Origin of the sequence: Mycoplasma wenyonii str. Massachusetts (genome assembly GCF_000277795.1) — a bacterium.
GTDB lineage: Bacteria > Bacillota_I > Bacilli_A > Mycoplasmatales > Mycoplasmoidaceae > Eperythrozoon_A > Eperythrozoon_A wenyonii.
Genome location: NC_018149.1, coordinates 519,043 through 634,385, shown reverse-complemented (window position 1 = coordinate 634,385; position 115,343 = coordinate 519,043). Strand labels below are relative to the sequence as shown.

The following is a 115,343-nucleotide window of genomic DNA, read 5'->3' as shown; positions in this document are numbered from 1 at the left end:
CTCAGGGCTAAGTTTTTTTGTGGAGTGTTGTCGTCGGAGATTCAGTGAATAGAAGTAATCTTTTTTAATTCTTCTTTGTTTGTTTTTTCCGAATGACCAAAAAGATCTAATCATGTACCCGAGCCCCCAAGCAATAAATTAATTTTTTGTTTGAACTCATCTACTTTTTCAGTATCAAAATCTGGGAAATATAAGTCTGGTTTGTTAGGTAAGGTAACATTTTTGAATTTCTCACTATAAAGCTTTTTGGTTTTTTCACTAAAAGAACCAGCATAAGGTAATACATGGTGAACAAAGTGACCAGGTCTGTATTTTTGAAGCCAAGTACCGAATAAGAAACCAATGAAAGGGAGATTTTTATGAGTATCAATTTTTGTTTTTGTCAGTGGTTTAAAAATAGCAGTGCTTTTTGAGTCATAGTAGTTTTCAATACTGAAAGTATCTATCTTTCCTGTTACAACACTCTTTAACTTTGTTAAATAACTTTCATCATCAGAGACTCAATTTCTCTTAACCCTAGATTTATCTTTTTGTTTTTGTTTAATGGAGCCTTCAACCTGTTGTTTTGAAGTCTTTAGAAATTTCTGCAAATGTTGGAGTATTGGGGTGTATTTATTGTGCTTGTCACTAGCTAATTTACCTTCAAAAATAGATTTAGCTATTTGAGTTCCAAAGCCTCACATTAATAAAGGAACAGAGTTTGGATCTTGGGCTAGTTGTTTAACTACATGAGCAGGTGTTAAGTTCTTTGCGCCCTCCTCACCATTAGTTCCGGCAAGAATAAATTGATCTCCCTTTGAAGCCTTATCGGAAGACTGAAATCTTCCACTTCCTACACTACCTTTTCACTGAGTGACAACTAAAGAACCAATAACTGAGCTACAAATAAGAGGAATAAGCAGTCAAAGTGCTTTCTTCTTGAATGCAGGAGTCATTTATTAGACTCCTACTTCTTTAAGCTAAAAACTTAGATCTCGGCTCAGAAAGAAATACCTCTCTTATTCTCTCTATCCTTCCTATCTCCTCTTGGTTAATAGCTTTAGGAGTTACTGGTCCTTCCTTAAAGCCTTTGTTTTTCTTAATTGCATTCTGCAATTCAGAAAGAGTTATTCCTTTTCAAGCAATAGTGAAGCCAAATATCTTATATAGAGTTTTTATTATCTCTAAGTTTTTAACTTTTAAGTTAAAGTAATTGGCTTTATTTTCATCAGGAAAGACCACTACACACTTGGAATCACTAGAACAAATTAATTCATATTTGGGAATCATATCTTCAAATAATTGAGAGATAACTAGCTCCTTTTCCTCGTTATCTTTCGCTTCTAGATAGTCTTTTAAGAGAAAATAGTGTTCTTGACTAGTTTCTCTATCTGCTCTTCTTAGTAACAAGATCATCTCTTTTTCCTCAGGGAGTAACTGAATAGAGTTGAATTGAGGAAGATCGATATTATCTATTCCTAACATATGGTGTTTAAATAATTTCTTTGCTTCAGGTAATGTGATTGTCTTAACAGTTTCAGTTACTGATTCACTCAAAGAACCCTTTTCACTTCTTTTTTCCTCAATAGAAACTTTTTTCTCTTCAATAACCTCCTTCTTAACTTCCTTTACTACAACCTTTCCACAATTCTCGAATAAGTTAACTAATAGATATTTAGAGTAGGATAAAGAGAATTGGTTAGGACCAGTAGATAATGCTGGAGCTAAGAAGTTAATCATTGAATTTAAGTTAAGGCCACTACTTAAAACAGACTTAGCTTGTTCTTCACTCAAACTACTTAATACCTCTTTAGAAGAAGTTAGTTGATAAAAAGAAAGCTCTAGTAGTCTTTCTAGAACTAACTCAAATAACTTATTAGAGTTAACTAGATTCTTCTTTACTCTCTTTATAGCCTCTAAGTAGTTAGAGTTAAGCATTAGATTTAGTAACTCTAGGGATTCTCTCTCTAAATTAGTGAGACTATCTATTGACTTAGTATCTGTTAGTAATTTTTCTAGAGATACAATTGCTTCTCTAGCAGAACCTTTAGAAGCCTCAGAGAGTTTAGAGATAATTTCACTATCTACTTTTTTCTTTTCTATCTGAGAGATATGTAAGAGTAATTGATTTAAGTCTTCAGTCTTAATAGGGGCAAAGAATAACTTTTGACATCTACTTAAGATAGTAGGAATGATCTTTTGTATAGCAGTAGTAAGAAAGATAAGTATTAAGTGTTGAGGAGGCTCTTCTATTAACTTAAGTAAGGCATTTCAGGCTTGATAGCTAAGACAATGAGCTTCATCTATTATGTATACCTTCTTACTAAGTAATAATGGAGGATATACAGAGTTTTTAATAATCTCTCTGATGTATTCCACTCCATTGTGTGTAGCTCCATCTATTTCTATAAGATCTGTACACTCTCCATTCTCGATAGACTTACAAGAATCACAAGATCTACATAGCTCTTTGTTCTTAGAGAACTTAGAACAATTAACTGCTTGAGAGAATAATCTAGCAGCTGTTGTTTTACCTGTACCATTAGGACCATAAAAGACAAAGGAATGAATAGAGTCTTTACTAGTTAGGAAATTAACTAGTAATTCTTTAGTTAATTCTTGACCAATTAATTCTTTGAAATATTTAGGTCTGTGCTTGTTGTATAACACAGCAAGGAAAATAAATTATTTCTAGTTTAAGAGCTCTAAAATTATAAAGATTATGTCAGCCCAAAAACAAGATCTATCTAAAAAGTTAGTTACTTATAGTTGTAACTCTTGCGGCTCTACCTATAAGTTACTTAGTGGGGATCTCTCACAAAAAACAGTACCTTTAGATATTTGTGCAGCTTGTCATCCCTTCTATCAAGGTAAATTAGCTTCTGAGTCTACTTTGGGTCTTGCTGAAAAACTAAAAGATAAATTCACCTCAGGAAGAAAGAATATTAAGTAGTTAATAAATAGAAGAGAGAAAGAATACTTTATTAGTAAATTAAGTAAGAACTATGATATACAACCAGAAGCTGTACTCTTTTCTTTCTTCCATCTCTGAGAAGCAAAAAGAACTAGAAGAAAAGGTTCTATTAGATGCTTCTAGTCTTAAGAATGTCTCTCTTCAGAAAGAACTCTCTAGAAATAGAGAATTAGTCTCTAAATTCTCTGTATATAAGAAGCTAATCTCTGACTATGAGGAGTGCAAAACCTCTGCAACTAAAGAAAAGAACTTAGAGCTAAAGAGCTTATTAGATGAAGAGTGTTTAGAGTTAACTAAAAAGATCTCACAGTTAGAGAGTGATCTTAAGTCTGAGTTACTCCCAGATAACAAGTATGACGAAAAAAATATAGTGATAGAGATGCACTCAGCTGCAGGGGGAGAAGAAGCTGCTATCTTTGTCTCTAACTTATTTGATTCTTATAAGAAATATGCTCAAGAGAATAAGTGAAAGCTCAGTGTAGTTGAGTTAAGAGAGAGCGAAAAAGGATTAGCTTTTATTACCTTTAGACTCTCTGGGAAGAAAGTCTATTCCAAGATGAAATATGAATCAGGAGTTCACAGAGTACAAAGAGTACCTGAAACAGAATCTAAAGGTAGAGTACACACTTCAACCATTACAGTGAGTGTCTTGCCAGAGGCAGATGAAATAGAAGTTCAGATAGACCCATCTGAACTAAGAATAGATGTTTACAGAGCTAGTGGGGCAGGAGGACAACATGTTAATAAAACAGAATCTGCTGTAAGAATAATTCATCTCCCAACTAACATAATGGTCGCCTGTCAGCAAGAAAGGTCTCAGTTATTAAATAAAGAGATTGCTCTAAAGATTCTCAAAGCAAAGTTAAGAGATAGAGAGAGAAAGTTACAACAAGAAGAACAATTTACTAACTTAAAACAACAAATTGGTAAGGGAGAGAGAGCTGAGAAAATAAGAACTTATAACTATCCACAGAATAGAATGACTGACCACAGAATTCTCTTAACTATTAATAACCTAACTTCTATTATGGAAGGGAATCTCTCTCAGATACACCAACAACTATCTTTAAAAGAACAAGAAGATTGATTCAATAGCTTAGCAGATAATTATTCTTCTCTAGCAAATTAAGACTTTTAGAGAGTTAGTTTCTTCTTTTCCAAAAGAACTCTCTTATAGACTCTTTGAATACACCTTCTTATCTTCTAATAGAGTTACTAACTTAACTGAGTATGAGAACTACAAAGAAGAAGTTATAGATTTTGAGTGCAATCTCACAGCTAAGTTAAAACAAAAACTATTAGATACTAACTATCCAGTCCCGAGAATAACTAAATGTACTTTTTTTAATAACAGAAAGTTTCAGTTATTTGAAGGAGTATTTGATCCTAGACCAGAAACTGAATTAGTAATAGAAATAACTAAGAAAGAGATACAAGAAGCAAGCTTCGCCTCTTTTTCTTACTTAGATCTTTGTTCCGGTTCAGGTGCTATTTATCTTTCTGTTTTGTTGGAACTAAAGAATCAGATTACTTATTCTGCAGGAATTGACTCTTCTCTTAGAGCTTCTCTTAATACCTTAGAGAATCTAAATAAATCAGGAGTTAAAGGAGATCACAAGGTCTATTTATCTTCTTGAAAGAGTTTCTTAAATAGGAGCAATAAGTGAGAAGTAATAACTATGAATCCTCCTTATTTAGACTCTAGAGAGTGAACTCAAGAGCTTAAGTTTGATCCTAGAAATAGCTTAGTAGCTAGTAAACAAGGAGCATCTCACTATCAAGAGCTATTAGATTACCTAAAGAGAAATAACTACTGAAAACTAGTAGTCTTGGAATGTAGTGAGTATCATGAGAGCTTTTGAGAAGAGATAGAGAGACTCAATACTAATTGAACTCTTAAGAGATATAAAGACTATTTAGGTAAGTTCAGAGTAGTCTCTATAACTAGGAAGTAGTTAGTTTATATATATCTTCTCTATATCCTTCTCTAAGTATTACTGGTTGAATACTTATAGCTTTATAGGTAGTAGTATCAAAGGTTAATAGAACTGAACAGATTTGTCTAGGACCACTTTCTGGTTCTAGAATGAATCTCTTTTCAGGATAAAAGAACTTTTCTATTATTCCATGTTTTGCTCCACCTATAACTCCGCAGGAAGGACCAGTCATCCCTATATCAGTAATATAGGCAGTGCCTTCTTCAGTAACTACAAAGTCATTTGTAGGTATATGTGTATGTGTTCCTAAGATAGCAGAGACTTTTCCATTAAAGGCTCAAAGAAAAGCATTCTTTTCGCTAGTAGTCTCTGCATGGAAATCTACTATGTGTATTCCCTTGAAATTATTTAGCTTAAGTTGATCTAATAACTTACTAAGAGCTAAGAAACAATTAGATTGATTTCCCTTGAATACAACACTATTACCCATTAGATTAGTAACTCTAATAGTTGTACCTTTAATAGTGAACTCTTTACTTCCTTGACCTAAAGAACAATAGGGAAAAGATTCCTTTAGGTTTAAAGGTCTTACTAGATTACTGTAGGTATTAAAGAGTTCTTTTAGACACTCTCTTTTGGCTCAAGAGTGATTACCTAAAGTAAAGAAGTCTACCCCCACTTCTATTAGTTGATTCAGTATCTTAGGAGTTACTCCTTTACCATGTGCAGAGTTCTCTGCATTGGCAATCACTAAATCAACTGAGTATTCTTCTTTTAGTCTAGGTAGATACTCTTTGATAATGTCTCTTCCGGGTTTACCAAAGATATCTCCAATAAATAAAACCTTTAATTGCCTGTGAGTATTGTCTTGCTGTTCCACAGATTACTCTCTGAAACAGTAATTTAGCTTAAATTTAAAGGTTTATTTGATTAATTTAGAGGTAAAAGGAAACTTAATATCAAATTTTCAAGGTATTTTTTTACCATCTTTGGTTATTAGCTCTCCTTTTTCTATTCTTGTATAGCTAGGATCTCAAAGGTAGTATTTTCTGCCTTCACCTAAAGTTATCTTTTTAACTTTTCCTGTTTCTTTACCTACTTTTAGATTCTCTTCAGCTTTGGTTGATTTTCAATCATGTATGGCCACTCAACCCTGACCAGGCATTCTATAGCTTTTTGCATGATCTCGCATCTTAGCTTTGCCATCCCCTTGTAATCCAACTCATAAAGTTTTGCCATCGTTGAATTGATTTTTAACCAAAATACCTGGAGCAATAATTTCTCTCTTATACCATCCCTTTTCCTTTAGTCCAACAGCAACAGCTATACTCATCCCTCCATTGATATTCAGTTCTTGTAACCCAATTCGACTTCCACTCTCCCCACCCTTTAATTCTTCAATAACAGGAATTTCGCTTGTATTTTTGTTTTTGTAAAACTCTTTAGAACAATTACCTATTAAAGCTCGACCCTGCTTACTATATTGCCCATCATATGTGCCGCTCAGCAAAAGACCGCTACCATTAAATTGTTTTTTGATTTCTGCTTGAACACTTGTATCTTTAAATTCCTTTCAGCACTTTGCATTCGATGGACCTCCATCTTTCACAATACTTACTAATCCTTGAAATTCAATCTCATTGCTTGTATTACCTATCCCTATAAGAAGGAACTTTTTATTGGTGTAACCGCCAATAACTGGTTCTATTGAATTTTTATTCACTAATCAACCTTTTCTAGGACTTAATTTAGTTTCGATGAGGGTTAATGCTCCAGACATGGGAACTTTAGTGTCATTGGTTTCATTTGTTATAGTTCTTTTTTCTATTGAAGCATTCTCACTACCAGACATCCGTAGAACATATCCATAGGAATAAGCCATATTTCCTGCGCCAGCCCCCTCCCTCATTCTTCAACTATCAAATCAAGGACCAACTTTAACTTCATTTCACAGCTTCCCCGACACTTCTCCTACTGTTTCAACTAATCTAGATTGTTGTTTCAGTTGTAAAAGGCTAAATAAAGAAGGACTTATTGCACTACCTAAAATAATTAATCCTTTACCTAAAGCGGGAAGTGGCAATCTTTATTGTCTAGGAAACTATGTTACTATTGGGGATTTTAAGTCTTAGTGTTACTTAATTAGGCTGATAGTGTAGGGAAGAGAGAAGTTTACTTTTCAAGGTAGTTTGTAACCTTCTTTAGTCTTTAATGTCCCATCTTTTATCTCTGTATAGCTAGGATCTCAAAGATAGTATTGTCTATCTTTGTTGAAAGGGACTTTTGAGATTTTCCCTTTTGATAATTTAGTCATTCCCACTTGTATTAAATTAGCCATATTATTTTCAACAGCTTTCCATTTATCTCTCAAAACCCCTTCTGCAAATTTCAAATCATGAACAACAACATATGGACGATTGTATTTTTTACCACTTTTAGTTTTTGGCCCAACAAAAAGATTTTGTGGTTTTTGAGAAACTAACACTTGTAAAGGTGCGCTTCTAGATCAGTGTCTCAAGCTAACGTTACTTGATTTTTTTATTCCATTCCCAAAAATGGCAGTGAGTTCATTCCCTCCTTTTATTTCCAATACTCCCACTTGTTGATCTTTGTCATTTTTTAATTGAGTTTCGACAAAGCCCGGTTGATCTTCAATATTCTCATATTGTTTAAAAAAGACCTTATCATCGCAATAACCATTTTGTATTGCCATACTTTCATCCCTCTGACATTTACTTTTGATTCCTGGGTGTTTTGTTTTCACTAAAGAAACTAAACCTGTAACTTCAACCTCTTTAGTTTTCACATTGACTCCCATTAGAAAGAATTTCTTAGGAGTTAGACCATTACGAGAGTTTTCTTTTGATTGGATTGAAGATTGAGTATCTCCTACCTTTTCTATTAACCTGAGCTCTCCTTCAGCCTCCTTTAAGTTTCTCTTTGCTCTCCGACTTTTGTCTTCGCTTTCGAAATAATTTGTACCATTAGCTCTCGCTACATAACCATATGAATAGCTGGTTGGTTTTTCAAAGCCCCCCCCGAGTCATTTGGAATCAAAAACTGGAGTGATGTAACCTTTTTGTCATTCAGTATTTTTTTCGTTATTTGTTACTTCTATTAATCTATTGCCCTCAAGAGATAAGTAACTAGAACTAAAGAAAAAAGAAGGGCCACCAAGACTACCTAAAGTAATTAATCCTTTACTTAAAGTTGGAACACTGATCAACTCTTAGAGAAGAGATCAGTTTATGGTAATTTCTAAGGATTTTAAGAAGGTGGTATGGAACTTACTTAATTAATTTAGTTTCCACAAACTTTCCAATTTCTAGCTTGAAAGGCAATTCTTTTTCATTTTTGGTTATTAACTTACCTCCTTTTATTCTTGTGAAGCTAGGATCTCAAAGGTAGTATTTTCTATTCTGATCTAAGTCAATCTTTTTAACTTCACTTGTTCCACCATAGATTCCTGTTAGATTCTCTTCAGATTTAGTTGACTCTCAGTCAAGTATCGCCATTCAACCTTGATTTGATTTTCTTTTTTGTTTCCCATTAGTTTGACTGTCAGTTTTAGCTATTCCATCTCCTTGTAAACCGACTCACAAAGTTTTTCCTTTCCCTCCGTCAAATTTGTTTTTAACCATAATTCCAGGTGCAATAATATCTTCTTTCTTTCCACTTTCTTTCTTCATTCCTGTACTTATTGCAATACTCATTCCACCTTCAATATTTAATTCTTGAAACCCTACTTGCTTGTCGTTATCCCCTTTCAGTTGTTCAATAAAAGGAATTTGACTTTTACCTTTGAAGAATTCTTTAGCACAATTACCAACTAAGGCACGACCTTGCTTGCTATATGCTCCTCCATCAATTCCATAAGTGTTGCTTAGCAAAAGTCCGCTTCCCGAAAACTTACTATTGATACTCGTTCTTATCGATTTATCTTTTTCATTTTCTTTGAATTCCCTTCAACATTTCGCTTGAGATGGCCCTTCATCCTTCACAATACTAATTAATCCTCGGAATTCAATTTGATTGCTAGTTTTACCAACTCCTATCAATAAAAATTTCTTATTGGTATAGCCGCCAACAACTTTCATCACTTTACCCCTCTTAGCAGGTAAAGTCTTTTGATCTTCATCCATTAGAGAACCTCATTTAGTTTCAATTAGAGTCAACTCCCCATCTTGAATTCCTTTCATATCTGTTGTTTCATTTTGTATTTTTCTTTCACCTGAAGTGGCAGTTTCAGTACCACTTATTCTCGCAACATATCCATAAGAATAAGCAAGACTACCTACTGTACCAGAAGCACCTTCCTTCATTCTTCAACCTTTAAATCTTGGAAATATTCATGTTTCACTTGACAAATCTCCAGTTATTTTTCCTACCGTTTCAATTAATCTAGGTTGTTTTTGAAGTTGTAAAAGGCCAAATAGAGAGGGACTTATTACACTACCTACAACAATGAAACCCTTTCCCAAAAAAGGTAAAGACAATCTTTGTTATTAAAAAACTTATTGAAGAGTAATTTGATTTACCAGGCTATCAACATCTAGAGTAGGTAGAATTACATTTTCATAGTATTGAGCTTCAGATACTCCTGCCTTTTTCGCTAGAAGGGAGTGAGACAATTTCATCTTTAGTGTGTAAAGATTAACAAAAAATAGGAAGAAACCGATAGAAATTAAAGAGGCATTGACAGAAACACCATCTGCTGGAGAGTCGTTAACATGTGAAATTCTGAAGGCGGAAGCTATTACAATGAACAAGCAAGCGAGCAGTTGGCCAAACAAAAACCCTTTGCTCATCCCTACAGTATTTTTAGTTTCACTTATCTTCTTATATTGCCAGTAAATGATTGCAGAAAGAGCGAAAACTCCTACCCCAGAAATTAAATATCCTGTTTTTTCAGCGGCCATTCTACCAGTTATTTCTTGAAGAAAAGGAATTCAGAACATTTCTAAATGTTTAATTCTGGACTAACAAAAATTTCTTCAGTAGGCTCAGCATCTCCATCCACACTTTCTCCAGCAACTTCTAGTCCTTCAGTTTCATTAATTTCTTCACCCTCAGAATGCAAATCAGAAGCACTATCTATTGCAACTTGACTAATCATATCTTCATCTCTATTCATAACTTTTATGAAGAAAAAGTATGAACAAATCAACCCAACAACCCCACCACTCCCTATCCAAGAACCCCTAATCACTCGATATTGCCAGTTTATTTTAGTTTCAACAGAAGTGGCGGCGGCATCATACATTTGAGTAATAGCGGCCGCGCCAAAGAAAAGAAATCCTACAAAGAATAAAAAGAATAAATCTGTGTGTAAGTACTTATAAGTTTTTGTTTTCTTCATATATAAAAATTGAGAAACGAAAGAAAAAAGAATACATAAAGCTAACGCACAAGAAAAAGCAACACTGCAATATGTAAGATGCGGTGACGTTGCAGCAAGACCATTTTGAAAAACCACCAACATCTAACCTCTAAAACAAAACTCTAACAAATACTCTATATTTTAAGTTATTAAATAAATATTTCAATAAGTAAGTACTAATTAGTAATTGTTAATCAATCAATACTATAGGTTTCAATTCGTTTCAAGTTAATTGTTTTGTAGTCTGTTTACCTGTAGATTTAATTTCTATTGAACAACCTCTAACCCCTTTGTAATTATTTTCGCCACAATCCTTTAAAGAAAATAGAACGTCTTTTAATTTAATGTCTTTGATTCTTGTTTCAGGTTTAGGATATTTTTCAAATTTAAATAACTTTTTCTTACATTTGATGAAATCGCCATATTGTTGAGAATTTGTTCCCGCACTTATTTCACCAAGTCTATTGCTTTCTCCCTCAATTGTTAAATCAAATTTGGAGTCATCCCCGTCATCATTTAACTTATCTTGCAAATTTTGTATACCATATTTTTCAGGGATATAAACTTTTGGTCCCTTGAATTTTGTATAATTTCCTTCTCCTCATAATTGAAGCTCAGACCCTTCATTTATTTCTCCTGAATTTTTAACAATTAAATAGATTAATAAATCTGAGTAAACCCATTCCTTGTCACTGCCCTCAGCATTTTCTAATTTCCCGTCATCTAACCTTGCTCTGTTACTGCAAGTAGTTAAATAGAACTTACTATTAGCTCTTATTCTTCATATATTTGGAGGGTCTCATTTCGGAATAGAAAAAGAAGTGTAGCCAATTAAACCACCAACACCACTAACAGCAGTTAAAAAAATCTTCGCACCTAACACAAAAAAATGATTAATTTAAAAATAATTAAATCTCTTTTTTGCCTCATCAAAGCCTGTAACTAAGTTGGATATTTTCCCGATCCTAGAACCCCTTCTAATTCATTAACTGGAATTGAATCAGTTTGATTTCGCAAATCCTTAACACAGTTTTTGAAAAAATAGAATAATCAACAGTTTTAGATTTTTAGGTTTTATGCTTGGAAGCGTGAGCCCCCTTACAAAGCTATTAATGGTTTTGGCAACAAGTGGAAGCCCCTTGATCTATTATGGAATTTCTCACCCGATATCACCACAAAAGAACAAAGACAATTTAAGTGATTATTAAAGTGAGAAAATGAGACAGAAAAAGAATTAACCAAAGAGCAAGAATCTAATAAATATTCAGTTAAAGAAAGTAGTGGTAATAAATGACAAGGATTACACAATGATGAACAATTAAAAAAGTTATTGGATGTTAAAAACAACAACATTTATAAGTTATTTTTTAAGAAAGAAGTAATACAAAGTGAAGGAGAAATAAAAAATGGTAAAGGACTTAAAGGGGGGATTACATTAGCAAAGATTAGTTCAGACAAGGAAAAGAGTGGTAGCGCAAAAGTAAAGATAGAAGAAATAACTAAAGAAGAAGCTAAGAAAGTTTGATTAATTATCGCAAGGGGAGAGGGTGGGTCAATATATTTAATGCCTTCTGTGTTGAGCGAGGGGAATAAAGAAAAAGATATTTGGAAAGAAGGAGTTAGTGATATTAGTAAATGGAATAATAACGAACAACAAGAAGAGTTAGATAAGAAGCTCACACAATCTTTAAAGGGAGGTTTTGCAATGGTTAGGGCTGGAGAAAATATTATGGAAGGGTCGGGACTAGGGAGGGCAGAAGAATTGTTATATACAACGTGATTACAACACAAAAATCGTGGGATGGATTTTTCTGTTTTATTGGACGACCAAGCGCAAGCAAATATTTTTTACTACAACGCAAGTGTAGTGTTAGGGAAAAAAGAAGAGGCGAGGACAATACAACCAAGAGGTTGATTTATGTCTTCAGGAGAAATAGAACAATGAAATGACAAAGTAGAAACATTCTTTCCATTAGATATTCAAGTTATGGGTCAAGAAAATAAATTAGAAGAAACAAATAAGGATAAAAAGAAACTACTTCAAGAAATAAAAATAAATGAAAAAATTACTGAAGTTATAGGAGTCAGACTAGATCAAGTTGTAATTACAGAAACTGGAATTGGTAGAGGTATAGAAAAGGAAATAAAGTGAGGAGTAAATGTAAATAAGCCTACTTGAACTAGCGAATTACTTAAATAAAACCCTAAAAAGAACTATTTAATTCAAAACTAGAAGTAAAAGTAGATAGTAAGAGAAAGCTTTATTTATCAGCCAATTTAGCCAATTCGTCCATTTCACTTCAAAAGAGGAAAGGAAAAGAGATTAATCAAACATCTCTATCAATTCCCTCTTCGTCCTTATAAGTCTTAGAAGTTTTCTTTAGATATATCTTGTCACCACCATAAATTTCTAAAGCTTCTTTAGTAACCACTCCGGACTTCCTTTTATCTTCATCTGTATATCAAAATTCTTCAATTAATTCACACTCTACCAATCTATTCTTGATTCAGTCACCAATCATATCTTCATTTTTAAAAGTATTCAACCACTTAACCTTTTTCCCCCTACCAGAAAAACAAGCTTTATCAAAACGTCTATCGTCTGTCATTAAGTAAAACCAATCCTTCTTAGAAGGTAAGTTATCTTCCCCTTCTATGGTTAGTCTAACTTCACATCAACTTTGTCTTTCGCCAGTTTTTTCATTAACTGCTGGTTTGCTGTAACAAGCGTTTAAAGGTGAGAAAGATAAATCTAAATCAGCATTGTCAGTAATTTCTTGTTCTGTTGGAACAACCAAAGGGATGACGATGGTTCTTAAAGCTTCTGATTGTTCTAATTCTTCAAGATTGATCATTGCTTTAGTAATTTTTTGTGTAAGTAATTTTAGTTTTTTGCTTTATCTTCCCCTTTGCGTTAATTTTTTCTGAAGTAACAACAGATTTATATTGTTCTAGAAAAGTCATATTTTTCGAGAATCTATCTGATCTCAATTTCTCCATACGTTTTCTATAACGTCTTAGTGAAGAGGGCTTGTGAATTAGTTCCGCCATTTCATATTGTCTGGGTTTTATTTTTTTGTCCATCGGAATTAAAAAACTTAAGTTAGGAGAGCCTATTATCGCCGAAAAGATATGGCCATTTTTATAAAAACAGTAAAGTTTTCCGTGATTAGGATAATAATCCAGAAGTCTTATCTCTCCCACCCCCTTTTCTTGTCACTGCATGTGCATTTTTATAACCATGTTGTACATCGACTCCTGCAATCCAATAAAGAAGTACATTCCAAGAATTAAACAAATGTATTTAATTTTTCCCTCTTTAACCAATCTTTCTATTTCTTGTAGAGAATCGCGACCAAAATATGCCACAGACATTTTTACTCTATCTGCTTTTTCTATTTCTTCTCTAAAACATTCATCAATCGTTCTTTCCCCTTCTTCCGCAAACTCACTGTCAATATAAGTAACTAAAAAAGTATTGTTCTCCACAACCAACAATTTGTTATACATTTATTAGCTAAAAATGACAAAAAGGATGAATTTTTAAATTTTTTATTACTTAGAAACCTGAATAAAAGTCTTGTTTTTCTTTTCGGAAAGAGTAATGAAATCTCCTAAAACACCAACAACCTTTTCTGGCTCCATTGACAATCTTCCCTTGCAGTTACCTATTTAAAATTCTCAGAATTTAATATTTGTTCTTCTTAGCTAGATTGTCAAGAGGAACAATCACTTTAGGTAAAGGATTAATTACTTTAGGTAGTCTTGGTGGCCCTTCTTTCTTTTTTGGTTCTAATCACTTAACACTCGGGGGGGGCAGTTAGATAGATCAATAGAAGTAACAAATAAAGAAATAGGAACTAACTGACAAACGGGTTACGTTACCCCAGTTTTTAATTCCAAATGATTATCAAATGCATTTGATAAACCAACTGACTATTCATATGGTTATGTGGTAAGAGCCAATGGTACAAATTATTTCGAAGGCGCGGAAGGAGGAAAACGAGTAAAGAGAAATCTAAAAGAAGCAGAAGGGGAACTCAGATTAATAGAAAAGGTAGGAGATACTCAATCTTCAATCAAATCAAATGACAGCTCTCGTAATGGTTTAACTCCCAAGAAATTCTTTTTAATGGGAGTCAATGTAAACACTAAAGATGTTGAAGTTACAGGCTTAGTCTCTTTAGTGAAAGATGCACATAAAGGAATAAATGCACAATGCAAAAACAATTCAGGTCCGACCACAATACAAAATGGTTACTGTGACGATAAGGTTTTCTTTAAAAAATATGAAAATATTGATCAACAGCCAGGCTTTATTGCAACTGAATTAAAAAACAAAAACGATAAACGAGTTGGAGTTTTAGGTTTTGATTTAGGTCTTACATTAACTGCTACTTTTGGGAAGAGGGAAATTACTAATGGTGGTAGTGGCCCATCAGGGAGCAAAAAATTATCAAGAAGTGCTCCAATAAGAGTAAGAGTTAAAGAAAAGGATCAAAATCTTTACACAGGTCAAAAGGGTAGCAACAACAGACCTTATGTTGTTGTGCATGATTTGAAATTCGCGAAGGGAGCGCTAAAGAGCAAATGAAAAGAGGTAGAAAACAAAGGTAAAAATTTCAGAAGCTTAATAGAGCTAGGAGTGACCAAACAAGACAAGGGTGTTATTTCAAAAATCCCCCTAAACAACCAAAGACAATACTATCTCTGAGATCCTAGCTATACAGAGATAAAAGAAGGAAGGCTAAGAACTAAGAATGGACACTATCTCCCATGAAATAACAATGCAGAGTTACCTTATACCTATAAATTAATTAAGTAATACTAAGACTTAAAATCCCCAATAGTAACATAGTTCCCTAGACAATAAAGATTGCCCCCCCCGGCGCATTTAAAGGATTAATTTTTTTAGGTAGCATACTCGCCCCTGCTTTATTTGCGAGTGTCCATCCCGAACTAACTAGGATAGTCTCAACAACTGGAAAGGTTACTGGTAAATGATGAGAAGAGGCTAGAGTCGGTCCTTGATTTAATGGTTGAAGAATGAGAGAAGGTGCTGCTGGAGCATTGGGGCATATGGCTTACTCCTATGGATATGTCGCTAGAGTGAGTGGTACTGAAACTGCTACAAGCGAGGATAGAACAATGCAGAATGAAACAACGGATATGAAAGAAATTAAAGATGGAGAGCTGACCTTAATTGAAACACAATTAGATGCGCGAGGAGGAAATAAAAGAGGTCATCTTGTGGGAAAGAATGGAATAAAAGGTATTGTGGGTGGATATACCAAGAAGAAATTTATTCTTATTGGTGTCGGAGATACCAGTAATAAAGTAGAGTTCCAAGGATTAGTAACTATTGTTGATGGTTCACAAGGAGTTAATTGAAAGTGTTTGAAAGATGTTCTGGAAGGACAGTTGAAAAACAATACAAATGATGTGAAAAAATTGAGGGATAAATTTGGAGAAACTGGTTTGTTTTGAAAGACAGAAGACAATAGTAGATTATCTTTAGGCGGACAAATTGTTTTCGGAAATTGTCTTAAAGAGTTCTATAAACGTGGAGGTGAGATGGTTGTTGTTGAGAGTTTGAAGGAAGGTACAAGTGGAAAACGATTAGGATTCCAAAAACTAGAAATTCCTGGTGGCATGAGTATTGCATTAACTGTGGGGATGAAATTGCAAAGAGGGGAGAAAGAGATTATTGCGCCTGGTGTTTTAGTTAAAAACGTATTCACAAACGGAAGAACTCTTTGGGCTGGATTGCAAGGAGATGGGGTGGTTTTGAAGAGTGATAGGAATAAAAAGGATAAGGGTCAAGGCAACATCGTAATTCACGACTGATTCTCCACAAACTCACAAGATAACCCTCAAAACCTATATAAAAAAGAGGGGTCTGAAGATCCGAAGGAAGGAATTGCTAAGAAGATCCCTCTAAAAAATGAGTGAAATTGATATCTCTGAGACCCTAGCTATACAGAGATCAAACAAGGAAAATTAAAAACCAAAGATGGTAAAGATTTACCTTTCAATATAGAAATTGGAAAGTTTGTAGAAACTGAATTAATTAAGTAATTATTCTTTATCTCTTTTATTACTTCTGATCTAGAATCCTCCCAGCTATACACCCTTAAAATCCTTAGAAATTACCATAAACTGCTCTTTTCTCTAAGAGTTGGTTAAAGTTCTAACTTTAAGTAAAGGATTAGTTACTTTAGGTAGTTTTGGCGGCCCCTCTTTTTTATTTAGTTCTAGTTACTTATCTCTTGGGGGGGGAGGGCAGTTAGATAGAGAAATAGAAATTGTTTCTAAATTTGAAGGTACTAATTGAAAAGATGGTGTAATTACTCCTGTTTTTGATTCTTGATGATTGAGTGGAGGATTTAAAAACCCAATAATTTATTCATATAGTTATATAGCTAGAGCTAAAGACACAAATTATTCAGAAAAAACCAAATTCTCTAAAAGAACCAAAAGAAGTACTTTATTAACTGAAGGAGAGCTTAGATTAGTAGAGAGAGTAGGTTCTCTGACAACTAACAACGCAACTAGCTTTCCCAAAAGCAAACCTTCTCCACATCAACATCTTGATGGATTAACTCCTAAGAAATTCTTTCTAATAGGTGTTAATAGAACAAGTAATGAAGTTGAAATGTCTGGTTTAGTTAGCTTAGTGAAGAATAATCATGGCGGAATTAAAGCGAACTGCAACTCAAAAGATGAAAAAGCTCAAGCAATAAAGAATGGTTACTGCGATCATGTCTTTTTTAAGGCATATTATCCAGGAGAGAAAAAGCCTAGTTTTGTAGAAACTCAACTAAAAAATAATCAAGATAAACAAGTAGGAGTATTAGGTCTTAAGGATGTTGTGGGAACAATGAATGTTGTTTTTGGAGCTGGAAAGATAGACAGCTATACAAGATGATCAAGAAGTGCTCCAATAAGAGTAAAAGTTCAAGAAAAGGATCAAAATCTTTACACAGGTAAAAAGGGAAGCAACAACAGACCTTATGTTGTGGTTCATGATTTGAAATTTGCAAGAGGAGCATTAAAGGGAAAATGAAAAGAAGTTGATGATGATTCCAAGAGCTTAATAGAGATGGGTATGACAGATAGTACAAGTAACTCTTATGCCCTCGCAAATGAGTCAAAAAGTTCCACAATCCCTCTAAGCAGAAACAGACAATACTATCTCTGAGATCCTAGCTATACAGAGATAAAAGATGGAACATTAAAAACTAAAGATGGTCAAAAACTACCTTGAAAAGTAAACTTCTCTCTTCCTTACACTATCAGACTAGTTAAGTAATTTTTATTAATAAGCTGGTATTGTAGTTTCACAGAATACCTTAGTTAGGAATAATTTAGTCTTTAACTTACATCATTGAGCAGGACTAACTATCTTCACTGCTTTAGGACCTCATACACTAGATAATCTATTGTTTATCTTTAGACTAAATATTCCTCCTAGTACAGGTAGTAATAAGTTAGCTAGGCTAGAAACTAAATAGTTAAAGTCTCTAGCTTTACAGAAACAAAACCAAGATACTAGAGTTAACAATAGATTCAAAGAAGAGGTAATGATAGAGATTAGATATATAGGTTGAATGAACTTTCAAAAGCCTTTTGTTTCAAAAAAAGAAGCCAATCCTTGTTCTTGTATATAAGCTCCAGAATAAGCATTAGTGGCTTGTACAGAAGAAACAGGAACTCTTTGTTTAAGGCTTAAGAAAGGACTATCTAAGAAACTTCTCATAGGAAGCCCCTTATAATACTCTTTACCATCATGGAGTACTCACATGTGGTAATAACCTATTAGTAAAACTAAAGAGATTCAACCTATAGAACTTAAGAGATTTAAGTAAGCTGAACCAATATTTACCTTCTTAGAGAGATAAAGATAGTTCATTAATTAATAACTATGTTTAAAGTACTTAACCCAAAGATGATTCTCTTAACCTTAACCGCCTGTTCTTCTCCTTCTCTTATTGCCGTTAAAGGGAGTGAACCCCATTCTCACTATAAGATATTAGCCAACTATAATGGCCAAGCAGAATTACTTTTGAGCTTACAAATACCTCCTGATTATTTCCCCTATCAATTCAAACAAAGAAAGCTATATGACTACTTAACCAATATCAATAAGTATTTAGTTACTGAAGGAGCCTCTCAACAAAAACAAGCACTAGGTAAGCAGTTACAAGGAAGAATTGATCAGTTAATTAATCAAGTAACTACTTTCGGTCCTAGTCTCTGGAATGAAGACTTATATGCAGGAGGTTTAGTTAATAGAAATGTACAGTACTGAAATACTAAGAGTGCTGATTATTTATTCCTAGAACAATTCATTATTGATGACTCTTCAGATCCTTTGTTTCTATTAGAGAGACTTCCTAGACATAGTCATCTAGCAGTAACTAATTTCAGAGCAGCTAGAGACCCTTATAGCTTATTTGGAGAAGATGTCTATAAGTATTTTGGAAAGCCTGAAGGGAGTGGGGGAAATAACCAGTTAGCCAAAAAACTTCATGAATATTACAGAAATTATTCCAAGATATCTCCTAATAACCTATTCAGAAGTGGTAAGTATATACATTTCTGAACTGACTTCTGCAAGAACTTAAAGGAGAAGTCTAGTGATGGTACAGGAAAAGAAGATCTAAAACATTTCTTTAAGTTACCTTCTTTCAGTAATGGCAAAAAAGAGCATTTGTTCGCTCCCTTTCAAGATTCAATTGACAAACACATAGCCAAAGAATTTTTTGAGGTCATATTCTCTGACGAGGAGAAAGCAGCTTTAAAGAATGGAACCTCCGAGAAATTTCAATTTCAATATCTAAAAAATATTGCAACTCAAGCAAGTGGAGCTGGTGAAGAATCCATTTGCCCCTCAGAGTTAGGTCAATTGGCATTCCAGAAAGCTCACCATCCAGCTCTAGAACACCAAACACTTAAAGGTAGTAGTCCAGTCTCTGAAGGCACTCAAAAAGACTTATTAGTCTATTTAGCTCAGATGGCAATTGCTTTAGATAAAGTTTCTAAAACAAGTAACTTTAGTAGTGTCTTTGACAAAGATCCAAGAAAAGACTTTATCTATAACGCTTGAAAGAATGCAGTCTCAATTGCAAAAGGCTATAGAGAAAGACTAAAGAATGTTAGAGAATACTTACAAGCAATAGAAGTTGTAGATAAATCATTTAAGCCGGATCAATCAACACACACAAGAAACAGTTCCAAAACAGTAGCAATTGTTTCTTATCCCCCTTCACAATTGGGAGCTGGAGATGCAACTATTCAAACAATCTCTAAATATCCCTTCCTCTATACAGAGTTAGGACTAAATGAAGTTATTCCTAACGAGTGAAAGCGTGGGGGACCAAAAGGTGACAACCACAAAGATATCTTGGGAGTAGATGACAATGGTTGATGATGAAAGCTAGGAGATGTTCACTTATCAAGTGATAGTCTCAATAGCTTTAGTGGTGTAGCAGATTCAATCATCTTGTTAGCTACAGATGATGATTGAAATATCTTGAGTGCCTCAGATAGTCCTAAGATGAGATCACTGAGATCTTTATTAAAGTCAGAAAGCAATAGTAATGGAAAAGAAAGAATACAAATGAGTAACTATAGCTTGTGAAATGAAGGACTTAGATCTCCTATAGCTCTCAATCTCCTATTAGATGTATTAGTTGATACTCTAACTAAACAGTTTGGGAATGGTCAAGAGGAGAATGGACAAAAAGATAAATACACAAAAGCTTTAGATTGAGGAGATTACTGAAATAAAGTTTTTGCAACCGGAAAGAGTTCCGAAGAAACTTCTCAGAAATAAACTAACTCTTCAAAGGATTTTCTAGAAGGTATTTAAAGACTTCATCTATCTTTCTTTCTTTTAGTTGAGTTAAGAAGGAGTCATATAGTTCAGAAGGATAACTTCCTTTCTTTTTAGGTTCTAGTTTATCTGCGATAACTAGTACCTTACCTACTATATCTAAACTAGCAATAGGTTTAGTATGATGCTCTATTGCAGTTAGTATAGAGTCATCTAATGTATTGGTTCTAGATAAGTAATACTTAGCAACAGGGCCATGCAGATTTCAACACTCTTTAATTAACTCTTCTCTGGGTTTTGAATAGATCTTTCTTCCATATCTAATCAATTTAGTCTTAGATCAATTCTTTGCAAAGTCATGATAAGCACAACTAAGAAGCAAGTTAGCTCTAGTTTTCTCATCTAAAGAGGCTCACTTAGAGATTTGCTCTGCAAACTCTATAACTCTTAGGGTGTGATCAAATCTAGAGATTGTTTGTTCTTTATATATTCTCTTTAGGGCTTTAGAGAGAGCTTTTTCTATCTCTATTAAAGCCATCTCTACTCTCTTTCAGTTTTGACCCCCTAGAGAGAGATTTAAGTACTTTTTGTGCTTGTTAGTAAAGAGTATGAAGGTATGAGAGTTAGAGAGCCTCTCTAACTTTCACTTCATATGGTTTATCTCTTGAGTTTCTATGAAGTAAATAGTGTCTTTAGGGAAAGAATTTAATAAAGACTCTATATAGTCTCCATAACTCTCTGGATCCAAGAGATCAGTCTTTGAAGGTATCTCTTGAAACTCTAGAGTGATAGAGGGATTAAGTAACTTAAGAAATAACTTTAGTTCTTTCTTAGTGAATAAGAGTTTCTCAGAACTTAATTCTTTCTTGTAATAGACTATTGTGTCTATTTCAAAGTTTTGAGTAAGAGTTTTAAGTACTTCTGGATAAACAATTGAGTAAGTACTAAAGTAGACTAGTTGCACTAGTTTTTAATCTCGATTGTAGTTTCAGAATAGCTAACACTTACATAACTCAATAGAGTTGTGTTAATCTCTTCTGCTTTTGGACCTACAATGAGTTGAACATGATTATCACTTACTCACTTAATAGCTATTACTCCTGCTTTCTTTAGTTCTGACTCTATTACCTTAGATCTATCTTTGATATCGTATCTAAGTCTGGAGGCACAATTCTTGTAGTTAGATACATTATCTCAACCACCTAGACCTCTCTTATATGAGGCTATATGAGGAGGCAATCCTTCATCATCTTGTCCTTCTTCACTAGAGTTTGATTGATCATTTAATTTCATTGCATCTTTAATATGTTGTTTTTTGAAGAAGAAATAGAAAACCGCAAAATACACTACTGCCAATCCCCCTCCTACTGCAGCTCAGTAGTAGAACTGAGTACCTTTTTGATATGGAATAACCCCATTTATTAGAAGTTCAATAATACCTCCAGAGAATGCTGTAGGAATATGTGCTTCAGCTAATTTCATGGCTAGGAATGAAACTCCACACATTACTGTGTGGAAACAATAAAACAACTTAGGAATAGAGTACATAAAGCTGAACTCTATAGGTTCAGTAATACCTAACACTATTGAGTTCATCATTCCAGGGAATAGAGTCTTAGACAATTCTTTTCTCTTTTCACTATTCTTCTTGGGTGCAGAAAAGTAAATAGCTAATGCAGCCGCAGGTAAAGCAAACTGCATTATCGGGAATTTACCTTGCGTAAATCTACCTATGTGTATGCCATTACTATTTCCATTTGTTCCACAGCCTAGTAATTTATGATTTCCATTAGTACAAGTTGGTAGAGCTAATGCTGAGGCACCTAGCAAAGCATCTCCTTGTCACTGTAGGGAGTTATGGTTACCTACTCCCAAACAACAACAGGTAGCTTCATCAGAACATTTAGATTTACAAATAGCTTCGCAAAGAGTAGTACTAGAAGAACCATTATGTAAAAGATCTCCTCCTAACGGTGTGTATCAGAATAGAGAGGCAAATAAGTGGTGAAAGCCAGTAGGAATTAATAATTTCTCTAGAAACCCAAAGAAGAAAGCGTCAGCTCCTTTTCCCTTAGCTATATAGTTACCTGCATAGGATAGACCAATACCTATTCAGGGATAGAGAGTAAGAAATAATAAAGCTAAAGGTATTACTGCTAAAGTAGTCAGTAATGGAAGTAATCTCTTACCTGAGAAATAAGCTAGACAAGCAGGTAGCTTTATTTCAGACCAACGTCTAAATAAATAAGGTACTATCACTCCCCCAATAATCATTGGAGCGAAAATAGAACAATTTAAGGTAGTTACTCCAAAGAATTGATGTATTAGGTGGGTAGAGCCTTCTCTTCCTGCCCCTTCAAAGAGAATCTGAAACTTATCTGTCTTGGTACAACAGGGCAATAAACAACATTTGCCTTCCTTACAGCAACCATTCTTTTCTGTTCCGCCACAAGAGCAAACACACTTTCCTTCTCCATTAGCGCAACTAATAAAAGCAGAGTTGAAATAGGTAAAGGTTAAGAAACCTAATAGAGCACACCAAACAGCTATTCCTTCATGTTTCTTAGTGAAAGCTAAAGCAAATGAGATACATATAAGTAGTGGAAAGGCCTGCAATAATGGAAAAGCAATAGATTGTATTGCTCTTCCTATTTGAGATTGAATATTGCCGTTCTGATTTACTACCCCCCCTACAGACAGAAAGAGACTAGTAATAGCCATAGAGGCAATAGGGAGCATGAATGCTCCCGAAATGCCTGAAAGTTTGAGTTTTAAATTACTACTATTGAGTTTGCCAAAGTTAAGTCTGGCCTTAGTAGGTTCAGACACTAGAACATACTAAAGGTGATATATACTTCTTTTTTTAAATAGTTTTAGAAAAAACTAGTTTTGTGCAGATGTGTAGGGGTTAGAGAAAAACCACTCTTAGATAGTAAAAGGTTAGGAGAAAACAAGAAGAGAATAGACAATGCCTTATTAGTTTTCTTTAAAGCCCATATCATTCGACAAAGACTAACTTATAAGGTTTTCTTTTCCAAAGAGTTAATTCAATTCTGAGAACTATATCTAAGTGAGTTACAAATGGCTTTATCTTTTCTAGAAGAACATGAAAAGAAGCTCTTAGAAGATTGTTACCAAAAGAAACTTGGTTACAAAGATATGTTCTTCTCTAAATCTAATTACTATAGCTGTTTAAATAAATATTCAGATAAATTTTTAAAATTATTTGACTATAATTTTTTTCTTAAATGTCAGTTATTCGAGAAAGAAATCTTAGATAAAAGAGAACAGAATAAATAGATTTTGAAAGAAGAAATTAAAATTAGAGAGAAATTTTAAAGTTTTAGTTAGGTTTTTGTTCCTCTCTCTGACAGTGTCCCCTTTTTAGGTAAATATGTCTTTTCTGCCGTTTTTTCAACACATTGAAGATTCATTTAACAAATTGTGAAACGACTCCATCTCTTTTGTCTTTGCTATTCTTGGACTTTTTTGTGTGATAGCTGCTTTTTGGCCAGGCTTTTACAACACTTGAAAGACTAAAGACACAGAATTTCTTCCAATTGGTCTTTTTTCTCTTTTCCTTTTAGTTGGGGTTTTGATGTCTGCTGGTTCAATAGCGGGTATATGTGAATCTCCAAAACTAGGTCCTATGTATATGAGAGGTTGTGTATTTACCCTCCTTAATGTTTTTGTGATGCTAACAAACCTTTACACTGTAGGGCTGTGATGTAAGAATAAGTTTTTAGGAAGAAGAGGAGCTGACAGCAGTTATGCTGATGTTTCAGAAACCTCTGAATATGTGGATGATGAGCAAGAAGAAGTTGAATACAATGAAGAAGAATCTCAAGAAGAATCTAATTTGATGGATTTAGGATTAGCAATATAGAAAATGTTTTTCAGTAATTTGTTTAATTTATTGTTCCTTGGAGAAGGAGGTGTTGCAACAAAATATTGTGCCCCTTCTTTAACTGGAGCTGGCGCGTTCATTCTTATTTTGATTTCTTTTAAACAATTTACACAGGTAAAGAAAACTAGAAATACTGTCTTTCTAGATAAGAAATTCATGTTTTTCCAACTTTATGCTTGTTTCTTCCTTGGTTCCGCTTCCATTTATGGTCTTTGTGGCAATTGAAATTCTACATGAGGTCCTATTAACTGCATTCTAGTATTTATTAATGTTTGTTTATTTGCGGCTAACTATTACACACTACAAGTTAAATTGTCAAACACCGTAGCTGCAAAAAAGGCTAATATGTCCGAATCGGAATATTACAATCAGGTAATCGCTCCTTCTCTAGCACTTCAAACTAACTAGTTCTTGGTTAGTTAATAAGATAATTAAGAAAGTCTAGGGAGACTTACCCAAGTGGTTAAGGGGGCATCCTGCTAAGATGCTAGGTGGCTTATTTGCTGCGCAAGAGTTCGAATCTCTTAGTTTCCGCCAGTTTTAACTCAATAGATTTATTCAAAAAGGCTTAGAACCCAAAGAGTACTTAACAGCTTTAGTAGATTTTCAATTAGTTTGGTAGTTTCTTTTAGGATCTAAAGAGAGTTGAATATATTCTTTCTCTCTAGAGTCTCCCATTCTCATTACTTGAATATCAGTTACTTTTGCTAACTTAGAGCTATCTTCTTCAAAGTAATAGAAGTTATTCCCTTTCTTTAAGTTCAACTTTCTATAATTTTCAAGAGATAGATTTAATTTGTTATCTATTAGATAGTTATGTTCAAACTTATCTACTTTGATCGCAAAGCCTGCAATAGCTAAAGTAGAAGAACTAAAAGCTAATATTGCTAAAACTTCCTTCAGAAACATTAGAGTTTTTCACTTAAATCAATCTGATGAGTAAAAAAATCTTTTAACTCTAAGTTATGTTCTGAACAAATTACAAAGTTTCTCTCAAAAAGAATAGGAAATAACTTTCTAAATACTACCTTTCTAACAACTGAGTTGATATGAGAAGTAGTTTCATCTAATAAGAGAATCTTGTCCTTTAAAGTACAAAGATAAAGGAAGTTAAAAAATTGTCTTTGTCCATCACTTAATTCTGTAGTTCTTAATGGTTGATAGTCATATATATCTATCTGACTAGCTAAGTCCAAAACCAGCTCTAATTCCTTTTCACTTAGAGATTGTTTAAGTCTTACTCAATCAAACTCTAAAGGTTCTGTTTTAGAGTGTTGATAGATAATTACTGTGTTAAGAGAGCTTTCTCAGAGATTAGAAAGAGATACTCCATTAATGAAGATAGAGTTAACTCCATCTGGTAACTTAGCAGAGATTAACTTATACAAGGTGCTTTTACCTACCCCAGAAGGACCATATATAAAGGTACTAGGAAAAATAGAGAGATTTAAGTTATTAAATATGGATTTTTCTCCATTGTGATAACTTAACCTTTTTAGCTCTATTACTTTAGCCTTTAGTGACTGTATAGAGAGGCTGGGTAAGTTGTCATTAAACAATAAGTGTTTATATTGAGTTACTGAATTAGAGTACTTAGCTCAATTAAGAGCATTAAGAATGACTCTATCTAAAGCACTACTTAATTGCATATAAGCTATTCCAGCCATTATCAAGTTGGAAATAGAAATAGTGTTTTGGAAATAGAGATATGCTCCAAGAAAGTAAATAGAACAATTAATTACTTGAGTAAGAAAGAAATTAAGTTTTAGTAATAGAACCCTTCTAGACTGAAAGAAACTATCTGTTAGTTGTCACTCAGTTAATTCAGCACCCAAAACACTATTAAGGAAAGAGAATTTACTGAAGTCTCACTCATATTTCAGAAATTTATTTAGCTTAAAAATTAATTTCTGAATACCTACTTTGTGTTTCAATAGTCTCTCTATTCCTGAGCTATCCAGCTTGTGAAGTAGATAAAAACTAACTGATTTAAAGAGCATTGAGACAACAATAAGAACTAAGAAATAAGGTTGTAAGTAAGTTAGATAACAACTAACTAAAAGAGAGATAAGAATTCCAGAGACTATAGTGCTCAGCAACTCACTATAGAATAGAGAGATTGTCTCTATATATTCTTGAGCTAATAAGTATTGATTTTTAGCTAACTTAGAGAAGAAATAATTCTTTTTTCTCTCTAATCTTTCCAGTAGTAATCTGTATAGCTCTTTAAAGTACCACTGTTTATCTTTGAGATAGTAAATAGACTTAAGGTACTCTACTAGAGACCAGATAAAGATAACTAATACAGAGAAAAAGAGAATAGAACCTATATTCCCTCAATGATGACTCTGTATTACATCCTCAAAAATTAACTTATTAATAGCAAAGCTAACTATTAGTATTCCAAAGGCTACTAACTCCAGCGATATGTTTCTTATTCATCTAGGTAATTTGAGAATAGAGAGTTCTTTCTCTGCGTAATTAACTACTATTCTTGACTTACTAGAAGAATCAATTTTCTCTACTAGTAGTATCTTTCCAGAGAATATAGAAGCTAGTTGTTGGTAGTTAACTCTAAACCTACCTAACTCAGAGTCATAGAGTAAACAAGAACTTCTATATTTCTTTGCTATTACAAAGTGTTCTGAGTTATTTCTATATAAGAGCATTACAAAAAACCCTGTTAAAGGGTTTTGTTGTAACTCTTTAATGGATAGTTTGTAAGCCTCTAGGTGTATTCCATACTTTTTATTAATACTCTCCAATTCAAAGATGGAGATGCCTCTATCTCTGATGTTGAGTTGATCAAATAACTCTGTTCTACTAACTTCTTTCTTTAAGAAGTGATTAATGAGAGATCTAGTGACTGAGACTCCACAGTCATGTTCACTTTCTTGGTAGTAGATTTTCATATCTTCTTATTCATTAATTGCAAAATTTTTATATAATTAAGGAAAATGTCAGGTTGTTTTAAGTGTCACCACCATCACCACTGTTGCCACACTAGTTGTTGCTGTTCACACTGTCATCATCATTGTTGTTCAACTATCTCTAGTTGTTGTTCAGATTGTTGTTGCGAAGAAGGACCAGTTGCTGAATGTTGCACAGACTGTTCTTCCTGCAAGTCAGCTTAGTTTAACTAAGCATTAAAGGCTTGGCTTATAGCCAAGCTTATGTATCAAGATACTATTTATTGACTTTCAAGTCTCACTAAATTCACTTCAAAGGAAGCAACGAGAGGCATCTTAGTTCAACCAAACCAAGAACTAGGCTGTCAAGATAGCCTCAAGTTATCTCTAGCTACAGAACCTACTATCTCCAATATCCAACTAGAGATACAAGGTTGTATTCTCTTTAAAGCCTCAGTTAATGCTCTTTGTTTAGCAATAGAACACAAGAACAAAAGAGAAGCTCTTGAGATACTAAACAACTATCTAAATATGATTCAAGTTCAAGACTTTAACTCAGACTTACTAGACAACAATCTAAAACTATTTGAGAAATTTAAATTAGCTTTAAGTAGAAGAAAGTGTCTAACAATAGGAGCTCTAGAGTTGAAGAAAGAGTTAATAAACAACTAATACTAGGTTCTCACATCTCTCTTAACAAACCTAATAACTATCTCTTAGGAACAGTAAGAGAAACAATCTACAATGGAGCGGATTGCTTCATGATCTTTACTGGACCTCCACAGAACCAAAGAAGAGTACCAGTAGAACAATTATTCCTAGCTGAGGGATTAGAAGAAGCAAAGAAAGCTAATATTAGCTTTCAAAACTGTGTAGTTCATGCTCCCTATATCTTTAATCTGGCGCAGAAGGATGAGGATGGTTTCATTCACTCTTTAGTAGTGAATGAAATTCAAAGAACTGTTCAAATGGGCATTCAGATATTTGTTGTTCATCCAGGCTTTGCAATAGGAGAGAGAAAAGAGGGAATACAAGAGATAATTAAGAACTTAAAGGGAATACTAAAGACCACAGAGCATTTAAATTATTTCTTTGCCTTGGAAACGATGGCTGGAAAGAAGAATCAACTCGGCAGTAGTCTAGAGGAGTTAAAAGAGATCTTTGAAGGTTGTAATTGAAACTCTAAGCTAGCTGTTTGCTTAGATACAGTGCATTTACATGACAGTGGATATGATCTCTCTGATCTAGAGGGATTTAAGAAACACCTTGACTCTCTTATAGGCTTAGAAAGAGTCAAAACCTTACATCTAGGTGATTCAATGAATGTAAGGGGTTCTAAGAAAGATAGACATGCTAACCTAAACTATGGTCATATAGGCTTTGAGACACTCATTAAGTGAGCCTATGATGAGTTCTTTTCAACCCTTCCTATAATAGTTGAAACTCCATTTTGGGTTAAACAAAAGGGAAAGAAGAAAGAGTTAGTCTCCCCCTATAAATGAGAGATTCAATTAATTAGGAATAAGCTTTGAAAACCTATTCCTAATCCAGAACACAAGCCAATTTATAGTCGCTATGAGCAAGAATAAGAAAAGCACTTCCTTTTTAACTTCTTGTTGGTATGGTTATAAGTCTTGACACAACAAGAAACAACTAAAAAGATATAGCAGACTATCTAAGAAGCAATTCTCTCTTCAATGCAAGATAAGAACTATAGATGAAAGACTAGTTAATTACATTAAGAAGACTCAAACTAAGAAGAGAAAGTTAGAGATAAAGCTAAATAAGATATCTAACAAACTAGATAAGTGAGATAATGTAACTCCTGTAGAGGCCGTTAAGGATCCTAGAAACTCTACATTTGTCCCACTAAAGAAAGAAAACAGTATATAAAGTTTTTATAGGGTGTCTTAGCCAAGTTGGTAAGGCATGGAGCTGCAACCTCCATATGCATCAGTTCGAATCTGATAGACACCTCCAAAAGCTCCTAATAGCTCAATGGACAGAGCACTTGCTTGCGGTGCAAGAGGTTATAAGTTCGACTCTTATTTAGGAGGCCAGTAGCGGGACATAGCTCAGTTTGATTAGAGTGCTTGGTTTGGGACCAAGAGGTCGCAGGTTTGAATCCTGTTGTCCCGACCAGTAAGGCAGGATATCTCAGTTGGTTAGAGGGATCGGTTCATATCCGATAGGTCGCGGGTTCGAGCCCCGCTCCTGCTACCATTTTTAGGAAGCTTACCCAAGTGGACGAAGGGGTCAGTCTTGAAAACTGAGAGGCATCTAATAGGTGCGCAGGGGTTCGAATCCCTTAGCTTCCGCCATTTATTTGTTAACATCTCCTATGAGTGAAGTCTCTCAATGAGGGATTCTTTCTCTCCTCTTGGAGAGTATTTGTTTCTATAGTATCGCGGGGTAGAGCAGTTTGGTTAGCTCGTCAGGCTCATAATCTGAAGGTCGTAGGTTCAAATCCTACCCCCGCTACCATTAGGGGCTTTTAGTGTAGAGACCTAACATACCACACTGTCACTGTGGAGATCGCGGGTTTGAATCCCGTAAGGCCCGCCATATATGGATTTTTGGGTAGGCTTCGTAGCTCAGTCGGTAGAGCAACGGTCTGAAGAACCGTGTGTCGGCAGTTCGATTCTGCCCGAAGCCACCATAATACAAACATTTAGTATCCTTTAAATTAAGTAGTATTTAGAGAATGGCACCTAGGATAGTTATTCTTTTTGAATGTTCTGAGTGTAAGTTCAGATACTACTTAAGTCAAAAGAAGATAGATAAGACAGTAGTTAATAAAAAATTAGAACTTAAGAAATTCTGTAAAAAGTGCAGAAAACACTCTAAACACATAGAAAGAAAACCAGACTAATCCAAAGAAAGATAACACTTAGTGCTAGCTGTTATCTTTAGTCTTGCTTTTATTCTCTTAGTCTTAGGGTTATTGCTATCTTCTTCTGGTTCTACTGGAGGTTTCTCTGTCTTATCTGGTTATGATATAGAGCTATTTAAGAAGACCAAAGACTATGGAATAGTAAAGATACTTAAGCTATTAATGTTCTTGTGTACCTTACTTTTATTTATTCTCTGCATTAGCTATGTGAAAAAATTAAAAGGATAGCTTTAATGCTTCTTGAGCAGGAATCTCTTTTACAAAAGGGTAAAAGTTAATAGATTTAGTGGATCGGGGTATATACCCCGATTCAAACTAAGAATTACTAAAGAGAATCTCAAAGGAGCTCTTAATAACGACTTAGTTCTTTTTAGAGTTCCTGATGCAAGAGATAGTGAACCGAAGGTAGTAAAGATAGTTGAGAGATTCAAGCTTAACTTTGTTGTTGAGGTTTTAAAACTCTTAAAACAAGGAATAGTTGTTTTCTTTGATGATCCTCAATTACCTGGCAAGAGAGATATATATGGGACATTTTCTAGAGTACAAGTAGGTCATAAACTACTTGTTCAACTAAGAAGCTTTCCTCCAGAAAGAATACAAGGAAGACTCTTAGAGATACTAGGACACAAAGATAATCCAAATGTTGAGTTCAACTCTTTAGTACTAGATCTAAAACTCCCTAATGACTTTGAAAGTAGAAGTATTCAACAAGAAATAGAACAACTTAAAGAGAAAAGAGAATCTTTTCTAACTAATAAAGAGAGCTATAAATCCCTAGAAGATAAATACTTCTTCACTATAGATGGAGAGAAAGCTAAAGACTTCGATGATGCCATTTGCACAGAAAAGACTTCAGATGGCTTTAAGTTGTATATTGCAATTGCAGATGTTTGAGGATATTTGAGACACTTACCTTCTATAGCAGAAGAGGCTAATCAAAGAGGTACTTCTATCTATCTACTAAATAGAGTGATTACTATGCTTCCTCCTATACTCTCTGAGGATCTTTGCTCTCTAAGAGAAGGAGAGAGAAAGAATACTATTTGCCTTTCTATAGAAATAAGTGGTAGAGCAGAGTTAAAGAAATCAACTCTGAAGATATTCCCAGCTTTTATTCGCTCTAAAAAGAGATTCACATATGAACAACTGAATAGATATATGCAAGGGAAAGAAAGAGATTTCTTTGAAGATGAACAGCTTAAATTAGCCGTTCTAAATAGCTATGAGGTTGCAAAGAGATTTGTTGAGAGAGAACAATTTGGGAATCAAGAGACTCTGAGAATCTCTCAAGATAAGTTAGAGTACCAAACAAATCAAGAGGAGAAAATTATTTCTCTCTCTAGAGCTAATGAAGAAAGCAGTGAGCTAATTAGTTTTGAGAAAGTAATAGAGAAATATATGGTGCTAGCTAATAACTTAGTTGGAGAGTGATTTAAGAAACATAATATAAAGACTATCTATAGAGTTCACAAAACTCCAGAACAAGCTAGAGTCAATAACTTTTTATATGAGATGCAACACTTTAGATGTAATGCACCTATATTCTTAGATGTTCCTGACTTAACTACCACTAAGCTAAATAGATTGTTAACTATCTTTAAACAACACCCCAGCTTTCATCTAATACAACATAACTTCTTATTAACTCTCCCAAAAGCAGAATACAGTCTCTTTAATATAGGTCACTTTGGACTAAATAGTCAAAACTATCTACATTTCACTTCTCCCATAAGAAGACTCCCTGATCTATTAGTTCACAAAGCATTGTGAATGCACTTCTTAGCTCCCAAGATTTACTCCAATCAAGAAAGAGAGAGTAGTCAAGAGAGTTTAGAGAAATTAGTCTATCTTTCTAATCTAGCTGAACAAAGAGCTATTACAGCTGAAAGAAGATTTATAGCTAGAAAGCTGTATCAATATCTCTTAACTAAATATCCCAATCAAGAGTTTGAAGGGGTTATTATGTCTAAATCTGAATGTGGATACAATATCCGAATAGACAACTGTTACGAGGGATATATTAGAAGAGAAAACTGCAAATCTTCTAAGAAATTAGGAGATACTATTCAACTAAGAAAAGTAGAGTATTCTTGAGATGAATTTATAGAGAGATAGAGAGGAAATTCACCTACAGAGTAATAAAAAAAGACTATATAAATATCAATCCTTTGATAGTTATATAGCTGGTTTAAGTCTTACTTCACCTGTAGTTAAGGGAATACTCAAGGGTGAACTAGCTTTTTCTAATAGTTACATAAAAGCTATAGGGACTGAGCTATTCTTAGTAGGTTTTCACTCAGAGCCCATAAGACTATTACTTCACAAAAGAGAGATAAGAAAGATTATTGATTCCTCTAAGAAAAATGGATATTCTATTCTCCCCTCTTCTCTTTTCTTGAAGAATAGAAGAATTAAGTTAGAGTTACAGCTTTGTAAATACAACAAAAACTACTTAAAAGAAAAGAAGAATAAGAAGTATTTGAGAGCCAAGGAAAGAAGTAAATACTCTGATCTTGAAGACTAAAGAGCTTATTTACTTTGACAACGCAACTACTTCTCTTAAATTACCTTCTTTTATTGAGAGATTAGTTAAGAGTCACTCAGACACTAGTTGAGTTAAAGATAAAGAATTCTATCTTCATTCTTTAGTTAGTAAGTTAGCTAGTTGATTAGGAGTCACTAGGGAGCAAATAACTCTAGTACCTTCTTCTACCTATGCAATAAATGAAATCTTTGAGAGTTTAGTTGTAGAAGAGAAGATAAAGGTTTATCTTTCAGAGAGCGAACACATCTCTAATTACGCTAGCATTTGGTGATTGAGAGAGAAATATCCTGAGAGAATAGAGTTTCAGCACTATAACCCTGAGAGAGAGTGAAAGGATGAACAAGGAGTGTTACTGATAACTCTTAGAGATAACTTAGGAAATTCTCTTTGGACTAAAGAGAAACTTTCTAAACTTCCGCAAGAGTTAGTAGTTATTGGCGATTTCACACAATCTGTCGCTAGTGATGATCTCTCTGAAATTAAAGAACATTTTGATTACTTTTATTTCTCAGCACATAAGTGCTTAGGACCTTTTGGGTTGGGCTGTATAGTCTCTAAGAAACCCTTTAAGACAATTCCAGACCTAGATTGAAGGTCTATTTATCTTTGAGAACAAGAATTTGAAACTATCTTGAGCTTCTTTGAGAGCAACAAATACAAATCAAAAGAGTTAATAGAGTATTGAGTGAAGAACTTTCCAGAAGATTCTGGATTTAGTTACACTCACTATCCTAACTCTCTTATTTTTTTAGTGAAAGTGGAGAGACATGCTACACATGACTTTGCTTATCTATTAGAAGAGCACAATTTTGTATTTAGATTCAATGACTTGTGTTCCACTAATTCCTTAGTATCAGATAAGTCTTTGATACGTTTTTCTCTATCAGTATTGAATACAGTTGAAGAGCTTGAGAAGCTATTTGAGTTAATGAGATATTTTGAAAAAAGTGTTAAATTCTTAAAATAAAAAATAAATTAAACCTATGGAAGTTTATAGAGTAGGTATTAATGGATTTGGAAGAATAGGTAGATTACTGTACAGAAATCTGCTTAATTCACAAAGTATAGAAGTAGTAGCGGTTAATGATATTGTTGAACCTAGTGTATTAGCACATTTACTAAAGTATGACAGTTCACAAGGTGTACTGGTTGACTGGGAAATTAGTAGTGATCAAGAAAATATTCACTTAAAGAATCTGAAGAGTGGAGTAGAAAAGAGTTTCAAGGTTTACAACTTCAATAAAGAAAAGAGTTACCACTGAGGAGAATTAAATGTTGACTGTGTAGTTGAATGTTCTGGTAGATTACTGACTAGAGAAGCAGTTAAGTGTCACTTGGATGCTGGTGCGGATAAGGTATTAATTTCTGCTCCTGCAAAGGATGACAGCATTAAGACTGTTGTATACAATGTGAACCACAACTCAATTGCAACTTCAGATAATGTAATTTCTGGAGCTTCCTGTACTACAAATGCTTTAGCTCCTGTAGTAAAGGTATTACACAGAAAGTTTGGAATTCAATCAGGATTTATGACTACTGTTCACGCTTTTACCTCTGACCAAAGACTACAAGATGCTCCTCACGCAGACTTAAGAAGAACTAGAGCTGCAGCCAATTCTATTATTCCTACAACTACTGGAGCAGCGGCCGCAATTGGAAAGGTTATTCCAGACCTACAAGGAAAATTAGATGGTATTGCTCACAGAGTTCCTGTATTAACTGGTTCTTTGGTTGACTTAACACTTAGACTATCTAAGCCAGCAACTGCTGAAGAAATCAATCAATCACTTGAATCAGCTGCAAATGAAACTATGGCTTACATAACTGATCCAATAGTTTCTTCAGATATTATTGGAAATACTCACGGTTCCATCTTTGACTCTCAATTAACTAAAGTTCTTCCTACTGGTGAAGTGAAACTATACACTTGATATGACAATGAATCTTCTTATGTAAATCAATTGTCTAGAACCCTTCACTACTATATCTCCCTTTAGTTTTCAATAACTAAAAGATAGTTAATGAGATTTAATAAGCAAACACTAAAGGATTTAAAACTACAAGGTAAAAGAGTAGTTGTTAGACTAGACCTTAATGTTCCTATTATTGATGGAGTAATTAAGAATAAGACTAGAATACTTGGAACCATTGAAACACTTAATTACTTATTTGATCAAGGTTGTAAGGTAGTTGCTTTAAGTCACTTTGACAGAATTAAGAGTTATGACGATATGATGTCTGGAAAGAAGAGTCTAAAGATAGTTGCAGAGGAGTTTCAAAATATCTTTTCAATTAAGAAAGTTCACTTCATTCAATCTAGAGAGTTTGAAGAAATAAAGAGAGAAATTAAGGAAGTAAATGCTGATCTAACTATTCTTGAAAATACTAGATATTATGATGTTGACTCTTCAACTAAAGAAGTAGTTAAGTGAGAAAGTAAAAACTCACCAGCTCTTGCAGAATTCTATGCCAGTCTAGGTGATGTATTTGTTAATGATGCATTTGGAACTTCACACAGAGCACACGCTTCAAATGTTGGAGTTGCAGAAAGAGCTCAAGATAATGCAATTGGATTCTTAGTAGAAAAAGAATTAAAGGCTCTTGATTATGCTTGTGACACCGAAGAAGGACCTAAAGTGATGATTCTTGGAGGAAGCAAAGCTTCAGACAAGCTAAGACTTATTAAGGAAATAATTGAAAAGGTAGATAAGTTGTTAATTGGTGGAGGAATGTCTTATACCTTCTTGAAGGCTCAAGGTAAGGCTGTAGGACTTTCTTTAGTTGAACATGATTACATTCCACAATGTAAAGAGATACTCTCTGCATACCCTCATAAGATAGTTCTTCCTGTGGACCACTTAGTGTCAGAAAAGTTTGCTGATTTACCTAGCATAGTTGTAGATGCTGATTCTACAGATTGGAGCACAGGAATGGCTCTTGATATAGGACCTAAAACAGTTGCATACTTCTCAGAAATATTAGATAGTTCTAAGATAGTTATCTGAAATGGTCCTATGGGAGTTTTTGAATTTGAGAATTATTCTGGCGGTACTTTCTCAATTCTTAGAAAGTTAGCAGAAGTAACTGAAAAAAGAGGAGTTTATAGCTTAATTGGAGGGGGAGACTCTGTTGCGGCTGCAGAAAAACTAAATATGACAGATAAGTTTAGTTTTGTATCTACTGGAGGGGGAGCTACTCTTACCTATCTAGAAAGAGGTGCTATGCCAGGAATAGAAGCCATCAAAGACAAGCAATTTTAAGCTAGTCACTAACGGACAGCTCTTTAGGGCTGTCTAACTATGGAAAGAACTTCAATCTCTGTTACTTCTATCTACAAGAGATTTGGGGGAAAGTACATTAATAAGACTCAAGAGAACTCTCAAAGATTAATTCACATTTCTTCTTTAAGTAGGTTAGGAATGGAATTAAATGGGATCTTCCTAGAACAAGAGCTTTTATCTGTTGTTATTTGAGGTCAAATGGAATGTCAATTCCTAGAGACTATGGAAGAAAGTAAGCAAATAGAGACTCTTAAATCAATCATTACCAAGAACCCTCCTTTATTTCTATTGAGTAACAATTTCACTGAAGTTAAGCTCCTAGACTCTCTGAACAAAGAATTTAATAACAATAAGTCAGCAATTATTCAACTGGATTACTCAACTAAAGAGATATTCAATTCTGTTGGTACTTGACTAGCCAAGAGCTTAGCTAGTTGAGAGACTATACATGGCTCTGTAGTTAGTGTCTTCGGAGAAGGAGTCTTAATTATTGGTGAACCTAGCATAGGTAAAACAGAGCTAGTGTTAGATCTATTAAGTCTCAATCACCTATTTTTAGGTGATGATGCTATTAATATCACTAGGCTAGGGAATGCAGTTATTGCCAGAGCTAATCCTCAAACTAGTGAATTCATTCAAGTTAGAGGGATTGGAATTATCAATATCAAAGAAGCAATTGGTAGATCCAAGATTATTGATGAAACCAAAATTCACTTAATAGTTGAATTAAAGAAATATGGTAGTACAGATACTATTGAGAGTCTAGAAAACTGAGGAGAAGATATTAAGTACAAAAAATTATTGGATGTAAAGTTACCTCACTACATCATTCCTGTGCAAGTGGGTAGAAATATTAGTGAGTTAATTCAAGCTTGCGTGAATGATCACAAAATGAAGAAGTCTGGTTACAACTCTGCTAAAGCTTTTGATAGGGTACTAAAAGAAAATCTTAAGTCTAAGTTAGCTAAGAGATAGTTCACTTTTGAACACAGAATTAATTAGTTGAGTAGTTATAGAGTTAATTTCAAATAGTTCAATATCTTCTACTTTCTCCCCAAAACAAATAAATTTGATTGGAATTGAGTATTTAGGTCTTAGGTTGTAGATAACTCCTCCTCTGGTGGTGCTATCCATTTTGGTTAGTACTAAAGCGGAGATAGGAATTACCTCTAGTAATTTAGCTAACTCTTGTTGGGAGTAAGTACCAAGAGTTGAATCTAGAACTAAGAAGCTCTCTTCCGGAACTTTAGACATTACCTTCTCAACAATTGAATATTGTTTTTTAAGTTCTAGCAGTAAGTTTTGGTTGTTGTATTGTCTCCCAGAGCTATCAATAATAATCAGTTCATATTGTGAGTGATTATCTCTAAGAGCTCTGTAGATTAATGCACTAGCTTTTTCCGGTAAGTTAGGAGTCATAATATCAACCTTTAGTTGTTTGGCCAGGATATCTAGTTGGTCTACCGCTCCAGCTCTAAAGGTATCTCCAGCAACTAAGAGAATTTTGTTAACTAGTTGATATTTAACTTTCAAGAGGTAGACTAACTTAGCTATAAAACTAGTCTTACCTACCCCATTAGAGCCAGCAATGAAAAAAACATTGCATTGATTTGGCTTGAAATTAAGTCTCTTTAACCCTTCGATGGAATGTTGTTCCACAGAGTTAGAATAGTGCCCCACTAACAGATCTATTAGCTTCTCTTTAATTATTGACTCATTTATCTCTTTGTTTTTTTTTAGTTCTTGGAGTAATCTTTCAGCAATTGAGTTAGCTAGTTCTAGCTGGAAATCTAACTTAATTAGACAATTAGAGATATTTTTTTGTAACTTCTGAGAGTCTCAAACAGAGGTGTTAGAGAATCACTGAGAGAGATATTCAAAAGCAGTAGATTTCTTTAGCTTTACAAAAACATTATTTATTAGAGACATTAGTACTTAATAAATAAGTTATGAGCTTTAGGGAGAGAGACACTTTCAAAGTTAGATAGTGTGTTAAGAAAGTCAGAGTCTAACTCACTTGAGATACTCAAAGATTCTTTGATCTCTTTTCACTTGGTCTCACTGAAGATAGGAGAGAATAGGTAACTAGCCAATACCAGTTGCCTGTACAACAAAACATTTAGTTCTTGATATTCTAAGGAGCTAACCTCTAACTTTCAAGGTTCAAATTTCTCCAGCAGTCTGTTGGCATTCTCAAGTAAGGTAACGACTTGATTGACTATTCAATAGAACTCAAAATTCTCTATCTTTTCTTTAACTTGAAAGAGTAATTCAGTACCTAGTTGAAAGTTTGCAGAGAACTCTGAAATAGTAAATCCCCCCTCTAACTGACTAGTAGTTAAGTTGTTTTTGGAGAGTATTCCCTTGAGTCTATTAATTAAGTTCCCATACAAATTCAATAGATATTTATTGTGATATTCCTTGAGTATTTCTTCTGAGAAAGTGTGATCTGAACCTCAGTTGAGATAGGCACAATATCATCTAAGAGTTTCTAGGGGAAATTCCTCTAGTATCTTGGGTAAAGGTTTTTCAATCAAACTTGCTTCAGATTTAGAGATCTTTCTATTCTTTTGATTTACTAGTCAACCATGAACAACTAATTTACTAGGAAGAGTAAGCTCTTTAGCTTTTAAGAGTAAAGGAAAGTAAATAGAGTGAAATTTAAATATCTCTTTTCCAATTATTTGGATAATCTTTAATTCTTTATTCTTTCACTTCTCTCTTATTTCTTCATTGCTTAAGTAACCTAACAGAGCATCAAATCAAACATATATACAAAAACTATTAGATAGTTGAATGCCTCAAGAGAGATTCTTTCTTGAAACAGAAAGATCCTCTAACTCACTAACTATTCCACTTTCTAGATTACTTCTGTAGTGCTCTGGAAAGATAATTGAATTCTCTTTGTAGTAAGTCAAGAACCAATCTTTGAATTCTTTTACCTTTAAAAAGTAACTCTCTTCAGCTCTTTCAATTAGTTGATGACCCAATTCACAAAGATTGCTCTTTTCAAAGTACTTAGAAGAGTAATTAGTTTCACAACTAATGCACTGATAACCAGATCACTTAGAGAGATAGATATTTCCTTTCTCAACTAAGTTATTAAAAAAATCAGTGACAAACTCTTTGTGACTTTGATCAGAAGTTCTTATAAATAGATCTACTGATAACTCAAGAGCTTGATTTAAGTTTTTAAATTTCTGACTTACTTGATCTACAAATACTTGAGGTTCTAATTTCTCTTCTTGAGCTTTGAGTAGAATTTTCTCCCCGTGTTCATCTACTCCTGCCAGTAAATAGACTTTCTTGCCTATTAACTGAAAATACTTTTTAGCTATCGAGGCTAGTAATAGGGTGTAGGCGTGACCAATGTGCGGATCTCCAGAAGCATAAAAGAGGGGAGTAGTGAGCAAAAGCTCACTCTCTGAATGATTTATTTCTCTAGTTTTGATTGAAGTTCTTTAAGTTGTGCACTGTATGCGGGGCTAAACAGCTTTTCTTTTAGAGCAGATAGTCCCTGTGCAATATTTTTATCTTTGTAATAGAATCAAACCCCTCTTTTTTCTATGAGTTTTCTCTCAAGAGCTTCATGAATGAGTTCATAAGCTTTACAGAATCCTGAGTCGAAATACAGCCTTAGATTCAGCTGTATTAAAGGATTATTGAATTTGTTTTTAATGATTGTAATTTTTGTTAGGAATCCCACAATTTTTTCTTGTTTCTTGATTGCCTCTAATCTCTTAACCTCAACTCGAATGCTTGCGGCATACTTAAGGGCTCTACCTCCAGAAGTGGTTGTAGAGGGGAAGAAAGATTGCTTTATTTGTTCTCTAATTTGATTGATAAAGATCACTGTTGTTTGAGAGTTAATTAAGTGTGATTGAAGAATTCTCAACCCCTTGCTCATTAATCTAGCTTGTAGACCCATATTTTGATCTTCAATAGAACTTTCTAGTTCCACATTAGGTACCATAGCTGCAACTGAGTCAACAACTATTAAGTCTGCTTCGTTGCTTTGAACTAAAGAGTTAATGATATTGAAGGTTTCTTCTCCGGAAGAAGGATAGCAGATATATAGTTGATTCGCTTTAACTCCTATTTTTTCTGCTCAAACTTTATTTAAGGTATTTTCTAGATCGATGTACACACAGGTTTTATTTTGTGCTTGGGCCTCTGCAATAGCATGTAGAGCTAAAGTAGACTTTCCTGAAGAGTCAGCTCCAAATATCTCTATTATTTTTCCACCAGGTCAACCTCCTGTACCTAGCGCTCTATCTAGGGCATAAGAACCTGTAGGAATCTTAGAAAAGTTATTATTAACTGGGTTTGTTTGAATTCTCTTTTCATCACTTCAGAGTTGGATCCCCAAAGAGCTTAGCTTTTCGCTCAAACCTTTTGTTTTTGAAGAACTCATTACGTAATGATTTGTTCACTACATTTATTAGTCAAATTTGTTAAAAAGGATGAAAAATAATTTTTTTATTGTCATCGAAGGCATTGATGCATCTGGAAAAACTGGCCTTATTGAGTTATTAAAAAGTCAATTAGAGTTAGAGCAAAATAGTTCAATAAAAAACTATTTTGGAGAGAAGATCTACTTTACCTCAGAACCTTATGGACCCAATAAAGAAACTAAATACTCTCAACTAAGTAGTCTCATATTCTCAAATTGCTTTAGTTCTGTCTCAGAAGCCTTTCTCTTTTTAGCTATGAGATCAGATCATCTATTTAACTTCATAATTCCCAAGTTACAAGAAAACTCTCTAATCTTTTGTGATAGGTATTATCTTTCTACTCTTGCCTATCAAGCTTATCTAAAGAAAGTAGAGTTAGACTTGCTTGACTCAAATATGAAATACATCTCTAAAGGGACTAAGCCTTTAGTGACTTTTGTATTGCAGATCTCTAAGGAAGAACACTCTAAACACAAGAGTCATAAGAGAGAAGACAATAAATATGATTCTGTTAATTCCTTCAGTTATGACTCTTTAGTGTCTGCTTATGATTGAGCCATTCAACATCTAAGAGAGTCCGGAGAAGAGATTGTTTTAATTCCTAGCTCTCTTAGTTGAGAGGAAAAAGCTCAACTAGTAATTTCTTATATCGAGCGACTTATAGCTAAGTAGAGTAAGCAATACTTTCTACAAATCTTTAAGTTTTTGTCGTTGCATTATCTCATTAAACAATCTATATAACTCTTCATTATTCCTTCGGGGATTGTAGGGAAAATCAATCAATCATATATCTCTTTCTTTTCCCCTTCTGTCTTTCCTTGTTTTATTGGTTTTCTGCAAAATCACTTCTGAATCACTATATTCGTCTAACATCTCTTGAGTGATTATCCCCTTTCTTTCCGGATCCTCTTTGGTGAAATCAATTTCATAACATATTTCCTCTTGGGCCAAGGCACCCTTTGTTATTTGCCCTAAAATCTCTGGATCACTTAGAGAGACCAATCTCTTAGTCTTTTTTCCAGAAAAATGAGCCCTAAAGTGACGCTTTCTATCAACCACTACATAGAATCATTCTCTTTCAGAAGGTAGATCATGCTCCCCTTGAACTGTCAACTTGACATCGTATCAACTTTGGTTCTCTCCACTCCAAGGATTAATTACAGGCTTGCAATAACAAGCATTGAGGTCTGATTGTGATAAATCTAACTTTTTACCTGACTCTTGTACTTCTTTTTCAGTAGGAACATTTAATTTAAAAACAATAGTTTGTAAGATTTCCGCTTTTTTCAACTCTCGGAAGTATATTTCTTCTCAAGATCGCATACTAAAAATCTTTTGTGAGATTTATTTTAGAAATTTGGATTGAGATCCTTCTCTGGGGGAGGAAGTCAAGTATGTATGTTTTCAGTAATTCCTGAAGCGAGTAAGTCATTTATATGCTCCAAAGAATCATTGAGGGTTTCCGGATCCTCAATAAAAACAGCTTCTTCATATTGGGGATATTTTCTTAAGTGCAAAAAACTTAAGTTAGCAGATCCGGTGATGGCAGAGAATATTTGATTATTTCTCAAAAAACAATAGAGTTTCCCGTGATATCTTCAATCTTTTGTCATTCTTATTTCCCCAATTCCTGACCTTTGTCATTTCTCATTAATTGATAGAGCTATTTCATATGAGCTTTCTGGGAAATCCTTTTTTCCATACATTCCAAGAATTAAGCACACCTTTTTAATATTTGAAGATTCAATTAATTCATCCAACGACAATAAAGAACCTATAGAGAAATAAGCCACGGAGATTCTTATTTCATCAGCCTTCGCGAGTTCTTCTAAAAAACATTCTCTAATTGATTCTTGACCCCTTTTGAGATTTAAAGGTCAAATATTGGAGTAAAGAAATTTAGTACTCACTCAACAGATTGTTGTTACATTTATTAGCGGAAGAGGGGAAAAAGGCGGAAAATAGCACATTTAACATTGTTAATTAGAGATACATGTACCATTGTCAGACTTGTTACTTAGAAACCCAGCACTTTTAAAGAAAGTCCTAACAGTTTCGGGAACAGGAAGTAGTCCCTTAATTTTTTTCGGGGGGGGCCTTCCGCAACCATTCCGGAAGTACAAAGGCAATTTAAGTGATTTTTAGTATCTGAAAATAGAGAAAAAGGTAAGAGGTTAGAAGTTAACGCAGAGAATAGTTATTGATTAGAGGGGCTAGAAGAAAGAGCATGACAAGGATTAAAAAGTGAGAGTTGAAGTGAATTAAAGGGGATAAATCAGAGTATTTATAAGTTGTTTTTTACAAGTGAATGAAAACGAACAGAGATAGGACTTATTGACAAAAAGGGAGTTAAAGGAGCACTTGGCTTAGCTAAGGCTAGTTGAGGAGGGATAGGGGGTGGAAAAGAAAGTGAGAAGGTACGAGTTGAAAAAATCACGGAAGAAGATATGAAAAAAATCTGACTAGTAGTTGCTAAAGGGCAAAAGTCAATTTACCTAATACCTTCTGTTAGATCATCTGTAACAAACACTGGGTCTTGAGCGAGAGGACAATGTTGGCCAGATGAAAAAAAGATTTGAGAAGGAGGGGTAGAAAGAATTAGTGAATGAAATGAAAGTGAAAGGGAGGTTTGAACAAAAGAAGAAAGTGAAAAGTTAAAAAACACTTTGAAGTCTGGAATCACGATTAAGAGAGGTGGTGATTTGTTTATAGGTGGCAGAAATCACAAGCCAAGCAATGTTGGAGATTTAGCGGGGTGGAGAAGCTGGAAGGGAATGGGTTGAGGAGAAGCGAGTTGGAGTTTCGGGACTGATGGCGTAGGAGAAAAAATTGTATATAAAAACACAGGAATTTTAGGGGGAAAAGATGGAAATGGAATATGTGAACAAAAAAGAAATGGTGGAAGGGGATACTTTCCATTAGATATAGAAATATTAGGAACAAATAAGTGAAATGAAACGAGGGGTCGAATAAAGAAAAATCAAGAACAAGAAATAGAGATTAGTGACAAAATTGCTCAAGTAATAGGTGTCAGATTAGACCAAGTAGTAATTAGCGAAACTGGGATTGGAGATGGAAGTGAAAGTGAAATAAATTGGGAGCATGTGAGCAGACCTTCTTGAACTAGAGAGTTATTGAAATAAACCTAATTTTTTTGAAAATTATTTGATATCTAGAGGGAAATATCTTGTCTCTGCATTACCTCTCTCGCAGACCTTCTTCCTATCATTCTTTCTAACCAAAATTCCAGCATTCTTATAAATCACCACATCTCCCTGCTTTCTTCCTTGTTTCTTTTCAACAAAACTAGCAATATCACTACTTCTCCCACCCTTACTCCCTCATCCTAAGCCACCTCCATAACCTCTTCCTCCCCGACCAATTATGAATCCATTTCGAAGCTTATTTTTTAATTCTTCATTTTCCTTATCATTTAACCTGCCACTCCCCTTCCACCCACTAAGATTATTTACTCCATTATTTCAAATTTCATTTACTTTGTCTCAACACTTATTACTACCCCTGTAATGCCCCAATCCCCCACCAGTAACCCTAACAGCCGGAATTAGATAAGTTGACTTTTGACTTTTAGCGACAATTAACCAGACAGCCCTCGCCTCTTCTGTTGAAACCTCTTCCAGTGTTACCTGACTAATACCTCTACCCCCTGTTTTTTTCAAACTAACTTTGAATAAACCAAGTCCCCCTTTGACTGAATTATTTCCCGAGAAACTACTCTCTTCTCGTGTTCATTCTTTCTTGATCATTAACTTATAGATTGTTTTTGCACCATCATCTTCCACCAAGTTTCACTTATCAACTTCCAATCCTTGTCACTTTTTCTCTTTTGAGGTTCATCCACTATCTCCTTTCTCGACTACCTTTTCTGTCCCCTTAACCTCTCCGTTATCCTTTAGTGTTCATTTGATTTTTCTATTAGCCCCAAAATTAAAGATGTCAGGGGACCCAAAATAAAATGCTGGGCTTCCTCTCTGCTATCTTTAAAAAATTTTCTGCCATTTTCAATCATTATCTCTACGTTATCCTCCGCGTTTTTCGCTTCTTAGAAAACTACTAATAGCCAGAATTAAATAAATTAACTTTTTTCTTTAGAAGGAAACAAAAACTTCACTAATCATTACTTCTTCTCATTTATAGATACCAACTTCTTCAATTTGTTCGCTTACTTCAACTTCAGACCATGAAGCTTTAGATCTACCTTTTAATTCTTTAAGTTCAGATTCCCCTAATACTTTGATATCTAGAGGGAAATATCTTGTCTCTGCATTACCTCTCTCGCAGACCTTCTTCCTATCATTCTTTCTAACCAAAATTCCAGCATTCTTATAAATCACCACATCTCCCTGCTTTCTTCCTTGTTTCTTTTCAACAAAACTAGCAATATCACTACTTCTCCCACCCTTACTCCCTCATCCTAAGCCACCTCCATAACCTCTTCCTCCCCGACCAATTATGAATCCATTTCGAAGCTTATTTTTTAATTCTTCATTTTCCTTATCATTTAACCTGCCACTCCCCTTCCACCCACTAAGATTATTTACTCCATTATTTCAAATTTCATTTACTTTGTCTCAACACTTATTACTACCCCTGTAATGCCCCAATCCCCCACCAGTAACCCTAACAGCCGGAATTAGATAAGTTGACTTTTGACTTTTAGCGACAATTAACCAGACAGCCCTCGCCTCTTCTGTTGAAACCTCTTCCAGTGTTACCTGACTAATACCTCTACCCCCTGTTTTTTTCAAACTAACTTTGAATAAACCAAGTCCCCCTTTGACTGAATTATTTCCCGAGAAACTACTCTCTTCTCGTGTTCATTCTTTCTTGATCATTAACTTATAGATTGTTTTTGCACCATCATCTTCCACCAAGTTTCACTTATCAACTTCCAATCCTTGTCACTTTTTCTCTTTTGAGGTTCATCCACTATCTCCTTTCTCGACTACCTTTTCTGTCCCCTTAACCTCTCCGTTATCCTTTAGTGTTCATTTGATTTTTCTATTAGCCCCAAAATTAAAGATGTCAGGGGACCCAAAATAAAATGCTGGGCTTCCTCTCTGCTATCTTTAAAAAATTTTCTGCCATTTTCAATCATTATCTCTACGTTATCCTCCGCGTTTTTCGCTTCTTAGAAAACTACTAATAGCCAGAATTAAATAAATTAACTTTTTTCTTTAGAAGGAAACAAAAACTTCACTAATCATTACTTCTTCTCATTTATAGATACCAACTTCTTCAATTTGTTCGCTTACTTCAACTTCAGACCATGAAGCTTTAGATCTACCTTTTAATTCTTTAAGTTCAGATTCCCCTAATACTTTGATATCTAGAGGGAAATATCTTGTCTCTGCATTACCTCTCTCGCAGACCTTCTTCCTATCATTCTTTCTAACCAAAATTCCAGCATTCTTATAAATCACCACATCTCCCTGCTTTCTTCCTTGTTTCTTTTCAACAAAACTAGCAATATCACTACTTCTCCCACCCTTACTCCCTCATCCTAAGCCACCTCCATAACCTCTTCCTCCCCGACCAATTATGAATCCATTTCGAAGCTTATTTTTTAATTCTTCATTTTCCTTATCATTTAACCTGCCACTCCCCTTCCACCCACTAAGATTATTTACTCCATTATTTCAAATTTCATTTACTTTGTCTCAACACTTATTACTACCCCTGTAATGCCCCAATCCCCCACCAGTAACCCTAACAGCCGGAATTAGATAAGTTGACTTTTGACTTTTAGCGACAATTAACCAGACAGCCCTCGCCTCTTCTGTTGAAACCTCTTCCAGTGTTACCTGACTAATACCTCTACCCCCTGTTTTTTTCAAACTAACTTTGAATAAACCAAGTCCCCCTTTGACTGAATTATTTCCCGAGAAACTACTCTCTTCTCGTGTTCATTCTTTCTTGATCATTAACTTATAGATTGTTTTTGCACCATCATCTTCCACCAAGTTTCACTTATCAACTTCCAATCCTTGTCACTTTTTCTCTTTTGAGGTTCATCCACTATCTCCTTTCTCGACTACCTTTTCTGTCCCCTTAACCTCTCCGTTATCCTTTAGTGTTCATTTGATTTTTCTATTAGCCCCAAAATTAAAGATGTCAGGGGACCCAAAATAAAATGCTGGGCTTCCTCCGCTACTAGCGACAATTAAAATCTTCCTAAGGAGATTAGGACTAATTCCTAGTAATCTCGAAAGCAAAAGAATACCCTCCTTTCCCTGTATTTTCAAAAATTTTATTTAGGACCCTCTAGCTCTAAATCGCCTTTAAATTACTCTCGATTCATCTTTTTTAAACCCACTATCATCCATCCTTAAAAACTCCCAACCTTTTTACGACCCATAAAATCAAATTTCCCTAATAACCCCTTTTCTTTTCAAAAACCAACATCTATTTAAACTCCTTATCTTCCTTCCGTTATAAACATCAAACCATCCATCCAAAAAGAGGTTTTTTATCAAAAACATCAAATGAACACTAAAGGATAACGGAGAGGTTAAGGGGACAGAAAAGGTAGTCGAGAAAGGAGATAGTGGATGAACCTCAAAAGAGAAAAAGTGACAAGGATTGGAAGTTGATAAGTGAAACTTGGTGGAAGATGATGGTGCAAAAACAATCTATAAGTTAATGATCAAGAAAGAATGAACACGAGAAGAGAGTAGTTTCTCGGGAAATAATTCAGTCAAAGGGGGACTTGGTTTATTCAAAGTTAGTTTGAAAAAAACAGGGGGTAGAGGTATTAGTCAGGTAACACTGGAAGAGGTTTCAACAGAAGAGGCGAGGGCTGTCTGGTTAATTGTCGCTAAAAGTCAAAAGTCAACTTATCTAATTCCGGCTGTTAGGGTTACTGGTGGGGGATTGGGGCATTACAGGGGTAGTAATAAGTGTTGAGACAAAGTAAATGAAATTTGAAATAATGGAGTAAATAATCTTAGTGGGTGGAAGGGGAGTGGCAGGTTAAATGATAAGGAAAATGAAGAATTAAAAAATAAGCTTCGAAATGGATTCATAATTGGTCGGGGAGGAAGAGGTTATGGAGGTGGCTTAGGATGAGGGAGTAAGGGTGGGAGAAGTAGTGATATTGCTAGTTTTGTTGAAAAGAAACAAGGAAGAAAGCAGGGAGATGTGGTGATTTATAAGAATGCTGGAATTTTGGTTAGAAAGAATGATAGGAAGAAGGTCTGCGAGAGAGGTAATGCAGAGACAAGATATTTCCCTCTAGATATCAAAGTATTAGGGGAATCTGAACTTAAAGAATTAAAAGGTAGATCTAAAGCTTCATGGTCTGAAGTTGAAGTAAGCGAACAAATTGAAGAAGTTGGTATCTATAAATGAGAAGAAGTAATGTTCAACGAAACTGGAGTTGGAATCAAGAAAGAAAATGAACTAAAATGGGGGACCGTGAATAGACTCACTTGAGTTCCAGAATTATTGAAATAAAACCTTAATTTTTTAACTTTTTATTCAAAAACAAAAAACTTTTGATACTGTAATTTCCATTTAGCTAAGAGAGCATTTTCCAGATTCTTTATTGAAATTCCCAAAAAACACAATAATACAAATAAACACAAAATATGTAAAATTTATCTTTTAAAGATAAGGTGAGAGGATTAACAACTTTTCTTGTTAAAGCTTTAACTATTGTAGGGGCCGGTGGAGGCCCCTTAATTCTCCAAGTGTATTCTTCATCTAAAATTACAGAACTACCTAGAAAATTCCAGTGAACTTTAAACCTGAATTTAAATAGTCAAGACAGCTCGGGGAGGTCTGTAGAAGCTAAGAAAGCAAAAGAAAGTTATTGACTTGAAGGTTTAAACAAGAATAAATGACAAGGAGTAGAACAAAGCAAATGAGGAGAATTATCTGGTAAGACAGCTAGAAGTGCTTATAAATTAGCTTTTAGAAGTTCATGGATTCAAGAAGAAGATGAGAAGCTAGGAGACAAATCAGCTAAAGGAGCTTTAGCTTTAATCAAGGCTAGTTGAGGAGGTTTTGATGGGGCGAAAAACAAAGATGTAAGAACTGAAGAAATACAAGTTGGTAAAGATAAGAGGGTTTGATTGATTATTGCTAAAAGTGAAAGCTCTATCTACTTAATTCCAGTAGTAAGGGCTTCTTCTGAAGGAGATACTAGTAGTTACGGGAGATCAAGTGGAAAAATTGAGAATGATATTTGAGAACACGGAATAGAGGATATCGGAACATGAGCTAAAAAATTTGATACAAGTGACAGTTGAGAGCCGGACTGTAACGAGAATCTCAAAAAGAAATATAAGTCAGGAATTGTAATAAGCAGAGGGGGTAGCATTCTGAATAAAAATGCTGATCAGGTTACAGAATGAAGAAGGGAAGGGAGAAAAATTGTTTACTATGAAGGAAATCAGAAAAAAGAGAAAGAATGAAACAAGGAGGAGTCTGTGAGCGATGAGGTTAGATTGTGGAGAAATGCGGGCTGGATTCGCGGCAATACATTACATAGGAGGGTTGGAAAGTGTCAAAAAAATGAGAAATACTTCCCACTTGATATATCGGTGTTGGGAAATGCAAATAAACTGGAAAATAAAACAAGCTCTTCTAGAAGCCTAGTACAAGAAATAGAAATTAATGACAAGATCACTCAAGTTATGGGTGTCAGATTAGACCAAGTAATAATTAGTGACACTGGAATCGGAGAAGGAAAGAAAAATGAAATAAAGTGAGGAAGTATTACTAAACCTACCCTAATACGTGAATTATTGAAATAAAAAACTTAAGCATCTTTAAGTCTCCCCTTTCACAAGACTCACAAGAATAAACTCTTTCTAGGTACGGGAGTTTTTATTTAGGCTTTGCCTTCAATAAATCCTCTACTACTTAAAAGAGTTTTAGTATTTACAGGAACTGGAGGAAGTCCTCTAGTTTATTTCGGAAACACCTCTAATATTTTTTCAGAAGAAAATAGAAAGTTTAAGTGAACAATAGAAGTCAATCAAGGAGAAAAAGAAAAAATATCAGAAAAGGTAAATGGTAATAGTTGACAAGTTAGTAAAGATAAATGACAAGAAATAGAGAGTGAAAAATGAAAAACAGTAACTAAAGATAAAAAAAGAGATATTTATAAGTTAGTTTTCAAAAAGCAATGAATAAAAAATGAAAAAAATATTGATATTAATCATGAATCCATCGGAGAAGTTGTTGGATTATTAAAAGTTAGCTGAGCTGGGGAGGGGCAAGAACCAAAGATTGAGGAAATAACTCCAGAAGAGTCTCAAAACATTTGACTAATTATTGCAAAGGGAGAGAAAACTATCTATTTGATGCCTGCAGTTAGAACCTCTGAGAATCAAAAAGATCAAAAGGCAAAAGAAGCTTGAACAAATGGAATCACAAACATCGGAGAATGAAAAAATCAAGATTCTGGAGATAGTGGTAAAGAAATAAGTGAGAATTTGAAGTGATCTTTGAAAACCGGATTTTCAATAGCTAGAAAAGGAAGCTTGAGTTGTGAGGGAGGAAATGAAATTTGGAGAAATGGTGGGATGACAGATTTTGATGGGTGAAAAAAATTTAAAGGAATGGGAATGGATATTGGGGTACAAGTTCAAGAAAATATGGGCTGTTCAACTGGAAAAGGAAATATTTTGTATGAAAATACAAGCATAATAGTTGAAAAAGTTGAAGCAAATTTGTGAGGCGGAAAAGTAACAATAAGCAAATATTTCCCATTAGACATTGATATCCTTGGGGAAAAAGCAAAGTTAAAAAAAAGAATTTGAAAATTACAGAAGTCTAATTCAAGAGATAAAGATTGAAGACAAGATCACTGAAGCTATTGGAGTTAGACTAGACCAAGTAGTAATTAGTGAGACTGGAATTGGAGATGGAAAGGAAACAGAAGTTAAGTGAGGAACAATAAATAGACCAACTTGAACTCAAGAACTATTGAAATAAAAGTCTTAAATTTTTAAGTTATTTTTTGAAATTTTGATTACGATACCCGCATGAATAAAGGCTTATGTTTCCATATATAGCAAAAAATGACACTTAAAATTTCAATAAAAATTTTGGGTTTCAATCTTGTCTCTTATATCTATTCTTGTTAAAGGTTTCTCTGGATTAGGAGTAGCTTCTACCGTACCTTTATCATTTGCTTTTCATAATGAATCATTTACTCTTAAACCCCGAACACGTGTAGTGCCCCCCCCCAGCAACTTCTAATCAAAACCCTCAATCCAACCAACCCATGGATCAAATGGTAAAAATCTTGGAAGAAGAATTAGGAAGTGCTGGCAAGCAAATAGATATTGGTTGTTTTGCAGTTAGCGGAGACAGAATGACTTTGAAGAGACCATCACTTTTTGTTTGCACTAATTTAGCAAGCACCGATCTAGTAACTTTCTGGTTCCACTACAACTGAAACAATAGGACAAAAACAACACAAAGAGTAAATCAAGTTACAAGTATGTCCTACCAAAGTAGCAGACGTGTAAGCCTGCATTTCAAATCAGGAGGATTTGGAAATCTCACAACTTTTGATGAAATTCCTGACTGATTGAAAAGGTGAAGAGGAAAGCCATTTGATACTAAGACCACCTGTTTAATTAAGAAAGAAGGTAGCAATGATTCTTATACTCTAACTTGCCCTTCAAGTGATCAAAAACCTTTCACTCAAACCATCAAGAGTAGTGATTTCCACAGACCAAAAACACTTTCTTTAGGTTAAAAAAGATTATTTAGGTGGGCAATCAAATTACGAAGTCTATAGAAAAAGAGCTTTCTTGAGAGAAAATTAAAAAATGATAGGTTTAGGCACAAAAGCTTTATTAATTGCTTTTAGTGGCTTTAGTGGTGTAGCTGGTTGAGCTTCCTTTTCCGCCCCAAATTGAGACCCTAAAGAGTTATGAAGAATAACTCACGACAATAAGTTCTATTTATCTAATTGCTTCAATGACCCAAGCGACAAAGGAACACACAAATGAACTGACTCAAATTTATGAATCTATTTAATTGTTAAAGGCCAAGTAAGTGATATAAAAGCAGATACCGAGCTTGAATTATGAGCTGAAGGATGAGGTAAAAGAATGGAAAAAGAACAAGCCATCCAACCCACATGATATGTAGAAAAAAGTTTGCAGGGCTCAGTAGAAGGGGATGGGGAGCCATCAGGCTTTACCTCAACCGATTATGAATTAACAAAATGACCATCACCAACATTATTTGTGTTAGGTGAAACTGGTGGCGGGGAGGAAAATCAAATCTTCGGAGACACCATAAAGTGTAACAATAAAGTTTTTGGTTTTAATGACTCGGAAGATTATAAAAACTATCGATTAGACAAAGTTACTTTCAAATTAAAAAATATTGATGGTGTTAATGCTCATTTAAAGGACAAGTACAAGGGTCACAATATTTATTCAATAGAAATCAAAACTAGCGAAACAACGGGTTTGGGGGAAGGGATAATAAAGTGAGCAGATAACTTTAAGCCTATAGTAATTGTTTAAGGTTTATTAACTGTTACTACTCCATTAATTGCTAATTAAAAAGATCAGTACAATATATGTGGTTTTGTTTGGAAATTAGATATGTATAGGTTGTTTAGTGTATTGATATGGCATTCACAACTAAGAAATTAATTAGTTTCTTAACAGCTATAGCATCTGCCATAGCACCTGTTATTTCTACATTAATTACCAACCACCTTTCCAACTCTCCAGACTTAAAAGTATCTTTTTATTTGAATCCAATGGAATCAAGCATTAACTCCAATCCAATGAAAAGAAGAAATTCTGACAAGGATTATGTAAAGGTATTACAGGCAAAGATAGAAAAAGAGTTGTTTGGAGAATCTAAGGAAAAAGTAAGACGAAAAAGAGAAACAAAGGACTGAAAATCTTACTCTTTCGAACTTCCAGAACCAGTGAGACAAGCACAAGATGCTGAATGTAAGTTAGTGACTACTAACGAAAATAAGAAAATGTTTAAGTGTACTGGCCCAAAAGAAGGACCACTCTCATCTATGATCTTTGATTTCACTACAACTAAATAGTTTTGTAAAATACTCTTTAATTTTTCTTAAAGACTATGATGTTACCTATTAAGTATTTCATTCCTATGTTTGTTAGTGCTTTTGTTGGAGTTCTTGCAGCCCAAGCCATTGATAAGACTCCTCCCTCAAACATTATTTGAACTGGTGAAAAACCTAAGTGAGTTAAAGCAATTCCATAAGTAAGTAGAATTATTAAAGGATTATGATGTTGCCAATTAAATATTTCATACCTATGTTTATGGCAGGCTTTGCTGGTGTTGCAGCCGCAAAAGAATTAAATGTTTCAAATGAGCCTATTGAAGTTAAAAATGCAACCAAGTTAGTAATGTGAGACCACCCAACTGTTAATTTCAGTTAGTACCTGTTTTAAAGCTTTAGAACTTTTAGAAAACAAACAACAAGTAAGTTAACTTCTAAATATATTTAGATTTTTTCTTCTGTTTCATTAACTTATCTATATCTCTCCCCATCTAGCTCTTAAGCTCGAGAGAGAAACCAATCAATTACATATTTTTTGATTCTTTAACTCCAACAAATTGCCTAGCTAGAAATAAATTTTTTACAAATATTTCTAGAAGGAATAAATACTTCTGTTGATATTGGGAATTTAAGTCATGAGATCAGACAGATATTATCCGAGAAGGGAAAGAGAATACCTGAAATTCAGAACAAAAGAACAAAGGGCTCGAACTGAAGCTGAATGAGAAGAATGATTAATTAAAAAACTTATAAGAATAGGTTGACAATTTAGACAAGACTTTCAAAAAGAAGGAAAAACAAAAACCTATCTATTAGAAAAAAATCTATTAATTCGACTTCAAAATCTTTATCGCAGCAAGCACAACAAACCTTATTTCAAATTTTCTGAAGATGAATCATATGACTTATTGGAGGAACTTAAAAAAACAAATTACAGAGAGATAAATAAACCTATTGTTATTAATTCACTCTTAAGGCGAGAGGAGAAGCTTGAAATACCATTAATTGACCAAGAGAATATTAAAAACAATTATTTTGAAGTTATTCAACAAGCCCACGAATATCACAAGGGAAAATTTTCACACATTTATGACTTGGTATTGTTGATTAATGGTTTGCCTTTAGTCTGTATAGAACTTAAAAAAGCAACTATTTCTATCTTTGAAGCTTTTATTCAATTAAAGAGATATTTCAAAGACAGATTAGTTTCTGAGCCACTCAGTATATTCAATAACCTTCAACTCTTTATGGCCACTAATTTTCAAAGAGTAAGTTATTTTTGAAGGAGAGATATTCCAGATTCAATGCATCTGAAGCGATTAACTCTGAGGTGATGTAATCACGATTCCTTTCAACAACTTAAATGAGTCAATGTACTTTTCAGCCCCGCAAGAATCATTGAATAGTTATTTAAGAGTGATACTCGCTTTAGTGAAAAGTTAAAGAAGGATGCTCGAAAACAACAAATTCTTGCCAAATGAACATGTAAGTCTTGCAGACAAGTTATTTATTCTCCTTTAGCCACACATCACACAAATCGCCATACAAACAAAATAAGAATTTTTATTGGAATAATTCTGATAGGTTTATTTTTATTAATTAATTTCTTAAATCACTGAGCTTGATGAACTATATTGATTGGAATTCTCTTGATTCTAGTATTTATTTTTGAGACAATATGAGCAATCTATAAAAAACACTAATTTAATTCCAAGAATTATTTCTGAACTTCATCTCTCGCCCCTCTCGTTCTAAAGGGGTTGTAAAGTGACTGAAAATATTCCTCTTTTAAGCTCAAGGTAATTTTGTACTGTTTGTATGGATCCTTGTTGTTCTGCTCCTGTTGTCCCCCCCCGGGGGGGGTTAGCAGGTATTTCATCATTGGTATAGCCGTCACAATTCATATTTAAGATTTTCTTTCCAGAATTTACATCATTTTCATCAGCTCACTTGAACTTACAAGTGCCAATGGGTAATAATATCTTTGTTGCTTTTACAGTTCCTGATGTTCCCGACCCGCCAGAGTCATTTTCAACTTTTTTCTCGAAATTAGGTTTAATGGATTTACCATTGTCAGATTGAAACGATGAACAACTATTTTCCGATCAAAAAAATTTCTGTCCATTATGCAAAAAGTATTGATTTTCTCAAATATGTCTTCCCACATAATACTCTTCTTTTTTACAGCTAATTAGTGCATCATTAGCTGTTAATTGTCTATATCCCCATTTCATTGTTACTTGATCAAAAGGTATTTCTCCTTTGTACCCCTTATTTTTAAGTAATCCACTCTCAACTATATGTAATTCTTGTCCACCCTCACTAGTTCCCAGAACAAACCTAGGATATGGAATTCCTGAAACTTTAGTTCCTCAAACCCCAGGAATGAAAGGAATACCGCAACTTGTTCCCGCCATTAAACAACCTAGTGGGGCCAAAAGTCAAGCTTTCTTCTTCTTTTCATCAGATAAAGACAATCTCTCTATTTAAGGAATATTTGTGATGTTTAACTAGGATTATCTCTTTTGAATTTTGGTAGTAAAGGGAACTAAAAATTCTTATTAAAGTAATAAATTCAAATACTTCAGAGAGTTACTAATTAAAGAGCTTATTAATAATTTTTAGATTAAGAATATAGTTCGTGATCGTTGTAATTTCAACCTTTTCTTGTACTCAATCAAGTCTTTCCGCCCTTATCTGTAATATATTCCTTTACTTGTTTTTTGTAGTAGTTTTGTTGACCCTTAACTCCCAATATTAAGTCATAAGGAACAGTTTCCATTCCCTCTCTTTGTTCTGTGGTACCAGCACTTCTTAAAGGCTGAGCTCAAGTAGAATTTCCTCCACCAATAGAAACTACTCCAAAGGCATTTCCTTCTCCATCAATATACATACCTCCTGATCTTCCTCCCCTTACTGGATTATGTTCAAGTCGGTAAAGATGTCCCAAAAAGTTGTATTTGTCACCTTGTCACAGGAATTTAGATTCATCAGTTCGTATATCAGCTGCTCTAGTGTATCCAGCCATAGTAGAAGCTAAGGTTTTTTGTTCATCTCAGTTTGTGGTATAAGTTCACTTATCTTTCGCCCCTCAACCATAACCTAGGTTATAGTAGTTCTTATTTTCTCTTTGTAACGCCCTTCAAAGTTGTTCCCCATTTTTGGTTTTGTATTTTTTCTCTATAGGTTCACTGAATACATTAATTACATCTTTAGAACCATTTTTATATCTCTCTTTGGTTGCAAAGTTATTTGTAGCTCTCTTTGCAGCTTCTTCGCTAGTAAATGTAATTTCTAGCACTGAAAAGTCACTGAAATGTCTCCCTCCAACAGCATTTTTATCTAAGAAATTAAATGCAGTAAAGAATAACTTAGGTTCTTCCATTTCTTTTAAGAAGACTGCCCCAACATCTGCTTTTCTATCTGGTCCATTACCTTGTTGTGAGAGATTTATGTCAATATGTCCTGCTCAATCTACTGCTCAACAAGTATCCATTATGTCTCTTTCTTGTTTCATCATTTCTTCATATCTGTCTTTTTGTTTTCCATTCTTTCTTAAGTGTTCAGTTCATGTTTGTGATTTAGGCAAAATTTGCTTATAAGGGTTGGTTGAGAAGGAAAGTCCCTGAATTACATGTGCAGCTGTAGCGATATATCACTTAGTTGGATATTTACCTTGTTCAGGTATTTGATAGTCTAGTATCCAACCAGTTCCATAACTACAAGGCATATGAATCTTGAAGGAATAGTCATGTAATATTTCGTACATTCTTTTAGCTTCAGCTCTATTTTGTCTTTGCTTTTCAGGTGTGTATTTATGTCCTCAATAATAAAAGGTCTTATCTGGGGTCATTTGAGACTCATCGTCTGTGAATCTTTCTCCTTCTGAAGCTACTGTATAAGTAGGAGAGCTGTAAGGTTCAGTTACTAAAGTTTGTTGTGTTTCTTGAAAACTATTTTGATATTCCTTTACTGGTTCAGATCAATTTACAAAATTATTGCTATCCGCTAAAGTTACCGCTTCTAAGTTGTGGGGGGGGCGGCAGTGAGATCATTACTCCCATTCATTAATTTCTTTGCACCAACAATTGAACCAGCTATAGCAGAGAATAAAACAGTTCCACTTTTCCAAGTAATAGGCATAATACTACTTAATTATTTATTTGGATTTGTGTTTTCATTCTCTAGCACTCAATCAAGTTCTTTTTCCATACTTAGTAATATATCTTTCTACTTGTTGTTTATAAGAAGAGGTTTGATTTTCAGAACCAAGAATTAAGTCATATTTTGGAGAGTAAATCACTCCATCTTTTTTAATTTCATTGCTTCTAAGTGGAACAATACCGGAGTGATTTGAAACAACTCATTCAGCCAATCTCTTAACTCCTAATACATTTCCATCCTTATCTGTATAAAGGCTACCTGAACTACCTCCTTCTAGTGCAAACTTATTTATTCAATAAAGATGTCCAACCTCACTTAATTCTTTTCCATTCCATTCAGTCTTGAGAGAAGGGTGTCTATCTTCTAGTTTCTTTGCGTCTACATATCCTCTAATTCTTTCTCCTGAAAGATAATACATTTCTTTAGTTAAGTTAGATGCCTCAGCCTTTTGAACATCGAAGTTAACAGCAGGAGTATATTTGTCTTTTTGGGTATGCGGATAAGCTACAGTGTAGAAATTTTCATTTGCATCATCTAGTTTTTCTAGAGAATATTTGGAGTCAATGGGGTTAGCAAATATATTGATTGCATTTGTGCTATCTACTTTGTACTTATTGGCAAAGTCATTTGTTAATTCCTTAGCAGTTTCTGGATCACTGAATTCAATTTCTAGTACTGCAAAGTCTCTATAGTTGTGATCTGGTATTCCAAGAGATGCATTTGGTTTCAAGAAGTTATAAGGCATATAGAAGAGTTTTGGCTCTTTAATCTTTTTTGAGCGAATGAAACCATATTCTGGTCTATGTTTTTCTCCAGTTTCCGGCTTTGAAAGACCTATATCTAGATAACCATATCCTTTTACAGCTCTACAGCTCTTGCCAGTTCAAAGTTCAACATCAGAATAATTAACTTTATCATTCATTCATCTAAGTTTGTTAGTCTCTCCTGTATAGTAAGGAAGTCTTTGGTCATATGGATTATCAGAAAATCTAAAGGAATTTACTACGTGAGCATTAGTTCCAATGTACCAAGTTGTAGGATACTTGCCATCATCAGTAAGTTGATAGTCTAGTATCCAACCAGTTCCAATACCACAAGGAAAGAAGATCTTGAAAGAATAGTCATTCAATCTATCTAAAGCTTCTTTAGCTTCTTTTCTTACATCCCCTTTTCTCCTTGAATAGATGTATTCATCATCATCTGCAAGATTAATTACATCTTCTTGGCTAGACTGAATAGTGTCTTGAGAGAGACTAAGACCAATAACCTCTTCTTCTCTTCTTTGTTCTTGATTAACTAATCCAACTGAAGGAGCTTGTATATCTTTTTGAGGGGGGGGCAGTAGACTGTTTCTAGTTATTAATTCTTTAAGTCCGAAAGCAGAACCAGTTACTGTTGGAACAGCAATCACTCAAGCCTTTCAGCCCATAACAGAAATAGATAATACTTAATACTTGATTTTATTTAATATGCTGGTTGATAAGTTCAATTTCCTCTCTTGCTTAACCATGTTCTTCCACCATTTTTAAGAATGTATTTTTCTACTTGTTGTTTATAAGAGTTCTTTTGCCCTTCTGCCCCCAATATTAGGTCATATTTAGGAGTATTTATCTTTAGTTCTTCATCTACTACTCCATCACTTCTCAGAGGCTCCACTCAAGACAACATTCCACCTGTTCCGTAAGGGTTTTGAGAAGTTTGAGCAGTTACCGCAACAGCAACCCCTTTTCCATCAACAAACAAACCACCAGACGATCCAGGCCCTACTGCATTTCCAAACATTTGATAGTAGTGTCCAAATTTGTGGTAAACATCCCCTTGTCACTTAAAGCCCTTTTGTCAATCTTCTCAATGCTTTCTTGCTTGTACAAATCCTTTGTATTTATTCTTGTTTTGTTCATTCATCTCAAAACCATGTGCCATTAAATGAGATGCAATAGTACTATTTTTATCTCAGTTAAGTGTGTGTTGTCATTTGTCTTTTCCTGGTACTTTGGGGTAGGAGAGAATATAGTAGTTATCTTTAGCTTTTCATAGTTCTTCTTTAGATGTATATTTACTTTCTATTGGCTTACCAAATAAATCAATAGCATCTTCTGGATGTTGTTCATATTTAGTTGCAAAATCTCTTGTTACTCTCTTAGCAATATCCCCATTAGTAAATTCAATTTCTAGTACTACAAAATCCAAGAAGTGATATCCATCGTGAATGTTTTTGTTTAAGAAATTAAAGGCAGAGAAGAATAACTTAGGTTCTTTCATCTCTCCAAGAGCAACTCCACCAACATCTGATCTATTCTTCTCTCCAGTTGTATGGTGTGAAAGGTTTATGTCTATATGACCTACTGTATCTACCGCTCAACAGGTATCTCTTACTGGACCTTGATAGCTTTTTACTGAGTTATATTGACTTGAGTGTCTTCCCTTTGTTCTTAGATATTGAATTCACTTATCCCACTTGGGTAGGTTTTGTCCATAGGTATTTTCAGAAAAACTAAGTCTTTGAATTACGTGTGCATTTGTTGCTATGTATCACTTTGTAGGATATTTACCTTGTTCAGGTATTTGATAGTCCAGTATTCAAGCAGTTCCTCAACCACAAGGCATAAAGAATTTAAAGGTGTAGTCATCTAGTATTCTGTAGATTCTTTTAGCTTCTTCTCTATTCTTTATCTTTTGTTCTTCTGTGTAATCTGCAAAGTTCCAAGATGAACCACTTCCTTCTGATGGCTGGGAAAATGGATCTTCTTCTATTTTGCTTTGTTTAAGTTCAAAATATGAAGTTTCTGGATCGGTTAAATCGTTTGTTTCTTCTTGTGTTACTGAATATTGTTCAAAGAGTGATTGATCATTATCTATTCCTGAGCTGGGGGGGGCAATTAGATCATTACTTCCATTCATTAATTTCTTTGCACCAACAATTGAACCAGCTATAGCAGAAAATAGAACAGTTCCGCTCTTTCAGGTAATAGGCATAAAACTTACTTACTCAGTTCAATAGATTTTATTTCGGAGTTGTAGTTGAAAGCTCTTCAAAGAAGTTAGTTAAGGAGATTTAGTTTCTAAAAATAGAGTTTCTTGTTCTTTATCGTATTCTTCACACTTTCTTTGTCAAAGAGTTCTTTTTCTCTCCAGTTCCAAGAATTCTCTTAGTTCATATTCCTCTAACTTCTTATCCATATATTTGTGAAACAATTCTTGATATCTATTGGCTGTAGCATGCAATCTTCTCAAGAGATCTGCTTGAGTTAATACAGTAGGATTTCTTTCTTTACAAGTATTATTGCTTTCTTTTTCCATCTTTTGCTCTCTCCTTTCCTTCTCTAACTCCTCAGCAAAAATGATCTCAAAGTCTTCTATTACTTCAGCTGACTTGCCTTTCTTTGCATGTAGTTGTTTATAAAGTTCAGAAGAGATAATAGGTTGTTTTCTCATACCAGGTGTATCTGATCTTTATTACTCTTAATAAGCTCTAGTGTGTTGTCAAATCCAGCTTAAAAATAACAATCCATAATCTTTCTAGCTAAGGCATAATATGTTGATCTCTTTTTCATTCAAGTCTCATCATTTTTTATTCATTCTGGCAAACTTCTTATGTAACTTAAACAATATTGTTGTTTTTTAGGTAAATAAAAAAGAGTAATAGATACCATTCAATCTTTTCCAAAATTTCTATGAAATAACAAATATAAATTTCTTCTATGTTCTTGGATAGTTTCAGAGTATTTAACCTCTTTCGAGTCACTTACTTCCTCAGGAGGTTTAATAACAGCTACAACAGTTTGTTGTGTCTTTACTTCTGCTATTGGCTCAAATAGAGTGTTGTCTTCCTTATAGTTTTCTATTGGGGCTGGGGCTTTCACAATAGTAAAAGTTGGTTCAAAATGAGGAATCTTTAATGTCTCTTTTACAGGTAACTGAGAGCTATCAGCTTTTTTACTTGAAGTAGTTAATGAGGCAACTAGAGATTTAAAAATTGATTTCTCTGAATTACAGTAAAAAGAGTGTTATTAACTCCTTTTGGAAAATTGATCTTTCTTATTAATTTTGAATTAGATATTTAGATAAATCTAACGAACAAATTAGTTTAAACTTTTAATTTTTCATAAAGTTATTAGACAATGGCCTCAACAATTCTATTTAAGTTTTTAGGAGGACTTTTAACAGTTGGAGCTGTATCTGCAATACCTACTGCAATTATTTATTCTTCTTCTAATAATTCTTCGAGAGAAATTAATATAGATTCCTTCAAAACACAAAAAAGCAATTGTTGAGTTATTCTTTCCGATACAGTCAATCAAAAAGATTTATCTGTTTGTCAGATTGGTGAATCCTTGAAATACTATGTTGTCAATAAGAGTGGGGAAGATATCAAATCCATAAAGGAAATAGAAAAAGTGCTTTCTTCTACTGGCGAGGGAACGCTTCTTGGAGGAAGTGTCATTGTAAAACCTAAGGGAGAAGGAACAAATGAATCATTTAGTGGAGTAAAAGGAAAAGATGAAACTATCAAAACATTAGGTGGATTTAGTCAAGGGGGACTATACAGTAAATGCAGAAGTATAGATAGTCAAGATTCTGATGCTCCAAAATTAAATTGCGGAAGTGAAAAGTCTATTCCTTTGACCAAATACTAAAAACCAAGAATTAAATAACTTTTCTTAAATATGGGAGAAAGATTTCTATATTCCGATATTCCTTCTTTAAGACCAAAAGAAGGAGAAAAAACAATTAATGATTGTTTTAGAGAAGAGCTTGAAAAAGCAGATCAAATAGAAATCTCTGTTGGTTTTTCTTCCTTTCTTTCACTAAAAGAACTAGATAGATTAGTAACTGAAAAGAATATAAAGAATATTTCTGTAATCTTGGGAATGTATTTCTTTAATGGCTTTCCAAAACCATTGCATCAATTAGCTCTAGAAATTAATAAGAAATGAAAAGATGCAGGTATAGGGGAGATAAGACTAATGAAATCTTGTAAATATCACGGAAAGCTTTATTGCTTTATGAAAGATAAACAAGTTTTTTCAGCAATAATCGGCTCCGCTAACTTAAGTTTTTTAATTGCAACTGAAACAACTAGATTACATCAATATGAAATAGCTCTTTTAACAGATACAGCTGATGTTCTTCAAAGCTCTTTGGATCATATACAAACTTTAAAGTCTGAGAATATCTCTGAAAATATAGGTGTTTTGGAAGAAAAAGGTTTTTTATTTGTTATTCATTCTGATTTAGAAAAAGAACACAAGATCTCTAAAGTAATCTAAGTATGTTATCTCTGAAAGAATTAGAGAAATCTGAATCACTAAGAACTATTGTTTTTACTCTAAATGTTCCTACTAGAGAGGAGGTTCTGTTATCAACTGAAAAAGAGTTAGATTGTACTAAGCATTCTCTGAATGCTTGTTACAGTGGATTGGGCCTTAATGATAAATCTTCAAGTTGATATGATGTTCAATTAATCGTTGAAGGCGATTCAGAAGATTTGCCTTCTAAAACTGAATGATTCTATATTGTTACAGATGATGGATATCTATTTAAAGCGAGATTTGAAGGCAAAAAGAGCAAAAAGTTAAATTCTTTTGAAAACACATTATTAATTGGTAAGTGAATAAAGGGAAGACTGGCAGAGTTAGGTTTTGTTGAAAACTTCAAAGAAGTGTCTGAAGATCCTAAAAAACACGGAATAATTACTCAAGAGATGTTGGGGGGTTATGGGGGAAATCAAATCTTTTTAAAGAAAACTCAAAAAACTAAAAAAGATGGTAAAGGCTTGGAAAGAGATGTATGATTTATGTCTTTTCCTTTTAAGCTTTAGTTTCTTTTAGTTACCTATTAACTAGACAAAGATTTCAATATCTTTTAAGACAAAAACTCAAGTCTCTTATTTAGTAACTGTATATACATAGTGGTGTTTGTGTTCTCCCGTTAAAGTTATTTTTTGATTTTGATCTCCTCCCCCTCCATTTCCAGAATTATTTGGAACTGCTTTGCAAGCCATTTCTATATTCTTTCATTCTTTTGGCTTACTTTCTCGCGCATTTAACTTAAAGCTACATTGGCCAACTATAATGATGGATTTATTGGGAGAGGAAGTAGAGGAAGTGCCCCCCCCAGCTCCATTTTTCAGTTTCAACTTTATGGCTTGGATTTTTCCACGGCTATTTCCATTTTCAGATGGTTTGACATTACCGCCTTGAAGCTCTGTTCATGATTTTTTCTCTCCATTATCTAGTCGAAATTCTGTATCTCATATGTGTTGGGCAAAATAATATTCTCCCTCTCCGCCATCACTCTTTTTAAAGAAAACATCACCAGCTTTTAATGTTTTTGTTCCTAATTTCATTGTTACTTTGTCAAAAGATATTTCTGCTTCTTGATGATCTTCTTGTTTTAGGGAATCACTAGCCTCTACAAATAGCTCTCTAGGCATCTTAATTCCATTGTTTTCTATTTCAACTGAGCCAAGTACAAATCTCGGATATCAACTTCCATATCTTAGAGTTTTTGGCCCACTAGGTCCAGAACCCGTTCAAGGAACAAAAGATAATCCACAACAAGTTCCGGCAATTGTGCCACCACCGAGATTAAAAAGAAAAAACTTCTTTTTTTGTTCGGGAGAAAAAGCCAATCTTTAAATGGCTATTTTCTGATTATTAAATCACCGACAAGGAATGAGGGGCGTTAATTAATAAATATTTATTATTTTTGAGTTGAGTGGTTGTTTTTCTGCATGTATCTGAGTTTGTAATGCTCTCCGCTCAAAGTTAGGGTCACTTCTTCTTTTGTACTCGGCGCCTCCCCCGAGCCACTATCGGTATATCCTCCATCACAATCCATAGTCAGACTTAATTTTTCCGAGCCAGTTGAATCTTCTTGATTTAATTTGAATTTGCAAGTGCCCACAACAAGCATTAATTTTGAAATTTCTTGTCCCGTACTGCCATTTTTCTTCTTGAAGGAAGAATTTAAAGTAATCACCTTCTCCTTTTCCTCAGCATCATTATTGCAACAGCAGTTTTCTTTGGAGCCAGAAAATCTTTTTCCATTGTGCAAACGATACTCCTCTCCTCAAATATGAGTTCCTACATAAAATTTTTTGCCATCCTTACAACTACTAATCAATGCATCTCACTCTCCCAACTTTCTAAATCCTCACTTCATATTTACTTTGCTGAAAGGAATTTCGTTCAACCCTCTTTCGCTTATTAAATCTTGTGCTGGAATGTGCAATTCTTGCCCAGACTCGCTAGAACCTAAAACAAACCTAGGATATGAAATCCCCGGAAGCTTTGCCCCTCAAACTCCAGGGATAAAAGGAACACCACAACCTGTTCCCGCCATTAAACAGCCCAGTGGAGCGAAAAGTCAGGCTTTCTTTTTCTTTTCAGACAAAAGAGATTAATAAGTGGAAACTCTTCTCTTTCTCAAATATTTTTAAGAAAAGCTTTATTTATTAGTTAAATTAAGAGTTTTTATTAATTTCATACTTTCATTAGAAATAAACCAGTTCATTAGAGGTGGTGGGGCTTTAAACTCAAACAATAAATCTTTTTATGCTGGGGGGGGCAAAAGTTCTTGTTGCTTTTGTTGGAGGTTTTGCTGGAATAACTGGGTTCTCTTCTCTTTCTTCACTAGAATGAGATCCTTCAAATGTTTGAAGAACAAAAAATAAAAATAGATTCTATTTAACTACTTGCAGGCAAGGGAGAAGAGGAGACGATGGTGAATCAAGTAAATGAAACAACTCAGTTTTAGAAGTTTATTTGACATTTAAAAAAGGAGTTTCATCGGTTGAACAAGGGGCTGAACTTCAATTGGTAGGAGACGGGCATTACCAAAGATTCACAGGTTCAGTCCCCTTTAACTCCATAACATACAAAAATTCAGAAGATTTACACCAACACAATGGTGGTTCTGAAACCTGATTCGTATTCACAGTGAGTGGCGAGACAGGAAACAATTGACTAGGAGAAACAGGGGGTGGTCCGGAGTCTGAACGTTATGGTTCAGTAGTAATGTGCAATAAAAAGTTATTTACATTTGACAGTTTTCTGAAAACAGATGGTCGAAGAGACACACAGAAATCGGCAGATCTTTTAACAACTAAATTTTCTTTAGACTGCGACGCAAACAAGCAATACAAAGGGGTTAAGGGCTGTTCAATAAAAATTGAGTCTTCAAATCAAAAAGGTTTAAAGTGAGCAGATGGATTTGATCCCATAGTAATTTAGTAATTAACGAAAGTTTTTTAGTCTTTCTGGACTTTAAGTTTCCATATATTAAAGAGAATTAAACTTTTAGTAATTTCTGGGGAAGGGGAACACTTTGTAATTTGGCTATAGCAACCAAGTGTTTTCAAGTTTGTTCTTTGGTAGGTACTGTTTCCTCCGTCCCTTTTATTCCATCACTTACAGAGCAAAATACAACAACTCCAGTTGCTGAATTGACTGCGGGGGGGGCGAAGTCAAAGAGACTATATCGACTATTCCAGAAGTAATTCCTCAACCAGAACCTAAACCTGCACCTTTACTTCCGCCAACCCCTAACAAACCAGAAATTAAGGAGACCAAAGTATTTCAACAGGCAATGAAAGAAATGGTTAGAGAGGGAGATGGAAAGCCAGTTACAGGATTAGGTTGTTTTTGAATTCCACAACTACCTGGAGCAGAACTGTTCTTCTGTTTTGATAGAGGAGATTCTGGAATTTTCCCTTATTTATTTCACTATTCCTATAGAGGTAGAGGGGCTACAAACGAAAAACTACAAAAGGTTATGAGCATGACTGCGAAGGAAGCGACATTTAGAGATGGCAAATCTTCACCAATATCTCCTAAATTAAAGCCATATCTTCAATGAATATCTAGCAAATGAAAAACCGCTTCTTTCGATCCGAGCAAGTATTGCAGAGTCGCCGAGAAAGAGACTGGAGGAAATTATCTTCTAACTTGTTCTCCTGATAATTCACATAGCGAGCCTGCATGAAGTAAAGAAGTTCCTAGGGGAGCGGTAGAAGTTGCAAAACCGGAATTAATGACAACAGCATAGATTTTTTAAATACTGGCTCTAATATCCCTTTCTACTTAAAATTGCTGTAAATTCGACAAGCTTAATTAGTCTTGTCTGCTTTAACTAGAGCTTTTCAATTCTTTTCTGGTTTGGGTTTAGTTTCAACAACCCCTTTTGCAGTTAAATTCGCAAGTAAACAAGAAGTAACTGTTCGAGGGATGCCAAGATTAGTTTCTTATGAAGAGACTGTTGAAAAACAAGAAGTCACTCCATCACAACCACTTAAATCAACAGAAGTAATGGGAGAAGCTCAAAAAATGATGGATGAGGTGTCTGGTGGCGGCAACAAGCAATGTTTCTGGTGACCGGAAGTTAAAGGTTTGGAATTATTGGCTTGTGTTTATTCAAACAAACTGGATCGAGTATTCCTATTTCATTGAGATTCAAGAAATCAATTGAAGTTACAAAAACAACTAAATCAAATTTCCAGTTTTTCCTATAGTTCCACTGGCGCTCTAATGCGACTTAAAGATAACGAATCTGTAAAGATGACAGGATATGTGAAACTCGTTTTGGCTTGATTGCATAAATGAGGAACTGAACTAATTCCAGAACAACATTGCAAACTAACAAATAATGCTGGTAAAAACAATTACACATTAACTTGTGATAGTGAAACAAAAGTTAGTGGAGGAAAAAAATTAGAAAAAACAGTTAGTTTGGAATCACTTCACAGCAATAGATATAAAGCACAAATTCAACAACAATAATTTTCTAAGAGTTGAAAAGGATTTAAAAACTAACTAATCTATTACTTTTCTTTCTTTTTGCAAGTTTCTTCACACTCTTGAGTACAGTCCGTCTCCTCTCCAGAATTACAACAACATTTCTCGGCTACATTCTCTGTTTGATCTTTTCTAACAAAATAGTGATAAACAGCTAATCCTGCAGGAGCTCCACAAGAAATAAGACAGAGATTGTATCTAAATAAACTGGCCAATCCTTAGCCCCAGAAATTTAATCTTGATGGTAACTTTAATCAACTATTTTTTTCAGTTTTAGGTCCAAATAGATGTCATAAGAAGAAGAAAAAGATACAAGTTACAGCCATAACAATAAAGAAAGCAAAGAAAGAAAGAGGAAAGTTGTAGAGCATTATTGATGATTGTTGTGCATTTGGCTCTGTACCACCAAGCGTTACTTTCTTTCCCCAATACCAATTAGAGAATGCACCATAAGCAGAGGGCTGTTGTGGGTCGAAAGAGAAGTAAATATTTCCTAATAGTTGTATTACTCAATACAACTTATATCTAAATCAAGCAACTTGTCTAGTAATTGTTCACTTATGACTATCTTTAGATAGTCTGTGAACTAATACATTAAAGAAAGATAAAGGAGTAGCAACATGATTTCAAATATTCCAGAAGATTAGAGAACCTTCAGGAATTGATTCTGATTGTTGTATTAGGTTCAAGTTAAGAAAAGCTGGTAACAAAACAAACAGAAAAATAATTGAAGAAGTAAATAGTAGAGAAGCTACTCCTATAAAGAGGTAGTTAAAGTGAAAAGACAATAAACTTGGCTTTACAAGACAAAGTAAAGACAATAAGAAAGCATATAGGTTAGATTGTCAAGTTATTTGTCTAATAATTAGAAATATTCTCTTAACTGAAATTGCAAAATACAGTTCAATTACTGTACCAGTCAAAAAGATAATCCCTGTAAAAACTGATACTTTATAGGGATTAAGACTTCTGAACTTTTTTCATAGAAAGATACCTAGTGAATAGAGTTTTGATTTATTAAGGTCTTGTAACTGTATTATTGCTTTCCTACTCGTCAACCAAATAACTAGCTTTTATGAATTGATTTAATAAATTATTTAATTCAAGGAAAAGAGATAGATACCGAAAGAGTTAAAGGTTAGTGAAGGTTTATTGAATTACTATGGGATCAAATCCATTTGCTCACTTTAAACCTTTATTGCCAGATTTAATCTCTATCGAACAACCGTATTTACTGTCATACTTATTTGTTTGACAGTCTTTTAAGAAAAACTGAACATTTTTAAGACCTACATTATTTTCTCAATCTGTTCAGCTATCCCCCCTTAGCTCGTTATATGTGTCAAATGCAAACAAAGATTTATCGCAATAAACCATACTGCCATATTCATAAACGTCAGTTCCGGTACCAGACTCTCCTAGTCTATTTCTTTTAGAGTCTTTATTAACAGTCAAAACAAATCTAGAATCTTCTGCGATGTCATTCATTTTCTCTTGTAAATCTACTAACTGATTGTGCACGGATTTTTCATTTTTTCATCCTCTGCCCTTTTTAAAAGATCCTTTGCCATTCAATACAAGTTCAGTTGAATCTGTTAATGTTGACACACCATTCTTAAATGTCAAGTAAACCAATAATTCTGAATCCTGTCAGGCCTGATTTGTTTGCTTCTCTGTTAGTTTTGATTTTTGTCTACAAGTAAATAAAGGAAATTTAGTCTTAGAGCTAACTCTTCAAACATTCGAAGGATCTCATTCTAGTGAAGAAAGAGAAGAAAAACCAGTTATTCCAGCAAAACCTCCAACAAAAGCAACAAGAACTTTTGCCCCCCCCAGCATAAAAAGATTTATTGTTAGAGTTTAAGTTTTCTTTGAGATTTCGGACAATAAAAATACTTAACCAGCTTGTAGTTTTGTTGAATCAGAGTTAGTCAATTCTGGATTTACTCCATCATTAAATCCTTCTTTTTTATCTTCTTTTCTACAACTCAATCTGTGTTGATTGGATCCATCTGATTTAGGAGAAAGACTACAGTGTTCTCTTGGTTTCATACTTTCTCCTCAACCTCTTAATCAAGCAAAAGAACTAGTTAAATATCGAGGGATGTTCATATATTTACCATCTTGAAATTTCATTTTTATATCAAAAGAGCTATGATATGTGACCTCAACAACTTCATTCAACTTTTCATTCAAAGATTTATTTTTGACTTTTCAGTCATAGTGGAATAGAGTCAAAGGTTTCAGTGTTTGCGTGTTAACACACATAAACAGATCTAACCTGTTGTATCTAGCAGGCAATCAAAAGCAACCAGTTTTTCCTGATTCACCACCCTCATTTTCTAATCTCTTTACCGCTTCTTTTAATACTGCATCAGCAGTGTTAACCGGCTTTTCTTCTTTTTGTTGCGGTTCTTGTCTGTTGTCGTCAGATATTGGTCTCTGGTCCCCACTTAAGTTAATTTCTGATTGTTTATTTGCAAATTGAACAGAAAAAGGAACAACTGCTATAGCCCCAGAACCAGCAAAAATTTGCAAAACCCTAACTATATGAGATACTGCCATATTAGGCTATTTTAGGAACAAGAAAAGCTCTAAAAGCCTTATTGATTAATGTTTGACATTTACTTTATGTAGAAACTCTAACTCAACCCTCCCCGTTAGTATTGCAACTTCTGTACTTTCTTTCGATTCAGAGCAAATTAATTGATATTTTTTCTAACTTTCAGTAACTTTACATTGAGACTTCGGAATTAAAGTTCCTCTCTTTCTTTGCAATGTAGATTTTGTTGTTAAATAAAGTCTTGCTGTTGGAGTTAGTTTTTCGCTATTTCCATCAGTGAATTTCATCATTGCTGGAGAGCTGGCGAAAGAAATACTTTCAACTTGTTTTACTTGTCTAATACCATCCCACACACCATAGTGAAATAGAAGAGTTGAGTCCATTTTTTTAGTATCAACACACATCAACAACTCTCATTTAGTTTGATTAGGTAATCAAAAACAAGCAAGATCTCCACTCTCACCACCTTGACTAACTATTTTTTTGACTTCTTTCAAGACATTTTGTGGTTTTAGATCTTTAACTGGAGTCTCTTCTTGAATGAGTTGAGATTCCTCGCCAACATTTCTTACATCTTTTCCTTTATTAACACCTATTGATTGATTAGTGAAAGTTGTTACTAAAGGAGTAGTGGCCACAAGACCGAGACCAGAGAATTTGTAATCCCCTAGTAACTATTGATACTGCCATCTCTTGACTTAAATAATTAAATTTGAAAAATAAATTTATTTTTTAGCTTTTAAGAAATTTATAAATAAATGTCTATATTAATTGGAAAGTTAGCTTCACTAACTCTAGTTCCAGTAGTTGGTGCTGGAGTTGCTTACACTACTATGTCTACCAAGCTCGGGGGAGGCGAAGGACAAATTAGATTGACATCAATTGGTGATTTTGAAGAGAATTGTTGAGTTTCTGTCCAAGGAAAACTTTCAGAGGGTGGTGAAGAAACGGCAAAACTATTAGCTTGTCCAGTTAAGAAGGGTTCTGAGGTGGCGAGATTTTACTTTTATGCAAAAGCAACAAATTCAGTTAACTTGCCTAAAGAAGTAACAAATGTCACATATACAGGTAACAGTAGGGGTGGACATTATCAATTTTTTGTAACCTTCACTGATAGCTGAAGTAAGACAATTAGTGCAAGTAACAGCACATGAGACAAAACATTCCCTACTGGAAAAAGTATTAAAGGTAATTGCACAATAACATCAGGAAGATTGGGTTGTAATGAAGAATTTGCACAAAGGCTTGAATCCTTCAATAGTAATTCTTAGTAGTTAAAAAATTAACGAAAATAAGAATTTTTTAATCGCTTAGATTTTCTAAACAGAGAACTAATTTGTTTTTTCAAGAAAACAAGAAATATCTATTTCTAAATGAGACTTAAACTCTAACAATAAATCTTTTTATGCTGGGGGGGGGCAAAAGTTCTTGTTGCTTTTGTTGGAGGTTTTGCTGGAATAACTGGTTTTTCTTCTCTTTCTTCATTAGAATGAGATCCTTCACATGTTTGAAGAATAGGCAATAACAAAAAGTTCTATTTATCTAATTGTTTTAATAACCCACATGACAAAGACCACAAATGAACTAACTCAAATTTATGAATCTATTTAACTATTAAAGACCCAAAAAGTAATAGTATATCAGAAAATACTGTGCTTGAATTGTGAGCTGAAGGATATGGCGAAAGAATAAACAAAGGACAAATTATCATTCCTAGAAGACATAAAGAGATTAGTCTGCAGGGCACAGAAACAACAGTTTTTGGATCTGAGAGTAGCTATATATTAAATAAACAAAGCAAGGTTAGACTAGGTGAGGTTGGCGCTGGGGAGGACTCTCAAGTTTTTGGAGACTCCATAGATTGTAGCAATCAAATTTTTGATTTGACTGGTAGTAATATGCATGGTATTACAAGTCTTGGATTAAACAAAGTTACTTTTCAATTAAAAAAGAGAGAGAAATACAAGGGCCGTGAAGCTTATTCAATAGAAATAACTTCTAGTGATGGAGATAAACAATTAAATTGAGCAAATAGCTTTACACCTATAGTAATTTAGTATTTATAAAAAGGTAGAGCTGTTATGTGAGGATTAAGAGGAATGCTGGGAAAAGTGATTGTAATGATTGCTAGTGGAAGTGGTATTGGAGTTGGAGGTTTAAGTGAATTATTTGTACTCGGGGGGGGCAGGTAACAGATAAAAGGGCTGCTCAAGTAAAAGCTGGATGAGGTAAAGAAATATATCAAAAAGTAAAAGGAATTAAGACAAGTGAAGTAACCAACGGAACAGAAAGTGGAGGTTGAAAGTGGAATAACGGTAGTGGTGGTTCTGGGAACGGGAATGGACAAACGAAATATAAATGAAGTGGTAAATGAAAGTATCTTGGTGACACCGTAGAAGAGAAATATTGGTTGTTAAAGAATAGTAATGAATGTTGGGGATTGGTAGTGTCATCGAAAAAAGGTGAACAAGAAAAAGTTAAATGAAGAAGAATTAAAGGAAGTATTGAAGGGGAAACGTGTAAGTTAGAAATCGGGAAGAAAAGAAAAATATTTGAAGATGGTAAGTGAAAAAATGAAGATAACTCTGTAACTTTAAATAGATAAAGTTTCGTTTCTTTAACTAAACCGTTTCCCTTAATTCAGAAAATCTATTTTTAATCTTTTATTGTTTATTTAGATTCCGTAGTTAGAACATTTAGTTCAAAAAGTATTTTTATTTAGTCAAGCAGGTACTGGAAATACTTCTAAGTAAGTTTGAAGTCTTAAGTGATAAGAAAAATCTTCAATTTCAATTAAGCAAAGTCTCTTGTCATGAACTATATTTCCAAATCAAGGTCTGATAATTTGGTCACAAACTTCTCTTCTAATTTCTTTGGCAGTATCTAGAAAATCACTTCATCATTGGTAAGCTAACTCACACTTTTCATTAAGGAATGCTGTTTGTTTAATTTCATCCATTTTTAATAAGTCTTTTTCTTCTTGTCCTTTCAATCCTTGGTAGCCATGTCAGGAAGTTTTTCCACCTCGCTCAGGAACTCAAAAGTCCTGATTACCTTTTCAAGTTGCCTTCAGAACTTTCTTTACCTTGCCATTTCTTATTTTTCCTATGTGTTCTGGCAAACACTCCTTAAAGAATTTACTTTTGTATTTTTCTTGTTCAGTAGAACTACAATCAAAGCCAGTTTCATCACTACCAGCAATTAATGCAATAATGGCAGGAAGGATGTTCTTTTCTTTTAGTCTTTTAACTGTTGGAGCTTCTGTTCAAAGATATTTCTTTAGATAATTGAAGGCTGTACCCTCAACATCACCTGCTAATCTAGCTATAGCAAGTTTTGGATTTCTGAAAAGTTGTCCATAACTTCAAGGATTATCTCTGAGTTCATCTTCAGACTTACTTAATATTGTTTTGATTTTTGAAAAATCAAACTCAAGATCTACTTTTCCATTCTTTTCTTCAAATTTCTTAACTCATCAATTTCGACCATGATAGAGTCCAAAGATATCTTCTTCTAACTCTTTACTTCTATTAGCTCAATATCTTTGTAATTCATCTAGATCTTCTTGAGTTATAAATTTTCCAGACTCTTGTATCTCAGTTCAGTAATTCTTTTTACTTGTCTTAGCTGTTTCTTTTACTTTTTCTATCTCTTCTAGATTTAAAGTAGTATTTCTTGGTCCAAATCAACTATTACCATAAGTTAACTCTCTACCTCCCCACAACTCTCTTTCTGTTTGAGAGTGCTTTTTACTTTCAATGACTTTGTGAGGACCTGCTTTGTCTCAACCTTTAACAAAGAGAATGTCTTCACTCACTCCTTCACTTTGTCATCTATAGACTCCTAGAGCAGTATGGTTCAGCTCTCGAACTAAACCAGAGTTTCTCTTGAGTTCCTTGCTTGCCGTTTGTTTTACCTTTAAAGAATCATTTTTGTTAAAGAATAGAGAATCTTTATCCTTTTCTACTTGAATGCCCCCCCCCGGAGAGTTAATCCATCCACTTATTCCTCCACCAAGACCTCCTACAGCTCCAACCTCTAGAAGTAGCTTCTTTCAAATCATGATTTGAAAGCTTTAAGAAAAAGAAATTCTTTAATAATTTTGTTGAAAGCCAATTAAAGTCGGTAGTGGAATGTGATTGGAAATCTACTCTCCCATAAATCGCTTATCTCGCAAACCCTCACTTACAAATTTCACTGCAAAGGGTACAGTAGCAGCAGTCCCTAGACCAGAAAAGAACTGAACAGCCTTAATTAATATAGGCAAATCTATTTCAACTTCTTATTATTCAGATACTCTCTTTATCTCTGAATTATTCGGTTCCACAATGTGACTTGCAGGAATCTCTTTTTCTCATTTATCTTGGCCGGAATTAACAGGACTAGTGCAAGCCACTTTGTAGTTTTTGTTTTCATTTTGGGTAATTACGCAATGCTTGCCAGGATCAAAAGGAGTTTGTTCTGGTCATTTATGTGTTCATCCCATCAATAACTTAGTTTTTCCAGACATTGCTCTTTGACTTCCTTTCTTGAGGTGAACGCTTGAGCCGCCCCTAACAATATTTTCTACCTTTTGTAACTTATCCTCCGCCCTTTCACCCCTATTCCCCCTTCAGGAATAATGAAATAAATAGGGGGCTGAACCAAGCTCTCCCTTATCAAAACAGAAGAACAACTCCGCAGGGAATCCAGGAATTCAAAAACAACCTAAACCGTTAGTTCCTTTAGCACCCTTCCCTCTATCCGCGGCCATTTCTTCCATAGCCTGCTGCATTACTTGTTGTCCTTGATTTACCTCTTTTCTAGGGGGAGTGGGTTGTGGAAGAGGCTTAGGAGCGGGAATAGGAGCTGGTTCTGGAACCTTTTCTACGCCCCCCCCGAGGTTAATTCGACAGCCGGAATTGTTTCATTTTGTTCTTTAAGTGATGGAATAAATGGAACAGAAGCAACTGTTCCAGCTAAAGAAAAAATTTGAAAACCTTTAATCAAGACAGACACTGCTTATCTGTCTTTTAGATTCTCTGTAATCCAAAAATTACTAAAAGTTTAATGACCTTGTATGCTATTTCCCGCTAGGTAGTTCTGGGACAACTCTTTTAGTTAAACCTCTTGCTTCTGTGTGATTTGGATCTTTGCAAGTTAATGTATATGCTGAAGTTTCACCAACTCTTTCCATTTGACAGTGAGAGCTTGGAATAAAGCTCTTTGTACCTCTTCTATATCATGCAAAAGAAGTTCTTAAATGAATAGGTAAATCTTTAGTTCCTCTACTCTCAAAAGTCATTTTTAAAATGGAAGTTCCATTATAGGTCATGTCCATAACTTCCTTTAATTCTTTATCTTTTCAGGTGTAGTAGAACAGAGTTATCGGTTTAAGAGTTTTCATATTCACACACATCAATAGTTCAAATCAATTTTTTTCCGCAAACAATCAAAAACATCTTTTTTCTCCTTTTTGATTACCCTCTTTTGATTCCATCATTTGTACAGCTCTTTGTAATACGTTTTCTTCTTTAGGCTCTTCACTGTGATTGTTAGATATTTGTCTGTCTCTTTTAGGTAACTTGTTTTCTTCTCCTTTACCTATAAAAGAAGGAACTAAAGAGGCTGTTGAGACAGAACCTAATCCAGCAAATATCTGAATAGTTCTCTTAACTAGGGTTAGAGACAAAATAGAATACTAATTTTTGATCTTGTCTTGGAATTCTGGAATGTGAACATCATTTTTAGAAATATTCTGAATTCAAGGATCTTTTCTTTCAGCCCCACTAACTCCTGAGGCGTTGCAAGTTAAGGTGTAATTATTTGATTTCATTTCAGAAGAATCGATCCGACAATGTTCATTAGGCTTGAAGGTTGTTCGTCATCTATGCATTCAAGCAAGCTGTGCTTTTAATCTCGGATTTATAGATTTGTTTTTCCCTTTCGCAAAGTTCATCTCTCTTTGCAAAGTTATTTCTTCAATTCGATTTAATTTGTCTTCTCATGCATTCCCTCCTTTTCTGTCAAAGTGAAACAAAAACAGTGAATTTAATTTGTCTACGTTAAAGCAGAAGAAGAATTCTATTGAATTCAATTGTGGCATTCAGAAACATCCCCTTTTATCTCCAGATTTTCCTTCACCCAACATTTCCACTGCTTTTTTCATCGCTTCTTCTTTGTTATCTTTAACAGGTTCAGGCTCATTTTTTGTATATTCCCCCGCAGTAGATATTTTTCGAGAATCACCTTTAAATGGAAGATTTATTCGCCTATTTGCGAACTTTGTTGCAAATGGAGTAGTGGCAACTGCACCTAGTCCAGTAAATATCTGTAGAGTTCTGACTGCAATAGATGTAGCCATTTAAAGACAGTATTATCTGGACAGAGTTGTGTGTCTATTTTGGTGTAATTTGTCTAACTGCACTCCACCAATATCTTTGTCTGAGCAATTTAATTTGTAATTTCTTACACCACCTGTAATCTTGCAATGTTTTTCAGGAATTAAAGTGTCATTTTTTCTCAAAAGTTGAGTTGTTAAATAAAGTTTTGCTGTTCTAGGTACATTAACAGTTTCACCACTCTTAAATTTCATTTGTGACGGGACCTGAGTGAAAACAATATGTTCTACCTGTCTCACTTGTCTTCCACTACCCAAACTTCTTCATACGTCATAGTGGAATAGAATAGGAGACTCCAGTTTTCCTGTATAAACACACATTAGAAATTCATATCCTCTGCTTTGTTGTTGATTTGGCATCCAGAAACAACTTGGATCACCCCTATCATCCTTCATCATTGCTTTAATCTCCTTTATTACCTCCCCTTGTTGTAAATCTTTTATTACTTCTTTAGGGATAACTTCTTGTGGTGCGTTATCTTCCTTAACTAATCTTTGTATCCCTCGAACAGTTACTTCTTGTTTGTTTGCGAATTTAACTGCAAAGGGAGTTGTTGAAACTAAACCCAAACCAGAAAAGAATTGAAAAGCCCTAGTTAAAGCGGACAAGGCTCAATTAAGCTTGTCGAATTTACAGCAATTTTAAGTAGAGGATTTAAAGAACTACTTTATTAATTGATCAGCTTGTTTTTTGAGATCTATTGTTGGTTTCACAACTTGACTACTTGGAACATCTTTAGTTCATTTGTGTTCGTTTTCCGAGCCACTCGTTGTCTCACAAATTAATTCATAATTTTTGGGATTTACTTCTCCATCTTTCTTTGTAATCTTGCATCTTTCATTTGGATTAAATGTTGGTTGATATTTTCACAATCAAGAAAAGTAAGGCTTTAGCTTAGAAGATATTTGACCAGAAGCTCCATTTTTGAATGTCAAAGTATGTGTTTTTGAAATACTTTCAACCCAATTTAGTCTGTCTTTCTTTTGTACACCTCTCTTAAAGGAGTAATGAAATAAGAAAGGAGGAACAACAAGATCCCCTGTATCAAAGCAGAACAGGAACTCCAATTGAGGGAAGCCTGGAGCTCAGAAACATCCAAAACCAATTCCACCCCCTTTCCCCTCGGATCCTCTTGTTTCTACTATTTGTTCTACAGCCTGTTTTATTAAGTCTTCTCCTTCTACTTTTGGCGGTTGAACAATTGTTTTAGGAAGTAAAGGTTTTGGGTCCGGATCAACTACTTGTACTAACTCTTCGCCCCCCCCGAGGCCACAGAAGGCAATTCTGAAATTGCTGTCTTTTCAGTCAAGGATGGAATAAAAGGAACGGAGGAAACAGTACCTAAAAGAGAAAAAATTTGAAAACCCTTAGAAACAAGAGACATGATTCAAGAAATTACTAGAGTTTAATTTTCTTGTTATCTTTATGTTTCATTAGGGAGCTCCGGACTAACAGTTTCAGTATATTTTTTATCCCCAACTTGACAAGTTAATTGATAATTTCGAGAATTTTCAGATTGTGTAATACTACAGTGATTTTTTGGAATGAAGTTCTTGTCTCCTCTTCTATATCAAGCAAAAAGAACTTTTAGATAACTAGGAACATCTTTTGTTCACCTGTTATCAAGTGTCATTTTTAATATTGAAGTTCCATTGTAAGTAATTTCTGTAATTTCATGCAATTTATCTTTTAGGGATGCTCCTTTTTCTCTTCAATTGAAATGGAAAAGAGAAGGAGATTTCAGAGTTTGCATATCAATACACATAAATATTTCAAATAAGTTTTTGTTAGTAAATCATCAAAAGCATCTCTTTTCAGCTTTCCCATCTCCCATTCTCTGAACAGCCTCTTGCATTGCGCTTTTTGAGTTATCTTGCTTTTCTTCTTTTTGCTCTTCCCTATAGTCTTCAGCAACTTGTCTATCGCCCCTTGGCAATTTAATTTCTTCTATTTTTCTAAAAAATGAAGGAATCAAAGAGACTGTTGAGACAGAGCCCAGTCCAACGAATATTTGAAAAATTCTTATCGCAGGAGAAACAGCCATATTCGGCTATTTTAGATAGAGTCTGTATTTAAAAATAATTTCTTTTTTAGTGCGAGATTATCTAGAAATTGTTTGATGATTGTTTTCATGCAATTCCACTAAATGTACTTCTCCAACCTCTCGATCTGCGCAGAATAATTTATGATTTCTTTGATTTCCAGTAACTTTACATTGACTTTCTGGGCTTAGAGTGATATTAGGTCTTAAGAGTCTAGTGGTTAGGTATAGTTTTGCAGATCGAGGTATGTCCACACTCGAACCATCTTTAAATTGCATTCTCTTAGGTCGAGCATCATAAACGATTTGTACTACTTGTCTTACTTGTTTTCCTAGCTTCAATTGATTATTTACGTCATAGTGAAATAAGTATGGTGTTGTAAGTTGATTTGAATAAACACACATTAGAAATTCCAAACCTGTTTTTTCTTGATGGGGCAATCAAAAACACCGAGGATCACCTTTTTCCATCATCTTCTTCACTGTTTGCATAACTTCTCCCTTTTGTATATCTCTTTTTTCTTCTACTTGAGGGACTGGTTCTTGTTGTCGTTCGTCTTCGCTAACTAGCCTTATGTCCCCCCCCAAGTCAACTTGTGTTTGTCCCTTAGAGAATTTAGTTGCAAAAGGTATAGTAGCTCCAGTACCAAATATTGTAAAAATTTGTGCAGTTCTAACTAATAGTGACACAGACTAGGCAAAAAACCAATAAATTACAGAAATTTTAAGTATAGAAAAAGCTTACTTTCTAGACTGTCTCTTGAACTTTAATTTGTGGATCTACAACGTGACTCTTAGAAATTTTTCTTTCTCATTCTGGTTTTTCAGGGGATGAAGGATTAGTGCAAGCAATCTTATAACTTCCATCATCTTGGCCAGAAATTGTGCAATGTTGACTTGGATCAAAAGGAGAGCTTTCCGGTCATTTTTGAGTCCATCCCAGTAACAATCTCGCTGTCCCTTGTATTCCTTTTTCTCCCTTTTTCTTTAAATGAGCCTTGGTACCTCTACTTATTCGTTCAACTTTTTGTAATTTATCCTCTAAAGAATTTCCACCTCTGTAAGAATAGTGGAATAAGAAAGGAGAAGCTCCTTGCGACCCTTTTTCAAAACAGAAAAATAATTCAGCTCCAGATAAACCTGGCATTCAAAAACACCCTAGACCCGCTGTTCCCGATACTCCTTTCTCACTAGCCATTTGTTCCATAGCATGTTGCATCGCTTCCGGCGTTTTAGGTGGAGGAGAAGGGGGAGAAACTGGTTGAGTTTCTTGAATAGGAGTTGTTTCGGGAACCATTCCTTCCCCCCCCGATGAAGTTAATTCTGCAATTGTTTGATTTTCAGAAAATGTAGGAATAAAAGGAACAGAGGAGACAGTACCTACAAGAGAAAAAATTTGAAAACCCTTAGAAACGAGAGACATTAATACAAATTAATTACTTTAGAAACAATTAAAGTTAATTTTCCTATAAAAAATAGTTTTTAAAGTGCTGATTCAGGTATATGAACCTCACCATGAGAAATATTATGTGTTCATGCCTCTCTTGCCGTACCTTCACTAGAAGCATTACAGGTTAAGGTGTAATTCTCATTAAGTTTTGTTATTCGACAGTGTTTGCTTGGTTTAAATTCTGTTCTTCATTTATTCATTCAAGCCAAGTGTGTCTTTAAGTGATTGGTTTTTAGACTACGAGACATAGAGTCATTTTTACCATTTACAAAGTTCATAGTTACTTCTCTCCCTACAGATATACTTCCAATCCGATTTAATTTTTCTTCTAATTGACCTCTAGCCCTACTATTGAAGTGAAACAAAAATAATGAATTTAGTTTGTCTACGTTAAAGCAGAAGAATAATTCCACTCAAGGTAATTTAGGCATTCAGAAACAACCCCTTCTATCCTCTTTATTTTTTCCATCTTCACTGTCTTTTAATATTTCTACAGCTTTTTTCATAGCCACTTGACTATTGTTAGCAGGTTTTATTACCTTTATCGGAGGAAGTTCTTGTTGGTAGGTAACTCTTCTAATACCCTTACCAGATAAATGATTTATATTTTTGCCAACATGCTTTACTTCAAATGGGACTGTCGCAACAGAGCTCAATCAAAAGAATATTTGAAAAGCTTTAATTGCCGGAGAAACGGCCATATTAGGTTAGGTTTTGAAACTATCTAGTAAGTGTTTTGTGATGACTTTGTTTAACAGGTTCTAAATCAACTCTTCCAACCACTACTTGATTTTTTTGATTAGAGTCAGTGCAAGTAAATTGATAATTTCTTGCATTTTTAGTAATTTGGCAATTTCTTTCTGGTGTTAAAGTAGTATGTTTTTGGCGAAATAGAGTGGTTAGATAAAGTTTTGTAATTCCTTTTACTCCTACACCACTTTCATTTTTAAATTTCATTGTTGATGGACCAAGAGTAAAAGTAATATTTTCTACCTGTTTAACTCGCTTCCCTTTTCCTAATTGATTTCTTAAGTCATAGTGAAACAAGTAAGGTGTTGTAAGTTGATTTTCGTAAACACAAACCAAAAACTCTAATCCTTTCCCTTGATTCGGTAATCAAGCGCAAAGAGGCTCACCTTTCTCTTCGCCCAGCATTTTCTTTACTTCTCCCATAACTTCTCCTTGTTTTAGATCTTTCCTTTCCTCTTCAGTCTTAATTACTTCTTGTTCTTGAGCTTGATTTCCTACCAATCTTATGCCCCCCCCCAGGTGACTTAATTTCTCTTTCTTGCATAAAGGTTGTGGTAAGAGGAACTGTCGATATTGCCCCAAAACCGGAAAAGAACTGAAAAGCTCTAACTAAAATAGCCACCCCTATAGAAACTTCTTTACTTAACTATTCAGATATTTCTTTTATTTCTGAATTATTTTGCGGTTCCACAATGTTTTCGCTAGAAATTTCTCTCTTTCATTCAAATCTACTGCTATTTGAAGAAGAAGGAAGAGAACAAGTCACTTCATAATTTTGCTTTTGATTTTGAATAATCTTGCAATGTTCGCCAGGCTTGAAGGGAGAATCTTCTTGTCATCTGCTTACTCAGTTTAATAGTGTTCTAGTTTTTCCTTGTAATGTTCTTGGAGAACCCCTTTTAAGATTGGCTGTCACTCCGCGAGTTATACTTTCAACTTTTTGTAATCTATTTTCTTCTCCCTTCTTTCTTCCCCACAAATAGTGATACAAAAAGGGAGCAGAACCAAGATTTCCTTTATCGAAACAAAAGAATAAATCTACTGGAAAGCCAGGAATCAAAAAACATCCTAAACCAGCAGTCCCTAACGCACCCTTCCCTCTTTCCGTTGCCATATCTTCCATTGCTTGCTGCATCATTTGTTGTCCTTTATTTTCTTCCCTTTTAGGGAGAACAGGTTTAGGTAAAGATTGAGGCTCTTGAATAGGAGCAGGCTTAGGAGCTTCTTCTTCGCCCCCCCCGAGGTTAATTCAACAACCGGAACTGCTGTGTTGTTATCTGTAAGTGTTGGAATAAAAGGAACAGAAGAGACAGTACCTACAAGAGAAAAAATCTGTAAACCCTTAGAAACGAGTGACATTAATGCAAATTAACTACTTCAGAAACAATTAAAGTTGATTTTCTTATATTTTTACGTTTTGTTAGGTAGTTCTGGACTAACAGTTTCAGTGTGTCTTCCGGCCCCCACTTGACAAGTTAATTGATAATTTCGAGAGCTGTCAATTGGCTTGATACTACAGTGAGTTTTTGGAATCAAACTTGCATCGCGGTCTCTTCTCAATCATGCAAAAGAAGCCCGTAAATAATATGGAATATCTTTAGTTTTTTGATTTGCAAATTTCATTTTTAAAGATGTAGCTCCTCTGTAATTTATTTCAGTAACTTCATTCAATTCTTGTCCCCTTCAGGTGTAATGGAATAGGGTTAGTGAATTGAGTTTTGTTGTGTTAAAGCAAATAAATAACTCTGACCACTTTGTTTTACTGAACAATCAAAAACATCTTTTTTCTCCCTCTTTATTTCCATCTTTTGATTCAATTATTTTTACTGCTTCGTGCATTATGTTTTTTGAATTACTTTGTTCCTTCACTGCCGGCTCTTCTCTATAATCATCATTTACCTGTCTACCTCCTCAGGGAACACGAATTTCTTCTATTTTTCTAAAAAATGAAGGTGTAAAGGGAGTTACTGCAACTGCGCCTAAACCAGAGAAGATTTGAAAAGCTTTGATTATTGGAGAAACGGCCATATTACAGATTTACACTCGGATCTACAACGTAACTGTTAAGAATGGTTTTTTCTCACGGAGAATTATTGGTACTTGTACTGTCAGGATTTGGATTTGTGCAGGTTAACTTATAGTCTTTTCCGTTTTGTCGGGCAATTCTACAGTGTGAACTAGGATCAAAAGGAACTTCTCTAGATCATTTTTGAGTTCAACTGAGTAAAGATCTTAATTGTCTATGCATTGGCTGTTGAGTAATACCATCCTTAAATTGAAATGCTGTTGGTCTTATTATGCTTTGGACCTTTCTTAGAACTTTCTCCTTGCTCTTTCAGTGAAATAGAGTTGGAGTTTCAGGCTTATTCCGATTGAAGCAAAAGAATAGTTCTACTATTCCAGTGAAATCAGGAATCCAGAAGCATCCTCATTTCACCTCACCCTGATTCCCTTCATCCTCGTTTAATTGCTGAAGTGCTTGGCTCATTGGTGTGTTTGCCACCTTTTCTTGAATTACTTGCTCTCCATTTCCCGCGTGTCTCAAGAAATTGATTTTGTGTAAACGACCTTTTGTGAATGTCGTAGAAAGAGGGATTGTTGCCCCAACCCCAAATACTGTAAAAATTTGTGCAGTTCTAACTAGAAGAGACAAGGTCTAATTAGGCCTGTATCTTTTAAAGCCATTTTAGGTGGAATTGTTCTTTATTTCTACTCCTTATTTCTGCCTGTTACAAATTAAGGAATAATTTTTCTCAATATCCTCACTAGTAGCAAATTAACAATACCTCATAGGAACAATAAAATCTCTTTTCCACTCATGTAATCGTTTAAATGCAAGCTTTAAAAGAGGAGATGAGGGAATCCACCGGTTATTTTTAAGATTTAATTTTTCCACCAACTTTAACTGACTATTGACCTCTCTCTGGAATAGGAATAATTGATCTAACTGATTTAGATAAACACAAGCTCATAATTACAAATTTTCTATTTCCGGCCACCAGAAACACTGTTTTTCTGTTTCTACTTTCCCATTCCCCAAAACCTTCTCATATTTATCGATACTTTAAATTTTTCTGACCCACTAACTAACTTACCGCCCCCCCCGAGTAAGTTGTGATGTGTTTACTTGCTAGTGTTGTCACTAAAGGAATAGTGGAAATAAAGCTATAAAGCAAGAGAATGTCTGTAAACCTTTTGAGATCGTTAACAAAACTCAGAAAGCTCTGTTTTATTGAGTTTGAACTTTAGCTAAAAATTAATACTTTCATTTACAAATGGTTTTCCGTGATTTTTTTCTTGTTGTCGCTTGCCACAAATTAAGGTGTAATTTTTGCTATTTTTTCCAGTCGTTGTGATTTCACAATGTTGTTTTGGAGTGAATTCTCCATCCCACTTATGCAATCAAGCAAATGCAAGTTTTGCAGGAGAAGTTAATTGAATTGGTTGATGATTTTCAAATTTCATCTTCACCCCCTTAGATAAGCTAACAATTTGATTTAGTTTTTCTTCTAGCCCTAGTCGGCCATTGTAATCTCAATGAAATAGGAATACTTGATTAAGTTTGTTCGTATAAAAACAACCAAGCAACTCTAATCTTCTTTTTACTTTCGGCCATCAGAAACATTTCTTCTCTCCATCTCCTTCCTCTTTACTCATAATTTGTTTTGCTTTTTCCATTACATCTTGTAGTTTTGTTTCTGGTTGCGGAGTAGGCTTTTCTTGAAGGATTTCTGGCTCCCCAGATACCAACCTTTCGCCTCTACTGGGAAGTCGATTTAGATGTTTGTTGGCAAACTGTACTGCAAAAGGAGTTGTTGCAACAGTACCTAGTCCAGAGAAAATTTGAAAACCTCTTATTAATGCCGACAAATCTTAAATAGACCTATTTTGTTGGGATTATTTTAGAGAGAATTGTTCACTATTCTTCAGGTTTGAATTTAGCTCTACAACTTCACTTTCAGAAATTGTTTTAGTGAATCCGACCGCATTAGATGAGTTATTTAAAGTAGGTTTACAGGTTAATGTGTATTTTTGGCCCAAAAGAGTAATTTGACAATGGTCACTAGGTTTAAATTCAGGAGTTCACTTGCCTGTCCAATAAAGAGCGCTCTTTAGATAAGTAGATATATTGCCACTACCACCATTTTTAAATTTCATCTTTATGTAATCTGTGATGCTATCTACTCAATGTAATCTTTCCGCCACCCCCTTTGATCTATCTTCCCTCGCCCAAGAATAGTGAAATAAATAAGGAATAGTGTGACTGGCTTTATTAAAGCAGAAGAACAGTTCAGTTTTAAACTTTTCTGTTACTCAGAAACACACAACAACATCTTTCGTTGTAATTACTTCCGCCCCTTTACTTGCAATTATTTGATTTGCAGCTTCTTGCAATACATCATTCCCTTTATTTTCTGTATTTTTAGGTAAAGTTACTTGAGCTTCCTCTACCCCCCCCCGCGGTTAATTTAGTTAATGGAATAGCGTTGCTGTCTGTAATTGAGGGAATGAAGGGAATGGAAGAGGCGGAACCTACAACTGAACAAACCTGTAAGCATTTGGACAAGACAGACAATGCTAAAAAGCTATCTTTTTACAGAAATTTTAGAAAGTAAAAACTAGACTCTTCCCTGCATAGACATATTAGGAGTGTCAACAATACTTTTGGAAATAGTTCAGGTTTTTGCAATGGAATTTTCTGTAACATTGCAACTTAATTTGTAATTAGGTTCAAGTTTTTCTATCGTACAGTGCTTACTTGGTTCAAAAGGAGTTCCATTTTGTCCCTTTTGAGTTCAACCTAATAAAGATTTCAATTGTCTATTTATCAGCTCTTGAGTCCCTCCCTCTTTAAATTTCAAGATTGTTCCCTTCCCTATACTTTGAACTCAACTAACTGTTTTCCCTCTAACACCTTTTCAGTGGAACAAAGTAGGATTTTTAGGATTGTTTTGATTGAAGCAGAAAAATAACTCTAGCCCAGAAGTAAAGTCCGGATACCAAAAACACCCTCACTTAACCTCACCACTTTCTTTTCCCTCTTGGTTTAACTGTTGAACTGCCACCTCAAGTGCAGTTTGCTCTCTTTCTTCTATCTTCGGACCCTCTTGCCCTCCCGATACTAATCTAATGCCCCCCCCAAGGTGAATTTCTTTTCCCCTTGCATAAATTTGGTTGCAAATGGGATAGTCGCTCCTGTGCCTAAGAGTGAAAAAATCTGAGCTGTTTTAACTAGAAGAGACAACTAAAAAATAAAGTCTTCATCTTGAATCATCTCTACTTGAGTGGTTTTGATGTAACCATTTCCCTTGGTAGAAAAGAAGTCATGATTCTTGGTTGAGGTATTTAATCCATTGAAGATCATTGGATTAATGTCTTTTTCAGTTACATCATACTTTTCATCTAGATCTAAGTTTTGCAAAGCTTTATTGGCATTGTATTGAAGGAACTTAAGTACTTCATCTACTAGGTTTAAAGGCTTATAGATTAAGTGGGTGTATTCAACTTCATTAACCATTAAGTCTTCTAGTAATTGATAAACCTTTGCCTTTAGTTGAGTCTGTTCTTCAGGACTAAAGGTTTGAAATAACTTAGAGGCTAAATTACCAACATATAAACCATGAATGGCTTCATCTCTAATGATTAAGTTAATGATCTCTCCACTGTTGATCATCAAACCTTGAGAAGACAAAAACAACATATAAAAGAAACCAGAGTAAAAGAGAAAAGACTCTAGGAACACTGAAGCAGCCATAGCTAAGTAAAGACTCTTAGTGTCTTTAATGTTTTCGTAGTATTCAACAACCATCTTGATCTTTTTTTGAAGAGTAGGTTCTTGCTTTACTCAATCAAATAATTCATTTATCTCTTCAGTACTTAATAAGGTACAGAAAATAGAAGAATAACTCTTTGCATGCATCTGCTCCATCATTCCCATAAATTGCAATACTGCTTTAGTTGGTAAATCAGGTACTGCAAGACAGATCCTATTCATGCCTATTGCACCTTGGTGAGTGTCTAAGAGAGTTAAAGAGCCTAGAACCTTTATATAAACCTCTTTTTCCTCCTTAGATAACTTAGACTGTCAGATTAACTTATCACCACTTAAAGGAATCTCTTCATCAACCCAAAATTGTCTAACATTTTGATCTCAGAATTCTTTATTGAATTTGCAGCTAATTTCATTCCAGTTAACCCCCTCTCAAGAGCTGATAGAACTATGATTGCAGAGCCCATCCATAGCTAAACTAGAATGATTTTATAGACATTTTTAGGACTAAAATCTAGTTTACTTTTCCAAAAAAATCAAGCCAAAAACAACTTAAAAAACTAAAGAAAAACAAGGGTTTTTGATAGAACTTTGATATGCTAGTAGAACTGGCAAAGTTGAACAAATAGTTTCTAAGTTAGGTTTCAAAAACGTAAATAGGATATTCACGGGTGAAGAAAAAGCCACTAAACAATTTGTGATCTTTACCTATACAGATGGTTATGGAGAAGTTCCTAGTATTGTAGAGTTATTCCTCTCCAATAACCACAATTTATTAATAGGAGTGGCTGGAAGCGGAAATATCAACTTCGGAAAAAACTTCTGTAATGCAGTAACACTTATTAGTCAAAAATATGGAGTTCCAGCTTTAAAGAAATTTGATTTAGGGGGAAATAAGCAGTTAATCTCAGAATTTAGAGAAGAGCTAAAAGCTCTAAATCTCAGTTAAGTGATTAATAAATCTCAAAAGATAACCAATCCTTCTTACTACAACTCTCTTATCTTTAATAATCAAGTAACTCTTAAGGGAGAAGATGGTTTCTTCTGCCTAGAAAAAGATAAGTTAGCTATTCAAGAGTATCAAAAATATATCTCTGAGTGTGAAAAGTACTCTCACAAGCGAAGAGGTTTTGAAAGAATTAAGTGACTAATTGAGACTGAATACTATCTCTCTCAATTAATAGAGAAATATAGTGAGACTCAGATTAACCAACTCACAGAAGAGGTTTATGGAGCTGGCTTTCAATGAAAAAGCTATATTTCTATCTCTAAGTTCTTTGAGAGCTTTGCTCTAAGAAGTAACTGCGGGAAATATATCTTAGAAAGCTATGAAGATAGAGTGATTGTTACTTCACTATTTCTTGCTGATGGAGACTTTGAGCTAGCCCGCAAAATAGCCAACTTAATTATTAAACAGATTTATCAACCAGCAACTCCTACATTCTCAAATGCAGGAAAGAAAAGATCTGGAATGTTAGTTTCTTGTTTTCTACTAGAAGCAGAAGACTCTATTAACTCAATTAACTACATAATTTCTACCTCTATGCAACTATCAAAGATTGGGGGAGGGGTTGCAATCAATCTAAGTAAGTTAAGAGGTAGAGGAGCTTCAATTAAGCAAATTGACAGTACAGCTTCAGGAATCTTTCCTGTTCTGAAGATACTAGAGAATGTATTTGACTATGCAGATCAATTAGGAATGAGAAGGGGGAGTGGAGCTGTATATCTAAATATCTTTCACTATGACTTAATTGACTTCATAGATTGCAAAAAAATCAATGCAGATGAGAAATCTAGAATTCAAACTCTTTCAATAGGATTAATAGTTCCAGATAAGTTCCTGCAACTAGCAACTGAAAATAAGAATTTCTTTATTTTTGAGCCAAATACTATCTATCAAAAATACAGACTATCTCTACCAGATCTAGATTTCAACTACTGGTATGATATCTTGGCTAATGATGACTCTCTTTTAAAGAAAGAACTGTCTGCTAGAGCTGTTTTAACCAAGATAGCTCAGATTCAGTTTGAGTCTGGTTATCCATATGTAATCTTTATAGACAATGCAAATAAAAAGAATCCCCTAAAGAATATAGGAAAGATAAAGATGAGCAATCTTTGTACAGAGATCTTTCAAAACCAAGAAAGCTCAACTATAGGGGACTATGGGCTAGGAGACATCATAAGAAATGATGTTTCTTGTAATTTAGCCTCTCTTAATCTAGTGAATGTATTTGAAGACGGGAATCTAGAAGAGATAGCAGATCTCTCTATGAGAGCTTTAAGTGCAGTGAGTGATCTAACTTCTATCACTAATGCTCCTAGCATTAGAAAGGCTAATGAGGAATTTAAGTCTGTAGGGTTAGGAGTACTTAACTTCACTGGACTCTTACTAAAGAATGGACTAGAGTATGACTCTCCAGAAACACTAGAGATTGCAGATGTTTTCTTTGCAGCTCTTAACTATTACTCTCTACTAGCTAGTTCTAGAATTGCGCAAGAGAGAAAGATTAGCTTTAAAGAGTTTGAGAATACAGACTATTTCACAGGAGCTTATTTCGAGAAATACATCTCTCACCCCTACCTCCCTAAGAGTGAAAAAGCTAAAGAGATCTTTAAGAATATGAAATTACCTACCCCAGAAGACTGAGCCAATCTAAAGGAGCTAGTTAAGAAAAATGGAATATACAACGCTTACAGATTAGCAGTAGCTCCCACCCAAAGCATTAGCTATCTACAAGGAGCTACAGCTTCTATTCAACCCATCATCTCTCCCATTGAAACCAGAATGTATGGTAGCTCAATTACTTATTTCCCCATGCCATTCCTAAATAAAGACAATCATCACCTATATAAATCCGCTTATCTAATAGATCAAAAGAAATTAATTGATCTATCTGCAATCATCCAACAACATGTGGATCAAGGAATCTCAACTGTTCTATATGTAACTAATAACTCCACCACTAGAGATTTAGTGAAACTCTATCTATATGCTCACCATAAGGGACTTAAGTCTCTTTATTATGTGAGAACTAAGAATCTACAACCAACTGAGTGTGTTTCCTGTCAGGCTTAGATAGCTAGCTGAGAGTAGGATCTAGGGAATACAGAAGCATCTTTAATATTCTTTAGTCCAGTAAAGAACATTAAGAGTCTCTCAAATCCCATTCCAAATCCCGCAGAAGAGGCATAACCAAACTTTCTTAAGCTTAGATATCACTCTAATTCAGTAGGGTTTAGTCCTTGCTCTGCAATCTTTTGATTCAAGATTTCTAAGTTATTCTCTCTTTCTGAGCCACCAGCTAATTCCCCAACTTCTGAAATCAACATATCAAATGAATAGGAAGTCTTTCCATCTTCGGAGTTTTTCATATAGAAAGGTTTTTGAGTAGAAGGATAGTTAGTAATAAATAACACTTTTGTATCTAACTTAGAAAGTAAGAAGTTTTCATCTTCTTTACTTAACTCATAACCTCAACTCTTACCAAGAATATCTATGGCTTCAGAGTAACTTAGAGTTATATATTTACTATTTGCTATTCCTTCTAACTTACTAATAAGTGTTTGGTTATCTCCTAATAACTTATTAGATAGTTCTAGAAGACAGTCTCTACAGTTTTGTAGTACTTGCTTGAGTAAGTAAATAAAGAATTTATATACAAACTCAATTAGTTGAAAGAGATTAGTAAAGGCCATTTCAAGCTCAATCATTCAGAACTCAGCTAAGTGAGAGCTACTATTAGATTTCTCTGATCTAAAAGTAGGCCCAAAAGAATAACTTCTTCCTAATCCATTAGAGATAGTCTCGCAGTAGAATTGACCACTAACACTTAGTAGTATCTCTTCTTTCTTAAAGAAATCAGCTCCATCTGAATCTAACTTAAAGAGCTCGGCTCCACCTTCACAAGAGTTAGTACTCAAAACTGGAGCAAAACAGGGAAAGAAGTGATTTGAGTGTAAGTAGGTATAGATTGACTGAACTAACTCTCTTCTTATTAGGGCTACAGCTTGAAAGATTGAGGTTCTGTGTCTAACTAATTGTTGAGTTCTCAGGTAATCAAGGGTTAGTTGAGTTGGAAGTAAAGGGAATTCTTTACTTTCCTTAAGTAACTCTAGTTTTTCTAACTTAAACTCTCACTCTTGCTCCTTACCTTTTGATTTTTGGAGATAACCAGTTACTCTAATTGCATCTCCAAGACTTAAATCTTGATTAAGTAGTTCTGGAGAAGAGACTACTTGAATACCAGAAAGATTACTCCCATCATTTAGAGAGATAAAGGAAATTGAGTTGAATTTCTGAACAGATCTCACTCAACCAGTAAGGGAATGAAGTTGAGTGGAAGGTAACTCACTTGCTTTTGACAGTAAGTCAAATATAGTGCTTTCCACTAGAGTAAGCTTTCCACCTCTGAACTATAAATTACTGGAACACTCTTACTAATAGCTAATTGGAGTTTAGAACCTGGACTCTCTCCAGCCAATAAATAGTTAATTTCACTAGAAAAACTAGATTTAAAGGTTAGATTGTACTTTTCAGCTAATTTTTCTTTCAGTTGATCTCTACTGATACTGAAACTACCAGTAATCAAAACAGTTTTCCCATATAAATAGTGATCTTTGTTTTTTAGGTGTTGAGTTGAAATAGAGTCAGATAGTTCAAATTGAAAACCTAATTTCTTAAGTTCAGAGAGCATTGAGAGATTCTCCTCTCTAGAGATTCACTCCTTTAGAGAGCTTGCAACCTTTGGTCCTATTCCCAGAATCTCTTTAGTTTCTGACTCTGGAGCTTCAAATATCTTATCTATAGCTCGAAATTTATTCAAGAGTAACTTAACCACTTCCGGTCCTAGATGTTCTAATCCCAATCCAGCTAATAATTGATTAGGACTTACTTGCTTGCTTTTCTCAATAGCAGTCATTAGGTTATTAAAGGATTTATCTTTAATATTCAAACTCTCTAGTTGGAATATTCTTTCTTTGTGTTGCCACAGAGAATAAATATCTAATATATTTCTCAAAATCCCTTCCTTAAATAACTTAGTAATAGTCATTTCTGAAAGTCCTTCTATATTAAGTCCAGCCTTTGAGCAGAAGTGACAGAGCTTACATATCTCTTTTTGTTCACAATTGGGATTAAGACAGTACTGTAACTTATTTCCTTCTTTGAAAACTAGTTGAGAGGAACAACAAGGACATTGTTCAATTAGTTGAAATTCTTTCCCCTCTGAAGTATCTTCACTAACTCTTCCTAGTATCTGAGGAATTACCTCCCCAGATTTATATACCTGTACCTTTATACCTTCTCTTAACCCCAATTTCTTAATGTTTTCGTAATTATGAAGAGAGACATAATTAATTCAACTTCCATTAATAAATACAGGAGTTAATTTACCTAGATAGGTAATTCTTCCACTCCTACCTACTGTAACCTCTATTTTTTCTAAGGTAGTTTCCTTAATTAAGCTAGGGTATTTATAAGCAATAGCTCACTTAGGGAATTTAGAGGTACTACCTATTCTTGAGTAGTAAGAAGTTTGATTTAACTTAATTACTAATCCATCATTAGGTAGTTCTAGCTTCTCTCTTTTTTCTCCAAACTCTCTAATGAATTCTCAAATCTCAGAGATATTGGAGCTAATTAGAGTTAATTCTTCTTGGTGTGTTGGGATTTTCAAAGTTCTAAGTAACTCAATTACATCTGATTGTTTCTCTAGAGAGTGATTATCTGGAAATAGCACTTGATAGCCACAAAAAGAGAGTTTTTTCTCACTAATTAATTGAGTTTCTTTAAGTCTTAAGGCTCCAGCAACATAATTCCTAGAGCTTATAAATTGCCTTTGATTTTCTGGAGTTGAAGCTTGGATTTCCTTGAAATCAGAGCTAGTGATGAAGATCTCTCCCCTAACTACTATTTCTCGAGAGTAGTCAATACTCTTAGGAATTGATTTGATCTCTCTTATGTGGTAAATGAGACTCTCTCCTTTTTTTCCATCTCCCCTACTAAGCGCTTCTACTAATTGACCACCTTGGTAGTGAAGACTTATACTAACTCCATCAACCTTTGGTTCAATGAAATACTCAAGAGAGTTAGAACTACCTAATTCTTTTAAGTGGTTGTCAAAGAATTTATTTAGTTCAGCTTCATTAAAGGCATTATCAAGAGAGAGCATAGGAAATAAATGGGGATGTTTGAGATTAGACTTTTCAGAGTGAACTTGTCCGACTGGAAGAGAAGAGATATCAACTCCCAGAGCTTTAAGCTTTCTAAGCTTAAAGTCATATAGTTCATCTGGAATAGTCTCTTCTCCTTTATAGTAGGCTTCCTCTTGATCTTTAAGTAACTCTTGAAATTTCTTTAGCTCCTCCCCATCCCTCATAGCCTTTAATAATTAACTTTAAGAGTAGAGTGGAAGAGAAAAAGATAGTTATTGCTTTATCTGGGGGAGTAGACTCGGCAGTAAGTGCCTATCTCTTAAAACAACAAGGATATAAGGTTATAGGAGTTCATATGCAGAACTGAGATAAACAACTTAATGAATCTGAGCTAGAAGGAAGTTGTCAAGGAGAGAAAGATAGTATTATGGCTCAAAAGGTAGCTTCCTTCTTAAAGATACCTTTATATATCTATAACTTCACTCAAGAATATTGAGAGAATGTCTTTAAGCCTTATCTCTCAGATTTTGAAAAGAATCTAATAGGAAATCCTGATCTAGGATGTAATTCCAAGATTAAGTTTGGAGTCTTATTGGAAACAGTAAAGAAAGAGTTTGGGAAGGGAATTAAGTTAGCTACAGGCCACTATGCAAGAGTAACTGAAGAAGAAGGAATATATTACCTAGAGAGTTGCAACAATCCTAAGAAAGATCAGACTTACTTTCTTTCTAGACTAACTCAAGAGCAACTAAGAGAGATTGTCTTTCCCTTAAGTGAGTTTGAGAGTAAGTCAGAAGTGAGAAGATTGGCTAAAGAAATAGGACTACCTAATTGAGATAAGAAGAGTAGTGCAGGAATTTGTTTCATTGGAAAAAGAGAGTTTAGTTCTTTCCTTTCTTCTTATGTGAAGGGAGAAGGGGGAGAAATAATAGATGTGGAGAGAGCAGAGTCTCTGGGGAAGCACAAAGGACTTTGCTATTACTCAATCAATCAAAGAAAAGGAACTTGTGTATCAGGACAAAGAGAAAAGTATTATGTTTGTGGAAAGGAGAACTCTAACTTACTAGTTTGTAGAGAAAGTGTTAGAGATAAATATTTAATTAAAGAAGGTTGTTTGGTTACAAACTTACACTGGATTTATAAAGCTCCAAAAGTAGGTGAACAAGTCTTGGTAAAGTTCAAACACACCTCTAATTTCATATCTGGAAAGATAGAAGAGATAAAGAGTGAGCTAATGAGATTGTCTCATCAAGCAAGTTGTGCTTCCACTCCGGGTCAGTATGTAGTCTTCTATTCCACTAATAAAAAGAGATGTCTAGGGTCAGGTGTATATCACAACTCCATTTAGAGCTTGAAAGCAAGAGAGTTAAGAGATAGTTGAATTAACTTTTTTGAGTCAAAGGGGCACAAAATAATTGAGTCACACTCTGTAATTCCCCCAGAAGAAGATAAGTCTACCTTATTTGTTAATGCAGGACTTTGTGTATTAAAAAAAGCCTTTATCTCTAAGGGAGAAGAGAGAGTTTCTCAGTCCTTTACTAGTGTTCAAAAGGTAATAAGAACAGTAGATATAGAGAGTATTGAGAAAGATGGATGACATAGCACTTACTTTGAGATGATGGGAAACTTCTCAGTGGGTTCTTATTTCAAAAGAGAGGCTATTGGTTTTGCAGTAGAGTTTTTAGATAAAGTCTTAAGACTTGAACTAAATAAGTTAGTTATTACTGTTCACAAAGATGATCAAGAAAGCGAAGCTATTTGAAAGGAGTTGCTGGGAGAGAACACAGTAATTATCAAACTAGACAAAGCTAATTTTTGAGAGGTTGGAGATGGACCTTGTGGACCTTGCACAGAGATTTACTTCGACAGAGGAGTTGAGTTTGATAGAGAAAACAAAGGCTTAGAGTTACTTCAATACTCTATAGATAACGAAAGATATATAGAGATTTGAAATATTGTTTTCAGCCAATACTGAGCTGAAAAAGGTAATTACATAGAGCTAAAGAATAAGAATATAGATACTGGGGCTGGGCTAGAGAGAGTTGTAACTATATTAGAAGGAGTTAAAAATATCTTTTTTAGCTCTTTGTTCTATCCAATAATTCAAGAGATTGAGAGACTCTCTGGAAAGAAATACAACCCAGAACTAACTGAAGAGAGTGCACAATTTCAGATAGTTGCAGATCACCTAAGAACTCTAGTGATATTACTAGGCGAGGGTTTAACTCCTTCCGGAAAAGGAAGAGGTTATGTTTTGAGAAAGCTTATGAGAAGAGTCTTTGTCTCTTTATATCTTCTAGAGTTAAAAGAGAGTGCAATTCCTAATTTACTTCAAACATCAGTAGATTTAGTTTCAGAGTTGTATCCAGCACTCAATAATAAACACTCAGAGTTACTAGCAGAGATACTAAAAGAAAGCACTTCTTTCCAAAAAGTCTTAGAGAAAACTCAAAAGAGAATACAGGAGATTATCTCTAATAAGACAGAAAGTCTAGAAGAACAACTCTTTACCCTAGTAGAAAGAGAAGGAGCTCCCCTTCCTGTTCTTAAGAAGTTATTGAGAGAGAATAAAGTAGATTACTCTGAAACCAGACTAAAAGAATTACAAGAAGAACACTCTCAAAAATCTAAGAATACTAAGTTCTCTACTGCGTTTGAGCTGAAAACTTAATTCACTCCGATCAGACTCACTTAGGAGAGTGAATATTAGATAAAAAGTTAGCCCTTCCTCTATTCTTATCTAAGTTAGTAATAAATTGGTGATATTTAGGAATATTTAGATCTTCTTGTTCACAAAAGAAATTATTGGAAATTATTTCTTTTAAGTTAGAGTTAGTTGTTCACTCCTTAAAGCAAGCTAGTATTCTATTCATAAACTTGAGCTTTTCATAGTCAGAGATTTCTAGTTTCATCATCTTATAGAAGGACTCTTCTCCACCTTCTATAAAGAGATCAGAGATAGAGAAAGAGAGTTGTTCCCCGAAAAAAGTATTAATAATTCTTATCTTCTTAACTCTCACTCCATAGTAGAAATCTAAGAGATAAGAGTACATAAGAGTTTGTCAAATTCAAGAGGTATTTCAACTCTTTTTGTGAAACTTAAGCTCTACTAACTCTTTTTCATTAGGTTCAAAGAAATCAAACTCTCATCTAGTGATTTCACATTCTTGCTTGTGATGCTCTGAGCTTTTGAGTTCATACAACTTAGTGAATTTATTTCAACTAATACAACTTTCAAAGTGGGGTAGGAAAGACTTTCAATGATTCATAATGACTGTGAATAATCCAAAGTCTTCATTATTCTTGAAGCTTTCTTGTTCATAGAAGAAAGAGTATTTGTATTTATTTGGATTACTTAATTCTCAGAATCAGACTCAGTTCTCTGACTTACTTTTCTTAGAAGCAAAGTATTTCTTGCTCTCTTCAGTGGCCTCTCTAACTATCTCTCAGTGATCCTGTAACTCTATTTGTTCTCAACTCTTTTGTTTTTCTTTAGAAGTTGCAACTAATTTTTCTAGAAAGAACTCACTTCACTTCCCTAGATAACTAAAATAGTTAGTTATTTTTTGTAAGGTCTCTTCATCTAACTTAGTGCCAAGAGAATCAACTATCTTAGTACTAGTTAGAAATAAAGGAGTTAAACTAGTTTGGTTTTTTCAACTAGGCTTAATTAACTTAAAGAGTCTGGGTCTAATTTGAGTTTTGAATTTTTCAGAGGCTAGATAACCAACCACTGTATATTCCTTAATGTTTTTTTCATTTAGATAAAACATTTAACTATTAATTAGTAGAAATGTCTTTCAATCTAATTTCAAAGCAAACTCCCAATCAACAACAGTTAGATGTAATTACATTCAATGAAAAAAAGAATGTAGGAATAATTGCTGGACCAGGATCAGGTAAAACCTTTGTAATTATTGAAAAGATAGGTTTCTATCTTTCTCAAAAAATAGAACCTAGAAAGATACTATTAGTTACTTATACCAATAGAGGAATTATTGAGATTAAGAAGAGAATTAATAAATTTGTAAAGGCTAAAAGAGAGTTTGAATATGCCGGAACACTTCACTCTATTTGTAAGAAATTCTTAGAGACAGAGTTAAAGCAAGATCTCTCTAAGCTCTTAAAACAAGAGATTAATAGACTATCAATCTTTGAAGGTAGAGAGAGATTCTTTTTTCTAGAAGAAGAGATAAGAAAGCAAACAGAGAAGATAGTTCAAGATGGCGGAGAAGAGCTAAAGCAATATATCTATGAGATAGTACTTGAAGAAACAGAAAACTCTATCTCTAGAAATAAGATAGAGAACTATCTTAATAACAACTTTCAGTTAAAAGTAGCTAAGTATGAGTGATTCTCTTCCAGGCTCAATAAGAAAACAGAAAGGTTAGATAGCTTACAAAAAGCTAAAGCCATTCAAGTACTAAAGAATACCTTTCTTGTTTATCAAGAATATCTAAGTAAGAAAGAGATCTTTGACTTCGATGATCTAATAATTTACTTTCACTATATTCTCGATAGAAATCCTGATAGAAAGGAATTAATTCAATCTAAGTTTGAAAAGATACTAGTTGATGAGTTTCAAGATATGAACTTCTTGCAACTTTTAATAATTGCTCAAATCTCAGGCTCTAAGAAGAATATCTTCTTTGTGGGAGATCCAAACCAAGCTATATATGGCTTCCAAGGAGCTTATCCAGAGATCTTTAGCTACTTCAAAACCAATATAGATCTGACTACTAAGTTCTTTAATCTCTCTCAGAACTATAGATCTACTCAGAATATCTTGGATTTATCCAAGAAATTAATCTCCATGAACAATCAAAAAGATATTTTCAATGAGATGCATACAAAGAATGAGATAGGAGACAAAATACGCTGAATAGTTAATGACAAACAGGGAGGAGTGACTAAGAAACTCTACTCCATTATCAGAAATCTAGAGGTTAAGGGAATAAATCTCAATCAAATAGCTATTATCTCTAGAACTCATTTAGAGACTAAGAATCTCAGAAAGAGATTCTGATCTAAGGGAATTAAGTTCCTAGACTTTAACTTTTCTAAACATATAGCTTGGAATTATGAGAGTTACTTCCTAGTTTGTTTACTCTCTTTGAGATTCAAATTTGATTCCTTTGCAATTAAGTACATAATTGAGTTTTGGCTTCAAAGAGAAGAGATCCCAGATTACTTCTATGAACAGATAGAAGAGTATTCAGAGGATCTAATTAAGAGTCTTAACTATTTAGTTACTTCTAACTTTGAGAATAGATGGAGTTCAGAGGAAGATAAGAAGTGAATAAGAAAGATTAAAGAGTTCTGAAAACTTCTAAAGGCAGAATACAGACAAAGCCCTTATAAAGAGGATGCAAAAAAAGAATTTAGTACTATTGTCAGTAGCCAAGATGGCTTGAGAGAGTGAGTTAAAGGCAATCTCAACCCCAAGTTAACTAAGTACATTTCCAGCCAAAAACACCAAGCAGTTAGAAATATCACTCACTTTTATAAGGTAATGACTTACTACAGTAACCAAACAACCTTTTGTCTAAGAGAGCTATTTAAGTTACTGTTGGCTTATGTGAAACACTTTGTGAGCCATACCACAGAAGACCAATATCTTAATTTCTCTACAGTTCACAGCGCAAAGGGCTGTGAATTTGACTATGTATTTATTCTTAATCTAGTTGAAGGGAAATTCCCCAAACACTATGCAGACACACTGCAAGATATAGAGGAAGAAAGAAGAATATTATTTGTAGGTATCACTAGAGCTAAAAAAGAACTCTATATAGTTAGTGACTTGCATATGCATCACAGAACTAGGATGATAGAGACTACCTCTAGATTACTTAGCTTTAGAGAGAGAATACCTAGAGTATCTAAATTCCTGAAAGAGTTAGATTTTTGTAACTCTAAAAATCAAGAGATAAATGTAGTAAGTAATCTCTCTCAGGACTCTCAAGGCTTACTCTATCTATAGTTTTTAAAATCAAAAAGTAAATTTAGCCCCCTCCCCGTGAAAAGAAGAGAGAAATTAGCTATTTATCTAAATAGAGATAAATTAGCTGAGTACAGATATAAAAAAAAATTGCACTAAATCACAGCATAGATCCAGATAGTGCACTTGAAGTACAAAACTTAAGTTCAGTATTTAAAGGTCAGAGAGTCTTAAGCTCTCTTTCCTTTAAGTTTCAAAAGGGTAAGGTTTATGGGATTGTAGGTCCTAGTGGCTCAGGTAAAAGTGTCTTTTGTGAACACTTAAATGGATTGCATAGATCTGAGACAGCTAATCTCTACTATGCCAGTGGAGAAAAGATCTTATTTTTTAAGTCGAAATTAAAGAATTACAAGACTATTAGAAGAGAAGTTGGAATAGTCTTTCAACAACCAGAATATCAATTATTCAAAGAAACAGTTCTTCAAGATATTATCTTTGGACCTAAGATACTCTTTAACTTACAGAAAGAAGAATTACCTAAGTGAGAGGAAAAAGCAAAAGAGATACTCTCTGAGCTTTCTTTTCCGCTGGAATTAGTTAGCTCCTCACCCTTTAAGTTATCTGGAGGTCAGAAGAGAAAGGTTACTTTAGCAGGGATACTAATACTAGAACCGAAGGTAATAGTATTTGATGAACCTACCTTAGGATTAGATCCACAGTCTACTGAGCAAGTTTTAGAGCTAGTTAAGGAGTTGCAGGGAAAAGGAGAAGTGACTATTATTCTAGTCTCTAGTAGTATGGATTTCATTTTTGAAATCACAGATGTAACTCTATTCTTAAATGCCGGAAGACTACAGAGAGCACAACCAACCTATTCTTTTTTTAGAGATTGCCCCAAAGAGCTAATTAAACCAAAGGTAATTAGCTTTATTGAGAATTTAGTTTCTTGTAATAGTTACTTTGAGAAACTTTGAGAGTATGAGCCAAGAAATATCACTCAATTAGCAGAATCAATAAGTAATGTAGTCGGCAATTTTAGTTAATAGTCGCCCAGAAGGTAAGAGTCTGGGTGGGCTAGGCGGGCGTACAGCCCTGTCTGCTCATCCAGTATTGAAGTTAGTTGCTTTCATACTCTTAACTTTTCTTATCTTCTCGAAGATAGGAATGTTACTTCACCTTTTGTTACTTGGATTTACTCTCTTAGTTCTTTATTTTTCAGGTAGCTTTGCCTCTCTATACAAGAAATTATTTTGTTTGTATTTAGGAATATATCTATTCTTATTTACTGTTAACTGAGTCTTTAATAAGAATCCAGGTTTTTGAGACAAGAACTATATAAGTTCTAAGTATTTAGATCTGACTTCTATTTCACCATTTAGTTTTTCAGGACCTAAGAGCAACAGCACTAATGGAAGTAACTCAAATATTGATATAGGTTGGCAACTTGGAGGAGATTTTGTAAAGGCTTGCACCAAGTCTGGAACAGACAACTGTTGTACTGGTTGCCCAAAAGGTAGTACTGGAGATAAATCTATTTTTGCTGCAGACAATCTAGAGACTTTCAAAAAAGCTTGTGAGTGTAAAGGGGAAGGGAAAAAGTGTTGTGAAGATAGCAGCGAAATCACCTGTTGCAATATAGAAAAACACATAAATAAGTTAAAGACCTTCTATGTATCTACAGCTAGTGGTCAAAAAATAGTAGGATTCCTACCTCAGTGATATACAATTACTCTCTTTCAATTCCTAATGGCCTTCAATATGTCTAATAAGTTAGTAATGATTATTGCACTTTCAAGTGCACTAAGTTACACTACTGACTTAACTTCATTCACTTTCGCTATCGGACAACTAATTAGACCATTTAAGGTTCTAAGAGTTCCAGTTAAAGAAATCACCTTAGTTATCTCTCTAGCAATTAGATTCATTCCATCTCTATTAACAGAGACTCTAAGAATAGTTAAGGCTCAGTCAAGTAGAGGGATTGACTTTAAGAATGGAAGAGTAAGAGATAAGGCTTCAGCCTTTCTCTCTTTATTCATTCCTCTATTCATAATCTCAATGATTAAGTCTAGAGAGCTTGCAAATGCAATGATTTCTAGAGCCTATCTACCTAAAGCAGGTAGAACAAGCTATAGATCTTATTCAATTAATTACCCTAGTTTAGGGTTATTTGGACTAGTAATTCTATTTATTACTATGTGTTTTTATTTCGCTCTCTCCGGTTCTTATCTATCAACCTTTGGACATCTAGAACCCCTTTTATTAGTTGCCACTTAATAATAGATAGAGTTTGTCAGTGATAATGGGCTTAGATTTAAAGACTATTGGGCTTTATCTCTTTAAATTCATCAGATTTATTATTAAGAAAGCTTTAACGATAATACTATGAATTTTCTTAATAATTACTCTTATTGTTTTGATAGCACTAGATAAGACTTGAGCTGCGGCTGGAGTCGGAGCTTTAGTGGCTTTTTTCTATGTAATTAAGTACTTTAGGATGAAGATAAAAGAAGGACCATCAACATCGGAGGGGAGCAGAACAAGAAAATCTTCTTCTTGATTTAATCCTCCCGCCGATAGGTAATGAGCTCAGAAGTTAAGAATGTTTTAGTTATTGATAGACTTTGTTTTTCTCACGTTAAAGGTAAGAAATTTATTCACAACCTCTCTCTTTCCTTACAAGAGTCCAAGTATTACTGTATAGTAGGTCACAATGGCTCAGGAAAGTCTACCTTCTCTAAGCTATTAACTGGATTATTAAAGCCAGATTCTGGTTCTATAAAGATTTCAGACAAACCTATCTCTAAGATTGGATATCAAAAGATCTTTTCATTCTTAGGAGTAGTATTTCAAAATCCTGATAGTCAATTCATAACTTCTTCTATAGAGGAAGAGCTAGCTTTTGGACTAGAGAATAAGAAAGTTCCACCTATATTAATGAGAAAGATGGTTGAAAATCTTATTGACTCTCTAGAACTACACAATTTAAGAGATAAGTCTCCAGTAGATCTTTCTGGAGGAGAGAAACAAAAAGTTGCAATAGCCTCTACTTTAGCCTTAAATCCTTCTTTATTCCTATTTGATGAGTCTTGCGCACTACTCTCTCCAATAGAAAAGGTAGAGATAACTAAATTAATGAAGAGATTAGTGGTTGATTACAAAAAAACAGTTATTTCTATTACTCACGATATGGAAGAGCTTTTACAGGCTGATGAAATAATTGTGTTTAAAGAGGGAAAGATTGTTTCACACCTAAAAGATAAGAATGAGTTATTTAGCTTACCTGCTTCTTTTTTCTCTGAGCTAGCCTTAAGTCCTCCATTTATCTCTCAACTAGAAAGAACTCTGAAGGAGAAACACTCCTTAGATCTGTCTTCTAGTAGAACTGAAGAGGAGTTAATAGACAATATCTCAAAGTTAGTCTCTTCTAGTTAATGACTAAACAAAACTTTTTATGTTGTTGTAAGAATAGATGAACTAAATATGGACCTTGCAAGAGAATAGTAGTAACTGTACTACTCTTTATTTCTTTAGTTTTTCTTTCTGCACTCTCTTTAGTAGTATTGCCCGCAATAACTACTTTCTATTTTGTTAGTGGAACTATTAGAAATATATTGGAGATACAAACAAGTTGTAGAGGTGGAACTGTTAGTCCCACTATTGAAAAAGAAGTGGTTGGGGAGATTGCAGATTCTGATGAAGATTTTGTTAAGTTTCCGAGCAAAGATCCTAGATATGTAAGGAGAATGAAGAACCAGAAGTAATTAATCTTTATATAAGATTTGGGGGATATGGAAAATAAAGAGCTTGCACTTAAAGTTTTAGGTTCTAGCTCTGGGGATTCAGTCTTTCAACTTTCTAAGGAATTAGTAGAGAGTTGGATTAGTTCCAAAACTCTTATTTCCCTTTCAGACAAGAAATATCCAAGCTTTACACATTACTTAGTTAGTCAGAGAAAGAAATATTTACTTAAAGAGTTTGAAGGCAACTTTATTCTTTGTCCAGTATCTCTTGCCACTAAAGAACTTGCTCAACTAAATAAGCTATCAGAGCTAAAGAAAGTTGTAAAGATAGTTAGCTTAGAAGAAGCTTCTAAGTCTATTGAGATTGAGAAAACTCACGAGAGACAAGAATGACATTACTCTTGTGTAGAGTATCTAACAGATGAAACCAGACCACTTCACTACAGAAATCAAGATGAAAACAAAGACTTTTCTCTTTTAGCTTGAACTACAACTAAACACCTAGAAGAGTTTGTTTCTCCAACTTACTACATCTATCAATCAGACTCAAAGGAGAAGTCTCTAGAGTTACTGAAAGAGCTAAAGGAAAAAGATGAAGCAAAAGCCTCTTTCTTCTCTTTCAAATCTCACTTTGATTCTCCAGAAGAGTTATTTGAAGTTCCTTCTCTAGCCGGAGAGAGAAGTAAAGAAGAAGCTATTAGTCTCACAGAAAAAAAAGAATCTCCACAAGAGATTGCAGAGAGTCTCTTTGAGTTACTACCAACTCCAATTGATAGCTATAAAGAGTTACTTGCTAATCTACCTAGAGAAAAGATGAGAGCGAGATATTTCAATCCAAACTTCCCCATCTCCTCAGTATTAGAGCTAAATAACTCTCACTACTTTTGAGCCCTAGTCTCCCCTCAATATAGAGATGTAGATAGCTTTGCAGTTCAGTTAAAGAGTTTCTACAGCACTCTCAGTGCTTACTCTATAGAAGAACTAATACTCTCTGGAGAACCACCTCAAAGACTTTGAACTCAACTCCAAAAAGAAACAAGTTTAAGTAGCTATAGTTCTCAATCCAACTCTTTCAAGAAGATACTAGATGCCAAACTAGAAGAGTTACAAGAAAAGAACAATAATCTCTCCACTCAACTAAATGGTCTGAAAGAGAGTCTATTGAAGCAAGGAAGATTCTCCGAGACAGACCCTTTGTACATGGAATCCATGAAAGAGCAAAAGAAGATATTAGAAGACATAGAGAATACTTTCAAAGTACTTCATAATTTCACTGACAGACTACAACAATACTCTGCAAGACACCCAGAGTTCTCTCCTAACTTCTATCTCTCTATCTTCGGTTCTAAAGCCATACTTACTAAGTACGACTCTCTAGTATGTAATGCCTTACTAGATCTAAATGATCAACTAAATGAAGTAGTTTTCTATCAACAAGAAGTCGAAAGACTTCTATTTGAAAGAATTAGTGCACTTCACAGAGCAAGAAAGGCAGAGATGAAACTAGACTTCCTGGAACAAGATAACAGTCTATCTAAGTTAGTCTTTGCTCAACAAAAGTCAACTAATAGAAAGAGTAGAGCAGATGAACTAAGAAGACTAGAAATTCAAGGAGCACTGGAGCTCTCTAAACACACTATTCAAAAAGAGATAGAAGCAGAGAAATTCAAACTCTCTAACTATCTAGATAGACTGCAACAACTAGATTACTATCCAGACTTTGAAGAGCAATCCAAACAACTTAGAAATAAGAAGGCAATACACAAACAAAAGATTGAAGAGTATAGATCAGAGATATATGGACTGAAACTAAAGGTTGAATCAGTTGAGAGACAATATACCTCTTTCATTACCTCTATTAGAGAGCAAATATTAGAGTTTCAAAAAGAAGTAAGTGGTACCTACTCAGGCTTCTTAAGTCTTTTACATAGCTCAGTTAATCAAGTTTGAGATGACTGAGCTAATCAAGGAGTTGGATATCTAGAGAGAATCATCTCTAGAAAGAAAACACTTATTAAGGAGTTTGCAGAGATTATGGTACTAGAGCTGAGAAAGATGTACTCAACTCAAGATAACTTGTTAGCAGAGTCTAGAGCTAGAAAGAAAGAGTGAGAGAGAGTTTACAAGGAAATGGTTGATGAGTTCAAGACTTTAGGTTATTTCCTTAGAACTCCAAAACCTTCAGAACAAAAACACAAATATCTACCTAAGATGGATAAATCAGTTTTTGAACTCTCTCCAGAGATCAAAAAACTAATTTACTACAGACCTAGCCTTAAGTACACAAAACCTAAGGTAAATGAATTAATAGGTTTATCTCCAAAACTCTTAAATGATGAAGAGTTTTTAGTTATTGATCAAGTTTGAACTAAGTTAACTCCCGCACAAGAACAAAAGTTAAAGGAAAAGATCTTTAGAGAGTCCCAAGAGAAAGATAAGGCTAGATTAGAAGAGTTAATCAAAAAAGCTAAAGATGATCTGAATAAGAGACTGAAGAGCAAAGACTATACCTTTAAGACCTTAACTTTAGAGAAAGATTTCCCGCAAGAGGCAGATGAAGAAGAGAGATACAGAAAGCTAAAAGAGTATGAAAAAGCTAGCTTTCACGACTGAAAAGAGATGCACTTCACTACCTCTGAACTTAGATACAAGTTCAACGATATGATGACTCACTTCTCTAAGAAGTTATTCACCTTAAAGGAAGTAGAGAGTTGGGGAGATCAACTAAATATCTCCGATAAAGGTAAGTTAGAGGATCCTTCTAAAGTAGATAAGTTAAGTGAGTTTGACTATTTTGTTAAGACTAGTGAGAAGATAAGCTTAATAGACTCAGCTCCTTTCTCTGCCTTTAAAGCAGAAGAAACAGATCTATATGACTTAGAAGATGAAGATTATCTCTCAATACTAGAAGCTTTAGATGATGATCATTCAAGAGAAAAGGAAAAGAAGGGATTATTGCCTAAGATGGAGGATTGATCTCAACTAAATCTCAAGAGATATAGAGAGGAAAAGAAAAAGGTAGATGTTGTAGGTATTAAAGAAGGACTGCAGTCTCTTGAAAAAGAGATAAAGACTCTTCAACAAGCTTCTGGTAACTACAGAGAGGCTTGTGAAAGAGAGAGAGATAGAAGAGAGTTTCTTTTCTCAGAGATGAAAACAGAGCTAGATGATTTGAGAAAATATCTTGTGAAAGAGGAAACAGAGTTAAATCGAATATTTGCTGAAGCCTCTGATATGATAGACCTAGATTTTGAAGAATTAGATAGAAGATTAGATGAAAGAAGAAAATTAATTGCAGAGCTTAAATTAAAGAATTTAGAAGTAGCAACCAATAATGGGTAATAGATTAGATAGAGTTACTAATAGATCTGCAAAGACTGGGAATAATAGATCTAAAGCTATGAATGCTACTAAGAGAGCTTGAAATTTAAATATTCAAAAGTTTCAATTAATAGATGCAAGAACAGGAAAGCCCATTAAGGTTAAAACTTCAGTTAAGACTGTAAGAACTTGAAAGAAACAAGGAAAGGTTAAGTAGTATGTCTAGATATCTAGGACCTATGTACAGAAAAGCCAGACAATATGGCTTTTCTTTTTATGAAGATGGAAGAGAGTTCAGTAAAGGGAAGCAAAGAGAGTATCCTCCGGGTCAACATGGAGCAACTAAACATAAAAAACAAAGCTTACATGGAGAGCAGCTAAGAGAAAAGCAAAAGATTGCTTTGCTTTATGGGTTGAGAGAAAAGCAAATGAGAAGATTCTTTCACATCGCTCAAAAGATGAAAGGAGCTCTTGCATTTAATTTCTTACTACTTCTAGAAAGTAAGTTAGATAATTTGGTATTCAGATCTGGGTTTGCTAATACCAGAAGAGGAGCTAGACAATTAGTTTCACATGGTCATATCTTGTTGAATGGGAAAAAGGTAGATATTCCTTCTTATATAGTTCCTTTAGGTTCAACTATTGAAGTAGTAGAAAAGAGTAGACACTTACCAATAGTTAATTACTTCCCAGAGTTCTCACCTTTACCATTTCTAGAAGCAGAAGGTAAATATAAGACTACATATAAGAGATATCCTCAAAGATCAGAGCTGAATCTAGAGTTAAATGAAGTATCTGCTACTGAGTGATACAAAAGATATAGCTAAGTCATAAGGAGGATTAAGAAGATAGCAGAGTTTCTCTCTGCTATTTTGCCTCCTAATAATACTTCTTTATTGGTTGATATAGGTTCAGATTTAGGTTTTCTGGGATTAGAGTTACTCAAGCAAGAAAGAGTTAAAGAAGTTTGGAATATAGAGTTAAGCAAAGTATCTTTAGAGAACTCTAGAGAGCTTTATCTCAAGAGAGACTTAGACTCTAAAACTAGATTTATTTATTCAGATGGGTTTTCTGAGCTAATTTCAGAAGAACTAAGAGATTACCAAGAGATAGTTATTGTATTAGCTGGATTGGGCTCTAAAAAGATTATCTCTATATTAGAAGGCTTACCAGAGAGTTGAAAGACTAAGAAGATTTGACTTTGTTGTTTGCCACACGCCTTCCCAGAGAAATTAAGAGCTTGAATAGAAAGAAGTGAGTGAGAGAAAGTTAAGGAAGAAAGTTTTAGTCTAAGAGAAAAGAGTTATGTTTTGTTTTTATTGAGCAACTTGTAATTCCTCTGTATCAATCTTTAGATATATTTCAAGCTCTCTTCTCTTTTCTCTTCTTCCTTGTTTTAGCTTTCTCATTCTTTCTTTTCTAGTATCGTGTTGGCTTATTCAAGGTAGTTGATCTCTTTTATAAAGGGACATGAAGTGTTTGTAAAAAATTGTTTTGGCGCATATAGAATAGGGGAAGAATCAGCCGAAAATTGCATTTATAAGTATTAACTTATTAAGTTTTTCAGGAAAGAATAGCTCCATTTCTTCTTTATTTCCTCTCTTAATAACTTGAAAGTAATTAATTCCAAAGCAGATATTTAAGAAAGCAAATCAGAGAGCAGGTCCAACTCAGAAGAGACCAGCCATTTGTCAACTTCAACCACCATTTTGGTCAGCACCAAATCCAATTCCCAAACAACCACCAGTTAAAAGAAATAAGAAAATTACCTCAACTAAATAACAATTAATAATCTTCTCTGCACTCTCTTGAACACCATCTCTCTTAGAGTAGAAGACTTCTCCAATAATCTTGAGTCACAGCCTTATCTTCCTTAGAGTTCTTAAAAAGCTCAAAACACTAACTTAAAAAAGCGTTGGACTTAATTTTTCCCTTGATTTTAAAATGCCCCTTTTAATAACTTATTTTCTAAATTTTTAGATAGATGGAAAGAGTCAGTTGATTACTTGTAGAGGAGTTAAAGCTATTTGAGAAAAAAGAGTTTGAAGCATTATTAAGTAGAGCCAGCTTTAATTGAGAGTTTTCTCCCAATCAAGACTCTTTCTATTTAATAGTTAATTATTTCGGAGAGCCTAATCCAGAAGAGTTATTTAAGTTCTTTAATTACTCCTCTGGAAGTTGTTCAATAGTTGTTAGATTAAGTTATCTTTACAACACTAAGACTTTTCACAGACTCTTGTCAAATTGGTTTAAAGCCTTTGCCGCTTTCAAAGATGATGGACAAACAAAGATTTTTCTCGAAAACTTTACTGAGGATTATGTTTGTTTTGAATTTCCACAATTGATATTCAAAACCACAGATGTAGCTTACGAGAAGTATTTTGATCAACACCTTTCTAACTTAAAAGCCTTCTTAGAGTACGTATTTGAGCAAAAACAACTATTTATCTCTGTTGCAAAGGTAGATAGTGTTGTAGTAGTACCACCACCAGAGCAGATACTAGAGGAAGATGTAACTGTTAAGGAAGCCCCTTTAATAGCAAAAGAGACAGAAGTATTGGGAGCAATACAAACTATTGACTCTAAGGTAAAAGGTATTTTCAAGCTCTATCTCCTAGAAGAGATAGATAGCTACAGTTACAGAGGTCAGAGTATGTATAAGGTAGCTTTTACTAACTTCTCCGAGCACTACATATTACTACTAGGTAGATTAATTACTCCAGAAAAGAAAGCAGAATATCTAAAGATACTAAAAGTTGAAGAGTGATTTGAGGTAGAAATTCAACTAGATGTAAAGAGTTCTACTAGTTCAAAAACTCTATCTAACTATGATGGTTGACTAATTAGTTGTGCTTCAGTTGATTATCCAAAGGGATTAAGTCTAGAAGATAACTCACCAAAGAAAGCCTTTTCCTTAAATGTATATACCAAATACTCTAGCTTTGATGGGTTATTTAACTCAGATCAATGATCAGAAAAAGCTAAAGCACTTGGGCACGAGGTAGTTGCATTCACTGATTTCAATAATGTACATGTTTTTCCAGAAGCTGAAAAGAGTGCAAAGAAATATGGTCTAAAACCTCTATATGGTTCAGAGATAGAAGTTATCTCTGACAATATAAAGATTCTCTCTAATCTTCAGTTATTAGATCCAGAGAAGCCAATAGTTTTTTCTATCTTTGACCTAGAAACTACAGGCTTAAATCCCCTCTTTGACGAAATAATAGAAATCTACATAGTTAAGTACAGTAATGGAACCATTATTGATAACTATCACAGTTATTTGAAGTGTGAGAAAGAGTTAAGTAATGAGATAGTAAATCTAACAAACATAACAGCTGAAAAGCTTGATATGTTAGGAAGAAATAAGTTAGAGGTATTAAGGGAAGTTAAAGAGTATGTTGAGGGAACTGTCTTAATGGCTCACAATGGGTTAGAGTTTGACCTCCCATTCTTAAATGCTCAATACAAGAAAGCAGAAATGGAACCACTTGTAGCTCCTTTATTAGACACACTTTTACTAGCAAAAGCTATAGAAGGAGAGAAGAAATCTAAGTCTTACTCTCTTTTAGCTCTTTCTAAGAAGATGTCACTCCATATAGCAGAGAAGGAACTCCACTCCGCAGAGTATGACACTCACTGTTTAGTAAGACTCTGAAAATACTGAGAGAAACAACTAAATGAACTAGATATAGATCCTTATAGCTATGGAGGACTAGATAGTCTTAATGATTCTTTTGATCCCAAAAAGATACTAAAAAATTATTTTGGTTCCAATGTAATCTTCTTTGCCAAGAATCAAACAGGAATAAGAGATTTATATGAGCTTATTTCTAAAGCCCATATAGATTACTTTGTTGATAAACCACAACTGCATTGAGAGGCTATTAATGCAAAGAGAAAGAATTTAATACTAATCTCTTCCCCAACCAATAGTGTGATTTTGGATGCACTATTCAAGGATGACTTTGCACTCTTTGAGTCAGAAGGAAAGAAATTAGATTATCTGAGTCTTCCTCCACCATCTCACTTTCTACATGAGATTCACAGAGGGAGATATACAGAAGAAGAAATAAAGAATCTCTTAAAGAAGTTCTATCAATGAGCTAAAAGCTGCAATTTCAAGCTAATAGCCAATTATTGTCTGAAATTTCAATGATATGAGGAGATAGAACAATACAAAGTACTAGTACATGCTAAGAGTATTGGGGGGAAGAGACACCCTCTTTATTCCTCCAAATTTAGTAATGAGGTATTACCAGATTACTCTCTTAGAACTACAGAGAGATTCATTCAAGAGTTTGAGTTCTTAAATCTTTCAGAGGAAGAAAAGGAAGAGCTATTCTTCAAGTACAGAGAAGAGATAGTTAAATCTATCTCTTCAAAAATTAAGATCAATCTCTCTACTTTATCTATACCTAAGATAGATAAAGCTTATGAAAACATACAGGAATATATTGCTAGTACTTTAGAGAAAAAGTATGGACCTAAACCCAATGTTTATCTAAAAACTACCTTAGATAGAGAGTTACAGGGAATTAAAGAGAATGGATATGAGACTGTTTATTGGTGTGCACACTTATTAGTTAAAAAATCTAAGTCTGAGGGATTCTTGGTGGGTTCAAGAGGTTCTGTTGGTTCTTCTTTCTTAGCTTATGTACTAGAAATAAGTGAGGTAAATCCTTTACCACCACACTACTACTGTAGTAAGTGTTCTTATTTTGAACTAAAGGAGAATACCCAAGAGTCAGGGTTTGATCTTCGAAAAAAGAAGTGTCCTAATTGTTATATAGATTTGCAAACAGATGGTCAGTGTATTCCCTTCGAGACTTTCTTGGGATTAGAAAGAAATAAGGTACCAGACATTGACCTAAACTTTTCAGGTCAATATCAACAAAAAGCACACAACTTCTTAAGAGAGTTATTTGGGAGAGAATATACCTTTAGAGCAGGGACTATCTCTGCAATAGCAGAGAAAACAGCCTTTGCTTTAGCTAAAAACTATCTAACAGATAATGAGATTGCATTCAATAAGGGAAAGCTACACTGACTTTCTTACAACCTAACAGATATAAAGAGAACCACTGGACAACACCCCGGAGGAATAATAGTTATTCCTAAAGGAGATTCAATTTATAGATATACTCCCTTGAACTATCCAGCAAATGACACAGAAAGTGAGTGACTAACTACTCACTTCGAAAAAGATGCACTCAAAGACTCACTCTTTAAGTTCGATATCTTAGGACAAGATGATCCAACTATACTAGCCTTACTCTCTAAGTTCACAAATCTGAGACTAGACAATATTAGTTACGACGACAAAAAGATACTACAGATGTTCAGTGATATCTCTGTATTAGAAATACCAGAGAGCAAATTAGAGATTGTAGGAGAAACTGTCGGCACGCTAGGATTACCTGAATTTGGAACTGAAAAAACTAGAGAGATAGTTAAAGCTTGCAAGAGCAAAATTAATTATTTTGCAGATCTAATAAGAATTTCTGGTATTAGCCACGGAAAGAATGTTTGAAAGAACAACATTGATAGATTGATCTCTAATCAAAAGTTCCAGTTAAGTGAGGTTATTACCTGCAGAGATGACATTATGAATTACTTATTAGATAAGAAGATAGGTATTGATAAGGCCTTTAGGATTGCCGAGAGTGTTAGAAATGGTAGAGGAATACCAGAGGAATATCTACCTCTCTTGAGAGAAGTTAATGTGCCAGAGTGATATATAGCTTGTGCAAATAAGATAACCTATATCTTTCCTAAGGCACACGCAACAGCGTATGTCTTAATGTGTTGAAAGATAGCTTACTTTAAGCTTTACTATCCTGTAGAGTTCTATGCAGCTTATTTCACTATTACTAATAAACACTTTGATATAGAGTCCTTAGTATCCAATGACTTATTAGAGATAAAGAGAAAATATCAGGAATACAAGATCATAGTTAAGAATAAGGCTAGTAGAGAAAATGCAGAGAAGTCAAAGTATTTAGTAATGATCTATGAGGTTGCATTAGAGATGATAGCGAGAGGTATTAAGTTCAGAATGGTTCAACTAAATGAGTCTTTGGCTTCTACCTTTAAGCCTGATAGAGAGAACAGAACTGTATTATTACCTTTTTCTTCAATACTAGGTTTAGGGGCAGTTACAGCCTCTCAACTAGAAGAGGAGAGAAATGAGAATGGAGCTTATAAAGATAGAGCAGATCTAGAGTCCAGAGTTAAGTTGAATGTAAATATTTTGAAGCTATTTGAGAGACTAAGAATAATAACTCCTAAATATAGTTAAGAAGTATTTGATCTAGTTGTTCAGTTAGGTTAAAGATAGTAGGAAAGATTATCTTTAGTTCATAACTTTTTATTTTTTGGAGATCAGCCAAAGAGAATCTCTTTGTTTTCTTAAGCTCTAGTAACTTTAAGAGCTCTGGATAGCTTAGGAGTATAAAGTGAGAATCTTGTAAGAAAAAGTGAATTAAGAGAAGAGAAATACCTCCACAATCATCTATTTTCTTTAGTTGCTCTAGTTGATGACTCTTGAGCAAAGAAAGAGAGAAGATCTCTTTTTTAGTTTCTTTTAGCTCTATAGAGAAATATCTACCTTTGTAGACTCCATAGAAGTCAAGATCACCTTTAGAGCGAACTTTCATAGAGTAAGTGTGTTCTTCTTGGTGTAAGAGATTGTCTTGGGGGAGATGAATGTATTCGGGGTGAGCCTTTCTGAAATAAGCAATATTGTTTTGAATGTAGTACTCAGCAGTGTTAGACATAATCGTTTCAACAAAAGTTCCAAGATTTTGTTTAAGTTGTTGCATACTCTCCTCAATTCTTGAATTTTTGGAAAAAGAAAAAAAGATGCTAATTAATTAAGTTAAAATAATATTTTTTAATATTCATGGGAAATCCTTTATTTTTAGGAAAGTTGATTATTGCTGGGGCAGGAGGAACTCCTGTACTCTACTTTGGACTAATGAATGTTACTTCTCATAAGAATAGAGAGTATAAGATAGAGGTCGACCTAGGGGAGGGCAATAAGGAGTTAGCAAAAACACAAGATAGTTTAAGTACATTCGGAGATAGATACCAAGGATTTTTAGTTCAATCAGCCTGTTTTAATAAGCCAGTAACTTTTGAAGATGCATTTGCGATAGTTTTTAGATTAGGAGACGGAAAATCCAAGAATATTTGAAGAGAATATGCATTAGAAGGAGTAATAGGGGTTAGGAGAAAAGGATTGAGACTTGATTGAACAAACCCAGGGGGTAGTGGATGAATTAAAGAAGATATTTGAAATACAGGAGAATTTGGGTTAATCGCTTATGAATCCCAAAGTGGATCGGGAATGATATTGTGGGCGAAAGGTAAGCCGGTAGGCGAGGATTTTAAGTTGAATAGCGGAAAACAAGCAGAAACTAATGAACCAGAAAGATTAGTGGAGCAAATACAAGGAAAGCAGATAAAGGTTAGAAGATCTGTTAAGGGAATTTGAGGAGAAGTGGCGGATCAAGGAGAAGGTTCAGAGAGAAAGTGTAAACCCGCAGAGCGATTCGCGGAAACAGACAAGGTTATATACAAAAATTATGGGATGTTACAAGCAGATGGAATTCCAGTAAAAGACCTTAAGGTTTTAGATTGAGTTCATTGAGGTTCAAAAGAAATTAAGAATACTGAAAAGTTGCCCCTGAAACAAAAGAGTTACAACGGGAGATATGACTACTATGAACTAGGTGAAAAAATAACAAAAGTTATCTCAGGATCTTTGAAAGACATGAAGGTTAATGAAAAAGGTATAAGTGATGGAAAAGGCAATCTAATTAAGTGAAGTGATTCATTTAAACCAACTATCACTCTAACACTAGATAAATAAAAGCCTTAAGTAAAAGAATTAATAAGTTAAATAAAAGACCCTAAGTCTATTTATTGGCTATTTCAGTAACTCATTTGTACAATTCTTCATCTGGCTCTCAAAGTTTATAAGGGAAAGACAATATCCAAATATCTCTTTTATTTCCCCTTATATCTTCTTTGGTCATATTGGTTTTTTTCAAGATTACCTCTGATCCACCACATGCTTCCAAATCTTCTTTTGTAATTACTACTTTTCTCTCAGGATCATCTTCTGTGTCATAAACTTGGTAAGCCATCTCCCTTTCAACCATTGCACCTTTCGCTTCTTGCCCAAGAATTCTAGCATCTTCAAAAGAAATTAATTTCTTAGTCTTTTTTCCAAAAAACCGTGCCTTAAAGTGGTTTCCTCCTTCAGTTACTACATAAAACCATTCTTTTTCAGTAGGTAAGTTATGTTCTCCCTGAACTGTTAACTTGACGTCGTATCAACTCTGACTCTCTCCACTTCAAGGATTAATTAATGGGTCGACTATAACAAGCATTCAAGTCTGACTTAGATAGATCTAGCTTGTTTCCAAGAGTGTTTACCTCATGTCTAGCCGGAACAGCTAATTTAAAGACAATGGTTTGTAGAATCTCTGCATTCATCAACTCATCATGGGATATTTCAGCTCAAGATTGCATATTAAAAATCTGTTGTGAGGCTTATTTTAGGAACTTTGTATGTTTACAGAAACACTCAAAAAACTTAAATTTACACCCCCCTTTAAGGATGAGTTTTCCTTTGAAAGTAGCTTGTTATTTCTCATTTATTAATAATGATTAATTTCTAAATGAGACTTTAAAAATTAATTAATAGATCTTTTTATGTTTTTCTTGAAACCTTTTTTGCTTGTTTTGGGTGGAGCTACCGGCATTGTCGGTTTCTCTTCTCTTTCTTCCTTAGATTGAGATCCTTCAAATGTTTGAAGAACAGGATCTAAAAAAAAGTTTTATTTATTTACTTGTAGTCAAAGGCCAAAAGATGGAGAGGAAAAGACCGGAAAACAATGAATTACTTCAGATATTTGAATTTACTTAACACTTAAAGATAGTTCCTCAGGAGTTACAGAAGGTACTCAACTTCAATTAAGAGGCATAGGGTCTTATAAAAAATTTCACCATAAAAAACTTGTAGGATCTCATTGAAATAGAGACGAAGACTTACACCAAGAAATTAAAGGCACTGTACATAGTACTAGTCAAGAAGCTAGATTCTCTTTAACAGTCAATAAAACCACTGGAAATAGTCGACTGGGTGAGTCAGGCGGTGGAGAAGATGCTTATGAATATGGAGATATGGTAATGTGTGATCAACAGTTATTTAAATTCAGTAACTATGGAACTTCAGGTGAAGAAAAGTACGCACAACTTTCAAAAGTTAAGTTTTCTTTGGAAAAATGCGGAAATACAGAAAACAATTACAAAGGTAAACAGGGCTGTTCAATAAAAATCGATTCTGGTGACACAGGCTTGCAGTGAGCTTACGGATTTAAGCCTATAGTAATTTAGGATTTATATAAAGAGAGAAAGGGATTATGTGAGGCTTAAAAGGAATGCTGGGAAAAGTGATTGTAATGATTGCTAGTGGAAGTGGTATTGGAGTTGGAGGTTTGAGTGAATTGTTCGGGGGGGGGTAGAGGGATTAAAGTTCAACAAGGCTGAGGACAAGAGATAAATTCTCTCGTCGAAAAAGAAGATATGGATAACTTATTAGGAAGTGGCCACAACTCAAGCGAAAACAGAAAATTATGGGGAGGTGGTTTGACACTGGATTGAGGAACAGGACAGTGAAAATGGAAAAAAGTCTTAAGCGATGAAAATTTGAATGCGTGAATAGGTAAGAAAAATGACGACAGTAAATGCTGGGGTTTGGTTTATAGTGGTAAAAGTGGTGAGAAAAAATGAAGATGATTTGAAGGAGAGATAAAAGATAAGAAATGCAAATTTAAGATAAAAAACAAAGGGTTAGGTTACAAACAAAGTGAATCTGGAAAATGAGAAAGATTGAAAGAAAACATCTCTGTTAGTTTTGTTAAATAAAAACCTTAGCTTTTAAACTAAACAGTTACTCCCAATCTTTCAAAATTAACTCTTCATTTAGATAGATATCTTTCTTTAATCTCTTCACTAGTTAAAGCAAGCCAGATACTTATTTGAGAAAGCCAACCCAATCACTCAGCAAAGTTATCTTTCTCTATTGCTGAATAAATATCTATCATTCAGCTATAGTTAGTATTCAGTAACTCAAGCTTTAATCTGTTATCTGTTCTTGCTTTAACAAATAGATTCTCTCTAGTATCAGCAGAGCTAATACCTAGACTATATTTAGTACCTAATGTTTCTTCTAGGTTATAGACATATAAAAGAGATAAGGTAAAGTGAACTATATCTATAAATTCTTCATATAGTTTTTCTAACTCTATCTCTTTATTTGTTCAGTATTTAAACAGCTTAGTTTCATTAAGAAACTCAAAGTATTCAGAGACTAAAGCTGTTTTTCTTGCAACTAATAAGTGATACTCATCTAAGTTAGGTTTTTGTATCTCAAATACCTTTGAGTCTAGTTTCTTTTGATACTCTACTAACTCAGAAAGAAACATATAAGTTAACTACCTACTTTATTTTCTATTTAAGATCCTTGATTTTAAAAAATAACAATTGGAATTATTTGATTCTCTTATACAGTAAGAATAAGATAAGAAGTTTAATTTAATTAATAGGTTTATGTTTTTCTGGAAACCTATTTTGTTTATTCTGGGCGGCGCAACTGGTATTGCCGGTTTTTCTTCCCTATCTTCTCTAGAATGAGATCCTGAGTACATTTGAAGACCGAAATCTAAAAATAGATTCTATTTAACTACTTGCAAGCAAGGCCGAGGTATAGACGACAATGAGAAAAGTGCATGAAACAACTCAGTGTTACAAATTTATTTGACAGTAAAAGATAGCTCTTCAGAAATTAAAAATGGAACCCCCCTTCAATTAGTTGGAAAAGGTCATTATCAAAAATTCAGAGGATCAACACCCGTTAACTCAATGACACACGAGGATCCAGTAGATTTACACAAAGACAATGGTTCCGGCGAAACTTGATTCGTATTATCAATCGGGAATGTAAGTCAAAAAACCACACTAGGAGAGACGGGTGGTGGTCCAGATTCTGAGCGTTGAGGAGCTTTAATAGTGTGTGATAAACAAATATTTACATTTAATGATTCGAACCCTTCTTCG

Annotated in this window: 131 protein-coding genes and 9 tRNA genes (2 of these 140 only partly in view); 71 read left to right on the top strand and 69 right to left on the bottom strand. The window is 34.3% G+C overall.

Annotated features, from left to right (window positions below):
- Positions 1-935, bottom strand: partial view of a DUF3713 domain-containing protein gene (locus WEN_RS03505; RefSeq protein ID WP_014850159.1) — the 5' portion only. It extends 2,650 nt beyond the left edge of the window; only the first 935 of its 3,585 coding nucleotides appear in the window; the start codon lies at positions 933-935; its stop codon lies off the left edge, out of view.
- 19 nt (positions 936-954) lie between these two features.
- Entirely contained in the window at positions 955-2,649 is a 1,695-nt protein-coding gene (gene dnaX, locus WEN_RS03590; RefSeq protein ID WP_014850158.1) for a DNA polymerase III subunit gamma/tau, read from the bottom strand.
- 52 nt (positions 2,650-2,701) lie between these two features.
- Here dnaX and rpmE point away from each other — a divergent pair, with 52 nt between their 5' ends.
- The 3 genes from rpmE (at position 2,702) to WEN_RS03585 (ending at position 4,908) form a co-directional block, all read left to right on the top strand.
- Positions 2,702-2,932, top strand: coding sequence for a 50S ribosomal protein L31 (rpmE, locus tag WEN_RS03495; RefSeq protein WP_014850157.1), 231 nt, complete (start codon positions 2,702-2,704; stop codon positions 2,930-2,932).
- A gap of 52 nt (positions 2,933-2,984) precedes the next feature.
- A complete protein-coding gene (gene prfA / locus WEN_RS03490) occupies positions 2,985-4,082 on the top strand; it encodes a peptide chain release factor 1 (RefSeq protein WP_014850156.1) in 1,098 nt (365 codons plus the stop codon).
- Between the two features lie 376 nt (positions 4,083-4,458).
- Positions 4,459-4,908, top strand: coding sequence for a class I SAM-dependent methyltransferase (locus tag WEN_RS03585; protein WP_148268021.1), 450 nt, complete (start codon positions 4,459-4,461; stop codon positions 4,906-4,908).
- Here the strand turns inward: WEN_RS03585 and WEN_RS03480 are convergent.
- From WEN_RS03480 to WEN_RS03450, 7 genes are all read right to left on the bottom strand, one after another.
- Entirely contained in the window at positions 4,898-5,770 is an 873-nt protein-coding gene (locus WEN_RS03480; protein ID WP_014850154.1) for a TIGR00282 family metallophosphoesterase, read from the bottom strand. The genes WEN_RS03585 and WEN_RS03480 overlap by 11 nt on opposite strands.
- A 42-nt stretch (positions 5,771-5,812) precedes the next feature.
- Positions 5,813-6,973, bottom strand: coding sequence for a hypothetical protein (locus WEN_RS03475; protein ID WP_014850153.1), 1,161 nt, complete (start codon positions 6,971-6,973; stop codon positions 5,813-5,815).
- Between the two features lie 51 nt (positions 6,974-7,024).
- The gene (locus WEN_RS03470) at positions 7,025-8,116 is read right to left on the bottom strand and encodes a hypothetical protein (RefSeq protein WP_014850152.1); all 1,092 of its coding nucleotides are present in this window, start codon (positions 8,114-8,116) and stop codon (positions 7,025-7,027) included.
- Positions 8,117-8,177: 61 nt separating this feature from the next.
- Positions 8,178-9,386, bottom strand: a complete 1,209-nt coding sequence (locus WEN_RS03465; protein ID WP_014850151.1) for a hypothetical protein — start codon at positions 9,384-9,386, stop codon at positions 8,178-8,180.
- Positions 9,387-9,404: 18 nt separating this feature from the next.
- A complete protein-coding gene (locus WEN_RS03460; protein WP_014850150.1) occupies positions 9,405-9,848 on the bottom strand; it encodes a hypothetical protein in 444 nt (147 codons plus the stop codon).
- Between the two features lie 2 nt (positions 9,849-9,850).
- Positions 9,851-10,372, bottom strand: a complete 522-nt coding sequence (locus tag WEN_RS03455; protein ID WP_148268020.1) for a hypothetical protein — start codon at positions 10,370-10,372, stop codon at positions 9,851-9,853.
- 88 nt (positions 10,373-10,460) lie between these two features.
- Positions 10,461-11,153, bottom strand: a complete 693-nt coding sequence (locus tag WEN_RS03450) for a hypothetical protein (RefSeq protein WP_014850148.1) — start codon at positions 11,151-11,153, stop codon at positions 10,461-10,463.
- Positions 11,154-11,600: 447 nt separating this feature from the next.
- Between WEN_RS03450 and WEN_RS03445 the strand changes: the two genes are divergently transcribed.
- On the top strand, positions 11,601-12,470 hold the full coding sequence (locus tag WEN_RS03445) for a hypothetical protein (RefSeq protein WP_014850147.1): 870 nt from the start codon (positions 11,601-11,603) through the stop codon (positions 12,468-12,470).
- Positions 12,471-12,531: 61 nt separating this feature from the next.
- Here the strand turns inward: WEN_RS03445 and WEN_RS03440 are convergent, their stop codons facing one another.
- Positions 12,532-13,125 (bottom strand): NgoFVII family restriction endonuclease, encoded by a 594-nt coding sequence (locus tag WEN_RS03440; RefSeq protein ID WP_043911427.1) that lies wholly within the window; start codon positions 13,123-13,125, stop codon positions 12,532-12,534.
- 4 nt (positions 13,126-13,129) lie between these two features.
- Positions 13,130-13,780 carry a restriction endonuclease PLD domain-containing protein gene (locus WEN_RS03435; RefSeq protein WP_083838605.1) on the bottom strand — a complete coding sequence of 217 codons (651 nt, stop codon included), beginning with the start codon at positions 13,778-13,780 and terminating at the stop codon, positions 13,130-13,132.
- 442 nt (positions 13,781-14,222) lie between these two features.
- Between WEN_RS03435 and WEN_RS03430 the strand changes: the two genes are divergently transcribed.
- The 3 genes from WEN_RS03430 (at position 14,223) to WEN_RS03420 (ending at position 17,582) form a co-directional block, all read left to right on the top strand.
- Positions 14,223-15,095 carry a hypothetical protein gene (locus WEN_RS03430; RefSeq protein WP_014850146.1) on the top strand — a complete coding sequence of 291 codons (873 nt, stop codon included), beginning with the start codon at positions 14,223-14,225 and terminating at the stop codon, positions 15,093-15,095.
- A gap of 221 nt (positions 15,096-15,316) precedes the next feature.
- Positions 15,317-16,348 (top strand): hypothetical protein, encoded by a 1,032-nt coding sequence (locus WEN_RS03425; RefSeq protein WP_014850145.1) that lies wholly within the window; start codon positions 15,317-15,319, stop codon positions 16,346-16,348.
- 100 nt (positions 16,349-16,448) lie between these two features.
- Positions 16,449-17,582 carry a hypothetical protein gene (locus WEN_RS03420; RefSeq protein WP_014850144.1) on the top strand — a complete coding sequence of 378 codons (1,134 nt, stop codon included), beginning with the start codon at positions 16,449-16,451 and terminating at the stop codon, positions 17,580-17,582.
- Between the two features lie 6 nt (positions 17,583-17,588).
- On the opposite strand, the gene WEN_RS03415 is transcribed toward WEN_RS03420, so the two are convergent.
- The gene (locus tag WEN_RS03415; protein WP_014850143.1) at positions 17,589-18,182 is read right to left on the bottom strand and encodes a hypothetical protein; all 594 of its coding nucleotides are present in this window, start codon (positions 18,180-18,182) and stop codon (positions 17,589-17,591) included.
- Positions 18,183-18,218: 36 nt separating this feature from the next.
- Here WEN_RS03415 and WEN_RS03410 point away from each other — a divergent pair, with 36 nt between their 5' ends.
- Complete coding sequence (locus WEN_RS03410) at positions 18,219-20,108, top strand: ABC transporter (protein ID WP_238530694.1); 1,890 nt, start codon at positions 18,219-18,221, stop codon at positions 20,106-20,108.
- Between the two features lies 1 nt (position 20,109).
- Here WEN_RS03410 and WEN_RS03405 read toward each other — a convergent pair whose 3' ends face one another.
- A complete protein-coding gene (locus WEN_RS03405) occupies positions 20,110-21,072 on the bottom strand; it encodes an HD domain-containing protein (protein ID WP_014850141.1) in 963 nt (320 codons plus the stop codon).
- A complete protein-coding gene (locus WEN_RS03400; protein WP_014850140.1) occupies positions 21,072-22,937 on the bottom strand; it encodes a PTS transporter subunit EIIC in 1,866 nt (621 codons plus the stop codon). Before WEN_RS03400 ends, WEN_RS03405 begins: the two co-directional genes overlap by 1 nt.
- 60 nt (positions 22,938-22,997) lie before the next feature.
- Between WEN_RS03400 and WEN_RS03395 the strand changes: the two genes are divergently transcribed.
- The 4 genes from WEN_RS03395 to WEN_RS03380 all read left to right on the top strand — a co-directional run bounded on the left by WEN_RS03395 (position 22,998) and on the right by WEN_RS03380 (position 24,552).
- Entirely contained in the window at positions 22,998-23,408 is a 411-nt protein-coding gene (locus WEN_RS03395) for a hypothetical protein (protein WP_014850139.1), read from the top strand.
- Between the two features lie 94 nt (positions 23,409-23,502).
- Positions 23,503-23,994: a hypothetical protein gene (locus WEN_RS03390; RefSeq protein WP_014850138.1), complete on the top strand. Its 492-nt coding sequence runs from the start codon at positions 23,503-23,505 to the stop codon at positions 23,992-23,994.
- Between the two features lie 3 nt (positions 23,995-23,997).
- Positions 23,998-24,423: a hypothetical protein gene (locus WEN_RS03385; RefSeq protein WP_014850137.1), complete on the top strand. Its 426-nt coding sequence runs from the start codon at positions 23,998-24,000 to the stop codon at positions 24,421-24,423.
- Positions 24,424-24,460: 37 nt separating this feature from the next.
- Positions 24,461-24,552: transfer RNA gene (locus WEN_RS03380), tRNA-Ser, on the top strand.
- A 3-nt stretch (positions 24,553-24,555) separates the two neighbouring features.
- Here WEN_RS03380 and WEN_RS03375 read toward each other — a convergent pair.
- Complete coding sequence (locus tag WEN_RS03375) at positions 24,556-24,924, bottom strand: hypothetical protein (protein WP_014850136.1); 369 nt, start codon at positions 24,922-24,924, stop codon at positions 24,556-24,558.
- Positions 24,924-26,927, bottom strand: coding sequence for a cysteine peptidase family C39 domain-containing protein (locus WEN_RS03370; RefSeq protein WP_014850135.1), 2,004 nt, complete (start codon positions 26,925-26,927; stop codon positions 24,924-24,926). Before WEN_RS03370 ends, WEN_RS03375 begins: the two co-directional genes overlap by 1 nt.
- A gap of 45 nt (positions 26,928-26,972) precedes the next feature.
- On the opposite strand from WEN_RS03370, the gene WEN_RS03790 reads away from it, so the two are divergent.
- The 20 genes from WEN_RS03790 (at position 26,973) to hprK (ending at position 36,618) form a co-directional block, all read left to right on the top strand.
- Positions 26,973-27,149 carry a hypothetical protein gene (locus tag WEN_RS03790; protein ID WP_158308831.1) on the top strand — a complete coding sequence of 59 codons (177 nt, stop codon included), beginning with the start codon at positions 26,973-26,975 and terminating at the stop codon, positions 27,147-27,149.
- 39 nt (positions 27,150-27,188) lie between these two features.
- Positions 27,189-27,596: an iron-sulfur cluster assembly scaffold protein gene (locus WEN_RS03365; protein WP_014850134.1), complete on the top strand. Its 408-nt coding sequence runs from the start codon at positions 27,189-27,191 to the stop codon at positions 27,594-27,596.
- The gene (locus tag WEN_RS03360; protein ID WP_014850133.1) at positions 27,545-28,513 is read left to right on the top strand and encodes a deoxyribonuclease IV; all 969 of its coding nucleotides are present in this window, start codon (positions 27,545-27,547) and stop codon (positions 28,511-28,513) included. Before WEN_RS03365 ends, WEN_RS03360 begins: the two co-directional genes overlap by 52 nt.
- Positions 28,500-28,817, top strand: coding sequence for a hypothetical protein (locus WEN_RS03355; RefSeq protein ID WP_014850132.1), 318 nt, complete (start codon positions 28,500-28,502; stop codon positions 28,815-28,817). Before WEN_RS03360 ends, WEN_RS03355 begins: the two co-directional genes overlap by 14 nt.
- A gap of 11 nt (positions 28,818-28,828) precedes the next feature.
- Positions 28,829-28,904, top strand: a tRNA-Cys gene (locus WEN_RS03350).
- 4 nt (positions 28,905-28,908) lie between these two features.
- Positions 28,909-28,984: transfer RNA gene (locus tag WEN_RS03345), tRNA-Arg, on the top strand.
- Between the two features lie 4 nt (positions 28,985-28,988).
- A tRNA-Pro gene (locus tag WEN_RS03340) sits at positions 28,989-29,066 on the top strand.
- Positions 29,067-29,070: 4 nt separating this feature from the next.
- A tRNA-Met gene (locus WEN_RS03335) sits at positions 29,071-29,147 on the top strand.
- Positions 29,148-29,153: 6 nt separating this feature from the next.
- Positions 29,154-29,245 (top strand) — tRNA-Ser (locus tag WEN_RS03330).
- Between the two features lie 85 nt (positions 29,246-29,330).
- Positions 29,331-29,408 (top strand) — tRNA-Met (locus WEN_RS03325).
- A gap of 4 nt (positions 29,409-29,412) precedes the next feature.
- A tRNA-Asp gene (locus WEN_RS03320) sits at positions 29,413-29,489 on the top strand.
- Between the two features lie 18 nt (positions 29,490-29,507).
- A tRNA-Phe gene (locus tag WEN_RS03315) sits at positions 29,508-29,583 on the top strand.
- A gap of 45 nt (positions 29,584-29,628) precedes the next feature.
- Positions 29,629-29,796 carry a 50S ribosomal protein L33 gene (gene rpmG, locus WEN_RS03310; protein ID WP_014850131.1) on the top strand — a complete coding sequence of 56 codons (168 nt, stop codon included), beginning with the start codon at positions 29,629-29,631 and terminating at the stop codon, positions 29,794-29,796.
- A gap of 21 nt (positions 29,797-29,817) precedes the next feature.
- Positions 29,818-30,045, top strand: a complete 228-nt coding sequence (locus WEN_RS03305) for a preprotein translocase subunit SecG (RefSeq protein ID WP_014850130.1) — start codon at positions 29,818-29,820, stop codon at positions 30,043-30,045.
- 12 nt (positions 30,046-30,057) lie between these two features.
- Positions 30,058-31,932 carry an RNB domain-containing ribonuclease gene (locus WEN_RS03300; RefSeq protein ID WP_014850129.1) on the top strand — a complete coding sequence of 625 codons (1,875 nt, stop codon included), beginning with the start codon at positions 30,058-30,060 and terminating at the stop codon, positions 31,930-31,932.
- 7 nt (positions 31,933-31,939) lie between these two features.
- Positions 31,940-32,341, top strand: a complete 402-nt coding sequence (locus WEN_RS03670) for an SsrA-binding protein (protein WP_083838616.1) — start codon at positions 31,940-31,942, stop codon at positions 32,339-32,341.
- Complete coding sequence (locus WEN_RS03290; protein ID WP_014850127.1) at positions 32,331-33,329, top strand: aminotransferase class V-fold PLP-dependent enzyme; 999 nt, start codon at positions 32,331-32,333, stop codon at positions 33,327-33,329. Before WEN_RS03670 ends, WEN_RS03290 begins: the two co-directional genes overlap by 11 nt.
- Positions 33,330-33,345: 16 nt before the next feature.
- On the top strand, positions 33,346-34,359 hold the full coding sequence (gap, locus tag WEN_RS03285) for a type I glyceraldehyde-3-phosphate dehydrogenase (RefSeq protein WP_014850126.1): 1,014 nt from the start codon (positions 33,346-33,348) through the stop codon (positions 34,357-34,359).
- Positions 34,360-34,383: 24 nt separating this feature from the next.
- Positions 34,384-35,622 carry a phosphoglycerate kinase gene (locus tag WEN_RS03280; RefSeq protein WP_014850125.1) on the top strand — a complete coding sequence of 413 codons (1,239 nt, stop codon included), beginning with the start codon at positions 34,384-34,386 and terminating at the stop codon, positions 35,620-35,622.
- Between the two features lie 39 nt (positions 35,623-35,661).
- On the top strand, positions 35,662-36,618 hold the full coding sequence (gene hprK, locus WEN_RS03275) for an HPr(Ser) kinase/phosphatase (protein ID WP_014850124.1): 957 nt from the start codon (positions 35,662-35,664) through the stop codon (positions 36,616-36,618).
- On the opposite strand, the gene WEN_RS03270 is transcribed toward hprK, so the two are convergent.
- From WEN_RS03270 to WEN_RS03260, 3 genes are read right to left on the bottom strand one after another with little or no spacing between them, the layout of a single operon-like run.
- On the bottom strand, positions 36,604-37,572 hold the full coding sequence (locus WEN_RS03270) for a P-loop NTPase family protein (RefSeq protein ID WP_014850123.1): 969 nt from the start codon (positions 37,570-37,572) through the stop codon (positions 36,604-36,606). The genes hprK and WEN_RS03270 overlap by 15 nt on opposite strands.
- A complete protein-coding gene (locus tag WEN_RS03265; RefSeq protein ID WP_148268018.1) occupies positions 37,572-39,080 on the bottom strand; it encodes a class I tRNA ligase family protein in 1,509 nt (502 codons plus the stop codon). Before WEN_RS03265 ends, WEN_RS03270 begins: the two co-directional genes overlap by 1 nt.
- Positions 39,077-40,057 (bottom strand): ATPase domain-containing protein, encoded by a 981-nt coding sequence (locus tag WEN_RS03260; RefSeq protein WP_014850121.1) that lies wholly within the window; start codon positions 40,055-40,057, stop codon positions 39,077-39,079. The genes WEN_RS03265 and WEN_RS03260 overlap by 4 nt, the downstream gene beginning before the upstream one ends.
- A 49-nt stretch (positions 40,058-40,106) precedes the next feature.
- Between WEN_RS03260 and tmk the strand changes: the two genes are divergently transcribed.
- Positions 40,107-40,769: a dTMP kinase gene (tmk, locus tag WEN_RS03255; protein ID WP_014850120.1), complete on the top strand. Its 663-nt coding sequence runs from the start codon at positions 40,107-40,109 to the stop codon at positions 40,767-40,769.
- 15 nt (positions 40,770-40,784) lie between these two features.
- On the opposite strand, the gene WEN_RS03250 is transcribed toward tmk, so the two are convergent.
- Together WEN_RS03250 and WEN_RS03245 are read right to left on the bottom strand one after the other, a co-directional pair.
- The gene (locus WEN_RS03250; RefSeq protein ID WP_148268017.1) at positions 40,785-41,387 is read right to left on the bottom strand and encodes a hypothetical protein; all 603 of its coding nucleotides are present in this window, start codon (positions 41,385-41,387) and stop codon (positions 40,785-40,787) included.
- Between the two features lie 59 nt (positions 41,388-41,446).
- Entirely contained in the window at positions 41,447-42,007 is a 561-nt protein-coding gene (locus tag WEN_RS03245) for a restriction endonuclease PLD domain-containing protein (RefSeq protein WP_052304254.1), read from the bottom strand.
- A 381-nt stretch (positions 42,008-42,388) separates the two neighbouring features.
- Here WEN_RS03245 and WEN_RS03240 point away from each other — a divergent pair, with 381 nt between their 5' ends.
- A complete protein-coding gene (locus WEN_RS03240; protein WP_014850119.1) occupies positions 42,389-43,240 on the top strand; it encodes a hypothetical protein in 852 nt (283 codons plus the stop codon).
- A gap of 18 nt (positions 43,241-43,258) precedes the next feature.
- Here WEN_RS03240 and WEN_RS03235 read toward each other — a convergent pair whose 3' ends face one another.
- The 3 genes from WEN_RS03235 to WEN_RS03225 all read right to left on the bottom strand — a co-directional run bounded on the left by WEN_RS03235 (position 43,259) and on the right by WEN_RS03225 (position 46,333).
- Positions 43,259-43,924, bottom strand: a complete 666-nt coding sequence (locus WEN_RS03235) for a hypothetical protein (protein WP_014850118.1) — start codon at positions 43,922-43,924, stop codon at positions 43,259-43,261.
- 282 nt (positions 43,925-44,206) lie between these two features.
- Complete coding sequence (locus tag WEN_RS03230) at positions 44,207-45,013, bottom strand: hypothetical protein (RefSeq protein WP_014850117.1); 807 nt, start codon at positions 45,011-45,013, stop codon at positions 44,207-44,209.
- 282 nt (positions 45,014-45,295) lie between these two features.
- On the bottom strand, positions 45,296-46,333 hold the full coding sequence (locus WEN_RS03225) for a hypothetical protein (RefSeq protein WP_238530693.1): 1,038 nt from the start codon (positions 46,331-46,333) through the stop codon (positions 45,296-45,298).
- A gap of 367 nt (positions 46,334-46,700) precedes the next feature.
- Between WEN_RS03225 and WEN_RS03220 the strand changes: the two genes are divergently transcribed.
- The 3 genes from WEN_RS03220 to WEN_RS03210 all read left to right on the top strand — a co-directional run bounded on the left by WEN_RS03220 (position 46,701) and on the right by WEN_RS03210 (position 49,954).
- Positions 46,701-47,573, top strand: a complete 873-nt coding sequence (locus tag WEN_RS03220) for a hypothetical protein (RefSeq protein ID WP_014850115.1) — start codon at positions 46,701-46,703, stop codon at positions 47,571-47,573.
- Positions 47,574-47,734: 161 nt separating this feature from the next.
- The gene (locus WEN_RS03215; RefSeq protein WP_014850114.1) at positions 47,735-48,877 is read left to right on the top strand and encodes a hypothetical protein; all 1,143 of its coding nucleotides are present in this window, start codon (positions 47,735-47,737) and stop codon (positions 48,875-48,877) included.
- An 84-nt stretch (positions 48,878-48,961) separates the two neighbouring features.
- The gene (locus WEN_RS03210; RefSeq protein ID WP_014850113.1) at positions 48,962-49,954 is read left to right on the top strand and encodes a hypothetical protein; all 993 of its coding nucleotides are present in this window, start codon (positions 48,962-48,964) and stop codon (positions 49,952-49,954) included.
- Between the two features lie 171 nt (positions 49,955-50,125).
- On the opposite strand, the gene WEN_RS03205 is transcribed toward WEN_RS03210, so the two are convergent.
- Positions 50,126-50,323 (bottom strand): hypothetical protein, encoded by a 198-nt coding sequence (locus WEN_RS03205; protein WP_014850112.1) that lies wholly within the window; start codon positions 50,321-50,323, stop codon positions 50,126-50,128.
- Between the two features lie 32 nt (positions 50,324-50,355).
- Here WEN_RS03205 and WEN_RS03200 point away from each other — a divergent pair, with 32 nt between their 5' ends.
- From WEN_RS03200 to WEN_RS03185, 6 genes are all read left to right on the top strand, one after another.
- On the top strand, positions 50,356-50,835 hold the full coding sequence (locus tag WEN_RS03200; protein WP_014850111.1) for a hypothetical protein: 480 nt from the start codon (positions 50,356-50,358) through the stop codon (positions 50,833-50,835).
- 73 nt (positions 50,836-50,908) lie between these two features.
- Positions 50,909-51,616, top strand: coding sequence for a hypothetical protein (locus tag WEN_RS03195; protein ID WP_014850110.1), 708 nt, complete (start codon positions 50,909-50,911; stop codon positions 51,614-51,616).
- A 107-nt stretch (positions 51,617-51,723) separates the two neighbouring features.
- Positions 51,724-52,161, top strand: a complete 438-nt coding sequence (locus WEN_RS03190) for a hypothetical protein (RefSeq protein WP_014850109.1) — start codon at positions 51,724-51,726, stop codon at positions 52,159-52,161.
- Between the two features lie 35 nt (positions 52,162-52,196).
- Positions 52,197-52,340, top strand: coding sequence for a hypothetical protein (locus WEN_RS03785; RefSeq protein ID WP_158308830.1), 144 nt, complete (start codon positions 52,197-52,199; stop codon positions 52,338-52,340).
- A 53-nt stretch (positions 52,341-52,393) separates the two neighbouring features.
- On the top strand, positions 52,394-52,519 hold the full coding sequence (locus tag WEN_RS03965; RefSeq protein ID WP_274506142.1) for a hypothetical protein: 126 nt from the start codon (positions 52,394-52,396) through the stop codon (positions 52,517-52,519).
- Between the two features lie 256 nt (positions 52,520-52,775).
- Entirely contained in the window at positions 52,776-53,546 is a 771-nt protein-coding gene (locus tag WEN_RS03185; protein WP_014850108.1) for a type I restriction endonuclease, read from the top strand.
- A 345-nt stretch (positions 53,547-53,891) separates the two neighbouring features.
- Here the strand turns inward: WEN_RS03185 and WEN_RS03180 are convergent, their stop codons facing one another.
- The 6 genes from WEN_RS03180 to WEN_RS03155 all read right to left on the bottom strand — a co-directional run bounded on the left by WEN_RS03180 (position 53,892) and on the right by WEN_RS03155 (position 60,167).
- The gene (locus WEN_RS03180) at positions 53,892-54,617 is read right to left on the bottom strand and encodes a hypothetical protein (RefSeq protein ID WP_014850107.1); all 726 of its coding nucleotides are present in this window, start codon (positions 54,615-54,617) and stop codon (positions 53,892-53,894) included.
- 149 nt (positions 54,618-54,766) lie between these two features.
- On the bottom strand, positions 54,767-55,993 hold the full coding sequence (locus WEN_RS03175; protein ID WP_014850106.1) for a DUF31 family putative serine protease: 1,227 nt from the start codon (positions 55,991-55,993) through the stop codon (positions 54,767-54,769).
- Between the two features lie 306 nt (positions 55,994-56,299).
- Positions 56,300-57,733, bottom strand: coding sequence for an MIP family Ig-specific serine endopeptidase (locus WEN_RS03170; protein ID WP_014850105.1), 1,434 nt, complete (start codon positions 57,731-57,733; stop codon positions 56,300-56,302).
- Between the two features lie 35 nt (positions 57,734-57,768).
- Positions 57,769-59,280 (bottom strand): MIP family Ig-specific serine endopeptidase, encoded by a 1,512-nt coding sequence (locus WEN_RS03165; RefSeq protein WP_014850104.1) that lies wholly within the window; start codon positions 59,278-59,280, stop codon positions 57,769-57,771.
- Positions 59,281-59,349: 69 nt separating this feature from the next.
- The gene (locus tag WEN_RS03160; RefSeq protein ID WP_014850103.1) at positions 59,350-59,739 is read right to left on the bottom strand and encodes a hypothetical protein; all 390 of its coding nucleotides are present in this window, start codon (positions 59,737-59,739) and stop codon (positions 59,350-59,352) included.
- Positions 59,740-59,798: 59 nt separating this feature from the next.
- The gene (locus WEN_RS03155) at positions 59,799-60,167 is read right to left on the bottom strand and encodes a hypothetical protein (protein WP_014850102.1); all 369 of its coding nucleotides are present in this window, start codon (positions 60,165-60,167) and stop codon (positions 59,799-59,801) included.
- Between the two features lie 258 nt (positions 60,168-60,425).
- On the opposite strand from WEN_RS03155, the gene WEN_RS03150 reads away from it, so the two are divergent.
- The 3 genes from WEN_RS03150 to WEN_RS03140 are packed head-to-tail and all read left to right on the top strand — an operon-like array spanning position 60,426 to position 62,125.
- A complete protein-coding gene (locus WEN_RS03150) occupies positions 60,426-60,941 on the top strand; it encodes a hypothetical protein (protein WP_014850101.1) in 516 nt (171 codons plus the stop codon).
- Positions 60,942-60,971: 30 nt separating this feature from the next.
- The gene (locus tag WEN_RS03145; protein ID WP_052304253.1) at positions 60,972-61,574 is read left to right on the top strand and encodes a restriction endonuclease PLD domain-containing protein; all 603 of its coding nucleotides are present in this window, start codon (positions 60,972-60,974) and stop codon (positions 61,572-61,574) included.
- Between the two features lie 2 nt (positions 61,575-61,576).
- Positions 61,577-62,125: a phospholipase D-like domain-containing protein gene (locus tag WEN_RS03140; RefSeq protein WP_043911411.1), complete on the top strand. Its 549-nt coding sequence runs from the start codon at positions 61,577-61,579 to the stop codon at positions 62,123-62,125.
- Between the two features lie 66 nt (positions 62,126-62,191).
- Here WEN_RS03140 and WEN_RS03135 read toward each other — a convergent pair whose 3' ends face one another.
- The gene (locus WEN_RS03135; protein ID WP_014850100.1) at positions 62,192-62,938 is read right to left on the bottom strand and encodes a hypothetical protein; all 747 of its coding nucleotides are present in this window, start codon (positions 62,936-62,938) and stop codon (positions 62,192-62,194) included.
- A 71-nt stretch (positions 62,939-63,009) separates the two neighbouring features.
- The gene (locus tag WEN_RS03130) at positions 63,010-63,702 is read right to left on the bottom strand and encodes a hypothetical protein (RefSeq protein WP_014850099.1); all 693 of its coding nucleotides are present in this window, start codon (positions 63,700-63,702) and stop codon (positions 63,010-63,012) included.
- A gap of 161 nt (positions 63,703-63,863) precedes the next feature.
- Here WEN_RS03130 and WEN_RS03125 point away from each other — a divergent pair, with 161 nt between their 5' ends.
- The 3 genes from WEN_RS03125 to WEN_RS03115 all read left to right on the top strand — a co-directional run bounded on the left by WEN_RS03125 (position 63,864) and on the right by WEN_RS03115 (position 66,086).
- Positions 63,864-64,541, top strand: coding sequence for a hypothetical protein (locus WEN_RS03125; RefSeq protein WP_014850098.1), 678 nt, complete (start codon positions 63,864-63,866; stop codon positions 64,539-64,541).
- Between the two features lie 118 nt (positions 64,542-64,659).
- Positions 64,660-65,355 carry a hypothetical protein gene (locus tag WEN_RS03120; protein WP_043911409.1) on the top strand — a complete coding sequence of 232 codons (696 nt, stop codon included), beginning with the start codon at positions 64,660-64,662 and terminating at the stop codon, positions 65,353-65,355.
- A 71-nt stretch (positions 65,356-65,426) separates the two neighbouring features.
- Positions 65,427-66,086 carry a hypothetical protein gene (locus WEN_RS03115; RefSeq protein WP_014850096.1) on the top strand — a complete coding sequence of 220 codons (660 nt, stop codon included), beginning with the start codon at positions 65,427-65,429 and terminating at the stop codon, positions 66,084-66,086.
- A 41-nt stretch (positions 66,087-66,127) separates the two neighbouring features.
- On the opposite strand, the gene WEN_RS03110 is transcribed toward WEN_RS03115, so the two are convergent.
- The 5 genes from WEN_RS03110 to WEN_RS03090 all read right to left on the bottom strand — a co-directional run bounded on the left by WEN_RS03110 (position 66,128) and on the right by WEN_RS03090 (position 69,302).
- On the bottom strand, positions 66,128-66,316 hold the full coding sequence (locus WEN_RS03110) for a hypothetical protein (RefSeq protein WP_014850095.1): 189 nt from the start codon (positions 66,314-66,316) through the stop codon (positions 66,128-66,130).
- A gap of 3 nt (positions 66,317-66,319) precedes the next feature.
- Positions 66,320-67,159: a hypothetical protein gene (locus WEN_RS03105; RefSeq protein WP_014850094.1), complete on the bottom strand. Its 840-nt coding sequence runs from the start codon at positions 67,157-67,159 to the stop codon at positions 66,320-66,322.
- Between the two features lie 91 nt (positions 67,160-67,250).
- Positions 67,251-67,940 carry a hypothetical protein gene (locus WEN_RS03100; protein ID WP_014850093.1) on the bottom strand — a complete coding sequence of 230 codons (690 nt, stop codon included), beginning with the start codon at positions 67,938-67,940 and terminating at the stop codon, positions 67,251-67,253.
- Between the two features lie 57 nt (positions 67,941-67,997).
- Positions 67,998-68,666, bottom strand: a complete 669-nt coding sequence (locus WEN_RS03095) for a hypothetical protein (RefSeq protein WP_014850092.1) — start codon at positions 68,664-68,666, stop codon at positions 67,998-68,000.
- A 153-nt stretch (positions 68,667-68,819) separates the two neighbouring features.
- A complete protein-coding gene (locus WEN_RS03090) occupies positions 68,820-69,302 on the bottom strand; it encodes a hypothetical protein (RefSeq protein WP_014850091.1) in 483 nt (160 codons plus the stop codon).
- A 120-nt stretch (positions 69,303-69,422) separates the two neighbouring features.
- On the opposite strand from WEN_RS03090, the gene WEN_RS03085 reads away from it, so the two are divergent.
- A complete protein-coding gene (locus WEN_RS03085) occupies positions 69,423-69,935 on the top strand; it encodes a hypothetical protein (protein ID WP_014850090.1) in 513 nt (170 codons plus the stop codon).
- A 116-nt stretch (positions 69,936-70,051) separates the two neighbouring features.
- On the opposite strand, the gene WEN_RS03960 is transcribed toward WEN_RS03085, so the two are convergent.
- Positions 70,052-70,186, bottom strand: coding sequence for a hypothetical protein (locus tag WEN_RS03960; RefSeq protein ID WP_274506141.1), 135 nt, complete (start codon positions 70,184-70,186; stop codon positions 70,052-70,054).
- 130 nt (positions 70,187-70,316) lie between these two features.
- On the opposite strand from WEN_RS03960, the gene WEN_RS03080 reads away from it, so the two are divergent.
- Entirely contained in the window at positions 70,317-70,721 is a 405-nt protein-coding gene (locus WEN_RS03080) for a hypothetical protein (RefSeq protein ID WP_014850089.1), read from the top strand.
- Between the two features lie 389 nt (positions 70,722-71,110).
- Positions 71,111-71,269: a hypothetical protein gene (locus WEN_RS03780; protein ID WP_158308829.1), complete on the top strand. Its 159-nt coding sequence runs from the start codon at positions 71,111-71,113 to the stop codon at positions 71,267-71,269.
- 69 nt (positions 71,270-71,338) lie between these two features.
- On the opposite strand, the gene WEN_RS03070 is transcribed toward WEN_RS03780, so the two are convergent.
- From WEN_RS03070 to nrdF, 22 genes are all read right to left on the bottom strand, one after another.
- Entirely contained in the window at positions 71,339-72,727 is a 1,389-nt protein-coding gene (locus WEN_RS03070; RefSeq protein WP_014850087.1) for a hypothetical protein, read from the bottom strand.
- Positions 72,728-72,949: 222 nt separating this feature from the next.
- Complete coding sequence (locus WEN_RS03065; protein WP_148268015.1) at positions 72,950-73,438, bottom strand: hypothetical protein; 489 nt, start codon at positions 73,436-73,438, stop codon at positions 72,950-72,952.
- A 92-nt stretch (positions 73,439-73,530) separates the two neighbouring features.
- Positions 73,531-73,662 carry a hypothetical protein gene (locus WEN_RS03955; protein WP_274506140.1) on the bottom strand — a complete coding sequence of 44 codons (132 nt, stop codon included), beginning with the start codon at positions 73,660-73,662 and terminating at the stop codon, positions 73,531-73,533.
- Positions 73,663-73,726: 64 nt separating this feature from the next.
- The gene (locus WEN_RS03060) at positions 73,727-74,335 is read right to left on the bottom strand and encodes a hypothetical protein (protein WP_014850085.1); all 609 of its coding nucleotides are present in this window, start codon (positions 74,333-74,335) and stop codon (positions 73,727-73,729) included.
- 9 nt (positions 74,336-74,344) lie between these two features.
- Positions 74,345-75,007 carry a hypothetical protein gene (locus tag WEN_RS03055; RefSeq protein WP_014850084.1) on the bottom strand — a complete coding sequence of 221 codons (663 nt, stop codon included), beginning with the start codon at positions 75,005-75,007 and terminating at the stop codon, positions 74,345-74,347.
- A gap of 12 nt (positions 75,008-75,019) precedes the next feature.
- The gene (locus tag WEN_RS03050) at positions 75,020-75,652 is read right to left on the bottom strand and encodes a hypothetical protein (RefSeq protein WP_014850083.1); all 633 of its coding nucleotides are present in this window, start codon (positions 75,650-75,652) and stop codon (positions 75,020-75,022) included.
- Between the two features lie 54 nt (positions 75,653-75,706).
- Complete coding sequence (locus WEN_RS03045) at positions 75,707-76,111, bottom strand: hypothetical protein (RefSeq protein ID WP_014850082.1); 405 nt, start codon at positions 76,109-76,111, stop codon at positions 75,707-75,709.
- 179 nt (positions 76,112-76,290) lie between these two features.
- On the bottom strand, positions 76,291-76,428 hold the full coding sequence (locus WEN_RS03775) for a hypothetical protein (protein ID WP_158308828.1): 138 nt from the start codon (positions 76,426-76,428) through the stop codon (positions 76,291-76,293).
- Between the two features lie 39 nt (positions 76,429-76,467).
- Complete coding sequence (locus tag WEN_RS03040; RefSeq protein WP_014850081.1) at positions 76,468-77,088, bottom strand: hypothetical protein; 621 nt, start codon at positions 77,086-77,088, stop codon at positions 76,468-76,470.
- 57 nt (positions 77,089-77,145) lie between these two features.
- Positions 77,146-77,775 carry a hypothetical protein gene (locus tag WEN_RS03035; protein WP_014850080.1) on the bottom strand — a complete coding sequence of 210 codons (630 nt, stop codon included), beginning with the start codon at positions 77,773-77,775 and terminating at the stop codon, positions 77,146-77,148.
- A 58-nt stretch (positions 77,776-77,833) separates the two neighbouring features.
- The gene (locus WEN_RS03030) at positions 77,834-78,508 is read right to left on the bottom strand and encodes a hypothetical protein (protein WP_014850079.1); all 675 of its coding nucleotides are present in this window, start codon (positions 78,506-78,508) and stop codon (positions 77,834-77,836) included.
- 59 nt (positions 78,509-78,567) lie between these two features.
- A complete protein-coding gene (locus WEN_RS03025; protein WP_014850078.1) occupies positions 78,568-79,236 on the bottom strand; it encodes a hypothetical protein in 669 nt (222 codons plus the stop codon).
- Positions 79,237-79,255: 19 nt separating this feature from the next.
- A complete protein-coding gene (locus WEN_RS03020) occupies positions 79,256-79,786 on the bottom strand; it encodes a hypothetical protein (RefSeq protein WP_148268014.1) in 531 nt (176 codons plus the stop codon).
- A gap of 145 nt (positions 79,787-79,931) precedes the next feature.
- Positions 79,932-80,423: a hypothetical protein gene (locus WEN_RS03015; RefSeq protein WP_238530692.1), complete on the bottom strand. Its 492-nt coding sequence runs from the start codon at positions 80,421-80,423 to the stop codon at positions 79,932-79,934.
- A gap of 272 nt (positions 80,424-80,695) precedes the next feature.
- On the bottom strand, positions 80,696-81,313 hold the full coding sequence (locus WEN_RS03010; RefSeq protein ID WP_014850075.1) for a hypothetical protein: 618 nt from the start codon (positions 81,311-81,313) through the stop codon (positions 80,696-80,698).
- 1 nt (position 81,314) lies between these two features.
- A complete protein-coding gene (locus tag WEN_RS03005; RefSeq protein ID WP_014850074.1) occupies positions 81,315-81,938 on the bottom strand; it encodes a hypothetical protein in 624 nt (207 codons plus the stop codon).
- A 596-nt stretch (positions 81,939-82,534) separates the two neighbouring features.
- Complete coding sequence (locus WEN_RS03000) at positions 82,535-83,155, bottom strand: hypothetical protein (protein WP_014850073.1); 621 nt, start codon at positions 83,153-83,155, stop codon at positions 82,535-82,537.
- 27 nt (positions 83,156-83,182) lie between these two features.
- Positions 83,183-83,680, bottom strand: a complete 498-nt coding sequence (locus tag WEN_RS02995) for a hypothetical protein (protein ID WP_014850072.1) — start codon at positions 83,678-83,680, stop codon at positions 83,183-83,185.
- A 28-nt stretch (positions 83,681-83,708) separates the two neighbouring features.
- Complete coding sequence (locus WEN_RS03770; RefSeq protein ID WP_158308827.1) at positions 83,709-83,861, bottom strand: hypothetical protein; 153 nt, start codon at positions 83,859-83,861, stop codon at positions 83,709-83,711.
- Positions 83,862-83,904: 43 nt separating this feature from the next.
- Positions 83,905-84,351 carry a hypothetical protein gene (locus tag WEN_RS02990; RefSeq protein WP_014850071.1) on the bottom strand — a complete coding sequence of 149 codons (447 nt, stop codon included), beginning with the start codon at positions 84,349-84,351 and terminating at the stop codon, positions 83,905-83,907.
- A gap of 56 nt (positions 84,352-84,407) precedes the next feature.
- Entirely contained in the window at positions 84,408-84,530 is a 123-nt protein-coding gene (locus WEN_RS03950; protein ID WP_274506138.1) for a hypothetical protein, read from the bottom strand.
- A complete protein-coding gene (gene nrdF / locus WEN_RS02985; protein WP_014850070.1) occupies positions 84,531-85,526 on the bottom strand; it encodes a class 1b ribonucleoside-diphosphate reductase subunit beta in 996 nt (331 codons plus the stop codon).
- Positions 85,527-85,635: 109 nt separating this feature from the next.
- Here nrdF and nrdI point away from each other — a divergent pair, with 109 nt between their 5' ends.
- Together nrdI and nrdE are read left to right on the top strand one after the other, a co-directional pair.
- Entirely contained in the window at positions 85,636-86,004 is a 369-nt protein-coding gene (gene nrdI, locus WEN_RS02980) for a class Ib ribonucleoside-diphosphate reductase assembly flavoprotein NrdI (protein WP_014850069.1), read from the top strand.
- Positions 86,005-88,134, top strand: coding sequence for a class 1b ribonucleoside-diphosphate reductase subunit alpha (gene nrdE, locus WEN_RS02975; protein WP_014850068.1), 2,130 nt, complete (start codon positions 86,005-86,007; stop codon positions 88,132-88,134).
- On the opposite strand, the gene asnS is transcribed toward nrdE, so the two are convergent.
- Together asnS and ligA are read right to left on the bottom strand one after the other, a co-directional pair.
- Complete coding sequence (gene asnS, locus WEN_RS02970; protein WP_014850067.1) at positions 88,131-89,447, bottom strand: asparagine--tRNA ligase; 1,317 nt, start codon at positions 89,445-89,447, stop codon at positions 88,131-88,133. The two genes, nrdE and asnS, sit on opposite strands and share 4 nt — an antisense overlap.
- Positions 89,447-91,435: an NAD-dependent DNA ligase LigA gene (gene ligA / locus WEN_RS02965; protein WP_014850066.1), complete on the bottom strand. Its 1,989-nt coding sequence runs from the start codon at positions 91,433-91,435 to the stop codon at positions 89,447-89,449. Before ligA ends, asnS begins: the two co-directional genes overlap by 1 nt.
- A gap of 29 nt (positions 91,436-91,464) precedes the next feature.
- Here ligA and mnmA point away from each other — a divergent pair, with 29 nt between their 5' ends.
- Both mnmA and WEN_RS02955 read left to right on the top strand, forming a co-directional pair.
- Positions 91,465-92,559, top strand: a complete 1,095-nt coding sequence (gene mnmA, locus WEN_RS02960) for a tRNA 2-thiouridine(34) synthase MnmA (protein ID WP_014850065.1) — start codon at positions 91,465-91,467, stop codon at positions 92,557-92,559.
- A 3-nt stretch (positions 92,560-92,562) separates the two neighbouring features.
- Positions 92,563-93,882, top strand: a complete 1,320-nt coding sequence (locus WEN_RS02955; RefSeq protein ID WP_014850064.1) for an alanine--tRNA ligase-related protein — start codon at positions 92,563-92,565, stop codon at positions 93,880-93,882.
- Here WEN_RS02955 and WEN_RS02950 read toward each other — a convergent pair.
- Positions 93,857-94,984: a hypothetical protein gene (locus tag WEN_RS02950; protein ID WP_014850063.1), complete on the bottom strand. Its 1,128-nt coding sequence runs from the start codon at positions 94,982-94,984 to the stop codon at positions 93,857-93,859. The two genes, WEN_RS02955 and WEN_RS02950, sit on opposite strands and share 26 nt — an antisense overlap.
- A gap of 20 nt (positions 94,985-95,004) precedes the next feature.
- On the opposite strand from WEN_RS02950, the gene WEN_RS02945 reads away from it, so the two are divergent.
- The 10 genes from WEN_RS02945 to WEN_RS02900 all read left to right on the top strand — a co-directional run bounded on the left by WEN_RS02945 (position 95,005) and on the right by WEN_RS02900 (position 105,547).
- Positions 95,005-97,191, top strand: coding sequence for an ATP-dependent helicase (locus WEN_RS02945; protein ID WP_014850062.1), 2,187 nt, complete (start codon positions 95,005-95,007; stop codon positions 97,189-97,191).
- A 107-nt stretch (positions 97,192-97,298) separates the two neighbouring features.
- A complete protein-coding gene (locus WEN_RS02940) occupies positions 97,299-98,192 on the top strand; it encodes an ATP-binding cassette domain-containing protein (protein WP_043911404.1) in 894 nt (297 codons plus the stop codon).
- Between the two features lie 121 nt (positions 98,193-98,313).
- Positions 98,314-99,426, top strand: coding sequence for an energy-coupling factor transporter transmembrane component T family protein (locus tag WEN_RS02935; RefSeq protein ID WP_148268012.1), 1,113 nt, complete (start codon positions 98,314-98,316; stop codon positions 99,424-99,426).
- 25 nt (positions 99,427-99,451) lie between these two features.
- A complete protein-coding gene (locus tag WEN_RS02930) occupies positions 99,452-99,733 on the top strand; it encodes a hypothetical protein (RefSeq protein WP_014850059.1) in 282 nt (93 codons plus the stop codon).
- Complete coding sequence (locus WEN_RS02925) at positions 99,733-100,584, top strand: ATP-binding cassette domain-containing protein (RefSeq protein ID WP_014850058.1); 852 nt, start codon at positions 99,733-99,735, stop codon at positions 100,582-100,584. The genes WEN_RS02930 and WEN_RS02925 overlap by 1 nt, the downstream gene beginning before the upstream one ends.
- Entirely contained in the window at positions 100,584-100,913 is a 330-nt protein-coding gene (locus tag WEN_RS02920; RefSeq protein ID WP_014850057.1) for a DUF1218 domain-containing protein, read from the top strand. The genes WEN_RS02925 and WEN_RS02920 overlap by 1 nt, the downstream gene beginning before the upstream one ends.
- A 27-nt stretch (positions 100,914-100,940) precedes the next feature.
- Positions 100,941-104,234, top strand: a complete 3,294-nt coding sequence (locus WEN_RS02915; RefSeq protein WP_148268011.1) for a hypothetical protein — start codon at positions 100,941-100,943, stop codon at positions 104,232-104,234.
- Positions 104,227-104,430 carry a large ribosomal subunit protein bL28 gene (locus WEN_RS02910; RefSeq protein WP_014850055.1) on the top strand — a complete coding sequence of 68 codons (204 nt, stop codon included), beginning with the start codon at positions 104,227-104,229 and terminating at the stop codon, positions 104,428-104,430. Before WEN_RS02915 ends, WEN_RS02910 begins: the two co-directional genes overlap by 8 nt.
- 1 nt (position 104,431) lies before the next feature.
- Complete coding sequence (rpsD, locus tag WEN_RS02905) at positions 104,432-105,040, top strand: 30S ribosomal protein S4 (protein WP_014850054.1); 609 nt, start codon at positions 104,432-104,434, stop codon at positions 105,038-105,040.
- 3 nt (positions 105,041-105,043) lie between these two features.
- Positions 105,044-105,547, top strand: coding sequence for a tRNA (adenine(22)-N(1))-methyltransferase TrmK (locus WEN_RS02900; protein WP_083838602.1), 504 nt, complete (start codon positions 105,044-105,046; stop codon positions 105,545-105,547).
- Here WEN_RS02900 and WEN_RS02895 read toward each other — a convergent pair.
- Positions 105,530-106,108 carry a hypothetical protein gene (locus tag WEN_RS02895; RefSeq protein WP_014850052.1) on the bottom strand — a complete coding sequence of 193 codons (579 nt, stop codon included), beginning with the start codon at positions 106,106-106,108 and terminating at the stop codon, positions 105,530-105,532. The genes WEN_RS02900 and WEN_RS02895 overlap by 18 nt on opposite strands.
- 89 nt (positions 106,109-106,197) lie before the next feature.
- Between WEN_RS02895 and WEN_RS02890 the strand changes: the two genes are divergently transcribed.
- Entirely contained in the window at positions 106,198-110,514 is a 4,317-nt protein-coding gene (locus WEN_RS02890) for a PolC-type DNA polymerase III (protein WP_014850051.1), read from the top strand.
- On the opposite strand, the gene WEN_RS02885 is transcribed toward WEN_RS02890, so the two are convergent.
- Entirely contained in the window at positions 110,501-111,037 is a 537-nt protein-coding gene (locus WEN_RS02885) for a Holliday junction resolvase RecU (RefSeq protein ID WP_014850050.1), read from the bottom strand. The genes WEN_RS02890 and WEN_RS02885 overlap by 14 nt on opposite strands.
- 80 nt (positions 111,038-111,117) lie before the next feature.
- Here WEN_RS02885 and WEN_RS02880 point away from each other — a divergent pair, with 80 nt between their 5' ends.
- Entirely contained in the window at positions 111,118-112,089 is a 972-nt protein-coding gene (locus WEN_RS02880) for a hypothetical protein (RefSeq protein WP_014850049.1), read from the top strand.
- Between the two features lie 46 nt (positions 112,090-112,135).
- Here the strand turns inward: WEN_RS02880 and WEN_RS02875 are convergent, their stop codons facing one another.
- Together WEN_RS02875 and WEN_RS03765 are read right to left on the bottom strand one after the other, a co-directional pair.
- Positions 112,136-112,612 carry a restriction endonuclease gene (locus WEN_RS02875; protein ID WP_014850048.1) on the bottom strand — a complete coding sequence of 159 codons (477 nt, stop codon included), beginning with the start codon at positions 112,610-112,612 and terminating at the stop codon, positions 112,136-112,138.
- Positions 112,584-112,754, bottom strand: a complete 171-nt coding sequence (locus WEN_RS03765) for a hypothetical protein (protein ID WP_158308826.1) — start codon at positions 112,752-112,754, stop codon at positions 112,584-112,586. The genes WEN_RS02875 and WEN_RS03765 overlap by 29 nt, the downstream gene beginning before the upstream one ends.
- Positions 112,755-112,937: 183 nt before the next feature.
- On the opposite strand from WEN_RS03765, the gene WEN_RS02870 reads away from it, so the two are divergent.
- Together WEN_RS02870 and WEN_RS02865 are read left to right on the top strand one after the other, a co-directional pair.
- On the top strand, positions 112,938-113,621 hold the full coding sequence (locus tag WEN_RS02870) for a hypothetical protein (RefSeq protein ID WP_014850047.1): 684 nt from the start codon (positions 112,938-112,940) through the stop codon (positions 113,619-113,621).
- 75 nt (positions 113,622-113,696) lie between these two features.
- On the top strand, positions 113,697-114,152 hold the full coding sequence (locus WEN_RS02865) for a hypothetical protein (protein WP_148268010.1): 456 nt from the start codon (positions 113,697-113,699) through the stop codon (positions 114,150-114,152).
- A 17-nt stretch (positions 114,153-114,169) separates the two neighbouring features.
- On the opposite strand, the gene WEN_RS02860 is transcribed toward WEN_RS02865, so the two are convergent.
- Positions 114,170-114,712 carry a dUTPase gene (locus tag WEN_RS02860; protein WP_014850045.1) on the bottom strand — a complete coding sequence of 181 codons (543 nt, stop codon included), beginning with the start codon at positions 114,710-114,712 and terminating at the stop codon, positions 114,170-114,172.
- 145 nt (positions 114,713-114,857) lie between these two features.
- Between WEN_RS02860 and WEN_RS02855 the strand changes: the two genes are divergently transcribed.
- Positions 114,858-115,343, top strand: the 5' portion of a protein-coding gene (locus WEN_RS02855; protein WP_043911399.1) for a hypothetical protein. The gene runs 165 nt beyond the window's last position; only the first 486 of its 651 coding nucleotides appear in the window; it begins with the start codon at positions 114,858-114,860; its stop codon lies beyond the right edge, outside the window.